At 60.9% G+C, this 112,631-nt stretch carries 106 protein-coding genes, 2 tRNA genes, 1 other RNA gene, 1 pseudogene and 1 riboswitch (1 of these 111 running past the window's edge); of the genes and pseudogenes, 62 read left to right on the plus strand and 48 right to left on the minus strand.

Features of this window, described 5'->3' with window-relative positions:
- Positions 1-201: 201 nt before the first annotated feature.
- On the minus strand, positions 202-1,140 hold the full coding sequence (locus tag C7I36_RS03625) for a LysR family transcriptional regulator (RefSeq protein ID WP_106452381.1): 939 nt from the start codon (positions 1,138-1,140) through the stop codon (positions 202-204).
- Positions 1,141-1,263: 123 nt separating this feature from the next.
- Between C7I36_RS03625 and ydiJ the strand changes: the two genes are divergently transcribed.
- Positions 1,264-4,338, plus strand: a complete 3,075-nt coding sequence (gene ydiJ, locus C7I36_RS03630) for a D-2-hydroxyglutarate dehydrogenase YdiJ (RefSeq protein ID WP_106452382.1) — start codon at positions 1,264-1,266, stop codon at positions 4,336-4,338.
- An 86-nt stretch (positions 4,339-4,424) separates the two neighbouring features.
- Positions 4,425-4,748 carry a transposase gene (locus tag C7I36_RS03635; RefSeq protein WP_281258117.1) on the plus strand — a complete coding sequence of 108 codons (324 nt, stop codon included), beginning with the start codon at positions 4,425-4,427 and terminating at the stop codon, positions 4,746-4,748.
- A gap of 38 nt (positions 4,749-4,786) precedes the next feature.
- Here the strand turns inward: C7I36_RS03635 and C7I36_RS03640 are convergent, their stop codons facing one another.
- From C7I36_RS03640 to C7I36_RS03655, 4 genes and pseudogenes are all read right to left on the minus strand, one after another.
- Entirely contained in the window at positions 4,787-5,743 is a 957-nt protein-coding gene (locus C7I36_RS03640; RefSeq protein ID WP_094040413.1) for a LysR family transcriptional regulator, read from the minus strand.
- Positions 5,744-5,920: 177 nt separating this feature from the next.
- Positions 5,921-6,037, minus strand: a pseudogene (locus C7I36_RS03645) (IS3 family transposase); the annotation flags it as partial.
- Between the two features lie 46 nt (positions 6,038-6,083).
- Positions 6,084-7,217, minus strand: a complete 1,134-nt coding sequence (locus C7I36_RS03650; RefSeq protein ID WP_106452383.1) for an ISAs1 family transposase — start codon at positions 7,215-7,217, stop codon at positions 6,084-6,086.
- A gap of 85 nt (positions 7,218-7,302) precedes the next feature.
- A complete protein-coding gene (locus tag C7I36_RS03655; RefSeq protein WP_342749476.1) occupies positions 7,303-7,836 on the minus strand; it encodes a transposase in 534 nt (177 codons plus the stop codon).
- A gap of 386 nt (positions 7,837-8,222) precedes the next feature.
- On the opposite strand from C7I36_RS03655, the gene C7I36_RS03660 reads away from it, so the two are divergent.
- From C7I36_RS03660 to C7I36_RS17685, 7 genes are all read left to right on the plus strand, one after another.
- The gene (locus C7I36_RS03660; RefSeq protein WP_094040486.1) at positions 8,223-9,242 is read left to right on the plus strand and encodes a TRAP transporter substrate-binding protein; all 1,020 of its coding nucleotides are present in this window, start codon (positions 8,223-8,225) and stop codon (positions 9,240-9,242) included.
- 218 nt (positions 9,243-9,460) lie between these two features.
- Positions 9,461-10,012, plus strand: coding sequence for a TRAP transporter small permease (locus tag C7I36_RS03665; protein WP_094040487.1), 552 nt, complete (start codon positions 9,461-9,463; stop codon positions 10,010-10,012).
- Positions 10,009-11,274, plus strand: coding sequence for a TRAP transporter large permease (locus C7I36_RS03670; RefSeq protein ID WP_094040488.1), 1,266 nt, complete (start codon positions 10,009-10,011; stop codon positions 11,272-11,274). The genes C7I36_RS03665 and C7I36_RS03670 overlap by 4 nt, the downstream gene beginning before the upstream one ends.
- A 74-nt stretch (positions 11,275-11,348) precedes the next feature.
- On the plus strand, positions 11,349-12,515 hold the full coding sequence (locus tag C7I36_RS03675) for an iron-containing alcohol dehydrogenase (protein WP_106452384.1): 1,167 nt from the start codon (positions 11,349-11,351) through the stop codon (positions 12,513-12,515).
- A 62-nt stretch (positions 12,516-12,577) separates the two neighbouring features.
- Positions 12,578-14,155 (plus strand): aldehyde dehydrogenase (NADP(+)), encoded by a 1,578-nt coding sequence (locus C7I36_RS03680; RefSeq protein WP_106452569.1) that lies wholly within the window; start codon positions 12,578-12,580, stop codon positions 14,153-14,155.
- 104 nt (positions 14,156-14,259) lie between these two features.
- Positions 14,260-15,456 carry an L-2-hydroxyglutarate oxidase gene (gene lhgO / locus C7I36_RS03685; RefSeq protein ID WP_106452385.1) on the plus strand — a complete coding sequence of 399 codons (1,197 nt, stop codon included), beginning with the start codon at positions 14,260-14,262 and terminating at the stop codon, positions 15,454-15,456.
- Positions 15,457-15,473: 17 nt separating this feature from the next.
- Entirely contained in the window at positions 15,474-15,689 is a 216-nt protein-coding gene (locus C7I36_RS17685) for a nucleotidyltransferase substrate binding protein (protein ID WP_254918303.1), read from the plus strand.
- Here the strand turns inward: C7I36_RS17685 and C7I36_RS17945 are convergent.
- Positions 15,655-16,041 (minus strand): MASE1 domain-containing protein, encoded by a 387-nt coding sequence (locus C7I36_RS17945; protein ID WP_106452386.1) that lies wholly within the window; start codon positions 16,039-16,041, stop codon positions 15,655-15,657. The two genes, C7I36_RS17685 and C7I36_RS17945, sit on opposite strands and share 35 nt — an antisense overlap.
- 269 nt (positions 16,042-16,310) lie before the next feature.
- Here C7I36_RS17945 and C7I36_RS03700 point away from each other — a divergent pair, with 269 nt between their 5' ends.
- From C7I36_RS03700 to C7I36_RS03710, 3 genes are all read left to right on the plus strand, one after another.
- Positions 16,311-17,945 (plus strand): BCCT family transporter, encoded by a 1,635-nt coding sequence (locus C7I36_RS03700; protein WP_106452387.1) that lies wholly within the window; start codon positions 16,311-16,313, stop codon positions 17,943-17,945.
- Positions 17,946-18,029: 84 nt separating this feature from the next.
- On the plus strand, positions 18,030-19,901 hold the full coding sequence (locus tag C7I36_RS03705; protein WP_106452388.1) for a DUF294 nucleotidyltransferase-like domain-containing protein: 1,872 nt from the start codon (positions 18,030-18,032) through the stop codon (positions 19,899-19,901).
- Between the two features lie 9 nt (positions 19,902-19,910).
- A complete protein-coding gene (locus tag C7I36_RS03710) occupies positions 19,911-20,651 on the plus strand; it encodes a 3'-5' exonuclease (RefSeq protein ID WP_219899594.1) in 741 nt (246 codons plus the stop codon).
- On the opposite strand, the gene C7I36_RS03715 is transcribed toward C7I36_RS03710, so the two are convergent.
- Both C7I36_RS03715 and C7I36_RS03720 read right to left on the minus strand, forming a co-directional pair.
- A complete protein-coding gene (locus C7I36_RS03715) occupies positions 20,612-21,184 on the minus strand; it encodes a DUF3750 domain-containing protein (protein ID WP_106452389.1) in 573 nt (190 codons plus the stop codon). The two genes, C7I36_RS03710 and C7I36_RS03715, sit on opposite strands and share 40 nt — an antisense overlap.
- Before the next feature lie 65 nt (positions 21,185-21,249).
- Positions 21,250-21,864, minus strand: a complete 615-nt coding sequence (locus tag C7I36_RS03720; RefSeq protein WP_106452390.1) for a DUF2726 domain-containing protein — start codon at positions 21,862-21,864, stop codon at positions 21,250-21,252.
- A gap of 193 nt (positions 21,865-22,057) precedes the next feature.
- Between C7I36_RS03720 and C7I36_RS03725 the strand changes: the two genes are divergently transcribed.
- Genes C7I36_RS03725 through rlmM form a run of 4 tightly spaced genes read left to right on the plus strand, consistent with a single transcriptional unit; the run spans position 22,058 to position 25,041 of the window.
- Positions 22,058-22,969, plus strand: a complete 912-nt coding sequence (locus C7I36_RS03725; protein ID WP_106452391.1) for a transcriptional regulator GcvA — start codon at positions 22,058-22,060, stop codon at positions 22,967-22,969.
- On the plus strand, positions 22,966-23,577 hold the full coding sequence (locus C7I36_RS03730) for an alpha/beta family hydrolase (protein ID WP_106452392.1): 612 nt from the start codon (positions 22,966-22,968) through the stop codon (positions 23,575-23,577). The genes C7I36_RS03725 and C7I36_RS03730 overlap by 4 nt, the downstream gene beginning before the upstream one ends.
- The gene (locus C7I36_RS03735; RefSeq protein ID WP_106452393.1) at positions 23,567-23,950 is read left to right on the plus strand and encodes a DUF423 domain-containing protein; all 384 of its coding nucleotides are present in this window, start codon (positions 23,567-23,569) and stop codon (positions 23,948-23,950) included. The genes C7I36_RS03730 and C7I36_RS03735 overlap by 11 nt, the downstream gene beginning before the upstream one ends.
- Positions 23,950-25,041, plus strand: a complete 1,092-nt coding sequence (gene rlmM / locus C7I36_RS03740) for a 23S rRNA (cytidine(2498)-2'-O)-methyltransferase RlmM (protein ID WP_106452394.1) — start codon at positions 23,950-23,952, stop codon at positions 25,039-25,041. Before C7I36_RS03735 ends, rlmM begins: the two co-directional genes overlap by 1 nt.
- A 90-nt stretch (positions 25,042-25,131) precedes the next feature.
- Here rlmM and C7I36_RS03745 read toward each other — a convergent pair whose 3' ends face one another.
- The 6 genes from C7I36_RS03745 to queF form a co-directional block, all read right to left on the minus strand.
- Positions 25,132-26,139, minus strand: coding sequence for an isocitrate dehydrogenase (locus C7I36_RS03745; RefSeq protein ID WP_106452395.1), 1,008 nt, complete (start codon positions 26,137-26,139; stop codon positions 25,132-25,134).
- A 79-nt stretch (positions 26,140-26,218) separates the two neighbouring features.
- Positions 26,219-26,995: a flap endonuclease Xni gene (xni, locus tag C7I36_RS03750; protein ID WP_106452571.1), complete on the minus strand. Its 777-nt coding sequence runs from the start codon at positions 26,993-26,995 to the stop codon at positions 26,219-26,221.
- Between the two features lie 15 nt (positions 26,996-27,010).
- Positions 27,011-28,366, minus strand: a complete 1,356-nt coding sequence (gene ppnN, locus C7I36_RS03755; protein WP_106452396.1) for a nucleotide 5'-monophosphate nucleosidase PpnN — start codon at positions 28,364-28,366, stop codon at positions 27,011-27,013.
- A 28-nt stretch (positions 28,367-28,394) separates the two neighbouring features.
- A complete protein-coding gene (locus tag C7I36_RS03760) occupies positions 28,395-29,894 on the minus strand; it encodes a GGDEF domain-containing protein (protein WP_106452397.1) in 1,500 nt (499 codons plus the stop codon).
- Between the two features lie 37 nt (positions 29,895-29,931).
- A complete protein-coding gene (locus C7I36_RS03765; RefSeq protein ID WP_106452398.1) occupies positions 29,932-32,178 on the minus strand; it encodes a tetratricopeptide repeat protein in 2,247 nt (748 codons plus the stop codon).
- Positions 32,179-32,277: 99 nt separating this feature from the next.
- Entirely contained in the window at positions 32,278-33,129 is an 852-nt protein-coding gene (queF, locus tag C7I36_RS03770; protein WP_106452399.1) for an NADPH-dependent 7-cyano-7-deazaguanine reductase QueF, read from the minus strand.
- A gap of 73 nt (positions 33,130-33,202) precedes the next feature.
- Here queF and syd point away from each other — a divergent pair, with 73 nt between their 5' ends.
- Complete coding sequence (syd, locus tag C7I36_RS03775; RefSeq protein ID WP_106452400.1) at positions 33,203-33,742, plus strand: SecY-interacting protein; 540 nt, start codon at positions 33,203-33,205, stop codon at positions 33,740-33,742.
- A gap of 87 nt (positions 33,743-33,829) precedes the next feature.
- Here the strand turns inward: syd and C7I36_RS03780 are convergent, their stop codons facing one another.
- The 5 genes from C7I36_RS03780 to C7I36_RS03800 are packed head-to-tail and all read right to left on the minus strand — an operon-like array spanning position 33,830 to position 36,513.
- Positions 33,830-34,603 (minus strand): Zn-ribbon-containing protein, encoded by a 774-nt coding sequence (locus C7I36_RS03780; RefSeq protein WP_106452401.1) that lies wholly within the window; start codon positions 34,601-34,603, stop codon positions 33,830-33,832.
- On the minus strand, positions 34,603-34,878 hold the full coding sequence (locus C7I36_RS03785; protein ID WP_106452402.1) for a hypothetical protein: 276 nt from the start codon (positions 34,876-34,878) through the stop codon (positions 34,603-34,605). The genes C7I36_RS03780 and C7I36_RS03785 overlap by 1 nt, the downstream gene beginning before the upstream one ends.
- A 17-nt stretch (positions 34,879-34,895) precedes the next feature.
- Positions 34,896-35,123 (minus strand): DUF2789 domain-containing protein, encoded by a 228-nt coding sequence (locus C7I36_RS03790; RefSeq protein ID WP_106452403.1) that lies wholly within the window; start codon positions 35,121-35,123, stop codon positions 34,896-34,898.
- A gap of 57 nt (positions 35,124-35,180) precedes the next feature.
- The gene (locus C7I36_RS03795) at positions 35,181-35,483 is read right to left on the minus strand and encodes a DUF3301 domain-containing protein (protein ID WP_106452404.1); all 303 of its coding nucleotides are present in this window, start codon (positions 35,481-35,483) and stop codon (positions 35,181-35,183) included.
- A complete protein-coding gene (locus C7I36_RS03800) occupies positions 35,476-36,513 on the minus strand; it encodes a DUF3549 family protein (protein WP_106452405.1) in 1,038 nt (345 codons plus the stop codon). The genes C7I36_RS03795 and C7I36_RS03800 overlap by 8 nt, the downstream gene beginning before the upstream one ends.
- Positions 36,514-36,598: 85 nt before the next feature.
- Between C7I36_RS03800 and C7I36_RS03805 the strand changes: the two genes are divergently transcribed.
- From C7I36_RS03805 to C7I36_RS03820, 4 genes are read left to right on the plus strand one after another with little or no spacing between them, the layout of a single operon-like run.
- On the plus strand, positions 36,599-36,934 hold the full coding sequence (locus C7I36_RS03805; protein ID WP_106452406.1) for a YqcC family protein: 336 nt from the start codon (positions 36,599-36,601) through the stop codon (positions 36,932-36,934).
- A complete protein-coding gene (gene truC, locus C7I36_RS03810) occupies positions 36,931-37,719 on the plus strand; it encodes a tRNA pseudouridine(65) synthase TruC (RefSeq protein WP_106452407.1) in 789 nt (262 codons plus the stop codon). Before C7I36_RS03805 ends, truC begins: the two co-directional genes overlap by 4 nt.
- Before the next feature lie 2 nt (positions 37,720-37,721).
- The gene (gene glsB / locus C7I36_RS03815) at positions 37,722-38,636 is read left to right on the plus strand and encodes a glutaminase B (RefSeq protein ID WP_106452572.1); all 915 of its coding nucleotides are present in this window, start codon (positions 37,722-37,724) and stop codon (positions 38,634-38,636) included.
- 12 nt (positions 38,637-38,648) lie between these two features.
- Positions 38,649-39,089 carry a flavodoxin gene (locus tag C7I36_RS03820; protein WP_106452408.1) on the plus strand — a complete coding sequence of 147 codons (441 nt, stop codon included), beginning with the start codon at positions 38,649-38,651 and terminating at the stop codon, positions 39,087-39,089.
- 37 nt (positions 39,090-39,126) lie between these two features.
- Here C7I36_RS03820 and C7I36_RS03825 read toward each other — a convergent pair whose 3' ends face one another.
- Entirely contained in the window at positions 39,127-39,960 is an 834-nt protein-coding gene (locus C7I36_RS03825) for a CvfB family protein (protein WP_106452409.1), read from the minus strand.
- Positions 39,961-40,002: 42 nt separating this feature from the next.
- Positions 40,003-41,775: an SLC13 family permease gene (locus C7I36_RS03830; protein WP_106452410.1), complete on the minus strand. Its 1,773-nt coding sequence runs from the start codon at positions 41,773-41,775 to the stop codon at positions 40,003-40,005.
- Positions 41,776-41,852: 77 nt separating this feature from the next.
- Here C7I36_RS03830 and C7I36_RS03835 point away from each other — a divergent pair, with 77 nt between their 5' ends.
- Positions 41,853-42,116 (plus strand): DUF3081 domain-containing protein, encoded by a 264-nt coding sequence (locus C7I36_RS03835; protein WP_106452411.1) that lies wholly within the window; start codon positions 41,853-41,855, stop codon positions 42,114-42,116.
- Between the two features lie 207 nt (positions 42,117-42,323).
- On the opposite strand, the gene dbpA is transcribed toward C7I36_RS03835, so the two are convergent.
- The 3 genes from dbpA to glnD all read right to left on the minus strand — a co-directional run bounded on the left by dbpA (position 42,324) and on the right by glnD (position 47,680).
- Complete coding sequence (gene dbpA, locus C7I36_RS03840; RefSeq protein ID WP_106452412.1) at positions 42,324-43,700, minus strand: ATP-dependent RNA helicase DbpA; 1,377 nt, start codon at positions 43,698-43,700, stop codon at positions 42,324-42,326.
- 161 nt (positions 43,701-43,861) lie between these two features.
- Entirely contained in the window at positions 43,862-44,893 is a 1,032-nt protein-coding gene (dapD, locus tag C7I36_RS03845) for a 2,3,4,5-tetrahydropyridine-2,6-dicarboxylate N-succinyltransferase (protein ID WP_106452413.1), read from the minus strand.
- A gap of 156 nt (positions 44,894-45,049) precedes the next feature.
- Complete coding sequence (gene glnD, locus C7I36_RS03850; protein ID WP_106452414.1) at positions 45,050-47,680, minus strand: bifunctional uridylyltransferase/uridylyl-removing protein GlnD; 2,631 nt, start codon at positions 47,678-47,680, stop codon at positions 45,050-45,052.
- A 130-nt stretch (positions 47,681-47,810) separates the two neighbouring features.
- On the opposite strand from glnD, the gene C7I36_RS03855 reads away from it, so the two are divergent.
- Complete coding sequence (locus tag C7I36_RS03855; RefSeq protein WP_106452415.1) at positions 47,811-48,404, plus strand: YqaA family protein; 594 nt, start codon at positions 47,811-47,813, stop codon at positions 48,402-48,404.
- A gap of 1 nt (position 48,405) precedes the next feature.
- On the opposite strand, the gene C7I36_RS03860 is transcribed toward C7I36_RS03855, so the two are convergent.
- The 3 genes from C7I36_RS03860 to cspD all read right to left on the minus strand — a co-directional run bounded on the left by C7I36_RS03860 (position 48,406) and on the right by cspD (position 49,482).
- Positions 48,406-48,726, minus strand: a complete 321-nt coding sequence (locus tag C7I36_RS03860; protein WP_106452416.1) for a heavy metal-binding domain-containing protein — start codon at positions 48,724-48,726, stop codon at positions 48,406-48,408.
- A gap of 10 nt (positions 48,727-48,736) precedes the next feature.
- Positions 48,737-49,150, minus strand: coding sequence for a large-conductance mechanosensitive channel protein MscL (mscL, locus tag C7I36_RS03865; protein WP_106452417.1), 414 nt, complete (start codon positions 49,148-49,150; stop codon positions 48,737-48,739).
- Positions 49,151-49,266: 116 nt separating this feature from the next.
- Complete coding sequence (cspD, locus tag C7I36_RS03870; protein WP_106452418.1) at positions 49,267-49,482, minus strand: cold shock domain-containing protein CspD; 216 nt, start codon at positions 49,480-49,482, stop codon at positions 49,267-49,269.
- Between the two features lie 374 nt (positions 49,483-49,856).
- Between cspD and clpS the strand changes: the two genes are divergently transcribed.
- Both clpS and clpA read left to right on the plus strand, forming a co-directional pair.
- Complete coding sequence (clpS, locus tag C7I36_RS03875; protein WP_106452419.1) at positions 49,857-50,174, plus strand: ATP-dependent Clp protease adapter ClpS; 318 nt, start codon at positions 49,857-49,859, stop codon at positions 50,172-50,174.
- Between the two features lie 50 nt (positions 50,175-50,224).
- Positions 50,225-52,483 carry an ATP-dependent Clp protease ATP-binding subunit ClpA gene (gene clpA / locus C7I36_RS03880; protein WP_106452420.1) on the plus strand — a complete coding sequence of 753 codons (2,259 nt, stop codon included), beginning with the start codon at positions 50,225-50,227 and terminating at the stop codon, positions 52,481-52,483.
- Between the two features lie 159 nt (positions 52,484-52,642).
- On the opposite strand, the gene infA is transcribed toward clpA, so the two are convergent.
- The 4 genes from infA to C7I36_RS03900 form a co-directional block, all read right to left on the minus strand.
- On the minus strand, positions 52,643-52,861 hold the full coding sequence (infA, locus tag C7I36_RS03885; RefSeq protein ID WP_037439960.1) for a translation initiation factor IF-1: 219 nt from the start codon (positions 52,859-52,861) through the stop codon (positions 52,643-52,645).
- Between the two features lie 76 nt (positions 52,862-52,937).
- On the minus strand, positions 52,938-53,642 hold the full coding sequence (locus C7I36_RS03890) for an arginyltransferase (RefSeq protein ID WP_106452421.1): 705 nt from the start codon (positions 53,640-53,642) through the stop codon (positions 52,938-52,940).
- Positions 53,639-54,337 (minus strand): leucyl/phenylalanyl-tRNA--protein transferase, encoded by a 699-nt coding sequence (aat, locus tag C7I36_RS03895; RefSeq protein ID WP_106452422.1) that lies wholly within the window; start codon positions 54,335-54,337, stop codon positions 53,639-53,641. Before aat ends, C7I36_RS03890 begins: the two co-directional genes overlap by 4 nt.
- A 16-nt stretch (positions 54,338-54,353) precedes the next feature.
- Complete coding sequence (locus tag C7I36_RS03900; RefSeq protein WP_106452423.1) at positions 54,354-54,524, minus strand: CopG family transcriptional regulator; 171 nt, start codon at positions 54,522-54,524, stop codon at positions 54,354-54,356.
- A gap of 108 nt (positions 54,525-54,632) precedes the next feature.
- Between C7I36_RS03900 and dauA the strand changes: the two genes are divergently transcribed.
- Positions 54,633-56,375: a C4-dicarboxylic acid transporter DauA gene (dauA, locus tag C7I36_RS03905; protein WP_106452424.1), complete on the plus strand. Its 1,743-nt coding sequence runs from the start codon at positions 54,633-54,635 to the stop codon at positions 56,373-56,375.
- 35 nt (positions 56,376-56,410) lie between these two features.
- Here dauA and trxB read toward each other — a convergent pair whose 3' ends face one another.
- Together trxB and C7I36_RS17390 are read right to left on the minus strand one after the other, a co-directional pair.
- On the minus strand, positions 56,411-57,370 hold the full coding sequence (trxB, locus tag C7I36_RS03910) for a thioredoxin-disulfide reductase (RefSeq protein WP_106452425.1): 960 nt from the start codon (positions 57,368-57,370) through the stop codon (positions 56,411-56,413).
- 227 nt (positions 57,371-57,597) lie between these two features.
- Positions 57,598-57,747 (minus strand): hypothetical protein, encoded by a 150-nt coding sequence (locus C7I36_RS17390; protein WP_181256289.1) that lies wholly within the window; start codon positions 57,745-57,747, stop codon positions 57,598-57,600.
- Positions 57,748-57,997: 250 nt separating this feature from the next.
- Between C7I36_RS17390 and lrp the strand changes: the two genes are divergently transcribed.
- The 5 genes from lrp to serS all read left to right on the plus strand — a co-directional run bounded on the left by lrp (position 57,998) and on the right by serS (position 64,647).
- Positions 57,998-58,501: a leucine-responsive transcriptional regulator Lrp gene (gene lrp, locus C7I36_RS03915; RefSeq protein ID WP_094040810.1), complete on the plus strand. Its 504-nt coding sequence runs from the start codon at positions 57,998-58,000 to the stop codon at positions 58,499-58,501.
- A 167-nt stretch (positions 58,502-58,668) separates the two neighbouring features.
- Positions 58,669-61,239 carry a DNA translocase FtsK gene (locus tag C7I36_RS03920; RefSeq protein WP_281258119.1) on the plus strand — a complete coding sequence of 857 codons (2,571 nt, stop codon included), beginning with the start codon at positions 58,669-58,671 and terminating at the stop codon, positions 61,237-61,239.
- A 3-nt stretch (positions 61,240-61,242) separates the two neighbouring features.
- A complete protein-coding gene (gene lolA, locus C7I36_RS03925) occupies positions 61,243-61,851 on the plus strand; it encodes an outer membrane lipoprotein periplasmic chaperone LolA (protein WP_106452426.1) in 609 nt (202 codons plus the stop codon).
- A gap of 73 nt (positions 61,852-61,924) precedes the next feature.
- Positions 61,925-63,250: a replication-associated recombination protein A gene (locus C7I36_RS03930; protein ID WP_106452427.1), complete on the plus strand. Its 1,326-nt coding sequence runs from the start codon at positions 61,925-61,927 to the stop codon at positions 63,248-63,250.
- Positions 63,251-63,348: 98 nt separating this feature from the next.
- A complete protein-coding gene (serS, locus tag C7I36_RS03935) occupies positions 63,349-64,647 on the plus strand; it encodes a serine--tRNA ligase (RefSeq protein ID WP_106452428.1) in 1,299 nt (432 codons plus the stop codon).
- Between the two features lie 66 nt (positions 64,648-64,713).
- Here the strand turns inward: serS and C7I36_RS03940 are convergent, their stop codons facing one another.
- Positions 64,714-64,941: a DUF2798 domain-containing protein gene (locus tag C7I36_RS03940; protein WP_106452429.1), complete on the minus strand. Its 228-nt coding sequence runs from the start codon at positions 64,939-64,941 to the stop codon at positions 64,714-64,716.
- Between the two features lie 322 nt (positions 64,942-65,263).
- Between C7I36_RS03940 and C7I36_RS03945 the strand changes: the two genes are divergently transcribed.
- The 3 genes from C7I36_RS03945 to purF all read left to right on the plus strand — a co-directional run bounded on the left by C7I36_RS03945 (position 65,264) and on the right by purF (position 69,059).
- Entirely contained in the window at positions 65,264-66,880 is a 1,617-nt protein-coding gene (locus C7I36_RS03945; protein WP_106452430.1) for an AbgT family transporter, read from the plus strand.
- A gap of 152 nt (positions 66,881-67,032) precedes the next feature.
- The gene (locus tag C7I36_RS03950; RefSeq protein ID WP_106452431.1) at positions 67,033-67,518 is read left to right on the plus strand and encodes a CvpA family protein; all 486 of its coding nucleotides are present in this window, start codon (positions 67,033-67,035) and stop codon (positions 67,516-67,518) included.
- A gap of 20 nt (positions 67,519-67,538) precedes the next feature.
- Positions 67,539-69,059, plus strand: coding sequence for an amidophosphoribosyltransferase (purF, locus tag C7I36_RS03955; RefSeq protein WP_106452432.1), 1,521 nt, complete (start codon positions 67,539-67,541; stop codon positions 69,057-69,059).
- 64 nt (positions 69,060-69,123) lie between these two features.
- Here purF and C7I36_RS03960 read toward each other — a convergent pair whose 3' ends face one another.
- Both C7I36_RS03960 and C7I36_RS03965 read right to left on the minus strand, forming a co-directional pair.
- Positions 69,124-69,723 (minus strand): Yip1 family protein, encoded by a 600-nt coding sequence (locus tag C7I36_RS03960; RefSeq protein ID WP_106452433.1) that lies wholly within the window; start codon positions 69,721-69,723, stop codon positions 69,124-69,126.
- 154 nt (positions 69,724-69,877) lie between these two features.
- Positions 69,878-70,621 (minus strand): alpha/beta fold hydrolase, encoded by a 744-nt coding sequence (locus C7I36_RS03965; RefSeq protein ID WP_106452434.1) that lies wholly within the window; start codon positions 70,619-70,621, stop codon positions 69,878-69,880.
- Positions 70,622-70,802: 181 nt separating this feature from the next.
- Here C7I36_RS03965 and C7I36_RS03970 point away from each other — a divergent pair, with 181 nt between their 5' ends.
- Complete coding sequence (locus tag C7I36_RS03970) at positions 70,803-73,436, plus strand: EAL domain-containing protein (RefSeq protein WP_106452435.1); 2,634 nt, start codon at positions 70,803-70,805, stop codon at positions 73,434-73,436.
- Between the two features lie 51 nt (positions 73,437-73,487).
- Here the strand turns inward: C7I36_RS03970 and C7I36_RS03975 are convergent, their stop codons facing one another.
- On the minus strand, positions 73,488-74,579 hold the full coding sequence (locus C7I36_RS03975) for a YkvI family membrane protein (protein ID WP_106452436.1): 1,092 nt from the start codon (positions 74,577-74,579) through the stop codon (positions 73,488-73,490).
- Between the two features lie 407 nt (positions 74,580-74,986).
- Here C7I36_RS03975 and C7I36_RS03980 point away from each other — a divergent pair, with 407 nt between their 5' ends.
- Entirely contained in the window at positions 74,987-76,195 is a 1,209-nt protein-coding gene (locus C7I36_RS03980; protein ID WP_106452437.1) for an MFS transporter, read from the plus strand.
- Between the two features lie 31 nt (positions 76,196-76,226).
- Here C7I36_RS03980 and C7I36_RS03985 read toward each other — a convergent pair whose 3' ends face one another.
- The gene (locus C7I36_RS03985) at positions 76,227-77,084 is read right to left on the minus strand and encodes a Crp/Fnr family transcriptional regulator (RefSeq protein ID WP_106452438.1); all 858 of its coding nucleotides are present in this window, start codon (positions 77,082-77,084) and stop codon (positions 76,227-76,229) included.
- A gap of 314 nt (positions 77,085-77,398) precedes the next feature.
- On the opposite strand from C7I36_RS03985, the gene C7I36_RS03990 reads away from it, so the two are divergent.
- Positions 77,399-79,018, plus strand: coding sequence for a methyl-accepting chemotaxis protein (locus C7I36_RS03990; protein ID WP_281258121.1), 1,620 nt, complete (start codon positions 77,399-77,401; stop codon positions 79,016-79,018).
- A gap of 117 nt (positions 79,019-79,135) precedes the next feature.
- On the opposite strand, the gene C7I36_RS17220 is transcribed toward C7I36_RS03990, so the two are convergent.
- Positions 79,136-79,897: a hypothetical protein gene (locus C7I36_RS17220; RefSeq protein WP_146137303.1), complete on the minus strand. Its 762-nt coding sequence runs from the start codon at positions 79,895-79,897 to the stop codon at positions 79,136-79,138.
- Between the two features lie 196 nt (positions 79,898-80,093).
- A riboswitch (cyclic di-GMP riboswitch) is annotated at positions 80,094-80,179 on the minus strand.
- Between the two features lie 403 nt (positions 80,180-80,582).
- Between C7I36_RS17220 and C7I36_RS04000 the strand changes: the two genes are divergently transcribed.
- Complete coding sequence (locus tag C7I36_RS04000) at positions 80,583-81,923, plus strand: Na+/H+ antiporter family protein (protein WP_106452441.1); 1,341 nt, start codon at positions 80,583-80,585, stop codon at positions 81,921-81,923.
- Between the two features lie 119 nt (positions 81,924-82,042).
- On the opposite strand, the gene C7I36_RS04005 is transcribed toward C7I36_RS04000, so the two are convergent.
- Positions 82,043-82,954, minus strand: coding sequence for a LysR substrate-binding domain-containing protein (locus C7I36_RS04005; protein ID WP_106452442.1), 912 nt, complete (start codon positions 82,952-82,954; stop codon positions 82,043-82,045).
- 92 nt (positions 82,955-83,046) lie between these two features.
- Between C7I36_RS04005 and C7I36_RS04010 the strand changes: the two genes are divergently transcribed.
- The gene (locus C7I36_RS04010; RefSeq protein ID WP_106452443.1) at positions 83,047-83,859 is read left to right on the plus strand and encodes a phytanoyl-CoA dioxygenase family protein; all 813 of its coding nucleotides are present in this window, start codon (positions 83,047-83,049) and stop codon (positions 83,857-83,859) included.
- A gap of 242 nt (positions 83,860-84,101) precedes the next feature.
- On the opposite strand, the gene ssrA is transcribed toward C7I36_RS04010, so the two are convergent.
- Both ssrA and smpB read right to left on the minus strand, forming a co-directional pair.
- Positions 84,102-84,462: a transfer-messenger RNA gene (gene ssrA / locus C7I36_RS04015) on the minus strand.
- Positions 84,463-84,507: 45 nt separating this feature from the next.
- Complete coding sequence (gene smpB / locus C7I36_RS04020; RefSeq protein WP_106452444.1) at positions 84,508-84,993, minus strand: SsrA-binding protein SmpB; 486 nt, start codon at positions 84,991-84,993, stop codon at positions 84,508-84,510.
- 138 nt (positions 84,994-85,131) lie between these two features.
- On the opposite strand from smpB, the gene C7I36_RS04025 reads away from it, so the two are divergent.
- Positions 85,132-85,581, plus strand: a complete 450-nt coding sequence (locus C7I36_RS04025; RefSeq protein ID WP_106452445.1) for an SRPBCC family protein — start codon at positions 85,132-85,134, stop codon at positions 85,579-85,581.
- A complete protein-coding gene (locus C7I36_RS04030) occupies positions 85,526-85,903 on the plus strand; it encodes an RnfH family protein (protein WP_181256293.1) in 378 nt (125 codons plus the stop codon). Before C7I36_RS04025 ends, C7I36_RS04030 begins: the two co-directional genes overlap by 56 nt.
- Positions 85,904-85,960: 57 nt before the next feature.
- Here the strand turns inward: C7I36_RS04030 and C7I36_RS04035 are convergent, their stop codons facing one another.
- A complete protein-coding gene (locus tag C7I36_RS04035) occupies positions 85,961-86,299 on the minus strand; it encodes an outer membrane protein assembly factor BamE (RefSeq protein WP_106452447.1) in 339 nt (112 codons plus the stop codon).
- A 168-nt stretch (positions 86,300-86,467) separates the two neighbouring features.
- Between C7I36_RS04035 and udp the strand changes: the two genes are divergently transcribed.
- The gene (gene udp, locus C7I36_RS04040) at positions 86,468-87,226 is read left to right on the plus strand and encodes a uridine phosphorylase (RefSeq protein WP_106452448.1); all 759 of its coding nucleotides are present in this window, start codon (positions 86,468-86,470) and stop codon (positions 87,224-87,226) included.
- 39 nt (positions 87,227-87,265) lie between these two features.
- On the opposite strand, the gene recN is transcribed toward udp, so the two are convergent.
- Together recN and nadK are read right to left on the minus strand one after the other, a co-directional pair.
- Positions 87,266-88,930: a DNA repair protein RecN gene (gene recN, locus C7I36_RS04045; protein ID WP_106452449.1), complete on the minus strand. Its 1,665-nt coding sequence runs from the start codon at positions 88,928-88,930 to the stop codon at positions 87,266-87,268.
- Between the two features lie 103 nt (positions 88,931-89,033).
- Positions 89,034-89,918, minus strand: a complete 885-nt coding sequence (gene nadK / locus C7I36_RS04050; protein ID WP_106452450.1) for an NAD(+) kinase — start codon at positions 89,916-89,918, stop codon at positions 89,034-89,036.
- A 183-nt stretch (positions 89,919-90,101) separates the two neighbouring features.
- Here nadK and grpE point away from each other — a divergent pair, with 183 nt between their 5' ends.
- The 4 genes from grpE (at position 90,102) to greA (ending at position 94,589) form a co-directional block, all read left to right on the plus strand.
- Positions 90,102-90,716: a nucleotide exchange factor GrpE gene (gene grpE / locus C7I36_RS04055; protein ID WP_106452451.1), complete on the plus strand. Its 615-nt coding sequence runs from the start codon at positions 90,102-90,104 to the stop codon at positions 90,714-90,716.
- A 123-nt stretch (positions 90,717-90,839) separates the two neighbouring features.
- Positions 90,840-92,762, plus strand: a complete 1,923-nt coding sequence (gene dnaK, locus C7I36_RS04060) for a molecular chaperone DnaK (RefSeq protein WP_106452452.1) — start codon at positions 90,840-90,842, stop codon at positions 92,760-92,762.
- Between the two features lie 88 nt (positions 92,763-92,850).
- Positions 92,851-93,984: a molecular chaperone DnaJ gene (gene dnaJ, locus C7I36_RS04065; protein WP_106452453.1), complete on the plus strand. Its 1,134-nt coding sequence runs from the start codon at positions 92,851-92,853 to the stop codon at positions 93,982-93,984.
- A gap of 128 nt (positions 93,985-94,112) precedes the next feature.
- On the plus strand, positions 94,113-94,589 hold the full coding sequence (greA, locus tag C7I36_RS04070; protein WP_106452454.1) for a transcription elongation factor GreA: 477 nt from the start codon (positions 94,113-94,115) through the stop codon (positions 94,587-94,589).
- On the opposite strand, the gene C7I36_RS04075 is transcribed toward greA, so the two are convergent.
- Both C7I36_RS04075 and yhbY read right to left on the minus strand, forming a co-directional pair.
- Entirely contained in the window at positions 94,586-95,221 is a 636-nt protein-coding gene (locus C7I36_RS04075) for a PilZ domain-containing protein (RefSeq protein WP_106452455.1), read from the minus strand. The genes greA and C7I36_RS04075 overlap by 4 nt on opposite strands.
- 136 nt (positions 95,222-95,357) lie before the next feature.
- Complete coding sequence (gene yhbY / locus C7I36_RS04080; RefSeq protein ID WP_106452456.1) at positions 95,358-95,654, minus strand: ribosome assembly RNA-binding protein YhbY; 297 nt, start codon at positions 95,652-95,654, stop codon at positions 95,358-95,360.
- 85 nt (positions 95,655-95,739) lie between these two features.
- Here yhbY and rlmE point away from each other — a divergent pair, with 85 nt between their 5' ends.
- The 16 genes from rlmE (at position 95,740) to C7I36_RS04160 (ending at position 111,741) form a co-directional block, all read left to right on the plus strand.
- Complete coding sequence (rlmE, locus tag C7I36_RS04085; protein WP_106452457.1) at positions 95,740-96,369, plus strand: 23S rRNA (uridine(2552)-2'-O)-methyltransferase RlmE; 630 nt, start codon at positions 95,740-95,742, stop codon at positions 96,367-96,369.
- Between the two features lie 44 nt (positions 96,370-96,413).
- Positions 96,414-98,360, plus strand: a complete 1,947-nt coding sequence (ftsH, locus tag C7I36_RS04090) for an ATP-dependent zinc metalloprotease FtsH (RefSeq protein WP_106452458.1) — start codon at positions 96,414-96,416, stop codon at positions 98,358-98,360.
- A 76-nt stretch (positions 98,361-98,436) separates the two neighbouring features.
- Positions 98,437-99,270 carry a dihydropteroate synthase gene (folP, locus tag C7I36_RS04095; protein ID WP_106452459.1) on the plus strand — a complete coding sequence of 278 codons (834 nt, stop codon included), beginning with the start codon at positions 98,437-98,439 and terminating at the stop codon, positions 99,268-99,270.
- A 2-nt stretch (positions 99,271-99,272) separates the two neighbouring features.
- On the plus strand, positions 99,273-100,601 hold the full coding sequence (gene glmM / locus C7I36_RS04100; protein ID WP_106452460.1) for a phosphoglucosamine mutase: 1,329 nt from the start codon (positions 99,273-99,275) through the stop codon (positions 100,599-100,601).
- 309 nt (positions 100,602-100,910) lie between these two features.
- Positions 100,911-101,246 carry a preprotein translocase subunit SecG gene (gene secG, locus C7I36_RS04105; RefSeq protein ID WP_106452461.1) on the plus strand — a complete coding sequence of 112 codons (336 nt, stop codon included), beginning with the start codon at positions 100,911-100,913 and terminating at the stop codon, positions 101,244-101,246.
- 9 nt (positions 101,247-101,255) lie between these two features.
- Positions 101,256-101,342, plus strand: a tRNA-Leu gene (locus tag C7I36_RS04110).
- A gap of 58 nt (positions 101,343-101,400) precedes the next feature.
- Positions 101,401-101,477: transfer RNA gene (locus tag C7I36_RS04115), tRNA-Met, on the plus strand.
- Positions 101,478-101,655: 178 nt separating this feature from the next.
- Complete coding sequence (rimP, locus tag C7I36_RS04120) at positions 101,656-102,114, plus strand: ribosome maturation factor RimP (RefSeq protein WP_106452462.1); 459 nt, start codon at positions 101,656-101,658, stop codon at positions 102,112-102,114.
- Positions 102,115-102,128: 14 nt separating this feature from the next.
- On the plus strand, positions 102,129-103,631 hold the full coding sequence (nusA, locus tag C7I36_RS04125; protein WP_106452463.1) for a transcription termination factor NusA: 1,503 nt from the start codon (positions 102,129-102,131) through the stop codon (positions 103,629-103,631).
- A gap of 19 nt (positions 103,632-103,650) precedes the next feature.
- Positions 103,651-106,362 (plus strand): translation initiation factor IF-2, encoded by a 2,712-nt coding sequence (gene infB, locus C7I36_RS04130; RefSeq protein ID WP_106452464.1) that lies wholly within the window; start codon positions 103,651-103,653, stop codon positions 106,360-106,362.
- 80 nt (positions 106,363-106,442) lie between these two features.
- On the plus strand, positions 106,443-106,850 hold the full coding sequence (gene rbfA / locus C7I36_RS04135) for a 30S ribosome-binding factor RbfA (RefSeq protein ID WP_106452465.1): 408 nt from the start codon (positions 106,443-106,445) through the stop codon (positions 106,848-106,850).
- Between the two features lies 1 nt (position 106,851).
- On the plus strand, positions 106,852-107,787 hold the full coding sequence (gene truB, locus C7I36_RS04140; protein ID WP_106452466.1) for a tRNA pseudouridine(55) synthase TruB: 936 nt from the start codon (positions 106,852-106,854) through the stop codon (positions 107,785-107,787).
- A gap of 113 nt (positions 107,788-107,900) precedes the next feature.
- On the plus strand, positions 107,901-108,170 hold the full coding sequence (gene rpsO, locus C7I36_RS04145) for a 30S ribosomal protein S15 (RefSeq protein ID WP_106452467.1): 270 nt from the start codon (positions 107,901-107,903) through the stop codon (positions 108,168-108,170).
- 152 nt (positions 108,171-108,322) lie between these two features.
- A complete protein-coding gene (pnp, locus tag C7I36_RS04150) occupies positions 108,323-110,470 on the plus strand; it encodes a polyribonucleotide nucleotidyltransferase (protein ID WP_106452468.1) in 2,148 nt (715 codons plus the stop codon).
- Between the two features lie 129 nt (positions 110,471-110,599).
- Complete coding sequence (pdxH, locus tag C7I36_RS04155) at positions 110,600-111,238, plus strand: pyridoxamine 5'-phosphate oxidase (protein WP_219899596.1); 639 nt, start codon at positions 110,600-110,602, stop codon at positions 111,236-111,238.
- Positions 111,239-111,246: 8 nt separating this feature from the next.
- Positions 111,247-111,741, plus strand: coding sequence for a GNAT family N-acetyltransferase (locus C7I36_RS04160; protein WP_106452470.1), 495 nt, complete (start codon positions 111,247-111,249; stop codon positions 111,739-111,741).
- A 36-nt stretch (positions 111,742-111,777) separates the two neighbouring features.
- Here C7I36_RS04160 and C7I36_RS04165 read toward each other — a convergent pair whose 3' ends face one another.
- A protein-coding gene (locus C7I36_RS04165) for a ribosomal protein uL16 3-hydroxylase (protein ID WP_106452471.1) crosses the window boundary here: on the minus strand, positions 111,778-112,631 show its 3' portion. Its footprint extends 298 nt past the window's final position; only the last 854 of its 1,152 coding nucleotides appear in the window; the start codon falls outside the window, past its right edge; its stop codon occupies positions 111,778-111,780.

Consider the following 112,631-nt stretch of genomic DNA (forward strand, 5'->3'; position numbering starts at 1 on the left):
GGGTTTCTTCAACAAGGGTAAGGTGTTCTATCAGGGTCATGGTCAGGCTCCTTCGGCAAGAGGTGCTGATTAGATCACAGACGATCCACCCGTTCAAATTTCATTAACAAAGTATGATCCCGCCCTGGCTGCGGGCAGTGATCTATCATTCGGAACAATTATTTAAAGTGTACGTAAATCTTCCTAATTGAGTACATTCCACTATATAGCTTCAACAAATGGAGGAAGAATCATTTTAGAGAATTTCTGTCGCACTAGTTGAAGCATCACATCAGCGGCTGGACTCAGAGAACGGCCAAGTCGATGGATTATATACAGATCCCGATAGATGGCAGGATGATCTAGTGGTCTGAATCGTAATTGCTCAAAGGAGTGGGTGCCGGCGGCTAGGGCTGGCAGGATAGACAACCCAAGACCGGTGTCGATAAGCGCAGCCAGGCCAGCCGGATTTGAGACTTCTATACTGGGGTGAGCCAGCACCAGTTCAATGCCGTGGCCGGCAGGATTACGGGACAACTGGGCTCGAATGCCGGTATCGGTGGATAGCATCAGCAGCTTTTCATGCTTCAGTTCCTGCCAGGCTATTGCTCCCTGCTGTTGCGCTAAGGGGTGATCTGGTGCGAGTACGACACCATAACGGTCACGCAGGAGTGGAAAGTAGCTCAGTTCTGGCTGTTCGGAGTGGTTACCGCCGATGCCAAAGTCAACGTGATTCGCCAGCACATGCTGCTCAATTCCGGCTGCACTGTCATCACGTAGCAGTAGGCTGATGTGAGGGTAGAGGCTGTGGAACTCCTTGATCACGGGAGGCAGTAGACAGGATAGTGTTGACGGTGAGACGGCAATGCCTACTTTGCCGTGCTGGTAAGCGGCCACAGCCTGCAGGTCGCCCACTGCGGTATCAAAATCCGACAGCAGTCGTTCGGCCACCGGCAGGAATCGCTCTCCCTCCTGGTTGAGCAGCACGCGGCGAGTGGTGCGATCGAGCAGGATCAAACCGGTTTGCTGTTCCAGCTGCTTGATGGTCGCAGTCAGTGACGACTGGGTCACATGCAGGTGTTCGGCCGCCCGGGTAAAGCTGCCATGCTGGGCCACGGCAATAAAGGCCCGCAGATGCCGAATGGATAGATTATTCGCCATTTTTTATTAATTAATAAAATTTTACCGTTTGAGTGATAAATAGGGATTCTGCATCATGGCGCTCATGATGACAAATGGTGCTAAGCCTAGGTCGGCCGCACCCCGATGAGGTCGATTGACGCCATGATCCCAGGCATTTCCCATACCGATACCACAGCCCCCCTGTATCTGGACTTTCTCGCCGAGCTTGAAGGTCAGGGATTCAAGGGAGAAATCAGCTCCGATTATGCCAACCGGGTGGTGCAGTCTACCGACAACAGCATCTACCAGTTACTGCCTCAGGGAGTGCTTTATCCGGCCGGCATTGAGGATTTAATGCTGATCGCCCGCATGGCGGCGGAGTCGCGTTTCAGCGGCATTCGCATGAGCCCGCGGGGTGGCGGTACCGGCACCAACGGCCAGTCGCTGACCGACGGCCTGATCGTCGACTGTTCCCGGCACATGAACCGCATCCTCGAGATCAACGCCGAGCAGCGCTGGGTTCGGGTGGAAGCCGGGGTGGTCAAGGATCAGCTCAATGCGGCGCTGAAGCCTTACGGTTTGTTCTTCGCCCCTGAGCTGTCGACCAGCAACCGTGCCACCATAGGTGGCATGATCAATACCGATGCCAGCGGCCAGGGCTCCTGCCTGTATGGCAAGACCCGCGACCATGTACTGGCCCTGCGTTCGGTGCTGCTGGATGGCACCGCCTGGGAGTCGGCTCCGCTGGATGAGGCCGAGTTCGAACAAATTGCGGCACGCGATGACAGCGTTGGTGAACTGCATCGGTTGGTCGACGACATTTATCAGCGCCGCCGCGCCGATATCGCCGACCGCTTTCCAAAACTGAACCGGTGCCTGACCGGCTATGATCTGGCCCATATTCGCGATGAACAGGGCCGCTTTAACCTCAACTCGGTGCTCTGTGGTGCGGAAGGGTCATTGGCCTTCATCGCCGAGGCCAAGCTCAATGTCTTGCCGATCCCGAGTTGCTCGGCGCTGGTCAATATCAAGTACGACAGCTTTGAGGCCTCGTTGCGTGATGCCAAGGCGCTGATGGACTGGGGGCCGACCTCGATCGAGACGGTGGACTCCAGGGTATTGAACCTGGCGATGGGCGACATTGTCTGGGATTCGGTGCGCGATTATTTTCCCCATGACGCCGGTGAGCCGGAGATCCACGGCATCAACCTGGTGGAGTACACTGCCGATAATGACGCCGAGCTGAAAGCCGGTGTCGAGAAGCTGCAGGCGCACCTGGAGGCGGTCAGTGGCCAGCCCGGCCAGAGTTTCGGCTATACCGTGGTGTACGGCAGCACCGAGATCAACAAGATATGGGCCATGCGCAAGAAAGCGGTGGGCCTGCTCGGCAATGCCGAAGGGGAGCGTCGGCCACTGCCCTTTGTTGAGGATACCGCGGTGCCACCGGAGAACCTGGCCGACTTTATTATGGAGTTTCGTGCCGTGCTCGATCAGCGAGGACTGCAATACGGCATGTTCGGGCATGTGGATGCGGGGGTGCTGCACGTGCGCCCGGCGATCGACATGAAGGATCCGGCCGAGGAGGGGCTGATCCGGGAAGTCACCGACGAGGTGGTGCGCCTGACCCGCAAATACAAGGGCTTGCTGTGGGGCGAACATGGCAAGGGTATCCGCTCCGAATACGCGCCCGAGTTTTTCGGCGACCTGTATCCCGAGCTGCAGCGTATCAAGGGCGCCTTTGATCCCCACAACCAGCTCAACCCCGGCAAGATTGCCACGCCGTTAACCAGCGAAGCCGAGTTGTTCAGGATTGATGGCGTCGCTACTCGCGGCCAGCATGATCGACAGATCCCGGTGGCGGTGCGTGACACGTTCGAGTCGGCGATGAACTGCAACGGCAACGGCGCTTGCTTCAACTATGCCGCCAATGATGCCATGTGTCCGTCCTGGAAGGGCACGCGCGAGCGCATTCATTCCCCCAAGGGGCGGGCATCGCTGGTGCGGGAATGGTTGCGACTGATGTCCGGACAGGGCGTCGATCTCAACGCGGCCGGCCAACGGGCCCGAGCGAGCTCTTTTCTCGGAGGGTTGCCGCAGCGAGTTCGTAACAGTCTGGGCAAAAAGCGCGGCGAGTACGATTTCTCCAACGAGGTGCATGCCTCCATGATGGGCTGCCTGGCCTGCAAGTCCTGTGTGGGCCAGTGTCCGATCAAGGTGAATGTGCCGGACTTTCGGGCCCGTTTTCTCGAAGTGTATTACAGCCGTTATCTGCGCCCGGCCAAGGACTACCTGGTCGGCAGCCTGGAATACATGATGCCGGTGCTGGCCCGGTTTCCGGCGCCCTATAACTGGGCGATGCGCAACCGGCTTATGCAGCGGTTCTTTCAGCAGCGGGTCGGCATGGTCGACAGTCCCGAAATCAGCCGCCAGGATCTGCGGCGGGAGCTGCGCCAGCGCGGTATTCCACTGGCGACACCGGCCACGGTGGCGCAATTGAGCGAGGCGCAACGTGCCAAAGCGGTGGTGATTGTGCAGGATGCCTTCACCAGTTACTTCGAAACCGGGCTGGTGCTTGATGTGGTCGATCTGCTTGGCCGGCTCGGCTTCCAGGTGCTGGTGGCGCCCTTCAGGCCCAATGGCAAGCCGCTACATGTGCATGGCTTCCTCGGCACCTTTACCAGGGCCGCGCGTGGCAATGCCGCCATGCTCAAGGTGCTTACCGACAGCGGCCTGCCACTGGTCGGCATCGATCCGTCGATGACACTGACCTACCGCCAGGAATACGCCTATGCGCTGCCGAAGGCGGAGCTGCCGGAGGTCATGCTGATCCAGGAATGGCTCGGCAAGCAGCAGGAGGTGCTTGCGCAAGCGGGGGCTGGGTTGCCCGCCGGCACCTTCCGGCTGCTGCCACACTGTACCGAAAAGACCTCTGCGGCACCGTCCATTCGTGACTGGCAGACTGTGTTTGCGGCGCTGGGTCAGAAACTGGAGGTGCTGGAGGTGGGCTGCTGCGGCATGTCCGGCACCTATGGTCATGAAAGTGCCAACTATCAGACCTCCAGGCGCATCTATGAGCTGAGCTGGCACGAGCCGGTCAACGATGCGAATAACCAGGGCAAGCTGGTGGCTACCGGTTATTCCTGCCGCAGTCAGGTCAAGCGCTTTGACGGGCAACGGTTGCCGCACCCGCTGCAGGTTTTGTTGGCGCAGTTGGGATGTGCAGATGATAAAGGTTAGTTTTTTGTAAATAACTGATCCTGATAGTGCTACATTCTGGCTGTTCCGTAACCACTTCCGGGAAAGGGCGAAACCGTATCCATGAAGTGCCTGACTCGTTGGAGAAGCATGCCAAGCTGGTTCGCTCCTGGCTGGAAAAACATAAGCAAGAGATAGAGGTGTTTTATCTGCCGCCTTATTCACCCGAGCTCAACCCAGATGAATACCTGAATGGTGATCTGAAGCAAGGGATCCGGGCGTCATCGCCGGCTCGCAGTCACCAAGATCTCAAGGCTAAGGTCACACGACATATGAAGGGGTTTCAGAACAAACCTGACCGGGTTAAAAATACTTCAAACATCCTCTTATCCGGTATGCGGCGTGATCTATTTGCAAGCCGGGTTAATATTCGGAACAGCTATTTACCCTAAGGTACCGGGTAAAACGGCGAGCAGGGTAGGACGTTTGTTTACCCTTGCCAGTTGTCTGGGTCATAGGTTTTTCCTATGTTAAGATAAAGCCGGGAGATTAGTAAATGGGCTGCGGGTGTCAGTTGAGCGTCCTGCCGTTTGACGATGTTGCAGTCACCCATTGATGGGGTGATATCTATATCAAGTAAGGCAACCAGCTGATTTTGGGCAAAAAAGCGTGCTACGTCCTCTGGTAGGGCGGCAACCAGGCTCGGATCCTGCTGCAATAGCATAATGGTGGCTACAGCCGAGGCAGTCTCTAGCGAGGGTTGAATCGGTTCTAGACCGGATTGCTGCAGTTCGCGTTCAATGGCACGTCGCATCGGCATATTGGCGGTATAGAAAATCCACGGATAGCTGGCAAGTTTGGAAAAATTAAGGCGCTTTATCCTGGCCAGTGGGTGTTGGATATGGGTCACCACGGCGATAGGCTCATCACTGAGCGGCAGACTATCGGTAGCGGAAAGCTTGTGTCCCATGGCGGGCCGGCATAGCGCGAGATCAAGGCGTCCTTGAGCAAGCTGGTTCATCAGGTTACCGCTATTGTCTTCAAAAATTTCTATTGAGAGCGACGGCTGTTCCTTCCGCAACTCATGCACGGCCTTGGTCAGTAGCGGCATGGCACCCATGACAGCCCCAACGGCAATGTGGCCTCCGGCACCCTCAATCAGCCCCGTGATTTCCTCTCTCATGTGCGCAATATCATTACAAATCAAACGGGAATAGCGGGTAACGCAGCGCCCGGCTTCATTGGCAACTATGCCTTTTGAGGTGCGCTCAAACAGCAGCATGCCGATGGAAACCTCGATTTCTTGCAGGACCTTGGTCGCCCCAGGCTGAGAGATTGAAATCGCCCTGGCTGCTTTGTGCAATGAGCCGTGATCCTCGATGGCCACTAGCAACTGCATATGTTTCAGACGCAGGCGGGAGAGAATAGAGGTTAATGATGGCAACATGAGGTGTCTTCCGCAGTGGTGAGCAATCTTATCTGCTGGTGAAGCCTATAAGACCACGGCATACCGGCTGACGCTCACCGTTACTACAAGGGAGCATGCCTGGATGATACCTGCGAACTGCGTCTGGTTGAAGGTCAATTCCTCATTTGATCTGGCAACAGTTTTCCGGACACATTCTCAAGCAACTGCTCGCAGCTCTGATTCATAGCCCAATGGACTCATGTAGTCATTGCTGGAATGCAGCCGCACCCGGTTATAAAACACTTCGATATACTCGAAGATGGCCTGCTTCGCCAGGGTGAGAGCGTGAACATTTTGTTAAAAACCAAGGTATTCATGCTCACTGCGCCGCCATCGCCCTCAGTCCTGCTGCCAAGACCTGATCCAGATAGTCTGTGTTCATGCTGGCTATCTTCTGCTTTCGCCGGATGCTGGCTTTCTTCGTTGTTTCTGCCCGCAACATATTCAACGCCAGGTGACGCATGCAAGACAGAATTTCAGCCGCTTCACCGCGATAGATGGGGCAAGCATCTTCGTTCATCGACACGTCCAGCACCCAATGCAGGCTGTTCTCAATCCGCCAGTGGTCCCGCACCGCTGCAGCGAAGCGAGCCTGGTCCAGCTCCGCCGAACTGATGTAGTAGCGGTATTCGAGGGACTGTTTGCCTGATTTTTCCAGACGATAGCCGATGGCCACCCCCAGGGTTTTCAGGCCCTGCCACTCCGGGAACTGGCTGGCTACGTCACCGGCAGCAAGCACATGGTATTCCCTGGCCTCTATGCGGCCATGCCCGTTCTCCACCGTCACACTGGCCGGGTCGGCTGCTGCCGAGTGGAGCGGTCGGAGTGCTTGCTGAACCGCGCGGTGCAACAGCTCCTGGTTACCCTTGACCGCCAGCAGGTAGTCTCCCCCTTGCTTGACGACGGTGCCGGCGATATCGGTCTGACAGCCCATGGCATCAATGGACACCAGGCACCCCTTGATATCCAGCAGCTTGAGCAATGCTGGAATGGCCGTGATTTCATTGGACTTGGCATCGGTTTTCAACTGGCCCATGACCACGCCGTTGCCGGTGGCGAAGGCGCTGACCATATGAATGGCGGAGCGGCGGCTTTCCCGGTGGCAAGAGCCCCGTAGCACCTTGCCATCGATGACAATCAGTTCACCCTCGGTACGCTCATTGACCGATTGCGCCCAACGAATAAAGCTCTGCTGGAACTGGGCTGGGTCAAGGCGAGATACAATACGGGCGATGGTGTCGTGGACCGGCACCCCATCAGGGAACAACCCTTTTTGCTGGAACCAGTCCAGATGGACTTCGCCGAAATCCTCTATGTCCTCCCAACCCTCGGCGCCGGCGATGACGGCACAGACTGTCAGGAACAGGACATCGAACAGGGGATAGCTGATTTTGGCGGACTGACGAGGGTCTTCCAGCTCACCGAAATACTGAGAAAATGCATCAAGGCTCATCATGGCTCTCCCAAAAAGGGAGTATCAGATCACAACACGATCTGTGGGTCAAACAGAACGAAGTGTGCAAAAAACGTTCGCGATCTCACCCTGGCTCACCAGCTGCTTGTAACGGGACATCGCCGTTTCTGCCAGCGAACGCTGATGGTAGCCTGATGTGCTTTTCCATTCGGACAGACTCCCTGATTTCAGCGCCGTGACCACCTCGTTTCTTGGATGTCCTTCTTCCCAGTAGCCCGCATTTTTGCGCGGTGGGATGCGCTTTGCTGCCTTTTTTGAGCAGTAATTGATGGCATTCCCGAGTATCGTAAGCGCCGTCGCCCGACACATGATGTAACTGACGCCGCAACGGGTTGAGCAAGGTCGGCAAGACCTCGTTATCGGCCACATTCTCCAGGCTGACCTCGGCGGCGATGACTTCGTGAGTCCGGGCATCCACGGCCAGGTGCAACTTGTGCCAGACCCGGCGTTTATCCTTGCCATGCTTGCGTTGTTTCCATTCGCCTTCACCGAACACCTTCAGTCCGGTGGCGTCGATAACCAGGTGGGTGACCGCCCCTTTACTGGGCAAGCGGTACTTCACGTTCACCGTCTGGGCGCGCTTGCTGATGCTGCTCACAAATATTTTACAGTTCCCAGTCGGGTAGGTCATCGCGAAGTTGTTGCCTTACTCGTGGTTTCCTCAGGAAAAAGATTGCTTTAGTGTAGGTATATATTGAATGTGATGATATTTTTATTCTTTTAATTCAGACAGTTATGGTTTTTTGTTGAGTTCGGACATTCTCGGTGTCTGGATCTTTACTGCTTCGAATTGTAGCTGTAGCTTCTCAAAGTGATTACCTTTGGTTATATATCAATCATGACTATTCATTACAATATTTTATCGTGCTGCGTAAATTGTTCGTTAAGAAGTAGTGGGCGGCCTGCGTCATTGACCAGGCAAGCTCCTTTTACATGGTGTAATTTATGCCTGTTGGTCATAAATAAAACAAAAAGGATGTAGTTATGTTTAAACAACTGAAGCCCCGTAAGCTCTGCCAGGCCATGGTAGTATGCTCCCTGGTGTTCTCCGGTGCAGCCAGCAGTGCCGAGTATCGAATCAAGGTTTCCCATTCTTCTCCCGCCGTTAATGATCGGCTTGAAGCCTCGCTGCAGGTATTCAAGCAAAACGTGGAGGCGCGAACTGATGGTGCCGTGTCCATCTCCACCTTCCCCGCCAGCCAGCTAGGGGGAGAACGGGAGCAGCTGGAGGGTGTCCAGTTCGGCTCCATTGAGATGGCGGTGCTAGCTGGTCCCGTATCCAGCATCTATCCTGAGGTGCTGGTTTTTGACCTGCCTTATTTGTTCAAAAACCAAGAAGTAGCTTATCAGGTACTGGACGGAGACTTCGGCCAGAAAATTTTGGATGGCATGTTGCCTAAAACTGGCATCCGCGGCCTAGCCTGGGGCGAAAACGGCTTTCGCCATTTTACCAACCGTGCTCGTCCCATCTCATCGCCTAGTGATCTTAATGGTATGAAAATTCGTACCATGGAAAACCCAGCGCACATGAAGATGGTGGAGTCCTTCAACGCTACCGCCACGCCCATGGCCTTTGGTGAGGTGTATTCTTCGCTGCAGCAGGGAGTGATCGATGGTCAGGAAAATCCGATCTCCCTAATTGAGAGCATGCGTTTTTATGAGGTGCAGGAACATCTCACCTTGGACGGCCACGTCTATAACCCCTTTATGTTTATAGTGAACAACCGCTTTTTTGAGCGGCTGCCTGATGAGTACCAGACCGTTATTCAGGAAGAGGCTCGTAACTGGGCCAACATCCAGCGGGAGTTTAATGCCGAGCAGGAAAATAAAGGTCTTCAAAAGCTCAAGGAAGAAGGCATGCAGGTGGTGGAGCTCAGTGATGAAGACAAGCAGCTATTTAGGGAGCAAACCAAACCTGTTTATGACTTCTATCGCAAGCAGCTGGGCGATGAAATTATTGACGAGCTGATGCAGGCCGTTGCTATGGCGGAAGGTCTTCAGTAACCCTCCTCACATCCAGGTGATGGACGAGGGTATCGTACTTAACGCTATCACTGTATTAGAAAACAACGTCCTGGCTTTATTTCTTTCTCTCCACTCCCTCTCCGTTCGGTTCGTAAGTAGTCGAACGGAGAGGTGAGATAGAAGAGTATTTTCAAGTGCAGGCCCATATAAAACCAGCACGCCAGTGATGATGTTATTGGCAAGAATGGTGTTTTGATATGACGATAATAGGTTTTTTTAAAAAGCTGGACGGGATCCTGACCGGTATTGAAGAGCGGCTTATCTACCTGCTGATGGCCAGCATGCTGACCATTGTATTCCTGGCGGTACTCAACCGCTTTCTGATCCAATTGCCCATGTCTTGGTCTGAAGAGGTGGCGCGCTATCTGATGATCTGGGCAGCCTTTGTGGGGGCAAGTCTGGGGGTCAAGAATTCTGTGCATATTTCCGTGGATGCACTGGTGCATGCAATTCCTCCTGCTGCCCAGCGTATGATGACTCAATTGGGTAATGTGTTGAGCTTTGCTTTTTGTGCCTGGTTTTTCTACATCGGTGCCGAATTCATTGGCCGGTTAATGGATGCAGGCCAGCTGTCACCCGCCCTGCGTATGCCCATTTACTATGCCTATGCAGCAGTGCCCTGTGGTTTTGCGCTGATGTCGGTACGTTACCTGATCAGCTTTGTTTATTTATTTTATGAAAAAAGCAGCGATGTCCGGAATGAAAGCCTGAATATCGAAGGTGCCATGGAAAGAGGAAAGAAAAAATGACATCCGCTATGTTTATGGGCATGTTCGCGCTGATGCTGTTGAACATACCTCTGGCTCTGAGCATTGCCTTTGCCTGTGTGCTCGCATTCATGTTCTTTACCGATATGCCCATGTTTGTGACCGTGCAGCGTATATTCACCGGCATTGATTCTTTTCCGCTGATGGCGATACCCTTTTTCCTGCTGGCCGGCAAGATCATGGAAAAAGGTGGGGTTTCCATCCGACTGGTCAATCTGGGCGCCAGTATGGTGGGCTCAACTCCGGGAGGCTTGGCCATTATCGCCTTGCTGGCTAGCATGTTTTTCGCGTCCATTTCGGGATCCGCCCCCGCCACAGTGGTAGCTATCGGCAGCATCATGGTGCCGGCCATGATCAAGGCGGGTTATGACAAGGGATTCTCGGTGGCGCTAATGGCGGTGGGTGGCACTATCGGCATCATCATTCCGCCCAGCATTCCGTTTGTGGTCTATGGCATCTCCGCCAATGTCAGTATTGGTGATCTCTTTATCGCCGGTATAGTCCCCGGTCTGGTGGTGGGTGGGTCGCTGATTGCCTATGCCTTTTATTACTCCAGAGCTCGGGGCTATCGGGGAGGGACACCCACCAGTTTCCCTCATTTTATCGACTGCCTGAAAAAATCAGTGCTTGGTCTGGCTATGCCAGTGATTATTCTGGGCGGGATCTACAGCGGTGTTTTTACTCCGACCGAATCCGGCGCTATTGCCTGCGTCTATGGCCTGATCATTTCCTTGTATGTGTATAAGGAACTGAAGCTGGCTGATCTGAAAGAGATCTTTGTATCGTCCGGGTTGACTTCATCCATGGTGCTTCTAATTATTGGTGCTGCCAATATCATGGGTTGGGTGTTAACGACAGAGCAGTTTCCGCAACAGGTTTCCGACTGGATTTCCAGCCTTGGTGCCGAGACAGTTTGGTTGTTGATTGCTATTAACGTGGTGCTACTTTTGATCGGGACTTTCCTCGAGCTGAACGCCGCCATCATATTGCTGGTGCCAATACTGTTGCCGATACTTGGAAATGAGGGTGTTAACCTCATTCACTTTGGTGTCATTATGATCACCAACTTGGCGATCGGCTTGCTGACACCACCTCTGGGGGTCAATCTCTTTGTTGCCAAGAGCCTGAGTGATACCACCTTTGCGCTGATCGTCAGAAAGGTTTTCCCGCTGCTACTGGTGATGATCGTCGACCTGTTGCTGTTTACCTTCTTGCCCAAAATCTCGTTGCTGTTTGTCGACTAGGAGCGCCGGCCCGGCTTGACCGGGCCCGGAATTATTGACTGGGGCAAGTCCCAAATCCAAACAAAGAGGATGTTATGCAAAACTTCAATTTTTACTTCCCCACTACGCTCAAATCCGGCTTTGGTCTGATAAAACAGTCCGGCAACTTACTTAAGCCTTATGTGCAGGAAAAATTGTTGGTAGTGACAGATCAGGGGCTAATTGATGCCGGCGCACTGAACGGTTTTTTTGCGTCCCTGGAACAGGCGGGCGTGAATTATCACGTTTATCAGGATGTACAGCCAAACCCCGCCGTTGAAGTGATCGAAGACGCAGTGGCCGTGTTGAAACGCACCGGCTGTGATGCGATCGTGGGTGTAGGGGGGGGGAGCAGCATCGATACCGCCAAGGCAGTGGCTGCGATGGCCACTAACCCGGGCAGTATTCTCGACTATGAGGGCTACGACCGCCTGGTTAATGCTCCCATGCCACTGTTTGCCATTCCCACGACCTCGGGTACCGGAAGCGAGTGCACCGCCTCTACTGTGGTGACCAACCCGGCAAACAAGTTCAAAACTGCCATTATCAGCCCTTTGCTGTTCCCGAAGCTGGCGATTCTTGATGCGGAACTGACCCTCAAGTTACCGCCGGCCATTACCGCTTCGACCGGCATGGATGCGCTGACTCACGCCATTGAGTCTTACGTATCCAAGCAGGCAAACCCCATCAGCCGGGCCCTGGCCATTCAAGCGATCATCATGATCGCGCAAAATCTGAAAAAGGCCTATTTCGTGGGCACAGATGCCGAAGCCAGGGATAACATGTTGGTAGCTTCCTTCCTGGCAGGCCTGGCCTTTTCCCAGTCCAAGCTGGGTAATGTACACGCCATTTCCCATACATTTGGCGGCATTTTCAACATTCCCCACGGCGTGGCCAATGCCGCCCTGCTGCCCTATGTGGTCAAGTTCAACCTGCCTGCCTGCCCGGGTCTGTTCCGGGATATCGCTGTCGCCATGGGCGAAAATGTGGACGGCCTGGATGAGAAGGCCGCCGGCAGCAAGGTGATCGACGCCATTTTCCGCCTGAACCAGGCCATTGATATTCCGCTGAATGTCCAGGAGTTGGGCGTTGATCTGGCAATGCTGCCGCAGATGGTAGAAGACTCCATGCGCAGCGGCAACGTGCTGGTCAATCCCCGCCTGACTCGAGCCGCCGATATCGAGCGGATCATCACCGATGCCTACCACGGCAAGCTGGACTGAGCCCTGGCTACCGAACTGCGGGAGCAGAACTACCTGTGAAACGAATGATTGAGGAAAAGCAAATGTTGTTAACTGGAGAAATGCTGATCGGCCAGCAGGCTGTAGCCGGCAGCCGTGAACCCATTTATGCCATCAACCCGGCCACTAACGAGCAACTGGCACCGGCCTATCATGGCGGGACCAGCAAAGAAGTGGAGCGCGCCGCCCAACTGGCCTGGGAAGCCTTCGACCACTTCCGCGAAACCTCCCTCGACACCCGTGCCGGCTTGCTGGATACCATTGCCAGTGAGATTGAGGCCCTAGGGGATACCCTGATCCAGCGCGCTATGGCGGAAACCGGTCTGCCCCAGGCCCGTCTTGAAGGCGAGCGGGCTCGCACCTGTAATCAACTGCGGCTATTCGCCGAGGTGGTACGTTCCGGCGACTGGCTGGATGTGCGCATCGATCCGGCCATGCCGGAACGCCAGCCGATGCCGCGAGTTGATATGCGCCTTCGTCAAATCCCTGTGGGACCCGTTGCGGTGTTTGGCGCCAGCAACTTTCCGTTGGCCTTCTCGGTAGCCGGTGGCGACAGCGCCTCGGCGCTGGCCGCAGGCTGCCCGGTTATTGTCAAGGCACACTCTGCTCATCCCGGTACCTCCGAGCTGGTGGGACGTGCGGTGCAAAAGGCGGTGGCCCAATGCGGCCTGCCCGAGGGGGTGTTCTCGGTATTGTTCGGTTCCGGCCGGGAAGTAGGCGCCACCCTGGTGGCCGACCATCGTATCAAGGCAGTAGGCTTCACTGGCTCCTTCAGCGGCGGTACCGCACTGATGCAGATTGCCCAGCAGCGCAAGGAGCCGATCCCGGTATTCGCCGAGATGAGCTCCAGCAACCCGGTGTTCTTGCTGCCGGAGGCGCTCAAGGCCCGGGGCCAGGAGCTGGCCGAGGCCTTTGTCACCGTGCTTAACAATTGCGCTGGCCAGTTCTGTACCAGCCCGGGGTTACTGATCGCCGAGCGCAGCGAGGCACTTGATGCCTTTGTGGCCCGGGCCGCGGAGCGTATTGAACAATGCCCGACTCAGACCATGCTCACCCCCGGCATCTTTGATGCCTATGAACAGGGTGTGAATGCCCTGATAGCCAATGCCAGAGTGCGGCAAGTGGCCCGCGCCGGGGAAAGTGCGGCTCCCAACCAGTGCCGTGCAGCCCTCTTTGTAGTGGCTGCGGCGGACTTTATCGCCGATGAAAGTCTGCATCATGAAGTATTTGGCTCCGCAGCCCTGGTGATCGAATGTGCCGATCAGGCTGAAGTTCAGCAAGTTGCTGAGCGTCTTGAAGGCCAGCTCACCGCCACCCTGCAGCTGGATGACGCCGATATGGACGTCGCCCGCCGGTTGCTACCGGTGCTGGAGCGCAAGGCTGGCCGGGTATTGGCCAACGGCTGGCCGCCCGGACTGGAGGTGGTCCACGCTACCGTGCACGGTGGTCCCTTCCCGTCAACCTCCGACAGCCGCACCACCTCGGTGGGCAGTGCCGCCATCGTGCGTTTCTTGAGGCCTGTGTGCTATCAGAACTTACCCGATATCCTGCTGCCAGCTGCCCTCAAAGAGAGTAATCCGCTGCAGCTCAAGCGGCGTTATGACGGCAAGTATGAATACTGATCCCCTATTCCTCTGATGCTAAGCATATGCCGGTATGCTCACCTCGCCGGCATCCTTTGTTTTTGAGCAGCATCCGGGGTGATTTCAACAATAAAGAGGATTACATGTACGATTTTATTATCGTCGGCGGCGGCATCCTGGGCATGTCGACCGCCATGCAGCTTAAGCAGGTTTACCCCGACAAGCGCATGTTGCTGCTGGAAAAGGAAAGTGGGCCAGCCCAGCACCAGACCGGCCATAACAGCGGTGTGATCCACGCTGGTGTGTATTATACCCCAGGTAGCCTCAAGGCAAACTTCTGTCTAGAAGGCAACCTGGCCACCAAGGCGTTCTGTGAGGCGAATGATGTGCCCTTTGATGTCTGCGGCAAGCTGCTAGTGGCCACCAGTGAGCTTGAAATGGAGCGGATGAAGGCATTATGGGAGCGTACCGCCGCCAACGGCCTTGAGCGGGAGTGGCTGTCGGCCGGGGAACTGGCCGAACGCGAGCCCAATATCACCGGGCTGGGCGGCATTTTAGTGCCCTCCAGCGGCATCGTTGACTACGGCGCGGTCACCCGGGCTATGGCCGATCAGTTCAAGCGTATGGGAGGCGAGATCCGTTATAACAGCCAGGTCACCGGCCTGGAAGAGCGCCGCGATGGAGTGGTGGTCAAGACCAGCAGCGACGAGTTTACCAGTCGCTACCTAGTCACTTGCTCTGGGCTGATGGCTGACAGGGTTATTCGCATGCTGGGACAGGATCCGGGCTTTACCATTTGTCCGTTCAGGGGTGAATACTACCGGCTGCCGAAACAGCACAACGATATCGTCAATCACCTTATCTACCCCATCCCCGATCCGTCCATGCCGTTTTTGGGAGTACACCTGACCCGTATGATCGATGGCAGTGTCACAGTAGGGCCCAACGCCGTGCTGGCGTTCAAGCGCGAGGGCTACCGCAAGCGTGATGTGTCTCTTGTCGATCTGGCACAGATGTTCAGCAACCCCGGCATTCTCAAGGTGCTGGCCGCCAACCTGCGCCCGGGCCTTGCCGAGATGAAGGACTCCCTGTACCGGCGCGGCTACCTCGAGCGGGTACGCAAATACTGCCCGAGCCTGACCATGGCTGATCTCGAGCCCTATCCGGCTGGGGTGCGCGCTCAGGCGGTGTCCCGGGATGGTAAACTGGTGGATGACTTCCTGTTCGTCAACACAGCCCGCACGGTTAACGTCGGCAATGCTCCCTCGCCGGCGGCCACTTCGGCATTGCCTATTGGTACGCACATTGTCGAACAGGTCAAGGTGATGGTAGAAGGCTAAACGAGATTTCGGCCAACATACCACGGGAATGCCTGCAACAGGCTTATGTCGCCCACTGGCTGGACGATGAAGGCGAATGGCTCTCCATGCTCAAGGACCGCAATTTTACTCTGCATTCCTACAAGGAAGAGGTGGCATGGGATATCTACCGGCGACTGCCGGATCACCTGGCCGCCATGCAGGCGCTGCACCAACTGCTCAGCCAGCGTTTTGGCGGTAGCGCTGGCGAGTAGAGGTGGATTGCGTCACTCGGAACAAAAAACGGCGGCGAGTTGCTTTTTTGTTCCGTCTCCAAACCAGCATGGATAGTAGCAGGCCGGACACAGAGAGAGCCGTGGCGGCATCTATCAGGAAAGCGCCCAGCCAGATACCCGGCCAGCACCGCCGCCCCCAAATTAGCAGCACGGTCACCGCCACCCCGGCGGCAGGCCAGATGGGGGAGGCATAGCCGGAAGACAAGGTCAGCGTTATGCCCAGGCCGCCCGCCAGCAGGTACAACAAGGCGGCAACCAGGTTGCGACGTAGCAGGATCCCGCCGGAAAGGGCCTGGGCTGAAAGGGAGACTGGGCCTGGGATGGGGTTCATGTGCTGACTCTTATCATACCGACACCATGGTCGGGGCGTTTTTGTTGTTGAATAGATAGGGAAATGATAACAGAGCTTCAGTTGGCATACGCCAGGAAAGGCGCGCCGAAATTCGTGTCCCTGTAGTACCCCAAAAGGGTGATGGCGTATTGCGTTCTCGCTGCCGGCCAGGCCGCCATTGTCCCCCCTGGTCTGTAATTGAGTTACAAAGTTGTGCTACCCTTTATTACCTCAGAGGATAACCCGCTGATCAATGAGGGAAATTATTTATGGCAGATCAAGATAACCATGATGTTATCGCCCCGGAAGGAAAGGTGAATCCGATCGATACGGATTACCAGGTGGGACAGGACAACATCGCCTTGCAGATAGGCCCCTTCGGCCTCGATATCCATAACCGGGTGTTTATGATTTCGGGCCTGGCGATTGTGGCCTTCGTGTTTTTGACGCTGGCGTTTCAAAACCAGGTGGGCCCCATGTTCGGGGATTTGCGTAACTGGCTGACATCGAGCCTGGACTGGTTTTTCCTGATTTCCGGCAACATCTTCGTGCTGGTATGCCTGGGACTCATCCTGTCGCCCCTGGGCCGGGTGCGCATCGGCGGCACCGAGGCCAAGCCGGATTTCAGCTACCTGGGCTGGTTTTCCATGCTGTTTGCCGCCGGCATGGGGATTGGCCTGATGTTCTACGGGGTGTCCGAGCCCCTGTCCCATTACGGCACCGCCCTGGGCGGCGTCAGTGTCGAAAACGGCGCGCGCACCGACTGGGCGCCGCTGGGGGGCGCGGCCGGCAACAGTGCCGAGGCGGCCCGGCTCGGCATGTCGGCCACCATCTACCACTGGGCGCTGCATCCCTGGGCCATTTATGCGGTGCTGGCCCTGGGGCTGGCCATCTTCTCCTTCAACAAGGGCCTGCCGCTGACGGTGCGCTCGGTGTTCTATCCGCTGCTGGGTGAGCGGGTCTGGGGCTGGCCCGGCCACATTATCGACATCCTGGCGGTGGTGGCCACCCTGTTTGGCCTGGCTACTTCCCTGGGGCTGGGGGCCTCCCAGGCCAGCGCTGGCCTCAACTATTTGTTTGGCCTGCCCGGCGGCACCACCACCGAGATTGTGCTGGTGATCCTGATCACCGCCGTGGCCATGGTGTCGGTGCTGGCCGGCCTGGACGCGGGGGTGAAGCGGCTGTCGGAAATCAACATGGTGCTGGCGGCGCTGTTGCTGCTGTTCATCATCATCGTCGGGCCTACCCTGGCCATCCTGACCGGCTTTTTCGCCAACCTGGCGGCCTACCTTGAATACCTGCCGGCCCTGTCCAACCCCATCGGCCGGGAAGACACCAACTTTTCCCAGGGCTGGACCGCCTTCTACTGGGCCTGGTGGATCTCCTGGTCGCCCTTCGTCGGCATGTTTATCGCCCGGGTTTCCCGCGGGCGTACCGTGCGCGAGTTCCTGGTTTCGGTGCTGCTGGTGCCTTCGGCGGCCTGCGTGCTGTGGATGACCGCCTTTGGCGGCACCGCCATCGATCAACTGGCCAACGGTTACCAGTCGGTGGCCGAGGCGGCCCTGCCGCTGCAGTTGTTCACCATGCTGGATGCCCTGCCGCTGGCGCAGATCACCTCCTTTATCGGTATCGTGCTGGTGGTGGTGTTCTTCGTGACCTCGTCCGACTCGGGTTCGCTGGTGATCGATACCATTTCCGCCGGCGGCAAGGTCAATTCGCCCAAGCCCCAGCGGGTATTCTGGTGCACCTTCGAGGGGCTGGTGGCCATTGCCCTGATCCTGGGCGGCGGCCTGGTGGCCTTGCAGGCGATGGCGGTGTCCACCGGTTTCCCCTTTACCCTGGTGCTGCTGGTGGCCTGCGTGGCGCTGATCAAGGGGCTGATGTCGGAACCCAGGGCCGTCTGAGCACGCTCCTTGACACCTTCCGGCAACAACATCCAAGGCAGGCGGGCAACCGCCTGCCTTGTTAGTCATTAAGAGAGGTGCGAGATGGAAGCCGAACAGCTCGAAATCCTGAACTTCATCCGCCAGACCGCCCCCTTCGACGGGCTGCCCGAAGAAACCCAGGCCCGGATCGCGGCCAGTGCCGAGGTGGCCTATTACCGGGCGGGCAGCACCATCCTCGAGTATGGCGCAGCGGTGCACGATCTTTACCTGGTGCGCAGCGGCGCGGTGGAAATTTACCGGCGCAACGGCGAGCTTTACAACCGCCTGAGCGAAGGCAGCCTGTTCGGGCAACTGGGGTTGCTGATGAACAACAGGGTCCGCCTGCCCGCCAGGGCGCTGGAGGACACCCTGCTGTACTGTATTCCCGAGCCGGTGTTCAACGAGCTGTTCGAACAGTTCGAGTCCTTTGCCGATTTTGTCGAGGTGGAGGACAGAACCCGGCTGCGCCAGGCGGTATCCCGCCGGGAGGATGCCAATGAACTGATGACTTCCAGTGTGCGCGAGCTGATCTCCCGGGAGCCGGTGACCATAGCGCGTTCGGCCTCGGTGCGGGAGGCGGCGTTGCGCATGACCGAGGAAGGGGTCTCTTCCATTCTGGTGCTGCAGCCGGAGTCCGCGGGCGAGCCCGGGGTGGCGGGCATCGTGACCGACCGGGATCTGCGCACCCGGGTGCTGGCCACCGGCCTGGCCGCCGATACCCCGGTGGCCGAGATCATGTCGGCCGATCTGGTGGCGCTGGAAAGCAGCCAGTATGTGTTCGAGGCCATGCTCACCATGCTGCGCTGCAACCTGCACCATCTGCCGGTACTGCACCGGGGCCGGCCGGTGGGGGTGATTGCCCTGTCCGACCTGATGCGCCACGAGTCGCGCAACAGCCTGTTCGTGGTGCGCCATATTTTTCGCGCCCAGAGCCGGGCGGAGCTGGCGGCCATTACCGAGGACGTGCGCGCCTGCTTTGTGCGCATGGTCAACGAGGATGCCAACTCGCGCATGATTGGCTCGGCCATGGCCGGGATAGGGCGCAGCTTCAAGCAGCGCCTGCTGGAACTGGCCGAGGCTGAACTGGGGCCGCCGCCGCTGCCCTACTGTTTCCTGGCCCTGGGCTCCATGGCCCGGGACGAGCAGTTGATCGTCACCGACCAGGACAATGCCCTTATCCTCGACGACGGCTACCGGCCGGAAATCCACGGCGACTACTTCGCCGCCCTGGCCCGTTTTGTGTGCGACGGCCTGGCCGAGTGCGGCTACAGCTATTGCAGCGGCGACATCATGGCCAGCAACCCCGAATGGCGCAAAACCCGGCGCCAGTGGGAGCAGTGCTTTACCGACTGGATAGACAACCCCAGCGCCCGCTCGCTGCTCAACAGCTCGATTTTTTTCGATCTGGACGGTGTCTACGGCCGCACCGAATGGGCGGATCAGCTCAACAGCCTGATCCTGCGCCGGGCCCGGCAGCGGCCGCGCTTTCTCGCCAGCATGGCCCGCAACGCCCTGCTGCGCACCCCGCCGCTGGGCTTTTTCAAGGGGTTCGTGATGGAGCAGGACGGCAAGCACAACAATTCCATCAACCTCAAGCGCCGGGGCACGGCGCCCCTGGCCGACCTGATCCGGGTACACGGCCTGGCGGTGGGTTCGCGGGCACAGAATTCCTTTGAACGGCTGCAGGACATTATCGAAGCCGACATACTGCCGCGGGGGCGGGGCCAGGATCTGCGCGACGCCATGGAGTTCATCGCCATGGTGCGCATCCGCCACCAGGCGCTGGATGTGGAGGTGGGGCGCGAGCCGGACAACAATATCGAGCCCGACAACCTGTCCGACTTTGAGCGACGCAACCTCAAGGACGCCTTCCAGATCCTGAGCCAGGCCCAGAAGTACCTGAAATTCCGCTATCAGCCCAACCGGGCGGCGTAAGGAGCGGCCATGTTCTATTTACGACCCGGCGAGATGGCGGAAGGCGGGGCGGCCGGGGCGCCCGACTGGCCGGCGCTGTTCGAGCAGCGCGCCCGCAGCGCCCGTGATTACCGGCTGGAGCGCTTCTACCGGGCCGGCGCGGCGAGCGGCGACACCCCCATCGGCGAGGTGCCCCTGGTGGCGCTGGATTTTGAAACCACCGGCCTGGATCCGGCCCGGGATGCGATCATCAGCATGGGGCTGGTGCCCTTCAGCCTGCAGCGTATCCGCTGTGCCGAGTCGGCCCACTGGATAGTCAATCCGCACAAACCCCTGGCCCGGGAGTCGGTGGTGATCCACCGCATCACCCATTCGGATGTGCAGCAGGCGCCGGATCTGCTGCTGGTGCTGGACGAACTGCTCGCGGCCCTGGCCGGGCGGGTGGTGGTGGTGCATCACAGGGCCATCGAGCGGGGCTTTCTGGACGCGGCGCTGCGGGCCCGGCTGAACGAGGGCATCCGCTTTCCGGTCATCGACACCATGGCGCTGGAGGCCAGGCTGCACCGGCAACGGCCGCTCGGGCTCTGGGCCCGGCTGAGGGGCAAAAAGCCGGTGTCCATCCGCCTGGCGGACAGCCGTGCCCGCTATCACCTGCCTTATTACCCGCCCCATCACGCCCTGACCGATGCCCTGGCCACCGCCGAGTTGCTACAGGCCCAGGTGGCCCACCACTACCGGCCCGACACCCCCTTGTCGGCGCTGTGGTGCTGAGCCGGCGCGAGCCGGGCATAGCCGCTGCCGATGGCGCGCAGGGGCAAATCCAGGCCCAGCCCGGGTACCTGGCGCGCAATCCAGGCGGGAAAGGTGTTGCTGTTGGGGCCGGGGAAGACCCGGTATTCGTCCTTCCAGGGATAGTGGCGGGCGGCCTGGTCGATTTGTTCAATCAACCGGTCCACCCCGGGGCCGCGCCGGTCCAGCAACAGCTCGGGTTCGGCGCCGAACCAGCGGCGATCCGGCAGATCCCGGGCGATGCGCAGGGCCGGCAGGCCGCGGCGGGTACGCCAGCCGATCACTTCATAGACAGTGTATTCGGCGGCCCGGCTGGGTTTGACCGCAATCCAGGTATGCAGGGCAAACCAGCCGCGCCAGCCCCAGGCATCGGCGCCGTACACCTGGATCACCGCCTCCGGGGTGGCGGACGGATCCGGTGCCAGCCCGGCGGGCTGGCGGCTGGCCGATTGCCAGCCGTCGCCGGAGCAGGCGGCCAGCAGCAGCAGGGGTAACAGGGTGAGCAGTCGAGTCATGGGGTTCTCCTGTCGGGGCCTTCACACAGGACCCGGCCGGGCGGCATCCCGTTGCCCGGCCGGTGTTAAAGATGAAAGCGGGGCTCGTCGTCGGGCTCGTCCTGAGGCAGGCGGATCACCGGCTCGACCCGTCCCCGCCCGGGCATGGCGGTCGGCTCGGCGGCGGCGGGGCGCAGCCGGGCGAGCAGCTCTTCGCGCAGTTCGTCGGCGCTCGGCCAGTCCTTGGGAGACAGGTGCACCACCGCCAGGCCGGCCTGCTCGAGCTGTTGCAACAGCCGCGCCCGGTGGCGGCCGTCGGCCTTGCTCAGGCCGTCGTCCACCAGCATGACCGCCAGCCGTACCCGCAAATCCCGGGGCGAGCAGAGTACAAAGTCCAGCTTTTCGCCGAACAGGTCGTGCCAGGCCTGTTCCCGGTGCGCCTTTTTGAGATCGGGGTTGACCTCGAGCACATCGCTCATGCGCACCGAGGGAAACACCCTGAGTTCGCGGCCGATGGCGCTGTCGAGCAGGTGCTGGGCCGCGGCGGCCTCGGGGCTGAACATCAGCCGGCGCACATAGGCTTGCCCGGGACGGCCGCGCCACAGCCGGCGCAGCAGGGCAAACAGCGCCAGCAGGACCAGCAGGGAAACCAGGCTGAACATCAGCCAGTCGAGCAGGGATACGGGCAATAAATCGGTCATGGCGGCCTGGATGGAATGATGATAGGGAACGGAACCGGAAAGGGGCCAGTTTAGCAGAGCCGGGGGCGAAACATGAACTGTCCGGCGCCGGCGGCGGTATCACAATTATTCACCGCCGGCCGGTGGCGAGGCTGGCTTGTGCCGGCCCGGCCCCCTATAATCCCCGCCATTAGAAAACCTTATCGAGGTACGGATGTCCCGGCGATTACCCCCGCTCAATGCACTCAAGGCGTTCGAGGCGGCTGCCCGCAACCTGAGCTTTACCCGGGCGGCGGAAGAACTGTTTGTCACCCAGGCCGCCATCAGCCACCAGATCAAGGGGCTGGAAGAGTTTTTGGGCATCAAGCTGTTTCGCCGGCGCAACCGTTCCCTGCTGCTGACCGAGGAAGGCCAGAGCTATTTCCTCGAGATCAAGGATATTTTCTCGGCCATTTCCGACGCCACCGAACGGCTGCTGGCACGCAGTGCCAAGGGCGCGCTCACCGTCAGCCTGCAGCCCAGCTTTGCCATCCAGTGGCTGGTGCCCCGGCTGGTGCGCTTTAGCGAGGCGCACCCGGACATCGACGTGCGCATCAAGGCGGTGGATCTGGACGAGGGCTCGCTCACCGACGATGTGGACGTGGCCATTTATTACGGCAAAGGCAACTGGCCCGGCCTGCGAGCCGACAAGCTGCACGCCGAATACCTGATCCCGGTGTGCTCGCCGATGTTGCTGATGGGCATCAAGCCGCTGAAAACACCGGAAGATCTGACCCGCCATACGCTGTTGCACGACACTTCCCGGCGGGACTGGAAGGCCTGGTTCAAGCAGCTCGATATCCAGGCCGCCAATGTCAACCAGGGCCCCATCTTCAGCCATTCCTCCATGGTGATCCAGGCCGCCATCCACGGCCAGGGGGTGGCCCTGGGGCACAGTGTGCTGACCCAGCCCGAGATCGACGCCGGCCGCCTGGTGTGTCCCTTCGAACAGGTGCTGATGTCGAAAAACGCCTATTATCTGGTGTGCCACGAGTCCCAGGCCTCGCTTGGCAAGATTGCCGCCTTTCGCGAGTGGATGCTGGCGCTGGTGAGCAAGGAAGAAAAACAGAAGGCACTGAACCCATGACCATACTGACCGACGGCCCCGACACGGCCGCCAGCCGGGTATTGCTGGCCCACGGGGCCGGCGCCGGCATGGATCATCCGGTCATGCAGGCCCTGGCCACCGGCCTGGCCTGTGAACACATCCAGGTGATCCGCTTCGAGTTTCCCTATATGCAAAAGACCCGCGCCGACGGGCGCAAGCGGCCGCCGGACCGGGAGCCGGTGCTGCTCGACTGCTGGCGGCGGCAGGCGGCGGACTTTGCCCACCCCAGGCTGTTTCTGGCGGGCAAGTCGATGGGCGGGCGCATGGCCTCGCTGGTGGCGGACGAGCTTTCGCCCCGGGGGCTGATGCTGCTCGGTTTTCCGTTCCATCCGCCGGGCAAACCGGAACGTTTTCGCGGCCAGCACCTGGCCAGTATCGCCACCCCGACCCTGCTGTTGCAGGGCGAGCGGGACAGCTTTGGCGACCGGCAGAGCCTTGCCGGCTACGATCTGGCCGACGGCGTGGAAACCTGCTGGGTACGCGACGGCGACCACGGTTTCAAGCCGCGCAAGGCCGCGGGGATCAGCCTGGAGCAAAACCTGGCGCGGATGGCGGACACCATGAGGAGATTTGTGCTTGCTCACTAAACCGGCGTTTTATCTGGGGGCGCTGTTCGGTCTGACGGCCACCGGCCTCGGGGCCTATGGCGCCCACGGCCTGGCGGCGGCCGGCACCCGGCCTGAACTGGTGGCGGCCTTCAACACTGCAGTGCAGTATCAGTTTTACCACGGCCTGGCATTGCTGGTGACCGCCCTGCTGTTGCGCCAGAAGCCCGGTCCGGCCCTGTACTTTGCCGCGCTCCTGTTTGTGCTTGGCACCCTGCTGTTTTGCGGCAGTATTTATGCCCTGGTGTTGCTTGGCACCAAGGGAATCGGTTTTCTGACTCCCCTGGGGGGAGTCTGTTTTATGGCGGCCTGGCTGAGTCTGTTGCTGGCGGGTCGTTCCTGGTTGAGGTCTTGATGAAACAGTTATTGATATATTGCCGCCCCGGATTTGAAAAAGAGGCAGCGGCGGAAATTCAGGACAGGGCGGCGGCCATGGGCTGCCCCGGTTTTGCCCGCGCCAAGGACGACAGCGGCTATGTGGTGTATGAGTGTTATCAGCCGGAAGACGGCGACCTGCTGGCGCGCAAGCTGCCGTTCCGGGAGCTGATCTTCGCCCGCCAGATGCTGGTGGTGTGGGCCGACTTGCAGGATTTGCCGCTGGACGACCGCATCGGCCCCCTGCTGGAGGCAGCCGAGGGCATGCCCCTGTGCGGCGATATCCGGGTGGAAACCCCGGACACCAACGAGGGCAAGGAGCTGTCGCGCTTTTGCCGCAAGTTTACCGTGCCGGTACGCCAGGCGCTGCGCGGCAAGGGCATACTGACCCGGGCCGAGGCCCGCAACCGGCCGACCCTGCACCTGTTTTTCCTGGCCAACAACCGGTTGATGCTGGGCTACTCCTATTCCTACAACCACTCGCCCTTCCACATGGGCATCCCCCGGCTGCGCTTTCCCGCCGATGCGCCCAGCCGCTCCAGCCTCAAGCTGGAGGAGGCCTTCCATGTGTTCATTCCGCGCGAGGAGTGGGAAACCCGGCTCACTTCCGGCCTGCGTGGCGTCGATCTGGGCGCGGCGCCCGGTGGCTGGACCTACCAGCTGGTGGCCAGGGGCATGATGGTGGCGGCCATCGACAACGGCCCCATGGCCCAGAGCCTGATGGACACCGGCCAGGTCAAGCACTACCGGGAAGACGGCTTCAAGTGGCGGCCGAGTCGCAAGAATGTCTACTGGCTGGTGTGCGACATGGTGGAAAAGCCCGCCCGGGTGGTGGCGCTGATGGCCGACTGGCTGGTGAGCGAAGACTGCCAGGAGGCCATTTTCAACCTCAAGCTGCCGATGAAAAAACGCTACGCCGAGGCGGTGCACAACCTGCAGCAACTGCAGGAAAAGCTCGACCAGCTGGGCGGCTTCCAGGTGCAGGCCAAGCAGCTTTACCATGATCGGGAAGAGATCACGGTGCACGTGTTTCAGCCGCGCAAAGTGGCCAAGCTGCAGCCCAAAGCTTAAAACACCGCTGGAAGCGGTAAGAAAAAGCATAAAAAAACGGCGCTGTTTACAGCGCCGTTTTACTTCCGGCTTCTCGCTTTCAGCTAGGTGTTAAAGGTTGGCAATAATGGCCTGGGTAAATTCCGTGGTGCTGGCATGGCCGCCCAGATCCCGGGTGACCGTTTTGCCCTCGGCAATGGTCTTGGCCACAGCCTGGCGGATTTGCGCCGCCTTGTCGGCCATGCCGAGGTGCTCCAGCATCTGGATGGATGCCAGGATCACCGAGCAGGGGTTGGCGATGTTCTGGCCGGCGATGTCCGGCGCCGAGCCGTGCACGGCTTCAAAAATGGCCACGTCCTTGCCGATGTTGGCGCCCGGCGCCATGCCCAGACCACCCACCAGGCCGGCGCACAGATCCGAGAGGATGTCGCCGAACAGGTTGGTGGTGACGATAACGTCGAACCGCTCGGGATACATCACCAGGTTCATGCAGGCGGCGTCCACGATCATCTCGTTGGTCTCGATATCCGGATAGCGCTTGGCTACTTCCCGGGCGACTTCCAGGAACAGGCCTGAGGTGGATTTGAGGATGTTGGCCTTGTGCACTATGGTGACTTTCTTGCGGCCTTCGTTGCGGGCCAGCTCATAGGCGAACACCACGATGCGCTCGGCGCCCTCGCGGGTGATGATGCTCATCGCCTCGGCACTGCTGTTGTCGTCGGCGCGCTTCTGGCCGGCACCCGAATACATGCCCTCGGTATTTTCGCGGATGGTGATGATGTCGATGTTCTCGAACCGGCTCTGGGTGCCTTCGAAGGACACCACAGGGCGGACGTTGGCGTAGAGGTTGAACTTTTTGCGCAGCGAGACGTTGATGGAGGTGAAACCGCCGCCTACCGGGGTGGTCAGGGGGCCTTTGAGGGTGATTTTGTTTTTGGCGATAAGGTCGAGGGTGGCCTGGGGGAGAAGTTCGCCGTGTTTTTCGAGGGCCGTGAGGCCGGCGTCGGCGTAGTCGTAGTGAAAGTCACAACCGGCGTGATCCAGGATTTGCAGGGCGGCGTCGATAATACTGGGACCGATACCATCGCCCGGGATCACGGTAATACTGCGTTTGCTCATGGGCAGCGTTCCGTTATCAGTTATTGGGTAGGGGAAGTTGTTTTGGTCCGGCTTTTATAACATTTTTGGCGCATTTTGCCTATGGCCCTTTAGTCGAATGCGGGTAACGCAGGGCCTGCAGGTTAAAGCCCAGCTCGATATCATCCACTAACCTGACCAGTTGCCTGGCCAGCAATGCGTCGTTTTTATGTTGCTGCACGGTGTTTTGTTCTTTGGAGACCGGGGCCGAGGCCAGCAGGGCGTCCAGGTTGCCGAATTGTTGCAATAGCGCTCTGGCCCGCTTGGGGCCTATGCCCGGCACGCCCTTTATCTGGCTGCCGGACACCCCGGTGAGCGCCCAGTAGTCCACCAGCTGGACCGGTGCCAGGCCGTATTGCCGCCGGACATGTTCCTCGTCCAGCCAGCGCTGGCCGAAATGATCCCACAGCCGGATGCAGGGACCGAGCAGCTGGCAAAATCCCTGATCGGTAGACACTATGGTGGCCTGCCGGCGATGGCGGGCCAGGGTCGAGGCCAGGGTGGCCACCAGGTCATCCGCCTCCTCGGTTTCCGACAGCAACGCTTCCACGCCCAGGCGCAGCAGGCTCTGCTGCAGTTCGCCGAGGTGGCCTGCCAGATCCTCCGGCATGGGCGAGCGGTTGCCCTTGTAGTCGGGATAAAGCCGGTGGCGAAAGCCGACGGGAGCGCCGTCGAACACCGCCACCACATGGCTTGGGCGAAACTGGCCGAGCAGCTTGTGCACCCCGTGCTCCAGCGCCGCGCCGGTGGCGGCGAGCCGGGCCGGCGACTCGGGGTGGCGCCCCTGCTGCACCGCGTACAGCCGGCGGATCAGGTTGAGGGCATCCAGGATCAGCAACTGCACCCGTTGTCCTCAGCGGTTGATGCGGTAGCAGGGCACATAGGCGGTGCCGGGCAGTTTCATCCGCTGCTGTGCGACGAACTGCTGCAACAGTTTGTCCATCATTTTCATCAGCTTGGGATCGCCGTTGATCAGGAAGGGGCCCTTTTTCTCGATGGCGTGGATGCCCCCTTCCTTGACGTTGCCGGCGACAATGCCCGAAAAGGCCCGGCGCAGGTTGGCGGCGAGCTGCTGGGACGGCTGCTCCCAGTGCAGGTTGAGGTTGGCCATGCTGTCGTGGTCGGGCACAAAGGGCAGCTGGAACTCGGGCTCTATCTTGAGCGACCAGTTGAAGGAGTAGGCGTCGCCCACCGACTTGCGGTAATCCCGGATCAGCGGCATGGCGCCCTTCATGCGGCGGGCCACTTCCGCCGGATCATCGATGATGATCTGGTACAGGGACTGGGCGTCGGATCCTAAGGTGGCGCCGATGAACTCATCCACGCTGCGGAAGTAGTTGGCGCTTTCCTTGGGGCCGGTAAGCACGATGGGGATGGGCTGGCTACGGTTTTCCGGGTGCAGCATGATGCCGAGCAGGTAGAGAATTTCCTCGGCGGTGCCCACCCCGCCGGGAAAGATGATGATGCCGTGGCCCAGGCGGACAAAGGCTTCCAGGCGCTTTTCGATGTCCGGCAGTATCACCAGCTCGTTGACGATGGGGTTGGGCGGCTCGGCGGCGATGATGGACGGCTCGGTCAGGCCGATGTAGCGGCTGCCGGAGACCCGCTGTTTGGCGTGGCCCACGGCGGCACCCTTCATCGGTCCCTCCATGGCGCCCGGGCCGCAGCCGGTGCAGATGTTGAGCTCGCGCAGGCCCAGCTCGTTGCCCACCTCGCGGGTGTACTGGTATTCCACCGGGTTGATGGAGTGGCCGCCCCAGCACACCACCAGGCTGGGATCGGCGCCGGGATTGACCGCCCGGGCGTTGCGCAGGATGGAGAACACCAGGTCGGTGATATGCAGCGACGACGTCAGGTTGAACTGCCTGACGGTTTGCAGGTGGCTGTTGACATAGATGATGTCGCGCAGCACCGAAAACAGGTGGTCCTGGATGCCGCGAATGATCTCGCCGTCGACGAAGGCGTGGTCGGGTGGATTGAACAGCTCCAGCTTGACCCCGCGCTCGCGGCGGATGACGTTGATGTCGAAGGACTTGTAGCGATCCAGTATTTCCTTGGAACTGTCGGTCTTGCTGCCGGAGTTGAGCACCGCCAGGGCGCAGTTGCGAAACAGCTGGTACAGGTCGCCGGAGGCGGACTGTTTGAGGCGATCGACCTCGATTTGGGACAGCATGCTCATGCTGCCGACCGGATTGATGTGGGTAATCATGATGGATTCCTAATGAATGGGGCGTGGCTCAGTCGATGACGAGCTGATTGCGCCCTGCGTGTTTGGCTCGGTACAGAGCCTGGTCGGCGCGCTCCAGGGCTGAAGTGGTGCTGTCCCCCGCCCGCAGCAGGGTGGCACCGATGGAGGCGGTGATGGTAACGCGCTCTTCCTTGAAACGAAACGGTATCTTTCTGATCTCCTCGCGCAGGGTTTCCAGCGGCCGGTTGAGGTGTTCGCCGGAGACATTGAGCAGCAGGATGACGAATTCCTCGCCGCCGAAGCGGGCCACGAAATCGGTCTCGCGCAGGGACTTTTTGATGGTCCGGGCAATCAGCCGCAGCGCCTTGTCGCCCGCCAGGTGGCCGAAGCGGTCGTTGATTTCCTTGAAATAGTCGATATCGAGCAGGGCGATGGCCAGGGGCTCCCGGTAGCGCAGCCAGCGCCGGTATTCCAGCTCCAGCCGTTCGTTCATGGCCGCCCGGTTGTAGATCTGGGTCAGGCTGTCGATGAACAGTTTTTCATTTTGGGTGGTGAGGCGCTGGCGGTACTGCTCGGCTTCCTCCTTCAGCTCGGTGAGCTGCTGCTCCATGGCATCAAGCCGGTCGAGCAGCGACTGCTCCCGTTCCTGCAGCCGCTGGTGCTGGTCCAGGATATGGCTGATGCTGCGCAGCCGGGGCTCGATCTCGGCCTGCAGGGCGGCGTCACTCTGGCCCACCAGGTGCTCGCCGATGGCCCTGAGCTCGCCGGCGATATGGTGGCCGTGGTGGGCGCGGGCATCGAACAGGGCCTGGCCCTCGCTCAGGGAGATGGCAAAGTGGTGGTGCATGTCGCCCAGGCTGCCGTTGAGCCGGGTCAGAAATCGGGTCGACTGCTGGCGCTCCTGGCGGCAGCCCTCGATGACCAGCTCGATCAGGCGCAGGCACAGTGCCGGCAGGGTGTCGGGCCTGGGCTTGTCGAGCAGCCGGCTCTGGATGGCGGTCAGCTCGGCGCCCACCTCGCCGGTAAAATGCAGCTCGTCGATCAATTGCTGCAGCTTGTAGCACAGCTCGTGGTGCAGGTCCGGCTCGGCCGGCGGCGCGGCGCACTGGGCCAGGGCCTGGCCATAGCACTCGAACAGGGACCAGACTCGTCCCGGGTAGCCGTGATGCTCGAGCGACTCCAGCTCCTGCACCAGGCTCGCCGAGGCGGGCGGCGCACAGGCCGCCAGTTGCAGCCGGCGGGCGGCCTGTAGCAGTTGCTCGCCGCCCAACTGCTGCAGCTGGTCAAACCGGCGCTGGCAGCGGCGCAACCGCGCCAGTTGCTGCTCCAGGGTGGCGGCCAGTTGGGGCAGGACGGGCAGGGCATCCGGTTCCGGCTCCTGGCGCGCGCGCGCATTGCCGGCAAACAGCCTGTGCCACTGGCCCAAAAGATGGCCGCTGCCCGGCTCGGGCAGCGGCTCGCCGTGCTGCAAATCGGCCAGTACCCGGTCCAGGGTGTCGATAACGCAGCTCAGCTCCTTCAGGGTCTGTTTGTCTGTCAGGTTGTTCATTATTCACCATTTACCCGAGCGCAGGCGGGACAGTGGATTAATCCGGGACCGCCGGCGCCGGCGCCAGGGCGTGCCAGTCTATGTGCTGTTTGTTGTGCGAACTGTTTACCTTGACCAGTCCCTTCAGGATTGCCTGTATGCAACAGTGGCGAATATCGCCGTTGAAGAAGGCCGCCTGCTGGCAGTCGACCGCCAGCAGTTCGACCCAGGCCGGTTCGCCGGTGCGTTCCGACAGCTGGTGGGCGGCGGCCATGGCCAGGTACAGGATGTCCCCCAGCCGCAGATCGTCCAGCGCATGGGGCGCCTTGGGCAGGAAGGGATGTCCGATAATACCGATGGCCAGGCGCCGATCAAGCTCGAATTCACAGGGGAACTCGGCGAACATCCGCTCCAGCCCCGCCAGGGTCTGCTGCAATTCGGCCACCTGGCGCTGGGAAATCACGTAAATGAACTGGCCTTCGCGCAGGTCGTAGAGCCGGGCCTTGGGATGGATGCGGCCCCTGAGGTAGTCGCCGAGCCGCTGCTGGATGGCGGCGGCCTGGCCCAGACCGACCCGTTCGCTGAGATCGGTCATGAAGGGCACGTGCAGCAGCAGGTAGTAGATCTTGTCGTTGAAGGGGCGTGCCTGCTCCTCGTTCAGGTACCATTGTTCGGAGCGCTGCTGGCGCTTGGCCATTTCCTGGGGCAGGCGCAGCATCAACTGGCGCCAGTTGGGCAGGCCGGTGCGCGATTCGAGCAGCAGGGTACGCTGCAATTCCTCGTTCTGGCGCTGCAGGCGGCGGCTGCGCAGCAGGTTGCGCAACAGGCCGTAAATCAGCAGGGGCGTGAGCAGGCTCAGGCTGGTGGCGAGCAGGGCGAAGCGCTGACGATCCTGCTGCAACTGTTCGCCGTGGCGGGCCAGCTCGGTCAGTTCGCGCTCCTGCTGCAGCTGCAGTTCGTTGTCCTGCACCAGACTCTGGGTCAGTAGCCGGTTGAGCTTAGAGGCCCGCTCAAAGTAGGCGTGGAAGGCCTTTTGGTGGCTCAGGGCCTGGATCGGGTTGCCGCTGGTCTCGAACAGGCGGGCCAGCAGGCGGTGGCTTTCGATCAGTCGGGGCACGTCATCCCGCTGCTGGGCCAGGCCGAGGGCGCGTTCCAGCTGCAACAGCGCCAGCCCGGGCTCGCCCAGCTCCAGATGCAGGCGGCCAAGCTGGAGCAGGGCGTCGGTCTGGCGGGCCAGATCGCCGCCGTGCTCAAAGCCGCCGCGGGCCAGGTCGAGGTAATGGCGGGCCTCGCCGAAGTTGCCCAGTTGCAGGTAGGACTGGCCTATCTCCAGGTAAAGGCGCGCCATCAGGGCGCTGTCGCCCTGGATCTTGACCAGGTCGAGGGCGTTGAAAAAATAGACCAGCGCCAGGTTGGCGTCGTTGCCGGCGCGGGTAACCCGGCCGAGGTTGATCAGCGAGCCTATCAGCAGGGGGCTGTTGCCGAGCAGTTCGAATTCGGTGGTGGCCTGGTTGGCGTAGTGCACCGCCCGATCCCCCTGGCCGAGGGCGGCATAAATGGCGGCGGCCTTTTCCGCCGCCATGGCCTTCAGGTAGTACTGGCGGCGCTGGCCGAGCAGGTTCAGGGTTTCAACGAAGTGGGACAGCGCCAGCTCATCCTGCTGCAGCAACTGGTAATATTCGCCGAGCAGGAAGTTGGCCCAGGCCTGACGCGGCCCGTCGCCCTGTTGCAGGGCCTGCAGTCGGATTTGCTCGAAGCCCTGCCGGGCCTGGTCGAAGCGGTGCAGGTGGAGTTGGGTGAAGGCCTGCAGCAGTTGCAGGTCGCCCTGCAGGCGGGTGTCGGCGGGCAGTCCGTCGGCGGCCTGCTCGAGCAGGGCGGCGGCCTGCTCCGGACGCTGCCCGGCCAGCGCCAGCTTGGCCTTGATCAGCAGGCTGGCGGCCAGGATATCGTGCTGGGAGTGGCGCCTGGCCAGGGCGATGGCCTGGTTGATGCTGACGTCTGCCGGCAGCAGCAGGCCTTCGTTGGCCTGGCACAGGGCCTGCAGTTGCCAGGCGGCGAAGGTCTGTTCCCGGGTGCGGTAGCGCCGGGCCTGCTCCAGGTGGTCGAAATCCTGGCGGGAACTGATCATCTGCACCGGATCCGCTTCCTGGCGTTGCAGGAAGTGGTTGGTCAGCGCCACGCATTCGTTGGGGCGGCTGAGCATGAGCTGTCGCGCCCGCAGCAGCTCGGCGGGCTCGGGTTGGTACGACGACAGCGGTGGCGCACCGGCCAGGTGCGACACCAGCACGGCGACAGACAAGATCACGATAACGGTTACCGAAACAAGGCAAAGTAAGGGGCAGTTTACGGAGCCGGCCGGAGGGAGTCCAGTTTCCGCTCGGTGCCGCCTGCCCCTGGCCGAGAATTACTGGCGCGCCAGCCTGACGTTGGCGGCCTTGCCGGCCACATTGCTGCGGTAGGGGTTGATGTCCAGGCCGCCGCGCCGGGTGTAGCGGGCATACACGGTCAGCTCCTTCGGCCGGCAGTGGGTGAGCAGGTCCATGAAGATGCGCTCCACGCACTGTTCGTGGAATTCGTTGTGCTGGCGAAAGGCGACCAGATAACGCAGCAGTGCCTCGCGGCGGATACGCGGGCCCTGGTAGCGGATCATCACACTGCCCCAGTCGGGCTGGCCGGTGACCAGGCAGTTGGACTTGAGCAGGTGGGAATGCAGGGTTTCGTTCACCTCCTCCGGCTCGGTGGCTCCCTGCAGCAGGGCGGCGTCGGGCTGGTAGCGGTCTATGTCGATATCCAGCTGGTCGATGCAGTCGCCCGGCAACAGGCCGAACTGGGCCGGTGCCACTGCCAGCTCGAACAGTTTCACCCCGACCCGGCCCTGGGCGCAGGCGGACAAATCCCGGGTCAACCGCTCGCTGACGTCTTCCAGGCTGTCGAACCGGCTTTGGTTAAAGCTGTTGAGGTAAAGCTTAAAGGATTTGGACTCGATCAGGTTGGCGCTGCTGGCAGGAATGCGCACTTCGCCCATGGCCACCACCGGCTTGCCCCGGGCATTGAGCCAGGACAGCTCGTACAGGTTCCACAGATCCTCGCCGGCAAAGGGCAGGGCGTCCGCCGACAGACCGAGATCGTCGCGGTTCAGGCTGCGCGGCACCGGCTGCAACTGGCCCGGGTCATATTCGCAGACATAGCTGCTCTGCTTGCCGAGGGGCAGGGCGTCCAGCGCCTGGCTCTGTTGGTATTTCTGCTCTGGTGTCATCTGGGGTTCCGGTTGCTAGAATGGGGCATGGATCGCCCTGGCGGGCGGAGCTGCCTTATTGTGAGACTTTAGTATGCAAGATCAAGTCGTGCAGGCGCTGGAAGGCCTGTTCGAGCGTTACCGGCGCCGCTACGGCCGGCCCCTGGCCGAGTACCTGGCGGGGGATGATTCTCCGGCAGCCCTGCCGCCGGCCCATGATGGGCGCATTGGCTGGCGGCCCTTTCGCCGGCCCTCGGCGGGAAGTTTCGACAATGTCGGCCAAGCCCTGGAGATGCCGGTTCATCCGGCCCTGGCGGGGCTGTTCGGCCATTACTTTGCCGGCAACCTGCCACTGTGTTTCAAGGGCCTCTTCCTCACCCTGCTCCAGCCCTGGAACCAGGACGATTTTGAGCGCTTGCAGCAAAACCAGATTGGCCACCAGCTGATGCAGCGCAAGCTGGGCCTGGCGCCGACCTGGTTTATCGCCAGTTGCCGGGACGAACAGCGACTGGTCACCCTGGACAATGCCGGCGGCGCCGTGTGGCTGGAACGGCTGGGCAAGGGCCGGATAGGCGTGCTGGCGCCGGATCTGGCCGGTTTTCTGCGTCGCGCCGAGCCGATGGGCCCGGATTGATACGCACAGGCGCATCGCCAATCCATCCCAGGGCACGAAACGTCTCCCCGTCGCCGGTGGTGGCCGTCTCCCATGCAAAGCCGTGGATCAGGACTTGAAATCCCAGGAAATATTGGACAGCAGCCGGCAGGGGTCGCAGCGGAAGTCGAAAATATCGTGCAGCGGCTCGGCCAGCCGCCAGTCGCCGCCGCAGCCGGGACAGGGGCGTTCCTGCTCTGCGGCCAGGCTGTCGCCGCCCACCCGGTAGAGGTAGTAGTAGGTTGGCACCCGGGTCAGGTATTCGATGCGCTTGGCCAGATCCCGGCCCCGACGGCTGAGCAGGCTGGCGGCGGCGGAAATTTCCGACACCGCGGCGTGTTCCAGGATGGAACCGTTCATCTGCAGTTGATCGCAGGCTTCCCAGTCTTCCTGCCATTTGAGCACCTGCTTGCCATCGCCGTTGGCCACCGCCGGTATCCGGTAAAGGGGGATAGGGGCGAAATGGTCGCCGCAGCGCAGGGGCGAGCAGGTATGCAGGTAGCTGGTGTACAACAGTTGCCAGGCCGGGGTGTGCGCCTCGTCGGTGGTGTCGGAGTTGAGATCCGGGCCGCGCTGGGTGACCTGGGGGCTGGTCAGCCCGACCTGGTGCAGGCGCGTGATGGCCAGCTCCACCTGGCGGCTGTGATGGCGCGGGTGCAGGCTGTCCTGCTCCGGGCAGACCACCCGGCTGGCGAGCCGGCCCTGGTGGATGGTGGTGGGGAACTCCCGGCCGAGGATCTGGCCGTTGTAGCGCAGGGCATCGAGCAACTGGCGCACCGCCGACTCGGCGTCCGCCAGGGACACATCCTGATAACAGTCAAAACCCAGTTCGCAGACCCACATCAGCGTGCCTGCTCCAGTTGCCGTTCCAGCCGGGCCAGCCGGTTTTCGAGCGCCTCGATGCGCGCGCGCAGATCGTCGGCCGGGTCGGCGGCGGGCACGGGCGCCGGGGTGGCCCCGGGCAGGCTGGCCGGCGCCTGTTTATAGCGGCCGATAAGCTGCAGCAGCTCGCTCATGGGAACGGGCCCGGCAAGCCGGGCCCTGACCGCGGCGGTGGTGACGCTTTTGCCTTCGCGCACCAGGCCGTGGATGGCGTTGATGATTTCCTGGTTGGACATCTTGGCTCCCTTGGGGATTATCTCAGGCTGGCATTGAGCTGGTCGATGACCTCGGCCCAGTCCGAGTCGCTTTGCAGCCCTTCTTTGAGAAAACTGGCCTGGGACCGGTTCCAGAAAGGGGCATCCACCAGCTCGACGCCGGCGGGCAGACGGTGGTTGTGCAGAAAGTGTTCAATGCCCTGGTGGCTGGCGTCCAGTCCCAGTTGTTCGAAAAGTTCGCTGAAAGGATGGGTGATATGCTCCATGTTCGCCTCCGTTGTCGGTTGCCTGGCAGGGAGCCTGTCGGCACCCTGTAGTGGTTCTTACAGCATAGGCGATGGTGGCTCGCGCAGCACCGGCAGGGACACCTCCATCACCCGCAGCCCGTGCAGCCACAGCTCGCCTTCGTCGCGCTGCAGGCCGTCGTGGCTGAACTCGAAGCGGAACTGGGCCAGCAGCCGGCCGTTCCGCCAGCGGTAACGATAACGGTATACGCTGAGCAGCTGCAACTGCTGGCGGCGGCAATAGTGGGCGAGCCAGCGGCCGGCGAATTCGCTCTGGCGGCGTACCCGCCAGACCCCGGCGGCCAGCAGCGCCAGGCCAAGCAGCCAGCCGAGCTCAGCCACGGGCCGCCGGGAACAGGCCGCCCAGGGCTTGCCTGAGGGAGGCCGGCAGCTGGGGATTGTGCAGGTTGGCGAGGATCAGCGGGCGCAGCGCGGGAATCGACACCAGCTCGGCGAACAGGCCGTTGAACAGGGCGGGATGGCGCTCGGCGAGCTGTGCCAGGTAGGCCAGCAGCAGTGACTCCTCGGTCAGCTCCTGCCACAGCCGGGCCGCCAGGGTGAGCATCAGGGTCTGGCCCGGGGCCAGCGCCAGCAGGCTGGCAATCTTGTTGCTGCGCCCGGGCGAGGGCGCACTGCCGGCGGTGGCCCTGAGCAGCAGGCCGATACGGGCTTCGTCCGGGTTGGCCCGCTCCAGTTCGCCGCTGATGGCGCCGAGCAGATCCTCGACCAGCCCGGCGGGCAGGGGGTGGTGTTCGCACTGGGCCAGCAGGGCCAGGCGCACGGGCTCCGGCAACCGCCACAGGCTCCGGCGCAGTTGCGCCGCCAGGGCCTCGTCGTCGCCGAGGCGGGCCGCCAGATCGGCCAGGCCCTGCAGGCCCAGTTGTTGCCAGTCACTGCGGGCCGGATCATCGAGGTAGTCGAGCAGGGCCGGATAATAGGCCGAGGGCGGCCGGCCCAGATCCCGACTCAGCCGGGCATGGAAAGCGGCGAGCTTGTCCTGGGGCGGCTGGAAGGTAAAGGGCGTGCCGGCCAGCTGCTGCTGTTGCTGTTCGCTGAGGGGGGCATAAGGCTCCTGGCCGAGCTGCTCGACCAGGGCCGCCAGAAAGTGCTTGACCGCGCCGTTGCTGAGCAGGCCGCGTTCATCCAGGGGGATCTTGAGGAACCAGATATAGGGCTGGCTCAGGCCTGCCCGCTGCCAGTAGGCTACCGCCAGCCAGGCGTGCTGTTGCAGCGGCCAGGGATAGGGCCGTTGGCCCGCTTCTATGGCGGCAAAATCGGCCCGGACCAGGGGTTGCAGCCGGCGGCCGAGATCATAGAGGCGGAAGTCGGTACCGGCCCCGGTCAAAAATTCGCTAAGGGTGTCTATCTGCATCGGCTCCTCCTGTCGACCAGGGCGGATTATAGGGAGTTGGGCGCCAAGATGGTATAGTGGCGCCTGGTTTTACGAGGAGATGCCCATGCCTGCCGACCCCCGTCCGCTGTTGCTCGGGATAGAACGCGAACTCCAGGCCCTGTCCTGGTGGGAGCCGGTGGCGCCGCCGCCCCGGGCGCTGGCCAGCACCCAGCCTTTTTGCATCGACACCCTGAGTTTTCCCCAGTGGCTGCAGTTTGTGCTGCTGCCGCGCCTGCAGGCGTTGCTCGACGCCGGCGCCCCGCTGCCGACCCGCATCGCCGTGTATCCGATGGCGGTGGAAAGCTTTCGCTCCCTGCCCGAGGACACCCGGGCGCTGGAGGACGCCATCGCCCTGCTGGACGAGGCGCTGAGCGGCCGAGCGGTGGAACGGACGTCATGAGCATCGGCATCGTCTACCAGGACGACTGGCTGGTGGCGGTCAACAAGGCGCCCGGACTGTTGGTGCACCGCAGCTGGCTTGACCGGCACGAGACCCGTTTTGCCCTGCAACTGACCCGGGACGCGGTGGGCGGGCACGTTTATGCCGCCCACCGCCTGGACCGGCCCACCTCGGGCCTGCTGTTGTTCGCAAAAAGCCCCGAGGTGGCCCGCAGCCTGGCCGAGATCTTTGCCGAGCGCCGGGTGGAAAAAACCTACCTGGCGCTGGTGCGTGGCTACCTGCCCGAGCAGGGCCGGCTCGATTATCCTTTGGCGCACCGCCTGGACGACATCGCCGATGCCCTGGCCGACCCGGACAAGCCGGCCCAGGAGGCGGTCACCCGCTGGCACAGCCTGGCCCGGGTGGAGCTGCCCTTTGCGGTGTCGAAACAACATGCCACCAGCCGCTACAGCCTGGCGCGGCTGCATCCGGAAACCGGGCGCAAGCACCAGCTGCGCCGCCACCTGGCCCACCTGCGCCATCCCATCGTCGGCGATACCACTCATGGGGACGGGCGCCATAACCGGTTTTTCCGCGAGCGGTTCGGCTGTGGCCGGCTGCTGCTGCATGCCCTGGGATTGGAGCTGCGCCATCCGGTGACGGCGGCGCCCCTGCGCCTGAGCGCGGCTCCCGACCATGACTTTACGGCTCTGTGCGACGAGCTCGGCTGGCGGAATGCGCTCGCCGGGGCGCTGGCGGACAGGGTAGAATCCGGCTTTTCCACCGACCACCGGGCTTTTGCGTGACCGTGACCCTGCAACCGCTGCTTGACCGAATTGAACATCAGGCCCGCCACTACTTCGGCCAGGGCCGGGTGGCCGACTATATCCCGGCCCTGGCCCAGGTGCCCGCCGCACGTTTCGGCATGGCCATCTGTACCACCGAAGGCGAGCTGTACCGCTGTGGTGATGCCGACGAGCCCTTCTCCATCCAGAGTATTTCCAAGGCCTTCACCCTGGCCATGGCCCAGCAGCGCTATGGCGACGAGCTGTGGCGGCGGGTTGGCAAGGAGCCCTCGGGCAATGCCTTCAACTCCCTGGTACAGCTCGAATTCGAACAGGGCATACCGCGCAATCCCTTTATCAACGCCGGTGCCCTGGTGGTGGTGGATGCCCTTTATTCCCGGCTGTCGGCCCCGGTCCACGCGGTGCTGGAAGCCATGCGGCTGCGTGCCGGCAACGGTGTCATTCGCATTGATCACAAGGTGGCGGATTCGGAATACGAACACCGCTTTCGCAACGCCGCCATGGCCAACCTGATGAAGAGCTTCGGCAATTTCCACAACGAGGTGGACGAGGTGTTGCGGGCCTATTTCAGCTACTGCGCGCTGTCCATGAGCTGCGTCGATCTGGCCCGGGCCTTCGGCTTCCTGGCCAATGGCGGCCGCTGCGTGATGACCGGCGAGGCCTGGCTGCCCCGGTTGCAGACCCAGCAGCTCAATGCCCTGCTGTTCACCTCCGGCCTGTACGATGCGGCCGGGGATTTTGCTTACCGGGTGGGCATGCCCGCGAAGTCGGGAGTGGGCGGCGGTATAGTGGCGGTGGTGCCGGGGCGCTTCAGCGTCTGCGTGTGGTCGCCGGAACTCAACAGCTATGGCAACTCGGTGGCGGGCATTTGGGCGCTGGAAGAGCTGTCCCGGGCCCTGGATTTACGACTTTTCTGACAGGAGACAAGCATGGCGGCAATAGAAATTGTGATTGGGACAGTGTATGGCTCGGCGGTAGCGGTGGCGGAAACCCTGGAGCAGGCGCTGACGTCGGCCGGCCATCAGGTACGGTTGCATGAGGACGCTGTCCTCGACGACCTGGACCCGACCCATTTCTGGCTGGTGGTCACCTCCACCACCGGCCAGGGGGATCTGCCTCCCAACCTGGCGCCGCTGTACGAGGAAATGCGTGACCGCTGCCCACCGGTGCCCGGGTTGCGCTATGCCCTGGTGGCGCTCGGCGACAGCAGCTATGAGCAATTCTGCGGCGCCGGCCGGCGCTTCGACGAGTTGCTGCAGGAGCTGCAGGCCCGGCCCCTGGTGCCCCGGCTGGAGGTGGACGCCGGTGAGACCCTGGAGCCGGAAGAACCGGCTCTGGTATGGCTCAAGGGCTGGATGGGAGACATATAAGCTTGAAGCCGGAAGAGGGGGCATTTACGCTTCCGGCTTATTTCTCCGCCACCCGGATGCCGTCTTCTTCAATCCGGATCAGGCCCTTCTTGTAGAGGCCGCCGATGGCCTTTTTGAAGGTACCCTTGCTGATGCCGAACAGGCGGAACAGGGTGTCCGGGTCGGTTTTGTCGCTCACCCGCATGAAACCGCCGGCCTGGGTCAGTTTGTCGAGCACCTTTTGGGCGGCGTCGTCCACCCGGCCCGGCCCCGGCTTGAACAGGGTCAGGTCAATCTTGCCGTCGTCCCTGACCTGTTTGATGTAGCCCTTGATGGCCCGTCCCATGGGCAGGCGCTCGGGCAGCTCCGACTGGTACAGCACGCCCCAGTGGCGACCGTCCACCACCGCCTTGAGGCCAAGGGGAGTGCTGCCGGCGATCAACAGGCTGACCTGGTCACCGGCCCGGTAGCCGGGTTGTTCCCGGCTGAGGAAGGGCTCCAGCTTGCTGCTGGCCACCATGCGGCCTTCATGATCCAGGTAGAGATAGACCACGTAATGGCGGCCTTCGCGCATGGGCTGGGCCTGCTGGCGGGCGGGCACAAAAATGTCCTTTTTCATGCCCCAGTCGAGAAAGGCACCCAGCCGGTTGGTGGTGACCACCTTCAGGGAGGCAAACTGCCCGGCCCTGGCCTTGGGCGCGTCTGTGGTCACTACCGGCGCCAGATCCGCGTCCAGATAGATGAACACGGCCACCTCGTCGCCGGGACCGGCCTGCTCCGGCAACTGGCGGCGGGGCAGGAACAGCTCGCCGTAATCCGCACCGTCCAGCCAGCCGCCCTTGTCGTCCAGGCGCAGCAGGGGCAGGTTGTTGTAGTCGCCAAGCTTGATCATGAATCACCGTCCGGGTAAAAGGCGGATCTTAGCCTGTGCCGGCTACAAAGGCCATATCAGCCGGATCAGGCTCACCGCGGTAATGCCGAGCAGCACCGACAGGGGCAGGCCCAGTTTCCAGTAGTCCTTGAAGGCATAGCCGCCGGGGCCCATTACCAGCAGGTTGGACTGGTGGCCTATGGGGGTCAGGAAGGGCAGGGAGGCGCCGATGGCCACCGCCATCAGGAAGGCATCCGCGGAGACCGCCAGCCCCTGGGCCGTGCTGATGGCGATGGGCGCCATCAGCACGGCGGCGGCGGCATTGTTGATCACGTTCGACAGCAGCATGGAGGCGAACAGGACAAGCCCGAGCAGCCAGAAGGGGGCCAGGCTGTCGCCGTTGGCCAGCATCAGCCGGGCCAGGCTCTGGGCTGCGCCCGTGCTTTCGAGCGCTCCGCCCAGGGGCAGGGTGGCGCCGAGCAGCACTATGATGGGCCAGTCGATGCTGTCGTAGAGTTCGCGCAGGTTGACCAGGCCGGTCAGTACCATGGCGCCGGCACAGGCGGTAAAGGCCACCGGGGCCGAGGCCAGGTTGAAGGCGGTGGCGAGGATGGCCAGCCCGAACAGCGCCAGGGGCAGTGCGACCCGGGTGTCCTTGCCGATGCGCAGGGCCCGCTCCGCCAGGGGATAGCAGCCGAAGCGGGTAAAAATGCCGGACAGGGTATCCTTGTCCCCCTGCAGCAACAGCACGTCGCCCGGCTTGAAGCGGATATTGGCGAGCTCCGGGCGCAGCTTGTGGCCTTCGCGGGCCACCGCCAGCAGGTTGACGCCATAGCCCCTGCGCAGGCGCAAATCGGCGGCGGAACGGCCGATGAGGCGGGAATCGTGGCCGATCACCCCTTCCATCACGCTGATTTCGTTACTGCTGAGAAAGCGTTCGGCCAGTTTTTCGTCGGCGTTGAGTTCCAGGCCGCTGGCGTCGAGAAACAGCTTGAGGGTCTCGGCATCGGCCTTGACCACCAGAATATCTTCCGCCTGCAGCCGCTGGTAGGGCGGCGGCGCCGGCTGGCGGCGGTCGTCACGCACCAGTGCCAGGACGCGCAGCCGGCCTTCGGCCATTTCCTCCAGTTCATGCACCGTCTTGTTGAGGCCGTTGGCCTTGTCCGGGGCGTAGAGTTCGGTCAGGTATTCGGCGATGTCGTACAGGCTGTCGCTCTTGCGGCTGCCGCCCCGATCGGGCACCAGCCAGCGTCCGGCCAGCCAGATAAAAACCAGGCCCGCCAGGGCCACACCCAGGCCGACCGGGGTGAAGTCGAACAACTGGAAGGGTTCGCCGCCGAGGTCGCGGCGAAAGTTGGCGATGATGATATTGGGCGGAGTGCCGATCAGGGTCAGGCAGCCGCCGAGCAGGGAGCCGAAGGCCATCGGCATCAGCAGTTTGGAGACGGGATTGCCGCTGCTGCGGCCCAGCTTGAGGGCGATGGGGATCATGATGGCCATGGCGCCCACGTTGTTCATGAAAGCGGAGCACAGGGTCGTCACCGAGGTCAGTGCCACCAGTTGAACAAAGGGGCTGTTACCGACCCGCCCGATCAACGCGGCCAGGGCGTCGACCACGCCGGCGCTCCACAGGGCATGGCTGATAACGAGCACCGCCGCCACCGTGATCACGGCCGGATTGCCGAAACCGCTGAATACCTGGTCGTCGGGCACCACCCCGGTCAGGGCTGCGGCCAGCAGGGCGGCCACGGCCACCAGATCGTAGCGCCACTTGTCGAGTATAAACAGCACCAGGGCCACCAGCAGGATGCCGCCAATCGTCCATTGTTCTACCATAATTAACTCGAATACTCGGTGCCTGTTGGAGCCATCTTAGGTGTAAAACCGGCAATTGGCCATGAGGGGAAACACGCATGCACAATGAACTGGATAACAAGGTAATACTGGATGTGTTCGATAAAATTCAGCGTTTGGGGGAGCCCCACGAGGACGGCCGGCGGCTGGAGGGGATAGTGGCACGCAGCGATTTCGACGGTTACAGCATCACCCTGTCGGGCAGCGGAGTCAGCCTGCAGCTGAATTTCCACCAGAGCTATCATTTCGACTATGCCAGCGACAGGCTCAAGGAGCAGTTCATGGCCAAAATCGATTATATCCACCGAAACTTCAATGGCTGAGCGGTCCCCTGCTCCACCGGCGTTGCCGCCTCTGATCCGCATGGCCGGCGACCGGTTCGGCGGATCCTAATAGTGCGACATCGGCCGGGTCCCGCACACAGACACGCCGTGAACCCACCCCTGGGGCTCCACCGCGCCGATGTCGCGGAGGGTCTGCTTGGCGGAACCCTCCGCTGCCGGTAGCTAGCTACCATTCGGAACCGTTATTTAGAGCAGCCGGGCCTTGACGCTGCGTCCCTTGATCTTGCCCTGTTGCAACTGCTTGAGCGCCTGGCGGGCCACTTCCCGGTGTACCGCCACATAGGACTGCAGTTCGGTAATGTCTATCTTGCCCACCTGGTGGCCGGCGATGCCCGCCTCGCCGGTAAGGGCGCCGAGGATGTCGCCGGCGCGGATCTTGGTTTTGCGGCCGCCGGCGATATTGAGGGTGACCATCTTCGGCTGGCGCGGAGCGGCGCCCGCATCAAGCCCGTCCAGGCGGGCCCGGGGGAGGGCTGCCTGCTGGAATTCCTCAATCAGTGACAGCCGGTAGCCGTCGGCGGGGCTGGCCAGGGTCAGGGCCAGGCCCTGCTGGCCGGCACGGCCGGTACGGCCGACCCGGTGTACATGGGCCTGGGGGTCCTGGCTGACTTCATAGTTGACCACCATCGCCAGCTCCTTGATATCCAGTCCACGGGCGGCCACGTCGGTGGCCACCAGCACGTTGGCGCTGCCGTTGGCGAAGCGGACCAGCACCTGATCCCGCTCCCGCTGCTCCAGATCGCCGTTCAGGGACAGGGCAGCGAACCCCAGGGTGTTCAGATGATCAGCCACCGCCTGGCAACTGCGCTTGGTATTGCAAAACACCACGCAGGAGGCGGGCGCGTGATGGCCGAGCAGGGCGGCCAGGGCGGACAAGCGCTGATCCGCCGCCACCTCGATGCACTGCTGGACAATGGCCTCGGGGTGAACGCTTTCCTGCACCGCGACCCGGGCGGGGTGGCGCAGCAGGCCCTGGCTGATGGCGTCCATGCCGTCCGGGTAGGTGGCCGAGAACAGCAGGGTCTGGCGCTCCCGGGGAGCGCCGGCCACCACCCGGTGGATATCGTCGGCAAAGCCCATGTCGAGCATGCGGTCCGCCTCGTCCAGCACCAGGGTAGTGAGGGCATCCAGCCTGAGGGTGCCCTTGTCCAGGTGTTTGAGCACCCGTCCCGGGGTGCCGACCACAATATGCACGCCGCCGGCCAGGGCCGTGAGCTGGGGGCCGTTGGGCGAGCCGCCGCACAGGGTGACCAGGCGCACATTGGCCAGGGTCCTGGCCAGGCGGCGCAGTTCCCGGGCGACCTGATCCGCCAGCTCCCGGGTCGGGCACAGCACCAGGGCCTGCACCGCGAGCAGGGTGGGATCCAGGCGTGACAGCAGACCCAGGCCAAAGGCGACGGTTTTGCCGCTGCCGGTGCTGGCCTGGGCAATCAGATCGCGACCGTCCAGCACCAGGGGCAGGCTCTGGGCCTGGATGGGGGTCATGCGGATGTATTCCAGGCTGGCCAGGTTGGCGATCAGCGCCGGGGCCAGGGGCAGGGCGGAAAATTCGGTATGGTTCACGGCAGGCTCTTGATATCGGTAAAAGGGATCGCCGGCAGGCGGTCGCGCATCATAGCAGAAAAAGCCGCTGGACTGCGGTTTTTTGCAGCGGCCATGGCCGTGTCCGGAGAAAGAAAGAGGAGGAAAGAGGGCGACCGGAGCCGCCCTTGGCCGGAGCCGGCTTAGTTGTGCTTGTGCAGCTCTGCGTTCAGTTCGACCGCGGACTTGTTGGTTTTCACCTCGATGCGGCCGTTCTGGGAATTGCGGCGGAACAGCAGGTCGTTCTTGCCGGCCAGATCGGCAGCCTTGACGGTTTGCACTTCGTTGTTCTTGTCATCCAGTACCGTGACTTTTGAACCGGCGGTGATGTAGAGGCCGGATTCGACGGTGCAGCGATCGCCCAGGGGAATGCCCAGGCCGGCGTTGGCGCCCAGCAGGCAGCCCTCGCCCACGGAGATGACGATATTGCCGCCGCCGGACAGGGTGCCCATGGTGGAGCAGCCGCCGCCCAGGTCGGAACCGTTGCCCACCACCACACCGGCGGAGATACGGCCTTCGACCATGCTTACGCCCAGGGTGCCGGCGTTGAAGTTGATGAAGCCTTCGTGCATGACGGTGGTGCCTTCACCCACATGGGCGCCCAGGCGGATGCGGGAGGCGTCGCCGATGCGCACGCCGGCCGGGACCACGTAGTCGGTCATTTTGGGGAACTTGTCGACGGAGTTGACGCTGAGGGTACGGCCCTGGGCGCGTGCCAGCAGTTGGCGGCGCGGCAGCTCGTCCACCGCGATGGCGCCTTCGCTGGTCCAGGCCACGTTGGGCAACAGGCCAAACATGCCGGCCAGGTTCAGGCCGTGGGGTTTGACCAGGCGGTGGGAGAGCAGGGCCAGCTTGAGGTAGACCTCGGCGGTGCTGGCGGGGGCGGCGTCGGTTTCGAGCAGGGTGACCACCAGCGGCTGGCGGGTGCCGGCCAGCACTTCGACTACCTCGGCCTGGGCCTTGGCGTCCACCGACAGGAAGGCGGCTTCCAGATCTTTCAGCTGGGCCGGGTCGATTTCGATGGCCGCGTTGCCGCCCTGGTAGCCGATCTTGGCGGCCACCGCGCCGATCAATGCGTCGTCGGCATTCAGCAGCGGCTGGTTGTAGTAAACCTCCAGCCATTCCCCTTTGGCGGACTTGGTGCCCACACCCAGACCGAAAGCAAAGTTTGCCATCCTGTTCACTCCATTAATTGGTTTGCATACCTAATCGGCTGTCGCACGGCGGCCAGCCGGTGTAAATCCGTTGCAGGCCGAGCGGGCGGCTTGCACCACGGTTCGGCGAAGCATTCGGCCGATCCGTTTCTTAATTCAAAACTGGCGCATCTTTTATCATATTTTGCCGCCCCGGTTCAGCTCGGCGACCAACTTTTCTCGCAACAGCGCCTGTTCCTGCTCACTTAATGGCCGATCCTCGCTGTTGGTGAGGCTGAAAAAGTCCTCTACCCGTTCGCCGATGGTGGTGATTTTGGCGGCGTGCAGGTTGATGCCGAGCCGGCTGAATACGGCGCCGATGCGGGCCAGCAGGCCGGGGGTATCAAGGGCCACCAGTTCCATCAGGGTACGTTTGTGCAGCCGCTGGGGCTGCAGAAAGTGTACCTGGGTGCGTACCTTGAATTCCCGGTGCCGGCGGGAAGGGGGGCGGATGCGTATGGTGGGGGGCTGGCCGCTGCCGAGCACCTCGCCGAGATCACGACACACGTCGCCAAGCCGGTCACCGCTCACCGGTTGGCCGTCCGGCTCCAGCACGATGAAGGTATCCAGGGCGAAGCCGTCCTTGGAGGTCATGATCTGGGCGTCGTGGATATTGAGGTTCTTCTGATCCAGCGCCGCGGCTACCCGGCCGAACAGGTTGGGCGAGTCGGGACTGTAGATGAACAGCTCGCTGCCGCCGCGGCCGGGCTGCTGGCTGATTTGCACCAGGGGGCGGCGGTCGTCGCCGTGGGCCAGAATATGGCGGCTGTGCCAGGCAATTTGCTCGGGAGTGTGGCGCAGGAAATAGTCTGCCGGAAACCGGCTCCACAGGGGCTTGATGCGCTCCGCAGGGGTGTCCAGGTGTTCCAGCAGCAGGCGGGCCTGCAGCTTGTTTTCGCGGATACGCAGGCGCAGGTCGGGGGGATTTTCCAGGCCCCGGCGCAGTGCCTTTTGGGTAGCGAAGTAGAGTTCGCGCAGCAGGCTGCCTTTCCAGTCGTTCCACAGGTGGTCGTTGGTGGCACAGATGTCCGCCACCGTCAGGCAATAAAGGTAGTCCAGGTGCAGCTCGTCCCGCACCTGGGTGGCGAACTCGCGGATCACCTCAGGATCATAGATGTCGCGGCGCTGGGCGGTCACCGACATCAGCAGGTGCTGGCGCACCAGCCAGGACACCAGCCGGGCGTCGGATTTGTCCAGATCGTGGCGCAGGCAGAAATCGAGGGCATCCTCGGCGCCCAGCTCCGAGTGGTCGCCGCCCCGGCCCTTGGCGATGTCGTGGAACAGCGCGGCGAGGTAGAGCAGCTCGGGCTTGCGCAGCCGGTTGGTGATTTCGAAGCACAGGGGGTGGCTGCGCTTGCCGCCGGGCTCGCGGAACTGGTAGATGTTTTTCAGCAGCCGGTGGGTGTGTTCGTCGACCGGATAGGCGTGGAACATGTCGAACTGCATCTGGCCCACTATCTTGCTCCACTGGGGCAGGTAGGCGGCGAGGATGCCGTAGCGGTGCATCAGGGTCAGGGCCAGATCGGCGCCTCTGGGATGGCGCACCAGCATCAGGAACAGCCGGCGGCAGTCGGCCCGTTCGCACAGAAATCCGGGCAGGCGGCGGCGGGCGTCGCGCAGCTGGCGCAGGGTGGTGGAGTAGATGCCGGTGATCTGGGGGTTGGCGGCCACCTGGTAGAACAGCCGCAGGATGGCGGCGGGCTCTTCCCGGAACAGCTCGGCACGGACCACGTCGATCAGCCGGCCGCGCAGGCGGAATTCGGGAGTGAGCATCTTCACGTCCATGGCGATGTGCCCGAGGATGGCCTCGTCGAACAACTGCAACAGCATTTCGTTGAGTTCGGCGACCCGTCGTACCGTCTGGTAGAAGCGTTTCATCATCTGTTCGATGGGTTCGTTGCCCTCGCCGGCAAAGCCGAGGGCGGTGGCCACCGCCCGCTGGCGGTCGAACAGCAGCCGGTTGTCGGCCCGATGGATCGCCATGTGCAGGGCAAAGCGCAGTTTCCACAGGAAATTCTGGCAGTCGAGCAGTTCCCGGTATTCGGCCCGGCTGAGGAAGCCATGGCTGACCATTTCGCTCAGGGTGGCGGCGCCGAAGTGGCGGCGGGCCACCCAGCTGATGGTCTGGATATCGCGCAGGCCGCCGGGGCTGCTCTTGATGTCCGGCTCCAGTTTATAGCTGGTGTCCTGGAACTGGCGGTGGCGATCCTCCTGCTCCTGGCGCTTGGCTTCGAAAAAGGCCTGGCTGGGCCAGAAACGGTCCGGCGCCGTGGCCCGGGTGAGGGCCGCGAAGGTGTCGTAGCAGCCGGTGATAAGGCGGGCCTCGATCAGGTTGGTGGCCACGGTGATGTCCTTTTCCCCTTCCTCCACGCATTCGGCCACCGAGCGCACGCTGTGGCCCACCTCCAGGTGCAGATCCCACAGCAGGGTGATAAAGCGGCCGATACGCTCCTCCAGCTCGGCGCTGGCGGGGGCGTTGCTCAGGATCAGCAGGTCGATGTCCGAATAGGGGTGCAGCTCGCCACGGCCATAGCCTCCCACCGCCACCAATGCCAGGCTGGCATCCCGATCCAGGCCATGGCGGTGCCACAGGCCGGTGAGCAACTGGTCCATATGCTGGGAGCGGGTGGTGACCAGCTCGATGATGTCGTCCCCGGCGTTGAAGCGTTGTTCCAGCCATTCCTGCAGGCGGGCCAGGATTTCCTTGCATTTTGGCAGATCCAGTTGGTCGGGGGAGAGCAGGGCCGGGGCGAGCAGGCTGGCGTCCATAAGCGGGTATTCCTTGTGTGTGGGGGCGTTGTTACGTTAACAAAGTCGGCCCCGGGGGGAAAGTGCGCAGGCTTGGGGGCGGTGGCGCTTGTTGCTATGATGCCGGACCGGGTATCCACGGAGTTCGCTCATGACCGCACCTTCTTCCTCCCTGCCCCCCTGGATTGGCCGTTTTACCGGCTCCGCCTGGCTGTTGCCGGTACTCTTTGTCGCCTCCCTGCTGGAGGCGTTGATCATTCCCATTCCCCTGGAACTTATCCTGATCCCGCTGTTGTTGATGGAGCGCCGGCGCGCCTGGTTGCTGGCGACCGTGACCCTGGCGGGCTGCCTGGCCGGCGCCCTGATCGGCTATCTGTTCGGGGCCTGGCTGTTCGACAGCCTGGGCCAGTGGCTGCTGGCCCGGCTGGGCGCGGCGGAGGCATTCGACCAGTTCGGCCTGACCCTGGCGGAGGACGGCTTTATGGCGATCATCATCGTCGGGGTGACGCCGGTTCCCTTTCAGGTGGCGATGCTGGCGGCGGGGGCGGGAGAGTATCCGCTGGGGCTGTTTTTGCTGGCCTCGGCCATTGCCCGGGGGATCCGCTACTACGGCCTGGCGGCGCTGGTAATGCTGGTGGGGGAGCGGGCACAGGGACTGTGGCGGCGCCATGCCGGTTTGCTTGGCCTGGGGATGCTCGGCCTGGCGCTGCTCGGTTATGGCGTCAGCCGCTGGCTGACGCCCTGAGTCATTCCACGATCACGGCGGTGCCGCTGGCCGACACCATCAGCATGCCGTTGTTCTGGCCCATCACCTCGTAGTCGAGGTCGATGCCGACCACGGCGTTGGCGCCGAGTGCCCGGGCCTTTTGTTCCAGTTCCTGCAGGGCGATGTCCCGGGCCCGTTGCAGTTCCCGCTCGTAGGTGCCGGAGCGCCCGCCTACCAGGTCGCGAATGCCGGCGAACAGATCCTTGAACAGGTTGGCGCCGAGAATGGCCTCGCCGGCCACCACGCCGCAGTATTTGCGGATGCGTTTGCCTTCGATGGAGGGGGTTGTGGTCAGATCCATGGTCACTCCGTTATGACTGGCGTTTGAGCAAATCGCGGATTTCGGCCAGCAACTGTTCTTCCCGGCTGGGCGGCGGCGGGCTCGCCGGTTCGGCCGGCGCCGCTTCCGCCCGGCGCTTGAGCCGGTTGATGGCCTTGATCAGCATGAAGATAGCGAAGGCGACGATGGTGAAATCCAGCACCGTCTGCAGGAAATTGCCGTAGGACAGGGTGACCGCCGGCAGGTCTCCCGAGGCCTCCTTGAGAACGACGGCAAGGTCGGAAAAATCGACGCCGCCGATCAGCATACCCAGGGGAGGCATGATGACGTCGTTGACCAGGGAGGAGACTATCTTGCCGAACGCCGCCCCTATGATGATGCCCACCGCCATGTCGACGACATTGCCCTTGACGGCGAATTCCCTGAATTCCTTGATGATGCTCATGGTTGTGCTCGCGGATACGGATGAAAGGAGACTTAAGTGTAGCGGCTGTTGGCGGAGCGGGAGAAGGGGCGGCCACCGCCCCTGGGTTATCAGGATATGGGCTATCCCGTGCTTTATTATACTGGTTGGCCTTCGGGCTCTATGCGGGTGGCATGATTGCCCTTGGGGCCTTCCTGGATGTCGTATCGAACGACCTGGCCCGCCTTGAGGGTTCTGTATCCTTCCATCTGGATGGTGGAAAAATGGGCGAATACATCCTCGCCGCCTTCCGCCGGACAGATAAAACCAAATCCCTTTGCGTTGTTAAACCACTTCACCGTACCGGTTGCCATACATCTGCATCCTTTTTGCTCAAACATCCTAAACAACATTGAGTAATTGGCAGCAGCCAATTATAACTACGGGCGATTTTCCGCCGGATGCGGCAGCCAAGGGAAAGCCCCAAACGAGGCTTTACACCCTGGTTACCAATCAACCACTCTAGTCTAACTTTATGGGTAGTCAAGCCCTGATTGGCCGCTGCTATCACGGTCGCCATGGGGCCCCGGGCTATTGACAGCAGCCGCTCAGGCGGTAGTGTGGAGGTGAGGGCCGGATGGCCGTTTCCATGCCGGCGTCGCCCGGCGGCAAGCACTGGAAATGCGCGGAAGGCGGCCGTTGCCGACCTTCTGTAGCACGATTCGGAACCGTGATTTAGAGTAAATATATGGGCAGGAGAACTCAGCAGACCGTCGGTGATCGGGTAAAAGAGGTGGAAGAAACTGCGTTGCAGCCCCCTCCTATGTACAAGGTCATCTTGAATAACGACGACTACACCCCCATGGATTTTGTTGTGGAGGTGCTGCAAAAATTCTTTGCCATGGACATGGACAAGGCCACGCAGGTGATGCTGGCGGTACATTATCAGGGGAAAGGGATCTGCGGTCTGTTTACCGCGGAAATTGCAGAAACCAAGGTAGCGCAAGTGAACAAGTTTGCCCGTACGCATGAGCATCCGCTGTTGTGTACCATGGAGCAGGCATGAAGTAGATACCCGCCGTAACGGGTCACCGCAGTTTCTTAGGGGAGGTGCCTATGTTGAACAAAGATCTAGAGAGCACGTTGAACGACGCTTTCAACGAAGCCCGTCGATCTCGCCACGAGTTTATGACGGTGGAGCACCTGTTACTCGCCCTGCTGAACAACCCGTCGGCCAGAGAGGCCCTGACGGCCTGCGGCGCCGACCTGGAACAGCTGCGCCGTGAAACCTACAGCTTTATTGAACAGACCACGCCCCTGATCCCGGTGGGCGACGACGAGCTCGAAACCCAGCCTACCCTCGGCTTCCAGCGGGTGCTGCAACGGGCCGTGTTCCATGTGCAGTCTTCCGGCAATGCGGAGGTGACCGGTGCCAACGTACTGGTGGCCATCTTCAGCGAGCAGGAATCCCAGGCGGCCTATCTGCTGAAAAAGGCGGGCGTGGGCCGGCTCGACGTGGTCAACTTCCTGTCTCATGGTATCCGCAAGGACGGCCAGCAGGAAGAAGCGCCTTCATCCCAGCAACAGGAAGAGGGCGGCGAGGAAGCCGCCGGCAGCCAGGCCGAGGGCTTTGTCATCAACCTCAATCAGTGGGTGAAGGAAGGTCGCATCGATCCGCTGATCGGCCGGGATCAGGAACTCAACCGTACCATCCAGGTACTGTGCCGCCGGCGCAAGAACAACCCGCTGCTGGTGGGCGAGGCCGGGGTGGGGAAAACCGCCATCGCCGAAGGGCTGGCCTATCGCATTGTGCACAAGGATGTCCCCGAGATCATCGCCGACAGTACCATCTATTCCCTCGACATGGGCTCGCTGCTGGCGGGCACCAAATACCGGGGCGATTTCGAGAAACGCTTCAAGGCCCTGCTCAAGCAGTTCGAAAAGCAAAAGGGCGCCATCCTGTTCATCGATGAAATCCACACCATCATCGGTGCCGGTGCTGCGTCCGGCGGCCAGCTGGATGCGGCCAACCTGTTGAAACCCTTACTGTCCAGCGGCCAGATCCGCTGTGTCGGCTCGACCACCTACCAGGAATACAGCCAGATCTTCGAGAAGGACAGGGCACTGGCGCGCCGTTTCCAGAAGATCGACATCCTGGAGCCTTCGGTGGACGACACCACCAAGATACTGCTGGGCCTGAAAAGCCGCTATGAATCGCACCACGATGTGCGCTACACCAACAAGGCGATCCGGGCTGCCGCCGAGCTGGCGGCCAAGTACATCAACGATCGCCATTTGCCGGACAAGGCCATCGACGTGATTGACGAAGCCGGCGCCCAGGTGCGCATGCTGCCGCCGTCCAAACGCAAGAAGACCATCGGCGTCGGCGACATCGAGGCCATCGTCGCCAAGATTGCCCGCATCCCGGAGAAATCCGTGTCCAGCTCGGACAAGGAGGCCCTGAAGAATCTGGAGCCCAATCTCAAGATGGTGGTGTTCGGTCAGGACAAGGCCATCTCGGTGCTGACCGACGCCATTCGCCTGAGCCGTTCAGGCCTTGGCAACGAAAAGCGGCCCATCGGCTCCTTCCTGTTCGCCGGTCCGACCGGGGTGGGCAAGACCGAGGTCACCCAGCAACTGGCGCGGATCCTCGGCATCGAGCTTATCCGTTTCGACATGTCCGAGTATATGGAGTCCCATACGGTGTCTCGTTTGATCGGGGCGCCCCCCGGGTATGTGGGCTTTGATCAGGGCGGTCTGCTCACCGATGCGGTGATCAAGCATCCCCACGCCGTGGTGCTGCTCGACGAGATAGAAAAAGCACACCCGGATGTGTTCAACCTGCTGCTGCAGGTGATGGACAACGGTACCCTCACCGACAACAACGGCCGCAAGGCGGATTTCCGCAATGTGATACTGGTGATGACCACCAACGCCGGGGTGCAGGAAACGGTGCGCAAGTCCATCGGCTTCCAGCAACAGGACCACAGCCACGATGCCATGACCGAAATCAACCGCACCTTTGCGCCCGAGTTCCGCAACCGCCTCGACCATATCATCTGGTTCAACCACCTGGATATGGAAGTGATACACAGGGTGGTCGACAAGTTCATCGTCGAGCTGCAGGCCCAGCTGGACGCCAAGGGGGTGTCGATGGAGGTCAGCGAGCAGGCCCGCCACTGGCTGGCGGAAAAGGGCTACGACAGGGCCATGGGCGCCCGTCCCATGGGCCGGGTGATCCAGGAACAGCTGAAAAAGCCGCTGGCCAACGAGCTGTTGTTCGGTGAGCTGGTGGGGGGCGGTGCGGTCAGGGTAACGCTGGAGGACGACAAGTTGCACTTCGACTTCCAGGCCGAGGCCTCGCTGGCCCACTGACGCCCGCAACCGTCAGCATATTGCCCAGCGCCTGCCAAGGTGCTGGGCATTTTTCTTCCAAGAGGAAAATGCCTGACGGGGTGGGCGAAACGGCTCGCCCGGGATACAGCTGGCGCGAGCGGCAGCCGTGGTACAAGGATTGGAAGCGGGGCGAACGGATTAGCGAGCGCGGAAAACGATACGTCCCTTGGACAGATCGTAAGGAGTCAGTTGGACAGTGACCTTGTCGCCGGTCAGGATGCGGATGTAGTTTTTGCGCATTTTGCCGGAGATGTGAGCGGTGACCACATGGCCATTTTCCAGCTCAACGCGAAACATGGTGTTGGGCAGGGTTTCCAGAATGGTCCCCTGCATTTCAATACTGTCTTCTTTAGCCATTGAGTCCTCTTGTTGATGCAGGCAATAAAAACGGCAGGGATCATGCCGGATTTCGCCCCGGGTGTAAAGTTTCCGCTCAGTCTTTCATCGCCTGCCACTGGCCGGCCACCAGCCGCTGGTGTGGGCGAAAATGCTGCTTGTAGTTCATCTTGCGGCAGCCGTCGACCTGATAGCCCAGATACAGCCAGTGTTTGTGTAGTTGCCGGGCCAGCTGCCACTGGCTGAGGATGGCAAAGGTGCCCAGGGATCTGTGCTCCTCGGCAGGGTCGTAATAGGTGTACATGGCGCTGAGCGACCGGCTCAGCAGATCGGTGACCGCCACGGCCACCAGCCGCTCCGCCAGGCGGAATTCAAGAAATACCGGCGGCAGCCAGTGGCACAGCAGGAAGCCATCGTATTGCTGGCGGCTGGCCGGATACATGGCGCCGTCCCGGTGGCGCTCGTTGATGTAGCTTTGGTAGAGGAGGAAATATTCGGGTTTATCCTGCTCGCTGACCCGGACCTCGAGATCCCGGTTTTGGCGCAGTATGCGTTTCTGGCTGCGGCTGGGTACGAAATCGGCCACCGGAATGCGCAGCGATTCGCAGGCCTGGCACGCCTGGCAGTGGGGACGGTAGATGTCGGCGCCGCTGCGGCGAAACCCCGCAGCCAGCAGGCGTTCGTAACCCTCGGGACAGAGCAGTTCCTTGTCGAGCAGCACCAGCAATTGCTCCAGCCTGCCCGGCAGGTAGCTGCAAGGATGCTTGGGGGTCAGTCCCACCTTCAGATTGACTTCCCTCATAGCGTCAACTCACCCGGTTGCCAGCACGAAACGGAGATTGGCTGTTGCTGCAGCTCTTTGAGTTTACGCAAGAAGCGGTCGCGGGGCCAGGCGGTCACACCCAGGCTCATCAGATGGGGATTGGGCAACTGGCAGTCGATAAGCCGGCCGCCCTGGGCCGCAAAGTGACGGCACAGGGCGAGCATGGCCAGCTTGGCGCCGTTATCGACCAGGTTGAACATGGATTCGCCGCAAAACAATTGCCCGAGGCCAATCCCATAGAGGCCGGCAACCAGGGTGTCATCCTGCCAGACCTCGAGGGAGTGGGCATGTCCCAGCCGGTGCAGCCGGCAGTAGGCCTGTTCAATGGCTGGCGTGATCCAGGTGCCCTGGCGAGCTTCTCGCTGGGCCCGGCACTGATGGATGACCTCATCAAAGGCCAGGTTGACGCTCAGCCGGTAGCGGCCGCGACGGGCCAGCTTGGCCAGGCTGCGGCTGACATGGAGCCTATCGGGTTCGAGTACGGCGCGGGGGTTGGGTGACCACCACAGCAGCGGCTGGCTGTTGTCGAACCAGGGAAAGATACCCATGCGGTAGGCCAGCAACAACCTGGGCGGACTCAGGTCGCCGCCGATGGCCAGCAGGCCCTCCGGCTCTGCCAGGGCCTGCGCCGGATCCGGAAACCACAGCCGTTCATCCAGTTGGGTCAGGTACATGCTTGCTCCTGCTTGCTCAGGAAGAGCCCGGTTGCCAGTTTTTGCCGGTTTTCTGCTCGATATATTCACGGATGAACTGGCGTACTTTCTGGGAGGGCGTGACGTCTTCTTCGGCGCACAGTTGTTCGAACAGGGCTTTCTTGCGGGGATCGATAAGCAGGGTGAGACGTGCGGTTCGCTGTTCCATGATGCCTCCGGTCTATCTTGAAATATGTTAATCATATTAACATTGAATGAGTGCTTGATGAGAATATAATCAGGGAAGGATACCAGTGCAACCTGCCGCGGAGCCCTTATGTCACATCGTGCCCACCTGTTTTCCCTGCGTATCGGCCATGCCTTGCGCGAGAGCTGCCTGCAAGAGCCCTATGGCGGCCGGCGGTTTGCGCGCGATCTGCTGGCCGGGGTCACGGTCGGCATCATCGCCATTCCACTGGCCATGGCGCTGGCCATCGCCAGCGGAGTGGCCCCTCAATACGGTTTGTATACCGCCATTATCGCCGGCTTTGTGATTGCCCTTACCGGTGGCTCACGGCTGAGTATCTCGGGGCCGACGGCGGCCTTTGTGGTGATCCTCTATCCCATTGCTCAGCAGTATGGGCTGGGTGGCTTGCTGCTGGCGACCCTGATGTCAGGGATACTGCTGATCATGATGGCCGTGGCCCGCCTGGGACGGTTGATTGAGTACATTCCCGATTCGGTCACCCTGGGATTTACCGGGGGTATCGCCGTGGTGATAGCCACCCTGCAAATAAAGGATTTTTTCGGGCTGTCAGTGACGATCCTGCCCGAACACTTTATCGGTAAGTTATCCGTCCTGGCCGGCCATCTGCCCGGCTGGCACTGGCCCAGCCTGCTGGTCGCCTTGCTCACCCTGGCGGTGATGCTGCTGTGGCCCCGGCTGAAAACGGGAGTGCCGGCGCACCTGCCGGCGGTGGTATTGGCCAGTCTGGCTACCTGGCTGCTCAACCAGCAGGGGCTGGGCATAGAGACCATCAGCAGCCGCTTCAGTTACCAATTGGCCGACGGCAGCAGTGGCCCGGGCATCCCCCCGGTACTGCCGGAACTGGTCATGCCCTGGTTGCAGCCGGGGCCTGCTGGCGAGCCCCTGGTGCCAAGCTGGCAATTGGCCCGGGATTTGCTGCCGGCTGCCTTTGCCATCGCCATGCTGGGAGCGATTGAATCCTTGCTGTGTGCCGTGGTACTGGATGGCATGACCGGCAAGCGCCACAGTGCCAACAGCGAACTGCTGGGGCAGGGCATAGGCAACCTGATCGCGCCCTTTTTTGGCGGTATCACCGCCACCGCCGCCATCGCCCGCTCGGCCGCCAACGTCAAGGCCGGGGCAGAAACGCCGGTGGCGGCCATGGTGCATGCTGTGGTGGTGCTGGCGGGGCTGGTGCTGCTGGCGCCCTGGCTGGCCTGGCTGCCGATGCCGGCCATGGCCGCCCTGCTGCTGGTGGTGGCCTGGAACATGAGCGAGGCTCACAAGGCGGTGCATTTGTTCAGGACAGCGCCGGTGGGCGATATTCTGGTTTTTCTGACCTGCTTTTCCCTCACCATACTGTTCGATATGGTTATTGCCATTACCGCCGGTGTGCTGGTGGCGGCGGTGCTGTTCATGAAAGATATCGCCGAGATGACCCGGATCACCGATATTTCAGCCCAGCGCCGCTGGCTGGATGCTCCGCTGCCTCCGGACTGGGCGGTGTTCAAGATCAACGGGCCGCTGTTCTTTGCTGCCGCCGATCGGGTATTTGGCGAACTGGCCGGGCTGAGCCGGGGACACAGGGGAGTGGTGCTGTATATGGACGGGGTCTCCATTCTGGATGCGGGCGGGCTGGCGGCGTTGAACCGTTTTGTGGCGTTGTGCCGAAAAGAAGGGATTGCGGTCATGGTTGCCGACCTGCAATTCCAGCCGCTCAAGACCCTGGCCCGGGCGGGGGTGCAGCCGGAGCCCGGCGTCTTGTCTTTTCACCCGACCCTGCGGGAGGCGCTGGAGCAGTTGAACGCGATGGAAAACCCAACAACAGCCTGAAATAAGGAAGGGGGCGACAAGCGCCCCCTGAGTCTTCAGCCCTTGCCCAGGGCATCCAGATAGCGCTCGGCGTCCAGCGCCGCCATGCAGCCGGTGCCGGCAGAGGTAATGGCCTGGCGATAGATGTGATCCATCACGTCGCCGGCGGCGAACACGCCCTCTATGCTGGTTTGGGTGGCGTTGCCGTGCAGGCCGGACTGCACCCTGAGGTAGCCGTTTTCCATCTCCAGCTGTCCCTCGAAAATACCGGTATTGGGCTGGTGGCCGATGGCGATGAATACACCGGCCAGCTCCAGTTGTTCGGTGGCGTCGCTCCGGGTATCTTTCAGCCGGATCCCGGTCACGCCCATGTCATCGCCCAGCACTTCTTCCAGGGTACGGTGAGTGTGCAGCACTATGTTGCCGTTGTTGACCTTGTCCATCAGCCGGTCGAGCAGGATTTTTTCTGAACGGAACTGATCCCGGCGGTGCACCAAATGTACCTCGGCGGCGATGTTGGAAAGGTACAGGGCCTCTTCCACGGCGGTGTTGCCGCCGCCTACCACGGCAACCTTCTGGTTGCGGTAGAAAAAGCCATCGCAGGTGGCGCAGGCCGACACGCCCCGGCCCTGGAAGGCTTCTTCCGAGGGCAGGCCCAGGTACTTGGCGGAAGCGCCGGTGGCGATGATGAGGGCATCACAGCTGTATTCGCCGGTATCGCCCTTCAGGCGGAAGGGGCGCTGGGTCAGCTCCACGGTGTGAATATGGTCGAAGATGATCTCGGTCTCAAAGCGCTCCGCGTGAGCCTTCATGCGCTCCATCAAGGCCGGGCCGGTGAGACCTTCCGCGTCGCCGGGCCAGTTTTCCACTTCCGTAGTGGTGGTCAGCTGGCCGCCTTGCTGAATTCCGGTAACCAGCACAGGGTTCAGGTTGGCCCTGGCCGCATAGACGGCGGCGGTATAACCCGCGGGGCCCGACCCCAGAATAAGCAGTTTGGCGTGTTTGGCTTGGCTCATGTGATTCTCCAACCTTGGCAATGGGGCAGAATGATGTGGCCCCGATTGTAGGGGATAGGGGGTGGGGAATAAAGGACAACAAAGCGATTGCGCCAATCGGCTGGGCCGAAAACCAGCGTCGTTCGACGCCGGGGCTTGGGATTCAGTGTTATAACGAATAGTTATGCAATATAACCACCAGTAGGGCCACGCCCCGGAATGAGGGAGAAGTGGCGGATAAATCCCTGTTATTGACCGTGAGGAAGGGACTTTATCCAGGCGGTAGGCGGCAGGTTGAAGTCTTGCTGGAGAAATATTCCATATGGCTTCACATGAAACTTTTTAAGCATATTAACAGGAAAAATGCCTGGGTGATGGCCAAAAAATTCACGTTTCATACTTTTCCTGCGGAAATGGCAAACACATGTGCTGTTCGTGTCGGGTTTATCATGTTAAGCTACTGGTTAGTTATTTTTGTATATATAATCACTTTTTTCAGTTTTTTATCTTGCCCATCCGTCCGCTGGCCGGACGTCGGCAAGCGGGGAGAAAGGGTGGCAACAATAAAGGGCTTCTTGCATCACAGCCTGTTTTTGTGCCATATAAGTTGCATGCTAATAGTGGAATGTACCAAAAATGAGTCAAAGGATGGATGAAGTGTTGGATGCGAACAACCGTCCGGTCAAAGAACTCGACCGTATCGATCGCAACATACTCAATGAGCTTCAGCAGGATGGCCGTATCTCCAACGTCGAGCTGTCCAAACGAGTGGGGTTGAGTCCCACTCCCTGTCTGGAACGGGTGCGTCGCCTGGAGCGCCAGGGGTATATCGAGGGCTATACCGCCATTCTCAACCCCCAGTTTCTGGATGCCTCCCTGCTGGTGTTTGTGGAAATTACCCTCAACCGTGGCACCCCCGACGTATTCGACGAATTCAACGATGCGGTGCAGAAACTGGAGGAAATCCAGGAGTGCCACCTGGTGTCGGGCGACTTCGATTACCTGCTGAAAACCCGGGTAGCCGACATGTCGGCCTACCGCAAGCTGCTGGGCGAAACCCTGCTGCGCCTGCCCGGGGTCAACGACACCCGCACCTATGTGGTGATGGAAGAGGTCAAGCAGAGCAACCGCCTGGTGATTAATACCCGATAAACTGTGCTATTGTGCCCGGCTCTGGTATTTTTATGCCGGGCAGGGGGCTGACGACCATTGAATCCTGCGAGCGGCCCCGGCCGCTCGTTTGTCGTTTGGGCCCCGGCGACTTTTCCTGTCGCAGATTTGATCACGTGACATAACAATAACAAGCGAGGAGCGGACGTTTGGCGGAAAAAAAGCTGTTTACGCCCATGTCTGGGTTACAGCGTCTGTTTGAGGCCGGGTTGATCGCCATCATCCTGCTGGCCATTTTCATGATGCTGTCGCTGGTATCCTATCACCCTTCCGATCCTGGCTGGTCACAAACCGCCTGGGGCGGCGAGATCAGCAATGCCGCCGGTCCGGCCGGCGCCTGGCTGGCGGACATACTGTTGTTCGTGTTCGGCTTTTCGGCCTACCTGCTGCCTCCTTTCATGGTATTCGTCGGTTGGGTGACCCTGTGGCGGCCGAAGGGGCTGACCGACATCTGCTATCTCACCCTGAGCCTGCGCATTATCGGCTTTTTGATGCTGCTGCTGAGCCTGCTGGCGCTGGCCAGCATGAACATCGGCAATATCTACTACTTTTCTTCCGGTGGCCTGGTCGGCGACATGCTGGCCGGTGCCCTTAATCCGGTCTTCGGCGGCCTGGGCACCACCCTGATGCTGCTGTGCTGTTTTGCCACCGGCGTGACTTTTTTTACCGGTTGGTCCTGGCTGTTGATCGTGGAGCGACTGGGTGCGCTGGTGCTGGAGGCGCCGGGCTGGCTGGCTGAGGCGCCTGCGCGTATCGCCGACTGGCAGGCCGGTCGACGGCAGGAGCAGAAAGCGCCCCAGGAAACCCCCGTTCGGGCCGAGGCGCTACCGGCCTTTGCCGGTGCCGAGTCCGGTTTTGCCGGTTGGCGCCGTTTCCGGGACAGGCTCGGCCAACCGGCTGCCGAGACTGCGGACCAGACCGTCTTTGAAGACGAAGATCCGCTGTTGGCTCCTGCCGCTCCGGCGGTCCGTTCCGGTCCCGCGCCCCAGAAAAAAGCGCCGCCGGCCCGGCGCGAGCCGGTGCTCAAGGTTCCGGACGAGGAAGACGAGACACCGCCGCTGGCCACCCTCGCCGAAGTCAACGGCTGGGATCTGGATGAGGAGGAGGAAGAGCTGGATCTGCCCTGGCTCAAGGAGCAGGACGAGGAACAAGATACGCCTTCCGTTTCCCGTGCACCGGCGGCTCCGCCCCCTGCTGCTGCCCGGGCCCGGCGTCAGGATTTAACCCCGCTGCCGCCGGTGGATTTGCTCGATCCGCCCAAACCCAGACAGCATGCGGTGAGCGAGGCCGAGCTCGAACGCATCGCCCGCCTGGTGGAGGCCAAGCTGGCCGACTACAACGTCCAGGCCAATGTGGTGGGCGTCTATCCGGGGCCGGTGATCACTCGTTTCGAGCTGGATCTGGCCCCCGGGGTCAAGGTCAGCAAGATCACCAACCTGGCGCGGGATCTGGCCCGCTCCCTGTCCGCCATCAGTGTACGGGTGGTGGAAGTGATCCCCGGCAAGCCCTATGTGGGGCTGGAGCTGCCCAATACCCGGCGCGAGACCGTTTATCTGCGGGAAGTGCTCGACAGCGAGCCCTTCCGCCGCAGCGAGCACCCGCTTACCCTGGTGCTGGGTCAGGACATCGCCGGCGAACCGGTGGTGGTCAATCTGGCCAAGATGCCCCACGTGCTGGTGGCGGGCACCACCGGCTCGGGCAAGTCGGTGGGGGTCAACGTCATGATCTTGTCGATGCTGTACAAGGCCACGCCGGAAGACGTGCGCTTTATCATGATCGACCCCAAGATGCTGGAGCTGTCGGTGTACGAGGGCATTCCCCACCTGCTGACCGAAGTGGTCACCGACATGAAGGAGGCGGCCAATGCTCTGCGCTGGTGCGTGGGCGAGATGGAACGCCGCTACAAGCTGATGTCGGCCATGGGGGTGCGCAACCTCAAGGGCTTCAATACCAAGATCCAGGAGGCCATCGATGCCGGCGAGCCGCTGCGCGATCCCCTGTGGCAGCCGACCCAGTCGATGGACACCTATCCGCCGGCGCTTGAAAAACTGCCCCACATTGTGGTGGTGATCGACGAGTTCGCCGACATGATGATGATCGTCGGCAAGAAGGTGGAGGAACTGATCGCCCGTATCGCCCAGAAGGCGCGGGCGGCGGGCATCCACCTGATACTGGCGACCCAGCGGCCCTCGGTGGACGTGATCACCGGGCTTATCAAGGCCAACATTCCGACCCGGATGTCGTTCCAGGTATCGAGCAAGATAGACTCGCGCACCATCCTCGATCAGCAGGGAGCCGAGTCGCTGCTGGGCATGGGCGACATGCTCTATCTGCCCGCCGGCGACAGCAACCCCACCCGGGTGCACGGCGCCTTTGTGGATGACCACGAGGTGCACCGGGTGGTCGCGGCCTGGAAGGAGCGGGGCGAACCCGATTACATCGAGGATATCCTGAACGGCGACGTGGGCGCCGATGGCCTGTTGCCCGGGGAAGTGCCGGAAGGGGGCGACGATGGCGAACTGGACGAGCTGTTCGACCAGGCGGTGGCTTTTGTCGTAGAGAGTCGCCGTGGCTCTACCTCCAGCGTGCAGCGCAAGTTCAAAATAGGCTACAACAGGGCCGCCCGCATCATCGAGCAGATGGAGCACCAGGGCATAGTGAGTCCTGCGGGCAGCAATGGTCAACGTGAAGTGCTGGCGCCCGCGCCGGCCAGGGAGTAATGAATGAAGAAACTGGCAACCTTGGGTGTGCTGTTGTGGTCGGTGAGCGCCGTGGCGCTGGCCGATGCCCGGGCCGAACTCCGGCAGAAACTGTCTGCCTTCGAGCAGTTTTCCGCCGATTTCAGCCAACAGGTATTTGATGAAAGCGGCGATCCCATGCAAAGTGCCGAGGGAAGCATGCAACTGGCCCGGCCCGATCGGTTTCGCTGGCACACGGCGACTCCGGACGAAAGCCTGATCGTGTCCAATGGCACCGATGTGTGGATCTATGATCCCTTTGTCGAGCAGGTCAGCATAGTGCCCCTGGAGCAGGCGGTGCAGAATACCCCCTTTTTGCTGATTTCCGGCAGTGACGACAGCCGCTGGCAACAATACCGGGTCACCCGCAAGGGGGCCGATTATGTGGTGACCAGCAAGGATCCGGGAGAGCTGATTCAGGAGTTCAGCCTGCGCTTTGACCATGCCAACCGCATCGAGCGCTTTACCGTGCTCGAGTCCGGCGGCCAGCGCAGCGAGTTCAGCCTGCGCAACATCAATACCGCTCCGGCCACCGCGGCCGACAGCTTCCAGTTTACGCCGCCGGCCGGGGTAATGATCGACGACCAGCGCTAAGAAAGCGTCCGCAGAGGGAGTGATAAGCGGTAAGCTGACAGCTTACCGCTTTGTTTTATGGGAGAATGACGGGATGAGCACCCTGAGCCTGGATTTCGAGCAGGAGGACTTTCGTCCCCTGGCGGCGCGGATGCGCCCGGAGCGGCTGGAACAGTACCTGGGCCAGCAGCATATACTGGGGCCGGGCAAGCCGCTGCGCCGGGCGCTGGAAGCGGGGCACTGCCATTCCATGATCCTGTGGGGGCCGCCGGGCACCGGCAAGACCACCTTGGCCGAGCTGGTGGCCGCATACTGCGACGCCCAGGTGGAGCGGGTGTCGGCGGTCACTTCCGGGGTCAAGGAAATCCGCACCGCCATCGAGCGGGCACGCGGGCACAAGCTCGCCGGACGGCGCACCATTTTGTTCGTGGACGAGGTGCACCGCTTCAACAAGTCCCAGCAGGACGCCTTTCTGCCTCATATCGAGGACGGCACCGTCACCTTTATCGGGGCCACCACCGAAAATCCCTCCTTCGAACTCAACAACGCTCTGCTGTCCCGGGCCCGGGTCTACCTGCTCAAGCGGCTGGAAACCGGCGAGGTGGAAGCCATGATCGAACAGGCCTTGACCGATGAGCGCGGCCTGGCGGGGCAGGGCATCATACTTGCCGATGGCGTGCGGCGTGCCCTGGCCGAGCTGGTGGACGGAGACGGCCGCAAGGCGCTCAACTACCTCGAGCTGCTGGCGGACATGGCTGAAGAGCAGAGTGGCGTGCGTCGCATCGACAAGGCCCTGCTGGCGGAGGTGACCGGCGAACGGCTGGCCCGTTTCGATAACCAGGGCGATCTCTATTACGATCTGATCTCGGCGGTGCACAAATCCATTCGCGGCTCCAACCCGGACGCCGGCCTGTACTGGTACGCACGGATGATAGCCGCCGGCTGCGATCCGCTCTACATCGCCCGCCGGCTACTGGCCATCGCCTCGGAAGACGTGGGCCTGGCCGATCCCAAGGCCATGGAGGTGGCACTGGCGGCCTGGGATTGTTTTACCCGGGTGGGCCCGGCGGAAGGAGAGCGGGCCATCGCCCAGGCTATTGTCTATCTGGCCTGCGCGCCCAAGAGCAATGCCCTCTATACCGCCTGGAAAGCGGCGCTGCAGGATGCCCGGGAGCAGCCGGACTTCGAGGTGCCCCTCCATCTGCGCAATGCGCCCACCAAATTGATGAAGGAGCTGGGCCACGGCGCCGAATACCGTTATGCCCACAACGAGCCGGGTGCCTATGCCGCCGGCGAGACCTATTTGCCCGAGGGGCTGCGGGATCGGTGCTACTATGTGCCCAACGAGCGGGGCTTCGAGCAGAAGATCAAGGCCAAGCTCGACTACCTCAAAGGCCTGGACGAGCAGGCCGGTAGCTAGCGCCGGCCTTGGCCCGCCGGCCGCTATGCTGATAAACTGCCGTCGATGACCCATTTCCGACCCTGCGTGCACACGCATTACAAGAATTAAGGTAACTCATGCTGGATCCCAAATACCTGCGCAGCGATATTGACGAGACGGCCGCGCGGCTGGCAAGCCGTGGTTTCACTCTGGACGTCGAGCTGTTCAACCGCCTGGAAGAAAGGCGCAAGACCCTGCAGTCCCGCACCCAGGAGCTGCAGGCCGAACGCAACGCCCGCTCCAAGGCCATCGGCGCCGCCGCCCGCAGCGGCGAGGACATTGCCCCGCTGAAGGAGGCGGTGTCGGCCATCAACGACGAGCTGGACGGCTGCAAGGTGGAGCTGGACCAGCTGCTGAACGACATTCAGGACTTTTGTGCCGCCATTCCCAACCTGCCCCATGAGTCGGTGCCGGTGGGCAGGGACGAGCACGACAACCAGCTGGTGCGCAGCTGGGGCCAGCCCACTGAGCTCGGCTTTGAGCCCAAGGATCATGTGGCCCTGGGCGAGGCCCTGGCCGGGCTGGACTTTGAAGGGGCGGTCAAGCTGTCCGGCTCCCGTTTTGTGATCATGCAGGGGCAGATTGCCCGCCTGCACCGGGCCCTGGCCCAGTTCATGCTGGACCTGCACACCACCGAGCACGGCTACACCGAATGCTATGTACCCTACTTGGTGAACAGCGACAGCCTCTATGGCACCGGCCAGTTGCCCAAGTTCTCCGCCGATCTGTTCCACACCGCCATTGAAGGCGAGGGTGAGGAAGAGGGCAAGGTGCGCCGCTTCTCGCTGATCCCCACCTCGGAAGTGCCGCTGACCAACATCGGCCGGGACGAGATTTTTGAGCCGGCCCGGCTGCCGCTCAAGTTCACCGCCCACACTCCCTGTTTCCGCTCCGAAGCCGGCTCCTATGGTCGGGATACCCGGGGGCTTATCCGCATGCACCAGTTCGACAAGGTGGAAATGGTGCAACTGGTGCACCCCGACACCTCCTGGGACGCGCTGGAGGAAATGGTCGGTCATGCGGAGAAGGTATTGCAGAGCCTGTGCCTGCCCTACCGGGTGATGGCCCTGTGCACCGGCGACATGGGCTTTGGTGCCGCCAAGACCTACGATCTGGAAGTCTGGCTGCCGGCCCAGAATACATACCGGGAAATTTCGTCCGTGTCCAACTGCGGCGACTTCCAGGCGCGTCGGATGCAAGCCCGGGTGCGCGGTGCGGACGGCAAGCCCCAGCTGCTGCATACCCTTAACGGCTCCGGACTGGCGGTGGGCCGCACCCTGGTGGCCGTGCTGGAAAACTATCAGCAGCAAGACGGTCGTATCGCCGTGCCCGAGGTGCTGCAACCCTATATGGGCGGACTCAAGTTTATCGGCTGAATCATCCGCCGGTCTGCTTCCACAGCCGGGGCCTGGGCCCCGGCTGTGCCGTTTCTGGCCTCCGCCTCAGGGGCGCAGCAGGCGTCCGGTCAGTTGCTGCAAGCGGGGGGCGCCAAGCAGGATCAGCACAAAGGCGATGGGCCAGGCAATGGTAAAGGCGTGTCCCCAGCGGGCCAGGAAGTTGCCGCTCAGGCCGGTGTTGGCCCAGGTGATCACGCCTGTCATCAGCGTCACCATATAAATCGACATCAGTACCGAAAACACCAGTCTGGCGTAGCGGCGGGGAAAAATCATGGCCTTGTCCTCTGTCTGGGGGCGGGATGGTAGGGCGACCAGTTTAGCCCGCCCCGGGCTGGGCATCCAGCCATGTCAGCAAACGTTTATCTTGATCTCCTTGCTTAATGCCGGTTAAAGAATCTGTAAAAAATAAACAAATCAGCATCATGTTTTATTGATGGGCACTTCTTCCTGTGTATAATCCGCCGTCTGATTTTTGAGTTTTAGCATTTACATTTGTCTTTTGTTTTTGTGGTGGATGTTTAATCTGCCACAGAGAAACTAGGTGGCCAAAAAATCTGCCTTGGCGGATGCTGGCCCGTACCATGGAGTAAGCGACATGACGTCCCGTTCAACCGACTACGCCGCCCGCCCGGACGGCAATACCGGGCCGGAGCCGAAAAAAGGCGCCTTTACCCGTTTCCTCGATGTGGTGGAATGGCTGGGCAACCTGCTGCCCCATCCCATCACCCTGTTCGCCATCTTTTGCGGTGTTATCCTGGTGGCTTCCGGTATTGCCGGCTACTTTGAGGTCAGCGTGGCCGATCCCCGGCCCGAAGGAGCGCCCGGGCGCGCCGCCGACGGCATGATCCAGGTGGTGAGCCTGCTCAACGGTGAAGGCCTGTCCCGCATTGTCAGCAGCCTGGTGAGCAACTTTACCGGCTTTGCCCCGCTTGGTACCGTGCTGGTAGCCCTGCTGGGGGTCGGTATTGCCGAGCACTCCGGGCTGCTGTCCGCCACCATGCGCGCCCTGGTGATGAACGCCTCCAAACGTATGGTCACCGTCACCATCGTCTTCGCCGGCATCGTCTCCAACACCGCCTCCGAGCTGGGCTATGTAGTGCTGATCCCGCTGGCGGCGATGATCTTCCACTCTCTGGGGCGCCATCCTTTGGCCGGCCTGGCGGCGGCTTTCGCCGGGGTGTCCGGCGGCTACAGCGCCAACCTGCTGCTGGGCACGGTGGATCCGCTGTTGTCGGGCATTACCCAGACCGCGGCCCGCATCATCGATCCCGGCTATGTGGTGGGGCCCGAGGTGAACTGGTACTTCATGTTCGTCAGTACCTTTGTGATCTCTGCCCTGGGTGCCTTCGTTACCGAGAAAATCGTCGAGCCCAAGCTTGGCAAGTACAACCAGGACGACGCCGCCGTCGATCTGGATGCGGCCGAGATGGGCAAGGTCACCGCCCAGGAAAAACGGGCGCTGAAAGGTGCCGGCCTGGCGGCCCTGGCAGTCAGCGTACTGCTGGCCCTGACCATAGTGCCCGAGGGCGGCGTGCTGCGTCACCCCATCACCGGTGAGGTGGCCGGTTCGCCTTTCCTCAAGGGCATAGTGGTGTTCATTTTCGTATTTTTCGCCATTCCCGGCTTCGTTTATGGCCGCATGATGGGCACCATGAACAATGATCGGGACGTGATCGACGCCATGTCCAGAAGCATGAGCTCCATGGGCATGTACATAGTGCTGGTATTCTTTGCCGCCCAGTTCGTGGCCTTTTTCAGCTGGACCAACTTCGGTACCGTGATTGCGGTGCAGGGGGCGACTTTCCTGCAGAATGTGGGCCTGACCGGGCCGGCGTTGATGCTGTGCTTTATCGTGCTGTGCGGCTTCATCAACCTGATGATAGGCTCAGCGTCGGCCCAATGGGCGGTCACCGCCCCCATCTTCGTGCCCATGCTGATGCTGGTGGGCTATGCTCCCGAGGCCATACAGGCGGCCTACCGTATCGGGGATTCGACCACCAACATCATCACCCCCATGATGAGCTATTTCGGTCTGATCATGGCGGTGGCGGCCCGTTACCAGAAAAACATGGGTATCGGCACCCTGATGGCGATGATGCTGCCCTATTCCATCGTGTTCATGATTGGCTGGAGCGCGCTTTTCTACCTGTGGGTATTCGTGTTCGGTCTGCCGGTGGGTCCGGGGGCGGCGACTTACTATCACGGCCTGTAAGGCTTGCGCGGGCCCGGAATGGCGACATTCCGGGCCCGACGTCCACCGGGCGGATAGTTTGATGTTGAATGAAATTTATCCGCTTTTTCTTCGCCTTTTGTCGGGCTCCTTTGGTAGAATGCGCGGCAATTAAGAGGTCCCCGGCAATACAGATGGTTTGGATAGACTACGCAATTCTCGGCATTATCGGCCTGTCGGCACTCATCAGTCTGGTCAGGGGCTTTGTCAAGGAAGCCATGTCGCTTGCCACCTGGATCGCCGCCTTTTTTGTTGCCAGTCGCTTTTATGCCGATCTGGCGGTCTTTCTCGATATTTCCGACCCCCTGTTTCGCAATGGGGTCGCCATTGCCATCCTTTTTGTGCTGACCCTGATCCTGGGGGCCCTGATCAATTACATCATCGGCGAGCTGGTCAGCAAGACCGGCCTGTCCGGCACCGACCGGGTGCTCGGCGTCTGCTTTGGTGCCGTGCGTGGCGTCTTTATTGTCGCCGCCCTGTTGTTGTTCATCGATACCATGACCGGCTTCGCCCAGACCGACTGGTGGCAGCAGTCCAGGCTAATCCCCGAGTTCGGTATCGTGATCCAGTGGTTTTTCAGCCTGGTGCAGAATTCATCCAGCTTTTTACCCAAGCCATAGCGAGTTGAGGAAATTAGGACATGTGTGGGATTGTCGGTATTCAAGGTACGACCCCGGTAAATCAGGCGCTGTATGATGCCCTGACGGTACTTCAGCACAGAGGTCAGGACGCGGCCGGCATTGTCACCATTTCGGGTGATACCTTCCGTCAGCGCAAGGCCAACGGGCTGGTGCGGGACGTGTTTGAAGAGCGCCACATGGAGCGGCTTATCGGCAACGTGGGCATCGGCCATGTGCGCTATCCCACCGCCGGCAGCAGCAGTGTGGCCCAGGCCCAGCCTTTTTACGTCAACTCTCCCTTCGGTATTGCTCTGGCGCACAACGGCAACCTGACCAACGCCCGCGAGCTGAAGGAAGAGCAGTTCCGGGTGGCGCGCCGCCACATCAACACCACCTCCGATTCCGAGGTGCTGATCAACGTGCTGGCCCACGAGCTGGATCAACAGACCCAGAACCTGCACCTGGAGCCGGGTCATGTGTTCGCCGCTGTCAGCCGGGTACACCGCAAGGTGCGCGGTGCCTATGCCGCCGTGGCGGTGATCATCGGCCATGGCATGCTGGCGTTTCGCGACCCCAACGGCATTCGTCCGCTGGTGCTGGGCAAGCGTGATGCGGAAGACGGCAGTATAGAATACATGGTGGCCTCCGAGAGCGTGGCCCTGGACGCGGTGGGCTTTACCCTGATCCGCGACGTGGCCCCGGGCGAGGCGGTGTATATCACAGAGCAGGGCGAACTGTTCACCCAGCAGTGCGCTGACGAGCCCCAGCACCACTCCTGCATTTTCGAGTATGTGTATTTTGCCCGTCCCGACTCCTTTATCGACAAGGTGTCCGTCTATGCCGCCCGGGTGCGGATGGGCCAGAAACTGGGTGCCAAGATTGCCCGGGAGTGGGAAGATCTGAACATCGACGTGGTGATCCCCATTCCGGAAACCTCCTGCGATATCGCTCTGGAGATTGCCCATAACCTGCAGTTGCCTTATCGCCAGGGCTTTGTGAAAAACCGCTATATCGGCCGTACTTTTATCATGCCCGGCCAGCAGCAGCGCCGGCAGTCGGTGCGCCGCAAGCTGAATGCCATTCCGTCCGAATTTGCCGGCAAGAACGTGCTGCTGGTGGACGACTCCATAGTGCGCGGCACCACTTCCGAGCAGATCATTCAAATGGCCCGGGACGCGGGCGCCAGGAAGGTGTATTTCGCCTCGGCGGCACCGGAAATCCGTTTCCCCAACGTCTACGGTATCGACATGCCCTCCGCCAACGAGCTGATCGCCTATGGCCGGGAAGTGGATGAAATTTGCCAGCTGATCGGCGCCGATGGCCTTATCTTCCAGGATCTGGAAGACCTGGAGGACGCGGTGCGCCATTTCAATCCGGAGCTGCGCCGGTTCGAGACCTCGGTGTTTACCGGTGAATATGTGACCCAGGACGTCAACCAGGAATACCTGGACGATCTTAACGCGCAGCGCAATGACGGTGCCCGGCAGCAGGACAGCATCGATAACAGCCACCTGGAAATGTACAACGAAGGCCAGTCCTAGGCGGCGGATAAGATAAACGGCAAAAAGGGGTCGCAAGACCCCTTTTTTCGTTACTGTGCCGGTACTACTGGGTGTAGATGGGGCCCAGACCCCAGCTCCAGACAATCACCGAGCCGACCATGATGCACACCAGCAGCACCAGGCCGCAGGTCACCACGGAGCTGGCGTAAATAAAGCCGCGCTCTTCGGGAATGTGCATGATGATGGGAACCCCGGAATAAAGCAGGTAAACCGAGTAGGAAAGCCCCGCCAGCCCTACCAGCATCAGGAAAACCGGCTCGGGGTAGAGCACCGCCAGGCCGGTCATAAACAGGGGGGTGGCGGTATAGGCGGCGAGCTCCATGCTCTGGGTGAAGCTCGGACTGGCGCCGAAGGTTTTGGCCATCCAGAAGGTAAGGTAGGCCAGGGCGAAGACGCCGCCGATCAGGGTGAAATACATGCCTACCGACATGAACAGGGCGCTCTGGGTGGTCAGCATGATGGTGTTGCTGGTGCCGAAGTCCCAGCCGATCAGGGTGGCGGAAATAAAGGTGCACACCGCCGGTATCAGGGCGATGAACGCCAGGTGGGTAAGGCTGTAGTTCAGGCTTTCATGGTGATGATCTATGGTATGCCACTCATCCTTGGGGTGCGCATACAGTCCCCATATATGGTTCAAAATCATGGCTTTATCCCCTTAAATAAGTCATTGCCAAGCGGCGGACCCGCGGGCAGGAGCGGTGTGTCGTCCGCCCTTGCCTCTGATTAGTTATTGGCCAGAGTCCTTGCAGCGTCAAGGCGGGCTACGTATAAACCACAATTTTGCAACCTGCTTCAAACTAATCCTCGAACGCCTCGGCGATGCGCTGCAATACCCAATCGGGGGCATCCAGGGGCAGGTCGTGGCCGGCGCCGGCACAGCGGTACAGGGGGCGGCCCCAGTATTCGGCCAGGGCCTGGCTGCAGGCGGGATGAACCAGCCGGTCGGCACCGCCGTTGAGAATGAGCAAGGGGCAGCCGGGCGGCTTGGCCGGCAGGCGGTAGCGCAGGGCGGCGAGCAACTGGCGCAGGGTGTTGCTCCGGCGGGGCGGTTGTGCGGCGGCAATATCGGCCCAGCGCGCTATGATGTCGGCGTCAGTGGCATGGTACTGGCTGGTCAGCGACAGTATGGTGCTTTCCTGTACCCGGGGATCCCGTTGCCAGAGCAACCACCTGAGCAACGGTGCCCAGGCCGTTGGCCGCAACCGCTGATGCCAGGGGCTCAGTCCGGCAAAGCTGGCGTTAAGCAGCACCAGGCCTGCGACTTCATGCGGATAGCGGCAGGCCCAGTCGGTAGCGACCATGGCGCCGAGGGACAGCCCGAGCAAGCGTACCGGTCGCGGGCGAGACCACTGCCGCCTGAGCCAGTCGGTGGTGGCGGCAATGGTGGCCGGGCTGGTCTGAGCGACGGCCTGGCCAAAGCCCGGCAAATCCGCCAGGTACAGCCGGCTTTGGGGAAAGCGCTGGCGAAAGCGGGCGGGAAAGTCTTCCCAGTGGCCTTGCTCGCGCATCAGCCCGCGCAGCCATATCCAGTCTGCCGTCATACTGCGGATTCCACGCCATTTCCTCCCCGGTTTTGTGAGCCCCAAGCCGTTTCGGGTGTGGGGATTGCCCTGGCTATCTGCTAGACTGCTAACACTTTATTAGTACCCACTAAAAATAATGATGTAAGGCCGGCCCACCGGTCGACCTCCACTACTGCCCGGCGCCGAATTCCAACTTCCCATGCTGCTATCCATTATTGAACAAGCCGTTCTCCTTCTTGCCCTGGGCTGGCTGCTCTCGGTTAACGTGCGCAAGGGGGCATACCATCCCCGTCTGCTGGTACTGACGTCCGGTTTCTGGTTCGGCCTTATCGCCATCGTCTGCATGCTGATGCCCTTTACCGTGGCGCCCGGCGTGCTGCTGGACGCGCGCAATGGGGTGCTGTTTGTGGCCGGCCTGTTTGCCGGTCCGGTCTCTGCGGCCCTGGCGGCATTGCTTGCCGGTCTGTTCCGGGTTTGGCTTGGCGGGGAGGGAGTGGTGCCCGGCATCATTAATATAGTGCTTTCCCTGCTGCTGGGCCTGGGGGTTCGCCATGCGGTGGATCGGGGATGGATGCAACTGCGCCTGATACCGGTATTGCCGGCGGTGGTGGCACTACACCTGGCTGTGCTGGGTGCTATTGGCCTGATGATGAGTCCGGAGCTGCGCCCGCAGTTGTTGCACCTGGCCTGGCCTTTCCTGCTGGTGATGGTGCCGTTGACGCTGATCCTGGTGCAAATCCTCAAGGATGCGGAGCAGCGCCGGCGTGAGCAGCAGGCGTTGAGGGAAAGCGAATCCCGGCTCAGGGCCATTACCAGCGCCCTGCCGGACCTGATGTTTGTGATGGACGAGGATGGTCGCTACCTGGAGGTGGTGGCGTCCAATCCCGATCTGCTGTATGCGGCGGACGGTCAGGTCGTTGGCAAGACGGTTACCGAGTTGTTCGAGCAGGAGCAGGCGGAGGCCTTTCTTGGCTTTATCCGCCGGGCGCTGGGCAGCCAAACCGGCAGCAGCCTTATCTACCAGCTCGATACCCAGGGGGGCCGGCGTACCTTCGAGAGCCTGGCCCGGGCCATGGAAGTGCCGTTTGCCCACCGGCGTGCCGTCGTGATCCTGACCCGGGACATTACCCAGCGGGTGAAAAACGAAACCGAGTTGCGCATTGCCGCCGTGGCCTTCGAGACCGTACAGGGCATGCTGGTAACCGACGAGCACAACCGTATTTTGCGGGTCAACCAGGCCTTTACCGACATTACCGGCTATACCCCGGAGGAGGTTATCGGCCATACCCCCGCCATTTTCAGTTCGGGGCAGCACGGCCCCGAGTTTTACCGGCAGATGTGGCAGTCGATCACCCAACGGGGCCACTGGCAGGGTGAAATCTACAACAAGCGCAAGTCCGGCCACCTTTACCCCCAGTGGTTGTCGATCAGCGCGGTGCGCGACGGCAAGGGCCGGATCAGCCACTATGTCGCTTCGATCAGCGACATCACCCAGCGCAAGAAGGACGCAGAACAAATCAACCACCTGGCTTTTTACGACGCCCTGACCGGCCTGCCCAACCGGCGGCTGCTGGTGGAGCGTATTGGTCAGGTACAGGCGGCGGGCCACCGCGGCGGTACCCTGGGGGCGCTGATTTTTATTGACCTGGACAACTTCAAGGACATTAACGATCTGTGGGGGCTGCCGGTAGGGGATCAACTGCTGCAGCAGGCGGCCCAGCGGCTGAACAAGGCCGTGCGTGAAACCGATACCGTTGCCCGCCTGGGCGGCGACGAGTTTGTGGTGTTGCTGGGCGAGTTGTCCAGCGAGCCGGGGCAGGCGGCCACCCGCCTTGAGCATCTGGCCCACAAGCTGTTGTCGGTGCTGGAGCAGCCCTATGTGCACGAGTCCCATATCCTGCGCGGCAGTGCCAGCATGGGGCTGGTAACCCTGGCCGATCACAGCCTGTCTGCCGACGAATTGCTGCAGCAGGCGGAACTGGCCATGTACGAGGCCAAGTCGGCGGGCAAGGGCAAGATCCGCTTTTTCGATCCCGAGATGCAAGAGGCGGTGGCGGAGCGGCTGCGGCTGGAGGAAGACATTATCCGCGGCATGGAAGCCCGGGAGTTTTGCGTGTATTTCCAGCCCCAGGTGGATCACGACAAGGGCATTATCGGGGCCGAGGCCCTGGTGCGATGGCGTCATCCGCAGCGAGGCGTACTGGCTCCGGGGGCCTTTATACGGGTGGCCGACGAGGCCGGGCTGATGAACCGTATCGACAGTATTGTGCTGCAGCGGGCCTGTGAACAGATAGCCAGCTGGTCGCGATTGCCCGCCTTTGCCGACTTTACCGTGTCCATCAACGTCAGCGCGGCCCAGCTGTACCAGCCCGGTTTTATTGATGACGTACTGGAGGTGATCAAACTGACCGGTGCCGATCCGGCCAGGATCAAGCTGGAACTGACCGAATCCATGCTGCTCAACGACATGCCCAAGGCGATTGAACGCATGCGCATTCTCAAGTGCCATGGCATTCGTTTTGCTATCGACGACTTCGGTACCGGCTATTCCTCCCTGCATTATCTGCAGCAACTGCCGCTGGATCAGCTCAAAATCGACCAGTCCTTTGTGCGAGTGCTACCGGAAGACGAAAACAGCCTCAGCATCATACAGGCGATCACTGCCATGGCCCGCAGCCTCAAGCTGGAGGTCATCGCCGAAGGCGTGGAAAACCAGGCCCAGCGGGACCTGCTACACGCCAATGGTTGCTCCCTGTATCAGGGGTATCTGTTCTCCCGGCCTGAGCCGGCGGAGGTGATTGAGCGCATGATGGGGGCAGAAGAGAGGGCATAAAAAAACCTGCTTCCGGGGAAGCAGGTTTGGTACTGGGCGTGTTTGCCGGTATTAGAACCGGCCGGCATCTTCCGCCGACAGGGCAGGTTCGCCCGCGGGCAGTACACTGCGCTTGATGGAAGCGTAGAGCAACGCCGCCATCAGCAGCAGGCCGAGGTAGCCGAATACCGGATAAAAGATGGACACCAGGCCGGTAAAGCCAACGAAGCTCAGCACGAAGGCCAGGGCCAGGGTCGCCAGGGAAAAGACCTTGAAGCGGCGGGTTTGCACTTCTGCGAAGCGGGCACCAAACGAGAAGAACATGCTCAGCGCGGTGTTGAAAATCATGCCCAGCAGGATGAAGGAATACAGCAGCCCCAGGGTTGGCGACAGATCAGAGACGATTTTCAGCATCGGCAGGTCGAATGCCGCCACCACGTCAATTTTCGAGAAAATGGCCATATTGCTCAGCAGGATCAGGATACCCACTCCCAGGCCGCCCAGCAGGCCGCCGATGGCTGCCGTTTTCTCGTCCGCCTCGTCGCCGCCCATCAGTATGGCCATGGAACACCCTACTGCGATGTTGAAGGACACGTAATTCAGGGCCGACATGAACCAGTTGGAGATCACCGGGGTCTGCTCGGCGGCAATGGCGTTCAGCTCGGCCAGGGGAGTCTCGACCGTGGCCAGGCAATAAATGGACACCGCCACCACGAACAGGATCAGCAAGGGCGTGATGCTGCCGATGATGTTGACCACCCGGCTGACCTTGTTGACCACCGCCATGGCTACCAGCAGAGTCATGATCAGAGCGCCGACAAAAAACGGCAGGCCAAACTGCTGGCTGACCGCCGAGCCGCCGCCGGCAATCATCACCACACCGATACCGAACAGGATAAACAGCAGAATATAGTCGATGACCTTGCCGAGGTAGGGGCCGCTGATGCGGTAAATCACGTCCCCGTGGGAGCGTGCCCGGGCACGGCTGCCGAGGCGGGTCAGGGTCATGCCCATGTAGGAAAACATCAGGGTCGAGACCAGTATGGCCAGTATACCCATCAGACCAAAACTGGTGAAGTATTGCAGGATTTCCTGCCCGGAGGCGAATCCGGCGCCGATGATGGTGCCGATAAAGGCGCTGGCGATTTGTAGCTGTTTTTTCATGTAATCGGTTCCTTCGGTCAGCCGGAGGCAAGGTTCTGGCGTACGATCCCTGTACCTGACGACCATGTTTGCAAAGTATTCATTATTTTTATTAATGAATAACCATCTGCTGTGGGATCAGCAACCCGGATAGTACAGTGGCAAAACAATACTGCAACACGCAGTGGAAGATTAATATTCCTGGCGTGAAGATGATCACATAAAAAATTTAAACATTAAAATTTTGTTTATAATGCGTTAAATCTTGTTTCTTTGTTATAAGTTTTTGTAATGTAAGACTGCTTGTTTCCAACCAGGTCCGCTATCTCTTTGAGCGGATCGGTGCGAAACTGCCCTCCGGTATGTGCTGTGCAGGGCCCTATGGCCGGGCGAGCACCTGCCGGCACAGCTGCATCCGGAACCGAGCCATGACCAAAACCGCCATTTCTGTCAACCCGGCCCTCGCCGGGGAGCAGGCCAGTAATACCTTTTTCGCCGGTATTGTCGGCGCGACTGCCTTCGCCCATCTGCTCAACGACCTGATCCAGGCGATGCTGCCAGCCATTTTTCCAATGCTGAAAAGCCAGTTTTCGCTCAGCTTTGGTGAAATCGGTCTGATTGCCATGACCTATCAGCTGACTGCCGCCCTGCTGCAGCCTTGGGTGGGGTGGTATACCGACCGCCATCCCCAGCCCTACCTGTTGCCCCTGGGCATGGTGGTGACGCTGCTGGGCATTGGATTGCTGGCCAGCGCCGGCAGCCATGGCATGCTGCTCCTGGCCGCGGCCGTGGTGGGGATTGGCTCTGCCACTTTTCATCCCGAGGCGTCGCGAGTGGCCAGAATGGCATCCGGTGGCCGCTTTGGCACAGCCCAGTCCACGTTTCAGGTCGGGGGCAATACCGGCTCGGCGCTGGGACCGTTGCTGACTGCCGCCATTGTCATTCCCTACGGGCAACCGGCCATCGCCTGGTTTATGGTGGCGGCACTGATCGCGATAGGGGTGCTGCTGCGCCTGACCGGATGGACGCTGGCGCACGGACATACCCAACTGAAGGGGTTGGCTCGCCATCAGCACCGGGGACTGGAGCGTGCCGGTGTCGTGCGCGCCATTGTCGTTATCTGCCTACTGATGTTTGCCAAGTTCGTATACATTGCCTCTTTTACCAACTATTTCACCTTCTACCTGATGCAAAAATTCGATCTGGCAGTACAGGAAAGCCAGCTGTTTTTGTTTGCTTTTCTGGCGTCCGTTGCCGTCGGCACCCTGGCCGGGGGACCCGTTGGCGATCGGGTGGGAAGGAAAGCCGTGATCTGGATATCTTTTCTGGGCGTGGTGCCCTTTGCCCTGGCGCTGCCTTATATGGATCTGTTCTGGACAGCGGTGTTTGCCAGCCTGGCAGGACTGGTGATGTCTTCGGCCTTTGCCGCCCTGGTGGTTTATGCCCAGGAAGCGGTGCCGGGCCGGGTTGGCCTGGTATCCGGCCTGATGTTCGGTTTGATGTTCGGGATCGGCGGTATGGGAGCCGCTGGCCTGGGCCAACTGGCCGATCAGCACGGCATTTTGTGGGTGTACGGGGTAACTTCTTTTCTGCCACTGCTCGGCCTGGCCACCGCCTTCCTGCCCAAAACCCGTTGAGAGCATGGGATTGACGATACGCCGCGTTGGTTCAGGTCAGATGGCCAATCAGGCCCGGAGGAAGCAGGCTGTAAAGGTATTCCGGTTGTTTGATGACCAGGGTGCGACCTTGGTTGGCGATAACATCTATGGCTTCCAGTTGCCTGATCATTCTCGCTGTGGTTTCCGGTGAAATGCCAATAAAGGAAGCGATATCCTTTTTCATCATTGGCAGGATAAAAATGTGGTGCGGCAAGTTATTTTTCTTCAGGCGCTCGGACATCCACAGTAAAAAATATGCCAGCTTGGTTTCGGCATTTTCTTTCATAAAAATGACATGCATGATGTCGGCGCGGTGTATCTTTCGGCTCAATAACCTCATGGCGAAGGCCCGAATGCTGGGATATTGATCGATTTTTTCATTGAGGGATTTTTTAGAAATACGGCACACCACCAGTCGGGAAAGAGCCGTCATGATATTGGGTGGTGGCTGAGATTGTTCACGAAGGGTTAGATCACCTAAAAAACAACCTGGTCCATAAAAATCGATAACATGGTGATTCGGGTCGGTTATTTTAACATAGCCTGATTTAATAACCAGGATATGCTCTTCGAGACAGCATGCATCATTTAGGTTGGTTCTGTTTTTCAGACTCAAGGGGGCGGGCAGTAATGCCTGAAAATCGAGCAACTCTTGACCATTCAGCCCTTGGGGAAAACAACGTGATTTTAAAAAACAGTCGGAACAGGTGGTGTTGTATTGGAGCATACCGTGCACTCTTTTTCTTTGTTGTTTGATAAAAATGACGGGGAGGTTGTTAAATGGGTGTTGTGTCAGGCTATCGTAAACAGTCTCCATGTCAAGGCGAAGGGGCGCCTGTACTGCCAAGAGTTTTTGTATTGCCGGCATGATGCCCTACGACGTGACATTTGTTTGAATATCGAACAGATGTTGTAGCCGATACGCGACCGTTGAGAGGAGTGCCCAGTGATACCTTCATCCAGAGAAGACCATTCAGGCATCGATAACACAGAGAATAAAGCATTATTAGCTACTGCTAATTGATGGAAATCAAATATTTTTGAAGGCTGATCAACTAGATTGGTTATGCACGAAAGTGTTGTGATGAAAGCCATGTAAATCGGTATCAACGGAATGATCTTTATTGTTATTTATTGGCTGGCATTTTGTTGATATTGGATTTTTTGGGGGGGGGATGTATGATGAGAAGGTTGAAAATCGCTCAGCGTTCAATGCTGGCATTTGGTTTGATTGGGCTGATCACCCTGGTATTGGGGATGACCGGTATTGTTCAGTTTGAGCGTATCGGCCTGGTCGTTGAAACCCTGTCCAGGGTCCGCATGCCGGCAGCCATTACCGTTGGCGAGCTGCGTCGGGATTTTCTGCTGACCCGGCTCTATACCATGAATGCCTTGTATGCCGACAGCAGCCAGGCCCGGGAAGCGGCGATGGCACGCCTGGCGGAGCTGGAACAAAATTTTCAGGCCGATCTACAGGAAATGAAGGACTTTGTTGAATCGGAAGACGGCATACGGTTATTGCAGGCTATTGTCGATCAAAAAGCCGCCTATGACGTACAGCAAAGGCAACTGCAGGCCTACATGAATCAGGGCCAGATGGACATGGCGCGCCAGTTTCGCCATCAGGGTGTCAATGAGCTGGGGCTGGAAGTCACCGAAAGCCTCAATCAGCTTGGCCGTTACCAGCAGGGGCGTGCCGATATTGCCGCCGAACAGGCCGACCGAATCCTGTCCTCTTCCACTATGCTGATGATGGTTGCCATTGCCGTGGCTGCTATTGCCGTTGTGTTGTTTGCCCTGTTGTTCAGTCGCAGCTTGTTGGTACCTATCCGGCAGGCGCTGGAGGCCACCCGTATAATTGCCGACGGCAACCTGACCACCGAATTCGGCGACCGGGCCCGGGACGAAATGGGCGAGATGATCCGCGCCCTGGCCCAGATGCAAAGTCAGCTGAAAAAGACCATTTTCGACATCAACGACTCTTCCAGCCAGCTGGCGTCCACCGCCGAGGAGCTGAGCGTGGTCACCGACCAGTCCACCCGCACCCTGCAACAGCAAAGCGACGAGCTGGAGCAGGCCGCCACCGCCGTCAACGAGCTGACCGCGGCGGTGGAAGAGGTGGCCCGCAACGCCGCCGCCACCGCACAAAACTCCGACCTGGCCGACGACAAGGCCCAGGTGGGCCGCGGCAAGGTCAACCATACCATCGACACCGTGGCCGAGCTGGAGCGGGAGATCACCCAGACCATGCACGGCGTGGAAAGCCTGGCGGCGCGGGTCAAGGACATTGGCGGCGTGCTGGACGTGATCCGCGCCATCGCCGAGCAGACCAACCTGCTGGCGCTGAACGCGGCGATAGAAGCGGCCCGGGCCGGGGACTCGGGGCGCGGTTTCGCGGTGGTGGCCGATGAGGTGCGGGCCCTGGCGCACCGGACCCAGGAGTCGACCAAGGAAATCGAGGCGATGATGCACGCCATCCAGAGCGACACCAGCACCACGGTGGGCGCCATCAAGAGCAGCACGGAGCGCACCGTGCTGACCCGCCAGATAGCCCAGGAAGCGGGCGAGGCGCTGGAGCAGATAGCGGCGGCCATCGTGCAGATCAGCGAGCAGAACCAGACCATCGCCAGCGCCGCCGAAGAGCAGGCGACGGTGGCGCGGGAAGTGGACAAGAACCTGGTGAACATCCGCGATCTGTCGGTGCAGACCTCGGCCGGGGCCAACCAGACCAGCGCGTCCAGCACCGAGCTGGCACGGCTGGCGGAGCAGCTCAACCAGCTGGTGAACGAGTTTCGGGTTTAACCTGGCCGGGATGCTTGCTGAGTTTGCTCGCTCGAGTTCAGTACCTTCTCCTGTTAACTCGCCCTGATAGGTTGCAAGCCGGCGAGTCCAGCCACATCCGGCCGGCGCGGAATGTGCTCAAAGTTTATGATAGGGCGCATGCTCGGGCGGTGCGTGGTGCCCGTAGCCGGTGGCGTAGTGATGGTAGTGGAGCCCGTGCATGGGATGATATTCCCGTTCGTCCCTGTGATGATGGCGTACAGGATGAGGATGCGCATTTTGCTGCTGGCGATGGTGGCGCATTATCCTGTCGGCTATCAGGGAAGCAAAGAGGACCAGCAGGGGAATGGCGGTGACTATCCCGAACTCCAGCATCTTTTCCCGTGGTAGCTGGCGCAGTGGTTGCGGTTCCCTGCCCAGTTTCCTGCTCCGCTCCAGTAAGGACTGGCCGGTGCGGATTTTTTCCGCCAGCGGACGAGGGCGGGCAGCGGCTTCTGAGCGGGCAAGCGGTGCGGTAATGCCTTGGTGTACCGAGGTGGGGCGGTATTCGGCCACACTTCTGGGGTAGGCCATCGGGGCGGCGCTTTGGCCGAGGATATGGGGGGCGGCCGAGGGCCCCTCCGATAGCGGTGCAGGGGCCTGTTTGAAGATGTTGGTGGCGCTATCGGCCGGGGAAGAAGAGGGCGGGCCGGAGGCCGGCAGATTGGCCAGGGACAAAGAAGGTAGGCCGGCCGGTTGATGGTGCAGGGAGGCGGGCGGAGCAGTCGGGGCCTGCCCCACCCAATGTTCAAGGCGCTCCCCGAGAGAGGCCCGGTTTAAATAGGCGGCAAGAAAAATGCTCATCATCAGGACGATAAAGGCACTGAAGGCCAGTTTGCTACGGGACTGGATGATTGACATGGGCTACCCCCTTGCGCCGGTTTCCCGTTATTCCGGGATGGGCGCCGAGTATGACACTCGCCATTTCGTCGCTTGGTAAAGCGGCGTCCCGCTGAGGTATGGTCTCGTTCACGGCAGTGCTGACGAAACGGACCCATCAGCCAGTGAACAGGGAGAAATCGTACCGGAAGAGACTCGGAGACGCAGAGAGGTGCCTGTGTGCGGTCCCGCTGCCTTGGGACCAGGTCCTGTAGGCCGGTGACTTTGCGTCTCCACCTTTCGATGGATTTGCCCTTTTCACTAGCTTAAGACTAGCTCTGCCATAAGTAATAGCAATAACAATGTTGCCGGATTGTGACCGGTCTTTTCGCTTGGCTGTGGGCGCAGGCGTGACGGTCATTGATCCAGACGGCGCCAGCCGAAGCGGCGAAAGACCCGGGGACGCGGACCAGTATGGGCGAGGACACTGCGGTTGACGTGGCTGGCGGCGGGCTCCATTACCTCAACATGTAGCCGAAGTGGGAGATAGGTTATTTGTTCAGGCGATACATCATCTTTGTACTGCATAGCTGAAAAGCTATGAGCTTTATATACAAACTGTATTCATTTTAAATGTTTCAACAGTGTTAATTTTTCCCTGTGGGTAACGGGTTCAGATCCGGTGCGCCGCATTAAAAGGACGTAACAACACAGGGGAGAGGAACCTATGAATGCCATTGTTTTGGCTATTTTGGTGATGGTAGGGCTGTGTCTGGCCCGGGTATCGGTGGTGTTTTCACTGGTGGTTGCCGCCCTGGCGGGCGGGCTTTGGGCGGGGATGTCGGTGGAGCAGGTGATCGGCGCCTTCAACGAGGGACTGGGCGGAGGCGCCACCGTGGCGCTGGCCTACGCCACCCTCGGCGCCTTTGCGGTGGCGCTGTCGCGTACCGGCATTACCGGCCTGGTGGCCGACAAAACGCTGGCCTGGGTCGGGGCCCGCCGTGAGCCGGGCCAACTGGGGGGCATCAAGTGGTTGCTGTTCGGCGCCCTGGTTATCGTGGGTGCCGCTTCCGGCACCGTGGTGCCGGTGCATATCGCCTTTATTCCCATACTGGTGCCGCCGCTGCTGGGGTTGATGAGCATGCTGCAACTGGACCGGCGCGCCGTGGCCTGTGTGATCACCTTCAGCATCACCATCATGTACATGACCACTCCTGTCGGGTTTGGAACGATTTTTCTCAACGACATTCTCACCGGCAGCGTCAACCAGGCCGGCGGTGAACTGGGTTTGCAGGTGACTCCTGAGATGGCGCCCAGGGCCATGCTGATCCCGGCACTGGGCATGGTGTTGGGGCTGCTGGTGGCGGTGCTGTTCAGCTACCGCCGGCCGCGGGCCTATCGGCATCAGCCGGTGGCGGCCGCAGCCCGGGAAAAGACCGAGCTCCGGCTCTCCAAACGACAGTTGGCGATGATACTGGTGGCGGTGGTGGGGGCCCTGGCGGTGCAGCTTGCTACCGGCTCCATGGTGCTGGGCGGCCTGCTGGGCTTTGCCCTGTTGTCGATGAACGGCCTGTTCAAATGGAAGGAGCAGGACGACGTCTTCACCCAGGGCATGCGGTTGATGGCGCTGATCGGTTTTATCATGATTGCCGCCTCCGGTTTTGCCGGGGTGATGAAGGCCTCGGGCGCCATTCCCGAACTGGTGGCGGGATCGGGGGCATTGATCGGCAACAGCCCGGCGCTGGCGGCACTGGTGATGCTGCTGGTGGGGTTGTTCATCACCATGGGCATCGGCTCGTCGTTTTCCACCGTTCCCATTATCGCCGCCATCTATGTGCCGCTGGCGCTGAGCTTCGGCTTCTCGCCCCTGGCCACCCTGGCGCTGGTGGGTACGGCGGGCGCCCTCGGCGATGCCGGCTCGCCGGCCTCCGACTCCACCCTGGGGCCCACCGCCGGGCTGAACGCCGACGGCCAGCACGATCATATCCGCGACTCGGTGATCCCCACCTTTATCCACTACAACATTCCGCTGGTGATCTTCGGCTGGGTGGCGTCCCAGGTGCTGTAGCGAAGGGTTTCCGGCATCGGCCGGAGAGCGCACACAGACCCGCCGCAAGTACGTGCAGGCTCGGACATGCCGTCCATGGCATGTCACGGCCTGCTTAGCGCTATCCGACCGCTGCCGGGTTATACCGAGGCTGTACCTGACTGCCCGGCGACCAGGCCGAGGAACAGCCGGGCCGGCACCGACAGCGGAAAGCGGCGGGAGTGGGCCAGCACCACCCGCTGGGGCTGGACCGCGTCGGCGAGCGGCACGCAGGCGAGGGCAGTGCCATCGTAGCTGCGGTCTCCCGCCGGCCGGGTACAGGACAGCGCCACCCCGTGACCGTGGGCCACCAGGCCCCGTTGCAGTTCGAAGGACGCCGTGGTGTGGACGATGTCGGGCTTGAGCCCCCGGTGCCAGAACAGGGAGAGGAAATACTCCCGGGTGAGCGGCAGATCCTGCAGTATCAGCCGCTCTGCCGCCAGCTCTGTGAGGCTGAGGGAAGGGCTGCCCGCCCTGGGATGGCTGGTGGGCAGCAGGGCATGGGGGAGCAGTTCATCCAGCACCTCGGCGTCTATCTCCTGCGGCAGGCCCAGATCGTAACTCAGGGCCAGCTCGGCCCGGCCCTGCTCCAGCGCCCGGCTCACGCCGACCAGATCCTCCTCCTGCATCAATACCCGGATCCCGGGGTAGCGGCGCTCGAAGCGGCTCACCAATCGTGGCAGGTAGTAGGGCGCGATATCCCTGAAACAGCTCAGCACCAACTGGCCCTCCACCTCGCTGTCGTCCTGCCGCTGGCGGGCCAGCAGGTTGTGGGACAGGGTGAGGATATGGCGCGCCTCCTTCAACAGCGCTTCGCCGCCGGGCGTAAGGCTGACCCCCTGGCCCCGGTGGCGCTGGAACAGGGGCTGCTCCAGCAACCCCTCGAGCTGGGTGATGGCGATGGACACCGAAGGCTGGGACACATGCAGCACCTCGGCTGCCTTGCTGACGCTGCCCTGCTGGGCCACCGCGACAAAGTAGCTCAGTTGCCGGAAGGTAAAAGGTATAGCCATTGTTCTATGTACCTCATATGTAAACTGTATTTATAAGCTATGTGATGCCGGTGCTAAAGTCGAGTCGTCGCTAACCACAGGGAGGAATCATCATGGGTCACACAACCACCACGACCTGGCTGACACAGGATCAACGGGACGCCTATGCGCGAGACGGCGCCATCGTCGTCAAGGGTGTGTTCAAGGACTGGATAGAGCCATTACGGACAGGTTTTGAACGGGTGCTGCGCGAGCCTGGCGAGCATGGCCGGGAGAACGTGATCGGCAACGATGGCGGACGTTTTTTCGAGGATTACTGCAACTGGCAGCGGATACCTGAATTCCGGCATTGGATAGAAGCATCCCCCGGAGCGGCGATTGCCGGGGAGGCTACCGGTTCACGGCAAATTCAGGTATTCCATGAGCATATTCTGGTGAAGGAGCCGGGCACCGCCAAGCCCACGCCCTGGCATCAGGATTTACCCTACTACTGCGTGGACGGTGACCAGACGGCCAGTTACTGGATACCGCTGGATCCCATTACCCAGGAAAATGCCCTGCAGGTGGTGCTGGGCTCCCACCGCTGGCCCAAGTTGGTGCGACCGAGCAAGTGGTCCACCAATGCGTCCTGGTACCAGGATGACAGCCCTTTTATGGATATGCCGGATATCGACGGCGGGGACTTCGAGATCCTCATTCCCGAGCTGGAGCCGGGCGATGCGCTGTTGTTCAACTTCAAGACGGTGCATGGTGCCCCGGGCAACCAGACATCCAACCGGCGCCGGGCCTTTTCTACCCGCTTTATCGGCGACGACGTGCGCTATGTCGACCGGGGCGGGCCCACCTCGCCGCCGTTTGACGGCATCAACCTGCAAACGGGTGAGCGGATGCGGGAGGACTGGTTCCCGGTGGTGTGGCGGCGTTAGTGACACCCGATGTTATGGCTAGCAAGGGCGGCTCCTGAAGCCGCCCCTTCTTATTTTTTAGTCACCTGAAGGCATCTCGGATACCGACTTAATGTGCTGGCGGATGGTGTTTTCGGAGACCACGGCGAAGTGTGCTGCATGGCAGAGCGGATTTTTTGGGTAGTTTTTCAGGGACGTTAAATAACTGACAAGTGATTGCTTATAAAAACAAAAAAGCCCCTTGCGGGGCCTTTCCAATCGATTGGTGGAGCTGGCGGGAGTTGAACCCGCGTCCGAAAAACCTACGTCGTCGGTACTACATGCTTAGTCAGTCATTGATTTCGCCAGCTGCTGCGGACTGACACGCCACAGACAGACTATCCTGAATTGGTTTTAACGCTTCAACCGTCAGGCACGGCATCCACGCGATCCTGTGAAGGATGACCTTCCGATTCCCTAAGTCACAGGCAAGCTAGGGTAGAAGGGCTCAGCGCAGGTTATTAAGCTGCGAGTGCGTAGTTTTCGTCGTTTGCGACTATTTTTTTGCGATTTTTTAACGAGGCCTATCGCACCTCGGCATGCACCTTGGAGTTCGAGAATCTCGTCGAATCCTGAATCAGCCCCAAGTTGTGCAACCATGATATTTCAATGATTGCTGAATAACAAGCCCTAGCGAGCTTTGTGTTTCATCATTCTGTCTTTTTCCCGCTGCCAGTCGCGCTCTTTCACATCCTGGCGCTTGTCATGGGCCTTTTTGCCTTTGACCAAGCCAATCTCTGCCTTGACCCAGGACTTGGACCAGTACAGGGACAGCGGCACCAGGGTGTAGCCTTCCCGTTCAATAAGACCGGTGAGGCGGTCCAGCTGGCGCTTGTGCAGCAGCAGCTTGCGGGTACGCAGGGGATCGCAGACCACATGGGTGGAGGCCACGTTGAGCGGGGTAATGGTGGCGGCAAACAGAAAGGCCTCGCCGTTTCGCATGAACACGTAGGCCTCGCCGATGTTGACCTTGCCGGCCCGCAGCGCTTTGACTTCCCATCCCAGTAGTTCGATACCGGCTTCGAATTTTTCCTCGATGGAGTATTCGTGCCGTGCCTTGCGGTTAACGGCGATGGTGCTGGAACCGGGTTTCTTCTTGGCTTTGTTTTTTGTCATAGTGGCGGCATTATACGGCGGCCGGTGGCGCTTTGGAATTGGTCGCCCTGCGACTGGTGGCTTTTTGTACTGTTTGGCGGTGGTGAGCCTATGCCGGATAAGTGATAAAATCGGCTCGTTTAGTTGCCAGGAGAGGTTATGCCGAGTATTACCCGAAGTGCACTGGTGATGTTCAGTGCGCAACAGATGTATGAGCTGGTCAATAATGTGGATGCATACCCTCAATTTCTTCCGGGTTGTGTTGCCAGTCGCGTGCTCACCAGGACCGATGACAGTATCACTGCGGCGCTGGACGTGGCCAAGGCGGGGATCCGTAAAACCTTTACTACCCGTAATCGTCTGGAGCAGAATCAAAAGATTCACATGGAGTTGGTTGACGGCCCGTTCAAATCGCTGACCGGGGGATGGACCTTCACCGCGCTGGACGACGATGCCTGTAAGGTCGAGCTGAAGCTGCATTTTGAGTTCAAGTCACGGCTGGTGGAACTGGCATTTGGCGGTATTTTCAAGGAGCTGACCAATGCCATGGTGCATGCGTTCAGCGAACGGGCAAGAGAGGTTTACGGCAGTGAATCTTATTCAGGTTGAAGTGGTGTATGCCCTGCCCGAACGGCAGACGGTACTGTCGTTGCGGGTGACGCCCGAACAGAATGTGCGCCAGATCATCGAGCAGTCGGGCATACTGCAGCAGTTTCCACAGATAGATCTGGAGCAGAACATGGTGGGGGTGTTCGGGCGCCAGGTCAAGCTGGAGCAGGGAGTGCACGATGGCGATCGTATCGAAATCTATCGCCCGTTGCTGGCGGACCCCAAGGATATCCGCCGCCGTCGTGCCGAACAGGCTAAAGAGGAAGGACGAGCCGACAAGGTGACCGGTGGCCGGCCTGATCCTCAGCGCAGCAGAAAATGATGCGGCGGAGCCACTGGCTCCGCCGCTGTTGATGTCCGGCCAGCGGGTAGTCGAAGTCTAGATGCCTTGAGTGAAGGCGTCCGGCATCGGGAAGTCCCCGGTCATGGATACCAAGGCATCGTTGCTGAAATCCAGCGTCAATTGTTTTTGCTCCAGCTCTCCCCGCCCTGGTTTGAAGTAGTAGATGTACACCCATTTGTCATGATTGAAACCGTCCAGGCTCATGGGATTGCCCAGCAAGAACCTGACCTGTTCCTTGGTCATACCCTGGCGCAGTTTGGCCACCTGTTTTTCTTCGATGTAATTGCCCTGGGGAATATCGACTTTGTAGACCAGGCCGCAGCCGGCCAGGGGAAGGGCGAGAAAGAAAGGTAAAATCAAGGTTTTGAGTTGCATATCGGCATTATATCCTGTGTGACCTGCTGGCATCATAGCTGCAGGCTATTCGCTTGTAAAAGCTAGACCGGCAAACGGGGGATTGGTTCCTTGAGCCCGATCTTGGTTATTTGCGACTGGCTGGCTTACTATCTTCAAATCTAATTATTCAGCGCGGGAGCACTTCACATGACCAAGCACGTTTTTCACCTGGGCATTACCGATGAGGATCTGCAGGGCGCCAGGCTGGCTATCATCCCCGGAGATCCTGAGCGGGTCAAACGCATCGCCGGTCAGTTGGCGAATGCGCGTCCTCTGGCCAGTAAACGCGAGTTCACTTCCTGGCTGGGGGAGCTGGATGGCAAGCCGGTTGTAGTCTGTTCTACCGGTATCGGTGGCCCTTCCACCTCCATTGCGGTGGAAGAGCTGGCCCAACTGGGGGTGCGAACCTTCCTGCGGATTGGAACCACAGGGGCGATTCAGCCGCATATCCAGGTGGGCGACATGATCGTTACCCAGGGCTCGGTGCGCCTGGACGGTGCCAGCAGCCACTTCGCCCCCATGGAATTTCCGGCGGTAGCCGACTTTGACTGCACCTGTGCCCTGGTCGATGCGGCGCGGGATCTCGGGCTTAGTCCTTATGTGGGCGTTACAGCGTCTTCCGATACGTTTTACCCCGGGCAGGAACGCTACGATACGTGCTCGGCCCGGGTTCTGCGCCGGTTTCAGGGCAGCATGAAGGAATGGCAGTCCATGGGGGTGCTCAACTACGAAATGGAGTCGGCTACCCTCTTTACCATGTGTGCCAGTCAAGGGTTGAAAGCCGGATGTGTGGCCGGGGTTATTGTCAACCGTACCCAGCAGGAAATCCCTGACGAAACGACCATGCAACGGGCCGAACAGCAGGCTATCGATATAGTTATCGGGGCCGCGCGCCGATTGGTCTGAGCTTCACCCCGGCCGGCGCTCGCCGGCCGGGACGACGGGTTATTCCACCAGCAAGTCCCGGGCATTGGCCAGGGTATTGGCGGTAATCCTGTTACCGCCCAGCAGACGGGCCAACTCCTGTAGCCGGCTCGGTTGATCCAGTTCCTGCATCCGGGTCTGGGTGTCGTTGCCCTCGGTGTTTTTACTGACAAAGAAATGCTGGTGGCCATTGCCCGCCACCTGGGGCAGGTGGGTGATCACCACGACCTGGGTCGAGTCGCCCAACTGGCGCAGTAACTTGCCGACCACGGCGGCGGTGGGGCCGCTGACCCCTACGTCCACCTCGTCAAAGATCAGGGTTGGCGTTTCTACTTTACGGGCGGTAATCACCTGGATGGCCAGGCTGATACGGGACAGTTCACCTCCGGAAGCCACCCGTGCCAGCGGGCTCATGGGCTGACCCGGATTCGTGCTGACCAAAAACTCCACCCTGTCTATGCCGAGGGGGGAAAAGCCTGCATCGGCGTCGGCCCCGACCCGAATTTCAAAACGGCCATGTTCCATACTGAGCTGGCGCAGGCTCTGGGTGATTTTTTTATTAAGGGAAATGGCATAGCGCTGCCGGCTCTGGCTGAGTCGCTCGGCCGCCAGCAGAAAAGTTTCCCTGGCTTGTGCCACTTCCTCTTCCAGCCCGCGCAGGCGTTCGTCGCTATGGGCCATGCCGGCCAGTTGTCCGGCCAGTTCGCGATGAAAACCGGCCAGTTCGGCGGGAGGGACATGGTGTTTGCGGGCCAGCTCCATAATCTTGCCCATTCGGGCTTCGACTTCATGCAGGCGGGCCGGGTCCAGCTCAAGTCGGTCCAGGTAGCGGCTCAGCTCGCTGTGGCCTTCTTCCAGCTGGATCAGGCTGCCGTCGAGCATTTCCACCACCGGAGCCAACTGGTTATCCATTCTAGCCAGCTCGGTCAGGGTCTTTAGGCCCTGGCGAAGCAATTGCAGGGCATTGGTTTCGTCATTATCGGCCAGTACATCGAGGGCGAACTGGCAATCCTTGAGCAGTTCGGCACCATTGGCCAGGCGCTTGTGTTCGGCTTCCAGCCCGGGATATTCATCTTCGCCCAGGGCCAGTTCATCCAGCTCGGCCACCTGGTATTCGAGTAATTGGCGCTGGGCCTGCCAGTGGGACTGCTCCGCCTGTAACTGGCGGCGCTCGTTACTGAGCTGACGCCAGTGCTGATAGCCCTGGCTTGCCTGCTGCAGCAGCTGATGGTGGCCGGCGTAGGCGTCGAGCAGAGCACGCTGGTGTTCGGGCCGCTGTAACTCCTGGTGGGCGTGCTGGCCGTGAATGTTGACCAGCAGGGCGCCAAGGGCCTTGAGTTGTGACAGGGGCACGGGAGTGCCGTTGATATAGCCGCGGGAGCGGCCTTCTCGGCTAAGGGTACGGCGCAGTATGCACTCATCCTGCTCGTCCAGCTCCTGTTCGCTAAGCCAGGCTTTGACCCTGGGCAGTTTGTCGATGCGAAAGCGGGCGCTGATATCGGCCTTGTCGGCGCCCGGACGCACGGTATCGGGGTCGGCCCGTTCACCCAGGGCCAGGGCCAGGGCGTCGATGGCGATGGACTTGCCGGCGCCGGTCTCGCCGGTGATGCTGGTCATGCCCGGACGCAGATCCAGCTCGAGAAAGGAAACGATGGCGAAATTGCTGATGGTGAGCTGAAGCAACATGATGAACCCCTGCACAAAACAATGCTGTATAGGAATACAGTATACTGTTGTTTTATACAGTTCAAGTGGTCATCCCTGGCCTGGGCCAGGGGGAAGCCGGATGTCAGAACAACTTGCTGCCCCAGCCGAGCTTGCTGCGCAGGACTTCAAAATAATTGTGTCCGCGCGGATGCAGCAGTTTGAGCTTGTAGGGGCTCTTATTGATGTGGATTTCGTCGCCCGGCTGTACCGCCAGCGAGACATGGCCATCGCAGCTCACCAGCATCTGTTCGGTCTTGTTGGTGGGCGCCACCACCAGCTTGATCTGGGCATCGGCATCGATCACGATGGGCCGGCAGCTCAGGGTGTGGGGGAACATGGGCACCAGGGTAATGGCGTTGAGGTTGGGCGTCAGGATGGGACCGCCGGCCGAGAGCGAGTAGGCGGTGGAGCCGGTGGGCGTGGCCACTATCATGCCGTCGGCTCGCTGGCTGTACATGAAATGACCGTTGATATAAACCTCGAACTCAATCATGTGGGCGATTTTGCCCGGGTGCAGCACGGCTTCGTTCATGGCGGTATTGCTGGCTTTCAACTGGCCATGGCGATGCACCTGGGCTTCGAGCAGGAAGCGATGTTCGGTCTGATAATCACCCGCCAACAGCCTCTCCAGGGGTTGCTCAAAGCTGTCGGGTGAGAGATCGGTCAGAAAGCCGAGATTACCCCGGTTCACCCCCACCACCGCCACATCGAAGCGGGACAACACCCTGGCCGAGCCCAGCATGTTGCCGTCGCCACCGACTACTATGGCCAAATCGGCCCGCTCACCCAGCTCCACCATTTCCAAAAGTTCGGCCCGTTCCAGGCCAAGTTGCTCACCCACCCGGCGTTCTATCACCACATTAAGCCCGAGTCCGGCCAGGTAGTGATACAGGGCGATCAGCGTCTGGTTGGCGCCTTTATGATCGGGCTTGCCGATAAGGGCGATGGTATTGAAATCGGTTTCCATGGATAACGGCCTGGCTGGTAAGCAATGCGGCGGCGCATTCCCTAGCGTGCATGAATACCGCCATTCTAATGAACCCTTTTCCTGGGCGCCACCGGCGCGAGTACGGTTGGGGTGGCAGGACTTGAAAAGCGTTTTGCCGACCCCATATAGGCACAAAGTTGATTGACACTCACGGGAGACGACATGAGCAGCAAGCAGAATCAGGTTGAAACGGAACAGTCCGCCGAGCACGAACAGGAGCAATTGGCCCAGGCAGAGGCGTTGCAGACCGATAGCGCGGAGCCGATCCCCCAGCCCGATGCGGCTTATGTGGCCGAACTGGAACAGAAGCTGGCCGATGCCGAGAGCAATGCCAAGAGCGAAAGGGAAAATGCCCTGCGGGCCCTGGCCGAGATGGAGAATATTCGTCGCCGTGCCGCCCTGGACGTTGAGAAAGCACAGAAATTTGCGCTGGAAAAATTCGTCGGCGAACTGTTGCCGGTGATCGACAGCCTGGAACGTGCCCTGGAACATACCGACAAGGAAAACGATGCGTTCCGGGCCGTGTGCGAAGGGGTCGAACTGACCCTGAAATCGTTGCTGAGCGCGGTGGAAAAGTTTGGGGTGACGCAAATAGACCCTCAGGGTGAGCCCTTTGATCCCAACAAGCATCAGGCCATGAGCATGGTGGAAAGCAACGAGGTGGCGCCCAATGCGGTGCTGGCGGTGATGATGAAAGGCTATGAACTCAACGGCCGGGTGCTGCGCCCTGCCATGGTGATGGTTGCCAAGGGCCCGGCCATCGACACCCAGGCCTGAATCGGGGCGGCCATCAAAAAAATGTGATGGCCGTCTTGAAAGCCGCCCTGGCCAGCCACATATATACGTTAACGCGAAAGACCAACGCTAGTTACCGAATTTGCACTATCAAGAGAGGATTTTATGGGTAGAATCATCGGCATCGATCTGGGTACCACCAACTCCTGCGTTGCGATCCTGGACGGGGATACCCCGAAGGTAATCGAAAACGCCGAGGGTACTCGTACTACTCCTTCCATCATTGCCTATACCGACGACGGCGAAACCCTGGTAGGTCAGCCGGCCAAGCGCCAGGCGGTGACCAACCCCAGGAATACCCTGTTCGCCATCAAGCGTCTGATCGGCCGTCGCTTTGAAGACGAAGAAGTACAGCGCGACATCAAGATTATGCCGTTCAGTATCGTCAAGGCCGACAACGGCGACGCCTGGGTGGAAGTCAAGGACAAGAAAATGGCGCCTCCGCAAATCTCTGCCGAGGTGCTGAAAAAGATGAAAAAAACCGCCGAAGACTACCTCGGCGAACCGGTAACCGAAGCCGTTATTACCGTACCGGCCTATTTCAACGATGCCCAGCGTCAGGCCACCAAGGATGCCGGCCGCATTGCCGGCCTGGATGTCAAGCGCATCATCAACGAGCCGACCGCAGCCGCTTTTGCCTACGGCGTGAACAAGGCCAAGGGCGATCGCAAGGTGGCGGTCTACGATCTGGGTGGCGGTACCTTCGATATCTCCATCATCGAAATCGATGACATGGACGGCGAAAAGACCTTTGAAGTGCTGGCCACCAACGGTGACACCCACCTGGGCGGCGAAGATTTCGACAACCGCCTGATCAACTACCTGGTGGAAGAATTCAAGCGTGAGCAGGGCGTGGATCTGCGCAACGACATGCTGGCGCTGCAACGCCTGAAGGAAGCGGCCGAAAAAGCCAAGTGCGAGCTGTCTTCCGCTCAGCAGACCGAAGTCAATCTGCCCTACGTCACTGCCGATGCCAGCGGTCCCAAGCACATGAACATCAAGGTGACCCGGGCCAAGCTGGAGTCGCTGGTGGAAGACATGGTCAAGAAGTCCCTCGAGCCGGTCCGTACCGCGCTCAAGGATGCCGGCCTGTCCGTGTCCGACATCGACGACGTCATCCTGGTGGGTGGTCAGACCCGTATGCCACTGGTGCAGAAAGCGGTGAGCGACTTTTTCGGCAAGGAGCCGCGCAAGGACGTCAACCCCGATGAAGCCGTAGCCGTGGGTGCCGCCATTCAGGGCGCCGTGCTGTCCGGCGACAAGAAAGACGTATTGCTGCTCGACGTGACCCCGCTGTCGCTGGGTATCGAGACCATGGGCGGCGTGATGACGGCGCTGATCGAGAAGAACACCACCATTCCGACCAAAAAGTCCCAGGTGTTCTCCACCGCCGACGACAACCAGTCTGCCGTGACCATTCACGTCATTCAGGGGGAGCGCAAGCGGGCCGCCGACAACAAGTCCCTGGGCCAGTTCAACCTGGAAGGCATTCGTCCGGCACCCCGTGGCCTGCCGCAAATCGAGGTCACCTTCGACATCGACGCCGACGGCATACTGCATGTGTCCGCCAAGGACAAGGACACCGGCAAGGAGCAGAAGATCACCATTCAGGCTTCTTCCGGTCTGAGTGAGGAAGAGATCGAGGCCATGGTGCGCGCCGCTGAGGCCAACGCCGCCGAGGACAAGAAGTTCGAGGAGCTGGTCGCGGCCCGCAACCAGGCCGACAGCCTGGCCCATGCCACCCGCAAGCAACTGGAGGAAGCCGGTGACGCCCTGGCTGCCGACGACAAGAGCGAAATCGAATCTGCCCTGAGTGCATTGGAAACCGCCGTGCGTGGGGAAGACAAGGCCGAGATCGAGGCCAAGCAGCAGGCATTGATGGCAGCCTCTCAGAAGCTGATGGAAGCGGCCCAGGCCAAGGCGCAATCCCAGGCCCAGGATGCGGGCGCCCAGGGTGGCGCCGGCCAGAAAGCCGACGACGACGTGGTTGACGCCGAATTCGAAGAAGTGAAAGACGACAAGAAGTAATGGCCAACCCGGCGTAATGGCGCTGACAGTGCGGGCGTTGGGCTACCAACGCCCGCCTTTGTGTAATCAGCAGGTAAGCACATAAGCTATGTCGAAACGAGATTATTATGAGGTGCTCGGCGTCTCCAAGGGAGCCGACGAGCGCGAAATCAAGAAAGCCTACAAGCGGATGGCGATGAAATATCATCCCGACCGCAACAAGGACGATGCCGACGCGGCGGAAAAATTCAAGGAAGCCACCGAGGCCTACGAGGTGCTCACCGACGCCCAGAAACGGGCGGCCTATGATCAGTTCGGCCACGCGGGCGTGGACGGTCAACAGGGCGGCCAGGGCGGCTTTGGTGGTGGTGCCGACTTCAGTGATATTTTCGGTGACGTGTTCGGCGATATCTTCGGTGGTGGCCGTGGCCGGCAGCAGCGGGCCTCGCGCGGCTCTGATCTGCGCTACAACATGGAGTTGACCCTGGAAGAAGCGGTCCGGGGCGTGACCAAAGAGATCAAGGTACCGACCCTGGTGGGTTGTGATGTCTGTGACGGCAGTGGTGCCAAGCCCGGTACCCAGGCCAAGACCTGCCCCACCTGTCATGGCCATGGCCAGGTACAGATGCGCCAGGGCTTTTTTACCGTACAGCAGCCCTGTCCTCATTGTCGCGGGCGGGGCAAGATCATCACCGATCCCTGCCACCAATGCCATGGCGAGGGACGCCATCAGAAGACCAAGACGCTGTCGGTCAAGATCCCGGCGGGTGTCGATACCGGTGATCGCATCCGCCTGTCCGGCGAGGGCGAGGCAGGGGAGGCCGGAGCCCCGGCCGGCGATCTCTATGTGCAGGTCCATGTACGCGAACACGATATTTTTGTGCGCGAAGGCAACAACCTGTATTGCGAGGTGCCGATAAGCTTCACCTCCGCCGCCCTGGGCGGCGAGGTGGAGGTGCCGACCCTGGATGGCCGGGTCAAACTCAAAATCCCGGCCGAAACCCAGACCGGACGCATGTTCCGGCTCAAGAGCAAGGGCGTGAGGTCGGCCCGTAACGGCCTGCTGGGCGATCTGGTGTGCAAGGTCTATATCGAGACCCCGGTCAACCTGACCGAGGAGCAAAAGGAGCTGCTGCGCCAGCTGGAAGACTCCTGCGGCGGCTCCGCGGCCAAGAAGCACAGGCCCAAGTCCGAAGGCTTTTTCGAGGGTGTAAAACGCTTCTTCGACGATTTGACCCGTTAAGCCGGCTGTATTAGTCTGGGCCGTCAGCAAGTTGGCCCATGGCTGAAACGGATATTGTGATGATACGAGCCCTGTTACGGCAGGGCTTTTGTTATTTTATTGTTTGGTAAAGGAACCAGGTTTCCACTATGAAGCAAACACCGATGACCATCCGCGGTGCGCAGAAACTGCGTGAAGAACTGGACCACCTCAAGTCCGTGCGCCGTCCGCAAATTATCGAAGCCATTGCCGAGGCACGCGAACACGGTGATCTCAAGGAGAATGCCGAATACCACGCGGCCCGAGAGCAACAGGGCTTTTGTGAGGGACGCATCCAGGAAATCGAGGCCAAGCTGTCCAATGCCCAGATTATCGATATCACCAAGTTGCCCAACAATGGCAAGGTGATCTTCGGCGCCACCGTAAGTCTGTTCAAGGTAGATGACGAGAAGGAAATCACCTACCGCATCGTGGGTGACGACGAGTCCGATATCAAGGCGAATCTGATTTCGGTCAACTCCCCCATTGCCCGGGCGTTGATCGGCAAGGAAGAAGATGACGTCGCCATCGTCAAGACCCCTTCCGGTGACGTGGAATACGAAATCATCAAGGTCGAGTACCTCTAATCCTGCCTTTTCGGGCGGTCATCCCCATGAGACGGGGATGGCTGCCTGCCCTCCATCTGTTGCAGAAAGCCCCGGAATACGAAATCCGACAGGGCCAGCCTGTCCGCCACCGGTAACTCGAAACGCACCGCCGTCAGCCAGAAATGGCGTCCCCTGTGTTGTCGTACCAGTTGCAGACGCAGCCACAGCGCCTGTTCGTCACCAAGCTGCAACTTTACCCTTCTGCTCTGTTGGCGTCGAAACAGGCAGCGCCGTGACAACAGGCGCATGCCGCCAATGGAAAGATCCCGGATGTCGGCGGCCAGGGGACGCCCACTGGGCTCCAGCAGACGCAGCTCCCGGGGAGAGGGCAGACGCCAGGCGCGGGGATGGGCCTCGTCCCCGGTCAGAATGTCCGGTGTGCTCACTTGCGCTTGCTCATCATGGCTGCGGGTATCGAGGCTGACCGGAAAATGCAGGGTGACATCACCGATCTCCATCTTCAGCTCGAGCTGGGAGGCCTGTTCGAGCAGGGGGCGGATACCGGCATCGAGGAACAGCGTCAGGTTAAGCCGGGATTCGGATTGCTCCTGGCGGTACAACTGGCCAAGCAGGGCCAGCTCTTCGTCGGTCAGGTAGGGATGGGCAGGCATGACAGACAACCCCTTGGGCAAATACTCATAGTATCCATCCTCCGCCTTGCAGGGAAAGAAGAGGAGCACACTACTTTATTGACGGAACACAGGACTGGCAAGCGGCGGATGCTTGATACATCCGCCAGGGGGTGTTTCAGCCTCTCGGCAGGGTAATTTTCTTTTGTTCGCTGGCACGGTACAGCGTCAGGATATGGCCTATGGTCTGCACTTTGACCGCGCCGGTTTCGCGGACGATGGCATCCATGATCAGCGTTTTGACTTCCCTGTCTTCGGCGGCAACCTTGACTTTGATCAGTTCATGGTGATTCAGAGCCAGGTCGATCTCGGCCAGGACGCCTTCGGTCAGGCCGTGCTGGCCAAGCAATACCACCGGCTTCAGGCTGTGAGCCATTCCCTTGAGGTATTGTCTTTGCTTATTGTTCAGGGTCATTGCAAAATGCTTCAGTTAAATAGGTTGAAAGGGGGCTATTGTACCCCCATCTAGGCTTCAATGGTAATAGCAGAGCGATAATTTAATGGGTAAGAAAAAACGCTCGGCCAGCTCGACCCGCTGGCTCAAGGAGCATTTTGACGATAAATACGTCCAACAGGCGCAAAAAAAAGGCCTGCGCTCGCGTGCCGTGTTTAAACTTGAGGAACTGCAGGGGCGTGATCGCCTGCTCAAGCCCGGGATGACCGTGGTCGATCTGGGGGCGGCTCCCGGTGGCTGGAGCCAGTTTGCCACCGAACAGGTGGGCCAGCAGGGCAAGGTGATCGCCTGCGACATACTGCCCATGGACCCGATTGCCGGCGTCGACTTTCTGCAGGGCGACTTTCGCGAGGAAGCGGTGCTCGGCGCTTTGCTGGAACGGGTCGGCGATGACAAGGTGGATGTATTGCTGTCGGACATGGCGCCCAATATGAGCGGCACCCCTGAGGTGGACCAGCCCAGGGCCATGTATCTGGTGGAGCTGGCGCTTGACATGTGCCGCCAGGTGCTGGCGCCCAAAGGCAGCTTCGTGGTCAAGGTATTCCAGGGGGCCGGTTTTGATGAATTTCTTGCCGAAGTACGCCGGTCTTTCAGTGTGGTAAAGGTAAGAAAACCCGACTCGTCGCGGCCCCGGTCGCGGGAAGTCTACATTGTGGCTACAGGTTTTAAACTGTAGTACCCTGTCCCAGTCATAAACTGTCAGCCGGTGAGGTTAGTAATTTGAGTGACATGGCGAAAAATTTGATCCTGTGGTTGGTCATAGCCGTGGTGTTGATGTCGGTGTTCCAGAGCTTTAGCCCGAGTGAACCGGCCGGCCGTCAGACCGACTATTCCACCTTTGTACAGGAAGTGGCCCAAGGGCAGATCCGCGAAGTCCGCATGGACGGCCAAACCATCAACGGTGTCAAGCGCAGCGGTGATCGTTTCACCACCATCATGCCTTCCGAAGATCCTCAGCTGCTCAACGACCTGCTGAACAACAATGTTCGGGTGGTGGGCGAGAAGCCGGAAGAGCCGAGCCTGCTGACCTCCATCTTTATCTCCTGGTTCCCCATGCTGCTGTTGATCGGGGTCTGGGTGTTCTTCATGCGCCAGATGCAGGGCGGTGGCGGCAAGGGAGCCATGACGTTCGGCAAGAGCCGGGCGCGGCTGATGAGCGAAGACCAGGTCAAAACCACCTTTGCCGACGTGGCCGGTTGCGACGAGGCCAAGGAAGACGTGAAGGAGCTGGTCGATTACCTGCGTGATCCCAGCCGCTTCCAGAAACTGGGTGGCCGCATTCCTACCGGTATTCTGCTGGTGGGCCCGCCCGGTACCGGCAAGACGCTGCTGGCCAAGGCCATCGCCGGCGAGGCCAAGGTACCCTTCTTTACCATTTCCGGCTCCGACTTCGTGGAAATGTTCGTCGGCGTGGGCGCTTCCCGTGTGCGCGACATGTTTGAACAGGCCAAGAAGGCGGCGCCCTGCATCGTGTTCATCGATGAAATCGATGCCGTCGGTCGCCAGCGCGGTGCCGGCCTGGGTGGCGGTCATGACGAGCGCGAGCAGACCCTGAACCAGATGCTGGTGGAAATGGACGGCTTTGAAGGCAATGAAGGCGTCATTGTTATTGCCGCCACCAACCGCCCCGACGTGCTGGATCCGGCGCTGCTGCGTCCCGGCCGTTTCGATCGCCAGGTCGTGGTGGGTCTGCCCGATGTACGGGGGCGTGAACAAATCCTCAAGGTGCATATGCGTCGCGTCCCCCTGGCCGATGACGTCAACGCCAGCCTGATCGCCCGGGGGACTCCTGGCTTCAGTGGTGCCGACCTGGCCAACCTGGTCAACGAGGCTGCCTTGTTCGCTGCCCGTGGCGGTCGCCGTCTGGTATCGATGGAAGAGTTCGAAAAAGCCAAGGACAAGATCATGATGGGCGCCGAGCGCCGCTCCATGGTGATGTCCGAGTCCGAAAAGGAAATGACCGCCTATCACGAAGCCGGTCACGCCATCGTCGGCCGCATGGTGCCCGAGCACGATCCGGTGTACAAGGTGTCCATCATTCCCCGCGGCCGGGCCCTGGGTGTGACCATGTATCTGCCGGAGCAGGATCGCTTCAGCTACAGCAAGCTGCACCTGGAGTCTATGATCTCCAGCCTTTACGGCGGCCGGCTGGCAGAAGAGATCATCTACGGCTTCGACAAGGTGACCACCGGCGCTTCCAACGACATCGAGCGGGCCACCGAAATTGCCCACAAGATGGTGACCCAGTGGGGTCTGTCGGAAAAAATGGGTCCCCTGCTCTACGCGGAAGAGGAAGGCGAGGTATTCCTTGGGCGTACCGCCGCCAAGAGCAAGCACATGTCCGATGAAACCGCCAAGCTGATCGATGCCGAGGTCAAACAGGTTATCGAGCGTAACTTCAACCGCGCCAAGCAAATATTGCTGGATAATATCGACATCCTGCACTCCATGAAGGATGCGCTGATGAAGTATGAAACCATCGACGCCCGCCAGATAGACGACCTGATGGCTCGGCGCGAGGTTCGGCCACCTGCCGACTGGAAAGACGAGCACGGTGACAAGCCCCAGGGGCCAGCGGCCAGCTCCGGCGACAAGCAGGACGTGAGGGAAGAAAAAACCGGCACATCGCCGGACCTCAACAAGCCCGGCGACGCCACCAGCAACTGAGTTTTGTGATAAATTAAGCCCCGGCCATGCGTGCCGGGGCTTTTCACTTTTTAGGTTTTAGGAATTAGGTCTCTTCATGTTGTTATCTTCCGCATCCAGAACACTGGATCTCTCCACGCCCCAGGTGATGGGCATACTCAATATCACTCCCGACTCTTTTTCTGATGGCGGTCGTTATCACAGCCAGGACGCCGCCCTGCGCCACGCCCTGCAAATGGTCGCCGACGGCGCCACCATGATTGACGTGGGCGGCGAGTCGACCCGTCCCGGTGCCGAAGACGTAGCCGGACAGGAAGAGCTGGATCGGGTGATCCCGGTCATTGAGCGGTTGAGGGCAGAGCTGGACTGCTGGATCTCCGTCGACACCAGCAAGGCGGTGGTGATGGGCGAGGCGGTTACAGCGGGAGCCGATCTGATCAACGATATTCGGGCACTGCGAGAGCCCGGTGCGCTGGAGGTGGCCGCAGCTGGCGGCGCCGCGGTTTGCCTGATGCACATGCAGGGTCAGCCGCGTACCATGCAGCAGGCTCCCGATTATCAGGATGTGACGCAGGAGGTGGCCGACTTTCTCGCCGAACGCGTCTTGGCCTGCGAGGCGGTCGGGATCGGTCGCGAGCGTCTTTGCCTGGATCCGGGTTATGGCTTTGGCAAATCCCTCGAACATAATTACGAACTGCTGGGGCGGGTTGACCGTCTTCACCGGCTGGGCCTGCCGTTGCTGGTGGGCATGTCGCGCAAGTCCATGCTGGGGCAACTGCTGGATCGTCCGGTCGACCAGCGCCTGGCCGCGACCCTGTCGGTACACCTGTTTGCGCTCGACCGGGGTGCCCATATTGTGCGGGTACATGATGTCAAGGAAATGGTCGACGCCATCCGGGTATGGCAACACGCGGCCCAATATAAGGAATAATTATGAGCAGAAAATATTTTGGTACCGACGGGGTGCGGGGCCGGGTGGGGGAATATCCCATCACTCCGGAATTCGTGATGAAACTGGGCTGGGCCGCGGGCAAGGTGTTGTCCCGTACCGGCACCAAAAAAGTGCTTATTGGCAAGGATACCCGTATTTCCGGCTACATGCTGGAGTCGGCCCTGGAGGCCGGCCTGTCCGCCGCCGGCCTCCAGGCGGCCCTGCTCGGGCCCATGCCGACCCCCGCCATAGCCTACCTGACCCGCACTTTCCGGGCCGAGGCAGGTATTGTCATCAGCGCGTCCCACAACCCCTATTACGACAACGGCATCAAGTTTTTTTCCCATGACGGCACCAAACTGCCCGATGAGGTGGAACTGGCCATAGAAGCCCTGCTTGATCAGCCGATGGACTGTGTGTCGTCGGATCAGCTGGGCAAGGCCAGCCGTATCAACGATGCCGCCGGCCGCTATATCGAGTTCTGCAAAAGCACCTTTCCTTCGGAACTCAGCCTGGAAGGGCTTACCCTGGTGGTCGACTGTGCCCATGGTGCCACGTATCACATTGCGCCTTCAGTATTTGAGGAGCTGGGTGCCCGGGTTATCCGTACCGGTGTGCAACCCAATGGCCTCAATATCAACGACAACGTGGGCTCTACCTCGCCCGAGGCCCTGATGGCTGCGGTTAGGGAACACCAGGCAGACCTGGGGATTGCCTTTGATGGCGATGGCGATCGCCTGGCGATGGTGGATCATCATGGCAGCCTGGTGGATGGCGACGAAGTACTGTTCATCATGGCGCGGGATGCCCGGGACCGTGGCCAGCTCGGTGGCGGTGTGGTCGGTACCCTGATGAGCAACATGGCGCTGGAGCTGGCCCTGGCCGGGCTGGATATTCCCTTTGTACGGGCCAGGGTAGGTGATCGCTATGTCATGGAACGGCTCAAGGAGCATGGCTGGAAACTGGGGGGCGAGAACTCGGGCCATATTATCAGCCTGGATCACAACACCACGGGTGATGGTATTGTGGCCGCCCTGCAGGTGCTGCGTGCCATGGTGGCGTCACGCCAGAGCCTGGCCGAGCTGCGCGCCGGTCTGACACTGTTTCCCCAGGTACTGGTGAATGTCCGCTTCGCCGCCGGGACGGATCCATTGGTCGATGCAGAAGTGCAGCGGCGGGTGGCTGCTGCCGAGGCCGAACTGGCCGGGCATGGCCGGGTACTGCTCAGAAAATCCGGCACCGAACCGCTGATCCGGGTGATGGTGGAAGGCGCCGAGCCGTCACAGGTCCGCCGTCTGGCGGAGCATATTGCCGAGGCCATACCGGCCTGACCGGCTTCGCCGGAGCTGTCAGCGTTAAATGGTAAGTGATGAACTGCCCGGCGTTGTTTTCTAAATCTGCGTACGGGGTATGACATTCAGTTACCCGTATGTTCTCGAACATAAGGCCGGGCTGCTGACAACTTGCGACTTAAAGCCAAGAATAACGGTTGTTGAATCATCGCTTTGTCGCCTTTTTATGCACTTGGACGGTTTTTTAAAAAATGCGCTTGTATCCAGGCTGCCGGGTCGCTAGTATTAGCCCCGCTCCGGACAGCAGGGCTGAAAAGGGGCGGCAACGCCAAACGAAGGTAGGCTCAAATGTACGAAATTCTTTTGGTGGTGTATCTGCTTATCGCGCTGGCACTGATTGGCCTGGTGCTGATTCAGCAAGGCAAGGGCGCAGACATGGGCGCCTCCTTCGGGGCAGGTGCATCCAATACGGTATTCGGATCCAGCGGCTCGGGTAATTTCCTGACCAAAGCGACAACGCTGTTAGCGGCTGGATTTTTTGTGGTAAGCCTGGTGCTCGGTAATCTTTCTACCAACAGCACCAAGCAAACCAGCGAATGGGAAGATCTTTCCGTACCCGAAGTGGTGGAAAGCCCCGTTCAGGGCGATGTTCCCGTCACCAGTGGCGGCGACATTCCCCAGTAAGCAAGTTTTGCCGAGGTGGTGGAATTGGTAGACACGCTATCTTGAGGGGGTAGTGCCTGTATAGGCGTGCGGGTTCAAGTCCCGCTCTCGGCACCAAGACATAGTCAGGTTGAGATTGGTTCTCGATTTGATTATAATCTCGCACGATTTCGGACGCGGGGTGGAGCAGCCTGGTAGCTCGTCGGGCTCATAACCCGAAGGTCGTCGGTTCAAATCCGGCCCCCGCAACCAATTTCACGTCCACCGCCATGCTCGCGGGGATGGTCGTCGCGAGGCGACAATCAGGGTCCAGGTGAATTGCCCCGATTTGAAAAATCGGGGCTTTTTGTTATCTGTACTTTGGCGCCGGCAAAAACGGTGCGAATTCACTGGGCTGCGAGCCCTTTTTTTGTTTTCGGAGGGGGTAGCTTTGGCTACATTGGAACAACGATTGACCGAGATGCTCAGCGAGCCGGTAGAGGCGCTGGGTTTTGAACTGCTGGGCCTTGAACTGGTTCGTGCCGGACGGCATTCCACGCTGCGGCTGTATATCGATCATGAAGATGGCATCGATGTAAACGACTGTGCCGAAGTGAGCCGGCAGGTCAGTGCCGTGCTGGATGTGGAAGATCCCATTTCTACCGAATATGATCTGGAAGTCTCATCCCCCGGGCTCGCCCGCCCCTTGTTCAAGCCGGCTCACTATCAGGCCATTATTGGCCAGCAGGCGGAGCTGAGCCTGCGCATGGCGGTCAACAACCGTCGCAAACTCAAAGGCACAGTGGTGGCGGTGGAAGACACCATGGTCAGGCTGGAAGTGGAGGGCCAGGAGTTTCCCGTGGCATTTTCCAATATCCAAAAGGCACATCTGGTTCCGAACTTTGACTAACGAGGCCATCGGACATGAATAAAGAAATATTGCTGGTTGTTGACGCCGTATCCAACGAGAAGGCGGTGCCTCGCGAAAAAATCTTCGAGGCGCTGGAAACGGCCCTGGCCACGGCAACCAAGAAAAAATACGACGGTGATATCGAAGTCCGCGTTGCCATCGACCGCAAGAGTGGTGATTTCGACACCTTCCGTCGCTGGCAGGTGGTGGCGGATCAGGAATCCCTGACCAATCCCTACCGGGAAATCACCCTGGAAGCGGCCCAAATCGACGAGCCCGAGATTGAAATCGGCGACTATGTCGAGGATCAAATCGATTCCATTACCTTTGATCGCATCACCACCCAGACCGCCAAACAGGTCATCGTGCAGAAAGTGCGCGAAGCCGAGCGCATGCAGGTGGTGGAGCAATTCCAGGATCAGGAAGGCGAAATCATCACTGGTGTGGTCAAAAAGGCGACCCGCGACAACGTCATTCTGGATCTGGGCAACAACGCCGAGGCGGTGATCTTCCGGGAAGACCTGCTGCCGCGGGAGTCTTTCCGTTCCGGCGACCGGGTTCGTGGCCTGTTGTTCGCGGTGCGTCCCGAAGCCCGTGGCGCCCAGCTGTTCGTCAGCCGTACCCATCCGGACTTTCTGAAAGAACTGTTCCGCATCGAGGTGCCGGAAATCGGCGAGGAAATCATCGAGATCATGGGCGCGGCCCGGGATCCCGGCAGCCGTGCCAAGATTGCCGTCAAAACCAACGACCGCCGCATCGATCCCATCGGTGCCTGTGTCGGCATGCGCGGCGCCCGGGTGCAGGCGGTATCCGGCGAGCTGGGTGGCGAGCGGGTCGACATCGTGCTGTGGGACGACAATCCGGCCCAGTTCGTGATTAACGCCATGGCCCCGGCCGACGTGGCCTCCATCATCGTGGATGAAGACGCCCACTCCATGGACATTGCGGTGGAGTCCGGCAACCTGGCCCAGGCTATCGGCCGCAACGGCCAGAACGTACGCCTGGCATCCCAGCTTACCGGCTGGGAGCTGAACGTGATGACGGTCGAGGACCTGCAGCAGAAACACCAGGTCGAAAGCGACAAGATCATGAACCTCTTTGTCCAGTACCTGGACATCGACGAGGATTTCGCTGCCCTGCTAATGGAAGAGGGATTCTCCACCCTGGAGGAAATCGCCTATGTCCCGGTCAGCGAGCTGCTGAGCGTGGAAGGCCTGGACGAAGATATGGTGGAGGAGCTGCGTAATCGAGCCAAGGATGCCCTGACCACCAGGGCCCTGGCACAGGAAGAATCATTCGAAGGGGTGGAGCCGGCAGCCGAACTGCTCGCACTGCCCTCCATGACCCGGGAACTGGCCTATCAGCTTGCCGCCCGTGGTATTGCGGACCTGGAAGAGCTGGCAGAACAAGGTATCGACGACCTTGAGGGCATTGAAGGACTGGATGAGGCCCTGGCAGGGGAACTCATCATGGCCGCCCGCAATATCTGCTGGTTCGGAGACCAGGACGAAGAATAAGATCAACGGAGGTAAATGAATGGCAGAAGTCTCATTAACGCAACTTGCCAGTGACATCGACACACCGGTTGATCGTCTGGTTCAGCAGTTTCGTGAAGCGGGCATGGAGAAATCCAGCAAGGATACCGTGTCCGAAACAGAAAAAGCCGCCCTGCTTGCTTATCTCAAAAAGCAGCACGGCGCCAATGACGATAACGAACCCAAACGGATGACTCTGCAGCGCAAGACCATCAGTACCCTGAGTGTGCAGGGTGCCGGTGGCAAGAACAAGGCGGTGCAGGTGGAGGTGCGTAAAAAGCGCACCTACGTAAGACGGGATGCGCTCGAAGAGCAGCAGCGTCAGCAAGAAGCGGAAGAAAAGGCACGCCTGGAAGCCCAGGCGCGTCGCGAGGCCGAAGAACAGGCCAAACGAGAAGCAGCAGAAAAAGCCAAGCAGGAAGCCGAAACCAAGGCCAAGCGCGAAGCGGAAGAGAAAGCCAAGCGCGAAGCGGAAGAACATCACCGTCAGGCTCAGCTGCACGCTCAGAACACCACGGAGCAAGGGGTCCAGAAACCCCAGAGCAAAGAGCAGAAGAAGGCGGATGATATGGCCAAGCGCGAAGCAGAAAACCTGAAACGTCAGCGCGAAGAAGAAGCCCTGCGTAAAGCCGAGCTGGAAGCCCAGCAAAAGGCGGAAGAAGTGCGCCGGCTGGCGGAAGAAAATGAGAAGCGCTGGGCCGAGGAAGCGGCCAAGAAACCGGAAGACGCCGACTACCACGTCACCACCAACCGCCATGCCCAGGAAGCGGAAGACGAAGCCGATCAGACCGAAGAGCAGAAAGCCCGCCGGACCGGTGGCAAGAAGCGCAAGGGCGGCAAGTCCAAGGAAGATCGCGAAGATCGGGAAAGCCGCTCCGAGCGTCAGAAAAAGGGCAAGCGTGCCAAGGTGATGACGCCCAAGTCGATGAAACACGGTTTCCAGAAGCCGGCCCAGCCGGTCAACCGGGACGTGGAAATCGGCGAGACCATCACGGTGGCCGAACTGGCCAACAAGATGGCGGTCAAGGGTGCCGAAGTGATCAAGGCGATGATGAAAATGGGCGCCATGGTCACCATCAACCAGGTGATCGACCAGGAAACCGCCCAGCTGGTGGCCGAAGAAATGGGTCACAAGGTGGTGCTGCGCCGGGAAAACGAGCTGGAAGAGCGGGTGCTGTCGGATCGCGATACCGACGCCGAGCTCAAGCCGCGCGCCCCTGTGGTGACCATCATGGGGCACGTCGACCACGGCAAGACCTCCACCCTGGACTACATCCGTCGGACCAAGGTGGCAGCGGGGGAGGCCGGCGGCATCACCCAGCACATCGGTGCCTACCACGTCGAAACCGACAACGGCATGATCACCTTCCTGGACACCCCGGGTCACGCGGCCTTTACCGCCATGCGTGCCCGCGGTGCCAAGGCCACCGACATCGTGATCCTGGTGGTGGCGGCCGATGACGGCGTCATGCCCCAGACCATTGAAGCCATCCAGCACGCCAAGGCGGCGGGTGTACCGCTGATCGTGGCGGTGAACAAAATGGACAAGCCGGAAGCGGATCCGGACCGGGTCAAGAGCGAACTGTCCCAGCACGGCGTCATGTCCGAGGACTGGGGCGGCGAGAACATGTTCGTCCATATCTCCGCCAAGACCGGCATGGGCATCGACGAGCTGCTGGAAGCCATACTGCTGCAGGCCGAGGTGCTGGAACTGACCGCGGTCTACGACGCCATGGCCTCGGGCGTGGTGATCGAGTCCCGCCTGGACAAGGGCCGTGGCCCCGTGGCCACCGTGCTGGTGCAGGACGGTACCCTGCACCAGGGCGACATCGTGCTGTGCGGACTGGAATACGGCCGGGTGCGCGCCATGAAGGACGAGCTGGGCCGTGAAGTGAAATCCGCCGGACCTTCCATTCCGGTGGAGATCCTCGGCCTGTCCGGCGTACCCACCGCCGGTGACGAAGCCACCGTGGTGCGGGACGAGAAGAAGGCGCGGGAAGTGGCGCTCTATCGTCAGGGCAAGTTCCGCGAGGTCAAGCTGGCCCGCCAGCAGAAGGCCAAGCTGGAGAACATGTTTGCCAACATGAGCGAAGGCGAGGTAGCCGAGGTCAACCTGGTGCTGAAGGCGGACGTACAGGGCTCCATCGAGGCGATTTGCGATTCGCTGCTGAAGCTGTCCACCGACGAGGTCAAGGTCAAGATCGTCGGCTCCGGCGTGGGTGGCATCACCGAAACCGATGCCAGCCTGGCAGCGGCGTCCAATGCCATCATCCTGGGCTTCAACGTGCGTGCCGACGCGGCCGCGCGCAAGGTAATCGAGGCGGAAGAGATCGATCTGCGCTACTACAGCGTGATCTATGAACTGCTGGACGAAGTGAAGCAGGCCATGACCGGCATGTTGGCCCCGGTGTTCAAGCAGGAGATCATCGGCCTGGCCCAGGTGCGCGACGTGTTCCGTTCGCCCAAGTTTGGCGCCATCGCCGGCTGTATGGTCACCGAAGGCGTGGTCAAGCGCAGCAACCCGATCCGGGTACTGCGCGACAACGTGGTGATCTACGAAGGCGAGCTGGAGTCCCTGCGCCGCTTCAAGGACGACGTGGCGGAAGTCCGCAACGGCATGGAGTGCGGCATTGGTGTGAAAAACTACAATGACGTACGGGTCGGTGACCAGATCGAGGTGTACCAGGTCGTGGAAGTGCAGCGCAGCCTGTAACGGCGGCTCCCGTCCATACCGGATCACACGCCATATTAATCGACGGGGGCCTAGCGCCCCCTTTGTGTTGGAGCCAAGCAATGGCCAGAGAATTCAGCCGTACCCGCCGGGTCGGGCAGGAACTGCAAAAAGAAATTGCGATGATCCTGCAGCGGGAAATCAAAGACGAGCGACTGGGCATGGTGACCGTGTCCGGCGTCGAAGTCTCCAAAGACCTCAACTACGCCAAGGTGTTCGTCACCTTTCTGGAAAATGATGCCGAACGGATCGAAACAGGCATGGCGGCCCTGAAGGATGCCAGCGGCTATATCCGCAGCCTGGTGGCCAAGGCGGTGCGGCTGCGGGTGACGCCCGAGCTGCGTTTCGTCTACGACCAGAGCCTGGTGGAGGGCATGCGCATTTCCACCCTGGTGTCGAGCACCATCGCCGAAGACCAGCGTCGCAGCGCCGGCCGGGATGATGAGGAAGAGCAAGAGGAACAGAACTGAGATGGGTCGTCAGCGTCGTTTTCGTGGCCGTGAAGTGGACGGCATCCTGTTGCTGGACAAGCCGGCGGGCATCACTTCCAACGATGCCCTGCAGCAGGTCAAGCGCATCTACGCCGCCGCCAAGGCGGGCCACACCGGAGCCCTGGATCCCCTGGCCACCGGCATGTTGCCCATTTGCCTGGGCGAGGCGACCAAGTTTTCCCAGTTCCTGCTGGAGGCGGACAAGCGCTACCGGGTGGTGGCCAAACTGGGCCAGCGCACCGACACCAGCGATGCCGACGGTGAAGTGGTGCAGACCCGGCCGGTGAATGTCGCCGCCGGTGAGCTTATCGAGGCGCTGGATCATTTTCGTGGCGATATCGAGCAGGTGCCTTCCATGTACTCGGCGCTCAAGTACCAGGGCAAGCCCCTGTACCAGTACGCCCGGGAAGGCATTGAAGTGCCGCGGGAGGCGCGCCCCATCACCGTCTACGAGCTCAAGCTGCTGCGTTTTGACGGTGACGAGGTGGAGCTGGAAATCCACTGCAGCAAGGGCACTTATATCCGTACCATAGTGGACGACCTGGGCGAGCGCCTGGGCTGCGGCGCCCATGTCACCATGCTGCGCCGGCTGGCGGTGGCCGGTTATCCTGCCGAGCGGATGCTGACCCTGGAGCAATTGCAGTGCATCCTCGACAACTGCAAGGCCAGCGATACCTCCCCCCGGCTGGAGCTGGATCCGCTGTTGTTGCCGATGGACACGGCGGTACAGGGCCTGCCCGAGGTGAACCTGTCGGAGCTGGTGGCCGGCTATCTGCTGCAGGGCCAGGCGGTACAGGTGGCCGGTGCGCCTCTGGACGGTTTTGTACGGATGACGGTAGGCGAGGAGCACCGTTTTATCGGTGTCGGCGAAATCGACGACGACGGCAAGGTCGCCCCGCGCCGGCTGGTACGCTGAAGGCGTGATTTTCCGGTTGCCAAGCCCGGCTTAGCTGGTAGAATGCCGTCCTTCGTTCCGGCTGAATTAGTGATCGGCTGGAAAATTCATTCATAGTTTGTGGAGTAAACAAGATGTCACTAAGTGCTGAAACCAAAGCCCAGATCGTTGCCGACTTTGCCCGTGGCGAAGGCGACACCGGTTCTCCCGAAGTTCAGGTCGCCCTGCTGAGCGCCCAGATTGACCACCTGCAGGGTCACTTCAAGCAGCACATCCACGATCACCACAGCCGTCGCGGCCTGCTGCGCATGGTATCCCAGCGCCGCAACCTGCTGGACTACCTCAAGCGCAAAGACGTTGAGCGCTATCGTGCACTGATCGAAAAGCTGGGCCTGCGTCGTTAATCGACCCATCCGGTTTGCAGAAAAGGGGAGCTTCGGCTCCCCTTTTTCGTGGGCGGCCGCCGTGTCGCACGCTGCGCGGATGTTTATTCCAGCGGGTATCAAGTATACTGTGCCGGCAAATTAAGAGACCAAACATTTAAGGAATCGACAACGTGAATCCTATCGTAAAAACCTTCCAGTACGGCCAGCACACCGTCACCCTTGAAACCGGCGTTATCGCCCGCCAGGCCACCGGCGCCGTCATGGCCAGTATCGACGACACCTCCGTCCTGGTGACGGTCGTCGGCCGGCGCGAAGCGGACGAAAGCCGCGACTTCTTTCCGCTGACCGTCAACTACCAGGAGCGGACCTACGCCGCCGGCCGTATCCCCGGCAGCTTCTTCAAGCGTGAAGGCCGTCCCAGTGAAGGTGAAACACTGACCGCCCGACTGATCGACCGTCCCATCCGTCCGCTGTTTCCCGATGGATTCAAAAACGAAGTCCAGGTGATCGCCACCGTGGTTTCCGCCAATCCTGAAATCGCCCCCGACATCATCTCCATGCTGGGCACCTCCGCGGCCCTGGCCATTTCCGGCATTCCCTTCGCCGGCCCCATCGGCGCCGCCCGGGTGGGTTACATCAATGGCGAGTACGTCCTCAACCCCAGCATTGGCGAGCTCAAGGGCAGCCAGCTGGACCTGGTGGTCGCCGGTACTGCCGGTGCCGTGCTGATGGTGGAATCCGAAGCCTCGGTACTGCCCGAAGAAGTGATGCTGGGCGCCGTGATGTATGGTCACGAGCAGATGCAGACCGCCATTACCGCCATCAATGAATTCGCCGCCGAAGTAGGCACCCAGCCCTGGGACTGGCAACCCAAGGCCGAAAACGAGGCGCTCAAGGCCAAGGTAGCCGAGCTGGCCACCGCCGAGCTGGGCGAAGCCTACCGCATCACCGACAAAACCGCCCGCCGTGACGCCATCAGCGACATCAAGGCCCGGGTTCAGGCCGCCGTGCTGGAGCAGTCGCCGGAAGCGGAAATCAAGGAAATCCAGGAGCTGCTGGGCAAGCTGGAGAAGACCATAGTCCGCGGCCGGGTGGTGCGTGGCGAGCCGCGTATCGATGGCCGCGAGCCCGACATGATCCGCGCCATCAATGCGGCCACCGGCCTGCTGCCCCGGACCCACGGCTCGGCCCTGTTCACCCGCGGTGAAACCCAGGCCCTGGTCGCCGCCACCCTGGGCACCGAGCGGGACGCCCAGCTGATTGACGAGCTGACCGGCGAGCGCGCCAACCGCTTTATGCTGCACTACAACTTCCCGCCCTACTGCGTGGGCGAGACCGGCATGGTCGGCAGCCCCAAGCGCCGGGAAATCGGTCACGGCCGCCTGGCCAAGCGCGGCGTCGCCGCCGTGATGCCGAGCCAGGACGAGTTCCCCTATACCGTGCGCGTGGTGTCCGAGATCACCGAGTCCAACGGCTCTTCCTCCATGGCCTCCGTCTGCGGCACCTCTCTGGCGCTGATGGATGCCGGTGTACCCATCAAGGCCTCCGTGGCCGGTATCGCCATGGGCCTGGTGAAGGAAGAAGAAGGTTTCGTGGTGCTGTCCGACATCCTGGGTGACGAAGATCACCTGGGCGACATGGACTTCAAGGTGGCCGGTACCAGCGAGGGCGTGACCGCCCTGCAGATGGACATCAAGATTGAAGGCATCACCAAAGAGATCATGGAAGTGGCCCTGAAACAGGCCCGCAACGCCCGGCTGCATATCCTCAAGGTGATGGACGAAGCCCTGCAGGCACCGCGCGCCGAGATTTCCGATTTTGCGCCGCGCATCCACACCATCAAGATCAACCCCGAAAAGATCAAGGACGTGATCGGCAAGGGCGGCTCTACCATCCGTGCCCTGACCGAGGAAACCGGCACCACCATCGAGCTGGATGACGACGGCACCGTCAAGATCGCCGCCGTCGACGGCGAAGCCGCCAAACTGGCCATCCGCCGCATCGAACAGCTGACCGCGGAAGTGGAAAGCGGCACCATCTACGAAGGTCAGGTGGTGCGCCTGGCCGACTTTGGCGCCTTCGTCAACATCCTGCCCGGCAAGGACGGTCTGGTGCACATTTCCCAGATCACCGAAGAGCGGGTCAAGAATGTGTCCGATCACCTCAAGGTGGGCGACAAGGTCAAGGTCAAGGTACTGGAAGTCGATCGCCAGGGCCGTATCCGCCTGTCCATCAAGGAAGCCAACAAGCCGGCCGAGGCCGATGCCCCTGCCGCCGAGGACGCCACCCCCGAAGCGGTTCAGGCCGACAACGAATAAGGCGCTCGCCAGTCCATGCCAAGCCGGGGATTTCCCCGGCTTTTTGTTGTCTGTCCGCCTGTCGCGGACTTGCCAACCCCGGGACGCCCACGCACAATAGTGGCCACTTTCAGGCAGCGGGAAACATCGATTATGGAGCTGGCGGATTACCGACGGGAATATCTGCGGGGCGGCCTGCGGCGCAAGGATTTGCCGGCCGACCCACTGGCATTGTTTGAAACCTGGATGCAGCAGGCCATCGCGGCCGGGCTGGCGGATCCTACCGCCATGGTGGTGGCGACAGTGGACGAGCGCGGCCAGCCCTTCCAGCGTATCGTCCTGCTCAAGCACCTGGACGAGCGGGGTTTTGTGTTCTACACCAACCTCGGCAGCCGCAAGGCGTCCCAGTTGTCGGTTAATCCGCGCATCAGTCTGCTGTTTCCCTGGCATTCGCTGGAGCGCCAGGTGCATGTGACCGGAGCGGTGGAAAAACTGACCACGGTGGAGGTCATGAAGTATTTCGGCAGTCGCCCCAAGGACAGCCAGATCGGCGCCTGGGTTTCCCCGCAGTCATCGCGCATTTCCGCCCGTGGCCTGTTGGAAGCCAAGTTCCTGGAAATGAAGCAGAAATTTGCCAGCGGCGAGGTGCCCCTGCCGAGCTTCTGGGGCGGCTTCCGGGTGCACTTCGACAGCATCGAGTTCTGGCAGGGCGGCGCAAACCGGCTGCACGATCGCTTCCTTTATCAACGCGGCGACGATGGCTGGACCATCGACCGCCTTGCTCCCTAGGAGGAGTTATGCTGATTTGCCGAACCGAACGTCCGGGCGACGGCGATGATATCGACGAAGTGGTATTTGCCGCCTTCGATCGGCCCGACGAGGCGGATCTGGTGCTGGCCCTGCGCGAGCAGGGAGCCATCAGCGTCAGCCAGGTGGCTGAATACGAAGGCGCCGTGATCGGCCATCTGGCCATGAGCCCGGTGCTGATCGATGGCGAGGACCTGGGCTGGCTGGGCCTGGCGCCGGTGAGCGTGTGGCCCGACTGCCAGCGCCAGGGAGTGGGCAGCGAGATGATCCGCGAGGCGATCAACGCGGCCAACGAGCTGGACTGGGCCGGTATAGTGGTGCTGGGCGAGCCGGCTTTTTACCGTCGCTTCGGTTTTCGCCCGGCGAGCGAGCTGGGGCTGGAGTCTGCCTATCCGGGGGTGGGGGACGCCTTTATGGCCCTGGCCCTGAAACAGCCGGCGCCCCGGGGGCGGGTGAGCTACCACCCCGCCTTTGACGGGGGATAAGCGGGCCGGCCGCAAGGGGCCTGGCCTCTTGCGGTTTTATTGTTCTTCCTCTTCTTCCTCAAAATACCAGTAGCCCTGGTTGACCAGGGGCAACAACAGCTCCAGCAGGCTCTGGGGATCCTTCAGGTAGGCCACCTCCGGGCCGCAGATGCGGGCCTGATCGCACAGCAGGGCAATGGCGTCCGCATCGGGGGTGGCCAGCTGGTAGCGGTCGCCGTCCAGGTAGAACAGCTGCTCACTGCCTTCATGATAAAAACAGCGCACCCCGCCCAGGCGGTAGAGGTGATCGCCGTGATCCAGGCGCAGCACCAGCTCTTCCAGGCTGTAGAGCGGCTCGGCCGGCTCCAGATCCAGGTCGTGCTTGGCTTCCGACATCATTTCGCCGAACCAGTCGGCCAGGCGGGCGGGATCGTCGAGCAGTTCGCTCATCAGTCCTTTAACCTGGTCCAGCACGGCGTGGTCGATGCGGCCATGGGCCCGGGTGGCAGCCATGCCGGCATCGTCGAAGCGGCGGCTGCTCGTCTCGTGGGCCAGCAGGTGATCGGCAAAACTTGAAAACAGATCCCGGGCATCGGGAGCGCGAAAGCCCACCGAATAGTTGAGCGCCGGCGTCACCGCATAACCTTCGTGGGGACAGCCGGGCGGGATATAGAGGATATCGCCGGGCTCCAGCATCTCGTCGATTTCCGCCTCGAAGTCCTCGCAGTGGCGCAGGGCGCCGTGGGCCGCGAACTCCTTCAGGGCCTGGCGTTTGCCTACCCGCCAGCGCCGGCATCCTTCGCCCTGGATAATGAACACGCCATATTGGTCGATATGGGGCCCAACGCCACCACCCGGGGTGGAGAAGCTCACCATGACGTCGTCAAAACGCCAGCCGGGGATAAAACGGA

This window comes from Zobellella taiwanensis, from assembly GCF_003012795.1.
GTDB lineage: Bacteria > Pseudomonadota > Gammaproteobacteria > Enterobacterales > Aeromonadaceae > Oceanimonas > Oceanimonas taiwanensis.

What these genes read in the sequence shown, in the direction of transcription:
- nadK (WP_106452450.1), bottom strand. Translation starts at nt 89,918, where the DNA reads ATGGAAACCGATTTCAATACCATCGCCCTTATCGGCAAGCCCGATCAT.
- C7I36_RS17390 (WP_181256289.1), bottom strand. Translation starts at nt 57,747, where the DNA reads ATGAAACGTGAATTTTTTGGCCATCACCCAGGCATTTTTCCTGTTAAT.
- lolA (WP_106452426.1), top strand. Translation starts at nt 61,243, where the DNA reads ATGAAGAAACTGGCAACCTTGGGTGTGCTGTTGTGGTCGGTGAGCGCC.
- C7I36_RS03860 (WP_106452416.1), bottom strand. Translation starts at nt 48,726, where the DNA reads ATGGATCTGACCACAACCCCCTCCATCGAAGGCAAACGCATCCGCAAA.
- rlmM (WP_106452394.1), top strand. Translation starts at nt 23,950, where the DNA reads ATGAAACAGTTATTGATATATTGCCGCCCCGGATTTGAAAAAGAGGCA.
- C7I36_RS03900 (WP_106452423.1), bottom strand. Translation starts at nt 54,524, where the DNA reads ATGGAACAGCGAACCGCACGTCTCACCCTGCTTATCGATCCCCGCAAG.
- C7I36_RS03715 (WP_106452389.1), bottom strand. Translation starts at nt 21,184, where the DNA reads ATGACTCGACTGCTCACCCTGTTACCCCTGCTGCTGCTGGCCGCCTGC.
- C7I36_RS03835 (WP_106452411.1), top strand. Translation starts at nt 41,853, where the DNA reads ATGCACAATGAACTGGATAACAAGGTAATACTGGATGTGTTCGATAAA.
- infA (WP_037439960.1), bottom strand. Translation starts at nt 52,861, where the DNA reads ATGGCTAAAGAAGACAGTATTGAAATGCAGGGGACCATTCTGGAAACC.
- C7I36_RS03700 (WP_106452387.1), top strand. Translation starts at nt 16,311, where the DNA reads ATGGCAGATCAAGATAACCATGATGTTATCGCCCCGGAAGGAAAGGTG.
- aat (WP_106452422.1), bottom strand. Translation starts at nt 54,337, where the DNA reads ATGTACCTGACCCAACTGGATGAACGGCTGTGGTTTCCGGATCCGGCG.
- serS (WP_106452428.1), top strand. Translation starts at nt 63,349, where the DNA reads ATGCTGGATCCCAAATACCTGCGCAGCGATATTGACGAGACGGCCGCG.
- C7I36_RS03730 (WP_106452392.1), top strand. Translation starts at nt 22,966, where the DNA reads ATGACCATACTGACCGACGGCCCCGACACGGCCGCCAGCCGGGTATTG.
- C7I36_RS03960 (WP_106452433.1), bottom strand. Translation starts at nt 69,723, where the DNA reads ATGATTTTGAACCATATATGGGGACTGTATGCGCACCCCAAGGATGAG.
- rlmE (WP_106452457.1), top strand. Translation starts at nt 95,740, where the DNA reads ATGGGTAAGAAAAAACGCTCGGCCAGCTCGACCCGCTGGCTCAAGGAG.
- C7I36_RS04005 (WP_106452442.1), bottom strand. Translation starts at nt 82,954, where the DNA reads ATGGCTATACCTTTTACCTTCCGGCAACTGAGCTACTTTGTCGCGGTG.
- C7I36_RS04025 (WP_106452445.1), top strand. Translation starts at nt 85,132, where the DNA reads ATGCCGAGTATTACCCGAAGTGCACTGGTGATGTTCAGTGCGCAACAG.
- lhgO (WP_106452385.1), top strand. Translation starts at nt 14,260, where the DNA reads ATGTACGATTTTATTATCGTCGGCGGCGGCATCCTGGGCATGTCGACC.
- clpS (WP_106452419.1), top strand. Translation starts at nt 49,857, where the DNA reads ATGGGCAGGAGAACTCAGCAGACCGTCGGTGATCGGGTAAAAGAGGTG.
- dnaJ (WP_106452453.1), top strand. Translation starts at nt 92,851, where the DNA reads ATGTCGAAACGAGATTATTATGAGGTGCTCGGCGTCTCCAAGGGAGCC.
- C7I36_RS03660 (WP_094040486.1), top strand. Translation starts at nt 8,223, where the DNA reads ATGTTTAAACAACTGAAGCCCCGTAAGCTCTGCCAGGCCATGGTAGTA.
- rbfA (WP_106452465.1), top strand. Translation starts at nt 106,443, where the DNA reads ATGGCCAGAGAATTCAGCCGTACCCGCCGGGTCGGGCAGGAACTGCAA.
- C7I36_RS03990 (WP_281258121.1), top strand. Translation starts at nt 77,399, where the DNA reads ATGAGAAGGTTGAAAATCGCTCAGCGTTCAATGCTGGCATTTGGTTTG.
- folP (WP_106452459.1), top strand. Translation starts at nt 98,437, where the DNA reads ATGTTGTTATCTTCCGCATCCAGAACACTGGATCTCTCCACGCCCCAG.
- C7I36_RS03830 (WP_106452410.1), bottom strand. Translation starts at nt 41,775, where the DNA reads ATGGTAGAACAATGGACGATTGGCGGCATCCTGCTGGTGGCCCTGGTG.
- ppnN (WP_106452396.1), bottom strand. Translation starts at nt 28,366, where the DNA reads ATGATTACCCACATCAATCCGGTCGGCAGCATGAGCATGCTGTCCCAA.
- C7I36_RS03985 (WP_106452438.1), bottom strand. Translation starts at nt 77,084, where the DNA reads ATGCCGGCAATACAAAAACTCTTGGCAGTACAGGCGCCCCTTCGCCTT.
- trxB (WP_106452425.1), bottom strand. Translation starts at nt 57,370, where the DNA reads ATGAGCCAAGCCAAACACGCCAAACTGCTTATTCTGGGGTCGGGCCCC.
- C7I36_RS04000 (WP_106452441.1), top strand. Translation starts at nt 80,583, where the DNA reads ATGAATGCCATTGTTTTGGCTATTTTGGTGATGGTAGGGCTGTGTCTG.
- C7I36_RS03785 (WP_106452402.1), bottom strand. Translation starts at nt 34,878, where the DNA reads ATGTCCAACCAGGAAATCATCAACGCCATCCACGGCCTGGTGCGCGAA.
- grpE (WP_106452451.1), top strand. Translation starts at nt 90,102, where the DNA reads ATGAGCAGCAAGCAGAATCAGGTTGAAACGGAACAGTCCGCCGAGCAC.
- C7I36_RS03680 (WP_106452569.1), top strand. Translation starts at nt 12,578, where the DNA reads ATGTTGTTAACTGGAGAAATGCTGATCGGCCAGCAGGCTGTAGCCGGC.
- clpA (WP_106452420.1), top strand. Translation starts at nt 50,225, where the DNA reads ATGTTGAACAAAGATCTAGAGAGCACGTTGAACGACGCTTTCAACGAA.
- greA (WP_106452454.1), top strand. Translation starts at nt 94,113, where the DNA reads ATGAAGCAAACACCGATGACCATCCGCGGTGCGCAGAAACTGCGTGAA.
- mscL (WP_106452417.1), bottom strand. Translation starts at nt 49,150, where the DNA reads ATGAGCATCATCAAGGAATTCAGGGAATTCGCCGTCAAGGGCAATGTC.
- nusA (WP_106452463.1), top strand. Translation starts at nt 102,129, where the DNA reads ATGAATAAAGAAATATTGCTGGTTGTTGACGCCGTATCCAACGAGAAG.
- C7I36_RS03950 (WP_106452431.1), top strand. Translation starts at nt 67,033, where the DNA reads ATGGTTTGGATAGACTACGCAATTCTCGGCATTATCGGCCTGTCGGCA.
- C7I36_RS03675 (WP_106452384.1), top strand. Translation starts at nt 11,349, where the DNA reads ATGCAAAACTTCAATTTTTACTTCCCCACTACGCTCAAATCCGGCTTT.
- C7I36_RS17220 (WP_146137303.1), bottom strand. Translation starts at nt 79,897, where the DNA reads ATGTCAATCATCCAGTCCCGTAGCAAACTGGCCTTCAGTGCCTTTATC.
- udp (WP_106452448.1), top strand. Translation starts at nt 86,468, where the DNA reads ATGACCAAGCACGTTTTTCACCTGGGCATTACCGATGAGGATCTGCAG.
- C7I36_RS03670 (WP_094040488.1), top strand. Translation starts at nt 10,009, where the DNA reads ATGACATCCGCTATGTTTATGGGCATGTTCGCGCTGATGCTGTTGAAC.
- C7I36_RS03625 (WP_106452381.1), bottom strand. Translation starts at nt 1,140, where the DNA reads ATGGCGAATAATCTATCCATTCGGCATCTGCGGGCCTTTATTGCCGTG.
- C7I36_RS03820 (WP_106452408.1), top strand. Translation starts at nt 38,649, where the DNA reads ATGGCGGCAATAGAAATTGTGATTGGGACAGTGTATGGCTCGGCGGTA.
- C7I36_RS03725 (WP_106452391.1), top strand. Translation starts at nt 22,058, where the DNA reads ATGTCCCGGCGATTACCCCCGCTCAATGCACTCAAGGCGTTCGAGGCG.
- C7I36_RS03945 (WP_106452430.1), top strand. Translation starts at nt 65,264, where the DNA reads ATGACGTCCCGTTCAACCGACTACGCCGCCCGCCCGGACGGCAATACC.
- queF (WP_106452399.1), bottom strand. Translation starts at nt 33,129, where the DNA reads ATGACACCAGAGCAGAAATACCAACAGAGCCAGGCGCTGGACGCCCTG.
- truB (WP_106452466.1), top strand. Translation starts at nt 106,852, where the DNA reads ATGGGTCGTCAGCGTCGTTTTCGTGGCCGTGAAGTGGACGGCATCCTG.
- C7I36_RS04160 (WP_106452470.1), top strand. Translation starts at nt 111,247, where the DNA reads ATGCTGATTTGCCGAACCGAACGTCCGGGCGACGGCGATGATATCGAC.
- C7I36_RS03760 (WP_106452397.1), bottom strand. Translation starts at nt 29,894, where the DNA reads ATGAACAACCTGACAGACAAACAGACCCTGAAGGAGCTGAGCTGCGTT.
- C7I36_RS03710 (WP_219899594.1), top strand. Translation starts at nt 19,911, where the DNA reads ATGTTCTATTTACGACCCGGCGAGATGGCGGAAGGCGGGGCGGCCGGG.
- C7I36_RS03780 (WP_106452401.1), bottom strand. Translation starts at nt 34,603, where the DNA reads ATGTGGGTCTGCGAACTGGGTTTTGACTGTTATCAGGATGTGTCCCTG.
- yhbY (WP_106452456.1), bottom strand. Translation starts at nt 95,654, where the DNA reads ATGACCCTGAACAATAAGCAAAGACAATACCTCAAGGGAATGGCTCAC.
- rpsO (WP_106452467.1), top strand. Translation starts at nt 107,901, where the DNA reads ATGTCACTAAGTGCTGAAACCAAAGCCCAGATCGTTGCCGACTTTGCC.
- C7I36_RS03805 (WP_106452406.1), top strand. Translation starts at nt 36,599, where the DNA reads ATGCCTGCCGACCCCCGTCCGCTGTTGCTCGGGATAGAACGCGAACTC.
- C7I36_RS03975 (WP_106452436.1), bottom strand. Translation starts at nt 74,579, where the DNA reads ATGAAAAAACAGCTACAAATCGCCAGCGCCTTTATCGGCACCATCATC.
- C7I36_RS03745 (WP_106452395.1), bottom strand. Translation starts at nt 26,139, where the DNA reads ATGAGCAAACGCAGTATTACCGTGATCCCGGGCGATGGTATCGGTCCC.
- C7I36_RS04075 (WP_106452455.1), bottom strand. Translation starts at nt 95,221, where the DNA reads ATGCCTGCCCATCCCTACCTGACCGACGAAGAGCTGGCCCTGCTTGGC.
- C7I36_RS03650 (WP_106452383.1), bottom strand. Translation starts at nt 7,217, where the DNA reads ATGAGCCTTGATGCATTTTCTCAGTATTTCGGTGAGCTGGAAGACCCT.
- C7I36_RS03705 (WP_106452388.1), top strand. Translation starts at nt 18,030, where the DNA reads ATGGAAGCCGAACAGCTCGAAATCCTGAACTTCATCCGCCAGACCGCC.
- secG (WP_106452461.1), top strand. Translation starts at nt 100,911, where the DNA reads ATGTACGAAATTCTTTTGGTGGTGTATCTGCTTATCGCGCTGGCACTG.
- glmM (WP_106452460.1), top strand. Translation starts at nt 99,273, where the DNA reads ATGAGCAGAAAATATTTTGGTACCGACGGGGTGCGGGGCCGGGTGGGG.
- C7I36_RS03855 (WP_106452415.1), top strand. Translation starts at nt 47,811, where the DNA reads ATGACCGCACCTTCTTCCTCCCTGCCCCCCTGGATTGGCCGTTTTACC.
- C7I36_RS04010 (WP_106452443.1), top strand. Translation starts at nt 83,047, where the DNA reads ATGGGTCACACAACCACCACGACCTGGCTGACACAGGATCAACGGGAC.
- lrp (WP_094040810.1), top strand. Translation starts at nt 57,998, where the DNA reads ATGGATGAAGTGTTGGATGCGAACAACCGTCCGGTCAAAGAACTCGAC.
- smpB (WP_106452444.1), bottom strand. Translation starts at nt 84,993, where the DNA reads ATGACAAAAAACAAAGCCAAGAAGAAACCCGGTTCCAGCACCATCGCC.
- C7I36_RS03965 (WP_106452434.1), bottom strand. Translation starts at nt 70,621, where the DNA reads ATGACGGCAGACTGGATATGGCTGCGCGGGCTGATGCGCGAGCAAGGC.
- C7I36_RS03825 (WP_106452409.1), bottom strand. Translation starts at nt 39,960, where the DNA reads ATGATCAAGCTTGGCGACTACAACAACCTGCCCCTGCTGCGCCTGGAC.
- C7I36_RS03890 (WP_106452421.1), bottom strand. Translation starts at nt 53,642, where the DNA reads ATGAGGGAAGTCAATCTGAAGGTGGGACTGACCCCCAAGCATCCTTGC.
- cspD (WP_106452418.1), bottom strand. Translation starts at nt 49,482, where the DNA reads ATGGCAACCGGTACGGTGAAGTGGTTTAACAACGCAAAGGGATTTGGT.
- C7I36_RS03720 (WP_106452390.1), bottom strand. Translation starts at nt 21,864, where the DNA reads ATGACCGATTTATTGCCCGTATCCCTGCTCGACTGGCTGATGTTCAGC.
- dauA (WP_106452424.1), top strand. Translation starts at nt 54,633, where the DNA reads ATGTCACATCGTGCCCACCTGTTTTCCCTGCGTATCGGCCATGCCTTG.
- C7I36_RS03940 (WP_106452429.1), bottom strand. Translation starts at nt 64,941, where the DNA reads ATGATTTTTCCCCGCCGCTACGCCAGACTGGTGTTTTCGGTACTGATG.
- truC (WP_106452407.1), top strand. Translation starts at nt 36,931, where the DNA reads ATGAGCATCGGCATCGTCTACCAGGACGACTGGCTGGTGGCGGTCAAC.
- C7I36_RS04035 (WP_106452447.1), bottom strand. Translation starts at nt 86,299, where the DNA reads ATGCAACTCAAAACCTTGATTTTACCTTTCTTTCTCGCCCTTCCCCTG.
- dapD (WP_106452413.1), bottom strand. Translation starts at nt 44,893, where the DNA reads ATGGCAAACTTTGCTTTCGGTCTGGGTGTGGGCACCAAGTCCGCCAAA.
- C7I36_RS03790 (WP_106452403.1), bottom strand. Translation starts at nt 35,123, where the DNA reads ATGGAGCATATCACCCATCCTTTCAGCGAACTTTTCGAACAACTGGGA.
- infB (WP_106452464.1), top strand. Translation starts at nt 103,651, where the DNA reads ATGGCAGAAGTCTCATTAACGCAACTTGCCAGTGACATCGACACACCG.
- syd (WP_106452400.1), top strand. Translation starts at nt 33,203, where the DNA reads ATGCAAGATCAAGTCGTGCAGGCGCTGGAAGGCCTGTTCGAGCGTTAC.
- C7I36_RS03665 (WP_094040487.1), top strand. Translation starts at nt 9,461, where the DNA reads ATGACGATAATAGGTTTTTTTAAAAAGCTGGACGGGATCCTGACCGGT.
- C7I36_RS03970 (WP_106452435.1), top strand. Translation starts at nt 70,803, where the DNA reads ATGCTGCTATCCATTATTGAACAAGCCGTTCTCCTTCTTGCCCTGGGC.
- glnD (WP_106452414.1), bottom strand. Translation starts at nt 47,680, where the DNA reads ATGGACGCCAGCCTGCTCGCCCCGGCCCTGCTCTCCCCCGACCAACTG.
- C7I36_RS03930 (WP_106452427.1), top strand. Translation starts at nt 61,925, where the DNA reads ATGAGCACCCTGAGCCTGGATTTCGAGCAGGAGGACTTTCGTCCCCTG.
- purF (WP_106452432.1), top strand. Translation starts at nt 67,539, where the DNA reads ATGTGTGGGATTGTCGGTATTCAAGGTACGACCCCGGTAAATCAGGCG.
- C7I36_RS03980 (WP_106452437.1), top strand. Translation starts at nt 74,987, where the DNA reads ATGACCAAAACCGCCATTTCTGTCAACCCGGCCCTCGCCGGGGAGCAG.
- dnaK (WP_106452452.1), top strand. Translation starts at nt 90,840, where the DNA reads ATGGGTAGAATCATCGGCATCGATCTGGGTACCACCAACTCCTGCGTT.
- C7I36_RS04030 (WP_181256293.1), top strand. Translation starts at nt 85,526, where the DNA reads ATGCGTTCAGCGAACGGGCAAGAGAGGTTTACGGCAGTGAATCTTATT.
- C7I36_RS17945 (WP_106452386.1), bottom strand. Translation starts at nt 16,041, where the DNA reads ATGAACCCCATCCCAGGCCCAGTCTCCCTTTCAGCCCAGGCCCTTTCC.
- ydiJ (WP_106452382.1), top strand. Translation starts at nt 1,264, where the DNA reads ATGATCCCAGGCATTTCCCATACCGATACCACAGCCCCCCTGTATCTG.
- C7I36_RS03640 (WP_094040413.1), bottom strand. Translation starts at nt 5,743, where the DNA reads ATGTTGCCATCATTAACCTCTATTCTCTCCCGCCTGCGTCTGAAACAT.
- recN (WP_106452449.1), bottom strand. Translation starts at nt 88,930, where the DNA reads ATGTTGCTTCAGCTCACCATCAGCAATTTCGCCATCGTTTCCTTTCTC.
- C7I36_RS03800 (WP_106452405.1), bottom strand. Translation starts at nt 36,513, where the DNA reads ATGCAGATAGACACCCTTAGCGAATTTTTGACCGGGGCCGGTACCGAC.